We start from the raw sequence: 115343 nt of genomic DNA, 5'->3' as shown, positions 1-115343 counted from the left end.
AACCATTTCCAACAGTTGTTTGACAGGGATTTTACCCTCATAGAACAGCAGGCGGATGATGTAGCTGCTGCTTTAATGGAAGAAACCGTCAGGGATTATGAAGAGACTTTTGAAGAAAAGCGGGAAGAATTTCTTGAACAGAGAGAAAACCTTCAATCGGTCATCGAAGAAAGTCCGATGAATCCGGATCTGATCCATGAGTACAGCGAACTGGAAGAAGCGGCAGACGAGGCGTTTGAAAAGCGTATCTTTCAGTTTCTTTCCAATGCCTACCTGATGCCGAGCGCCCTCCGTGAGCATGCGGAAGCTTACCTGGAGTCCCGGCAGCCGGACTTTAAAGTCGGCCTTCTGTTTGCAAAGAAAAAAACCGAGGAAGAAAAACAGGTGAGGGAAGACGCTTTTTACGAAGCCTTGAAAAAAACGATGGAAGAACAGTTGAAATGGCCGGTGAGAGAACGGATGATGAAACTGCTGGACGCTTACGGCATCCATTCCACAGAGCTTCTTCAAATCGTTCAGGACATGGATTTTCACTATCCAAAAGAACGTCTGGAAACACTGGTTCAATCAGGGGCTTCGGTTACAGGGGCTTATGTTCTTCGTTACACGGATGAAGTGGCAGCTGATATTCAACGGCAGGCCAAAGCTTTTCTCAGAGAATGGAAAAAAGCTTTTCTGGAAGAAGTCTCAGCAAAAAAACAGGATGTGCTGCGTCAACATGAACAAGCATTCTCTACGTATGAAGACATACAGAAGATTGACGAGGAACTCGAAGCCATCATTGAAAAGGTCCGGCAGTTCTCAAACCGCCTTCATGAAAGTTTTTCTGACACGATATCTGCGGAAAACAGGAAACGGGCAGAAGAAGATGAGAGGCGTCTCGAGGAGCGGGTGTCTGATGCTCCGGAACATCCTGCACGCGTCATGGACGAGGGCGGGAATCTTATAGTGGAAGAACCATCCGAAGGCAGGCCGGACCCCTCTCCGAGTTCAACGGTGGATCAGGTGAAAGAGAGGACAGAGAAGACTCTGGCTGTTATTCAGGAGTTGGAAAATATGAACGACCTTTCCCGCCGGCTGGAGGAAAAAGTGACCCGACTGGATAATCGGACGTTTACAATAGCCTTATTTGGTGCCTTCAGCGCAGGGAAATCCTCGTTTGGCAATGCGCTTCTCGGAGATGACGTTCTGCCCGTGTCTCCCAATCCGACAACAGCAGCCATCAACCGGATATCTCCCGTATCAAGCGGCCATCTTCATCAATCGGCGGAAGCTGTCGTAAAATCAGAAATGGATATGCTGGAGGACATAGCAGCTGTGTACGCATCTTTTTCTTCCTTGGAATCAGCCTGGAAGGAACTTGATGAAGCGGATGTAGAAAAGTGGAGATCATGGGAGCAAAAGGAGCTTTCCTTCCTAAAAGCCTTTTATGATGGATACCCCCAGATGAAGGAACAGCTGGGACAAAGGATTTCTGTGCCTTGGGAGCAGCTGGCTGCTTTTGTTTCACAAGAGGACAAGTCCTGTTTTATCGAGTCGATAGATGTGTACTACGATTGTGCCTGGACAAGGGCTGGCGTGACGCTTGTCGATACACCCGGGGCAGATTCCGTCAATGCCCGCCATACGAATGTCAGCTTTCAGTACATTAAAGATGCCGATGCGGTCTTATTTGTCACCTATTACAACCACCCGTTCTCAAGAGCCGATGAAACGTTCCTGAAACAACTGGGCAGGGTCAAGGACAGTTTTGCCATGGATAAGATGTTCTTCCTCATCAATGCCAAAGACCTTGCGCAGTCCAATGAAGAGCTGCAGCAGGTCGAGTCCTATGTGGAAACTCAGCTGAGTGCATTCGGAATTCGGAATCCGAGGCTTTACCCGGTCTCAAGTCTGCTCGGGCTGAAAGAGAAAAAATACCATCAAGATGAAAATTCCGGTATGGGGGCATTTGAAGACGGTTTTTCTTCCTTTTTGGAAGAGGAGTTATCCCAAGTGATGACAGCTTCCATTGAAAACGATTTAGAGCGGGTGAAAAGCTATATCCAATCCATGGTGGAGAGCAGCCACATGGATGAAGGGGAAAGAAAAAAGAAAAAGGCACAACTGGAAGAACGCAGGCAGCAGGCACTGGCTCTTTTCGAAAAAGAGTATGACGGCGGGGCTGAAAAAGCGGTGCAGAACAAAATGGATAAGCAGCTTCATTACGTCCATGAACGGATGATGCTCCAATTCAACGATCTGTTCAAACGACATTTCAATCCTGCGGCTATTAATGGATTACAGCAGGATGTGAAAGAACAGGTGAAGGAGGCACAAAAGCGGCTGTTTGAAGAGATGACCTTTGATATGAAAGAGGAAGTCAAAGCCGTATGTGTCCGTGTGGAGCAGTTTATTGCGCAGCACCTCGATGAGACGAGGGCTAAAATTGAAACAAACCTCCATCATATCGAATCGTCCATCCATCTGGAAACACTTGAGTTCCCTGATATCTCCGTTCCAAAGATTGAAGGGCAGATCGAGCTCACGGCTGCAGAACAGGATCAGATCAGGAAAATGTTCAAGGGGACGAAATCTTTCTTTGAGAAAAATGAAAAAGAAAAAATGAAAGAAGCGGCCGCTCCACGCGCATCGGATGTTCTGCATCAGCAATTAAATCTGATTTCCAAAGACGTAACGCCTTATTACCAGACTCAATGGGCAGATCTATATGCGACGGCCCGCCGTACCTGGATAGATGAAACGGCAAAGCAGTTCGATCAGCTGATTGACCATTACAGGACCCCTGTAAACCGGAAACAGGTGGAAAAAGTCTGGCATCAGCTCTCCAAGGTCTAAACGAGAAACGGAAAACATACCATAGACTAAGACGATTCTCCCCGGCCGGGGTTCTCTTCCTCCTCCCCGGCCGGGGAATTTCTTTTATCATCACCCGCTGACCAGACGCATACAGTGTACAGGAAAGGAGGATGACGAACATGTTGTATAATCCGAACCAGGGAATGTACCGGCAGCAGTATGCATCACAGACAGCTTCTGCTGAGTTTTCGTCAAGCCCCTCTGCCCCCGGGCTTAAGGGGAGTGTTCAGTTTTACCAGATGCCGTATGGTGTTGAGGTATTTGTTTATGTAGAAGGACTGCCTTCGTTTAAAAAGGAAAAAAACGGAGTTCAGACGGGCCCTCACGGCTTTCATATCCACGAAAAGGGTTTGTGTGAAATTGGGGACGGCAGCGATCCGTTTGCAACGGCAGACGGCCATTGGAATCCTGATCAGCAGCCACATGGCAATCATGCGGGGGATTTCCCTGTGCTTTTTTCCAATCAAGGAAGGGCACGGATGATTTTTTTCACCGATCGTTTTCAAGTCCGTGATATTATCGGAAGAAGCGTCATCATTCACCAAGGGCCGGATGATTATCAGTCCCAGCCCAGCGGACGTTCAGGGAAAAGAATCGCCTGTGCCGTCATTCAATCCGGATAAATCATCATGGGGAGGAATAATGCTCCTCCTTTACGGATATAATGGAAGTAGAGTGATGTGAAGGGAGTGTACTTGACTTCATACCGCAGGCGTAGTATAGTAAGTATAAAGATTGAATTACCAATATTAAGAAGTTCATTCTTCCCAATCACCTATTATAAAGAGTGATCAATTCTATTGGTACTTTTTATAATATGTGATTTTTTCATTAAAGCAAAACGCATATTAATTTAGAAATATTGGAGGATCCATTCCATGAAAACAGGTACAGTGAAGTGGTTTAACGCGGAAAAAGGTTTTGGTTTTATCGAGGTTGAAGGCGAAGATGATGTATTCGTACACTTCAGCGCAATCAACGAAGAAGGCTTCAAATCTCTTGAAGAAGGTCAAGCTGTAGAGTTTGAAGTAACTGAAGGAAATCGCGGACCACAAGCTGCAAACGTAACGAAATTATAAAATCATAAAAAGACTGGCTTTAGAAAGTCAGTCTTTTTTCTATCATAATTGAGTTAAAGGGGGCTGCTTCAATGGCATTCGGAAAGAAAAATCAAGCTGAAGTGAAAGAAGAAGATACAAAAATCTGGGTTTGTTCATCCGATGACTGCAACTGCTGGCAGAGGGATAATTTCCGTACGAACAATGAGAAGAAATGTCCGATGTGCGGCAGCGATATGAAGGAAGAAAACAAAGTCCTTCAAGTTGTGGAAAACAACAGCCTGTATTATAAATCTCAGTCATGATATGGTGAAAAAAGCGATTGCTCACGGGCGGTCGCTTTTTTCCGTGAGAGGAGGAGAAACCGGACATGGATAACAAAGTAAAGCAGATGCTGGAAACGAAACAAGCACTCAGAAAAAATACGCTGGGCACAATTTTGGACCGCTTTGACGGGGATTTAATGAAATTATCAAAAAAGCAGCGCAGGCAGAAGTATCAAAAAATGATGGAGAATCCCTACAGCTTTTTCCGGGGGAGCGCCTATCTATTCTTTCACGATGTTACAGAACTGCCGTTCAGGTTTCACACTCCTGGGGAAACGCCGACATGGATCATGGGAGATCTCCATTTTGATAATTTCAGTGTGTTTCAAAATGAAAACAAGGATATCGTCTTTGATGTCGATGACTTCGATGAGGGCTATCTCGGTTCTTACTTATATGACGTGATGCGGATGGTTGTCAGCATCCGTTTAACTATGGATCAACTGGGTTATCCTGAAGACAGTCATGATGCGATGGTCGATCATTATCTGAAACATTACGTGAAGCAGATGGAAGCCTTCCACCATAGAGATGAGGATCCACAGACGATGTACTTTACCAAAGAGGAAAGTAAAGGCGCTGTAAAAAAAGCGATTCAAAAAGTAGAAGAACGGCGGGCTTCCCATGAACTGGAGAAACAGACGATCGTCAAGCATGATTCGATCCGTTCCTTTGATATCGGCAAGGAGAAATTAGCATCGGTACCGAAACAGGAATATGAGCAGCTGGTTAAAGCATGGGACGATTACTACCATTCGCTTGATCAAAAGCTGCGCCGGCCGCGTGAATTTTACCGGATCAAAGATATCGTAAAAAAACGAGGCTCGGGTATCGGCTCAACCGGCCTGAACCGGTATTACATTTTAATAGAAGGCCAATCGGGGGACAGTCATGAAGATGACATCATACTGGAAGCCAAGGAAGCACGCACGCCCATTCCTGCCTACTTCTTCCCTTATGATGAGCAGTTCTGGACAGAACACCGTCAACAGGGGCGGCGGGTGATTCACACTCAGCAGGCGATGCACCATTTGTCCGACCCGTATCTCGGGTACTTTACGATGAATAACAGCGACTATTATGTGCGCGAACGTTCTCCTTATTCCAAAGATCTTAAACCGAAACATCTGTTGGAGGAGAAGCGGATGAAGAAGACACTGAAAACGATGGCTCAGATCAGTGCCAAAATTCATGCGCGGGCGGATGCAGATATCGATGAAGGCATCCTTCCCTATCATAGTGAGGATGCCATTATGGAGGTTATTCACGGACATAAGGCGGATTTCCAAACAGAGCTCATTTTATGGTCCAGACATTACAAGGAAAGAGTCAGCACGGATTATCAGCTGTTTCTGGAATGGTGTCGTGAAAATGAGTACGTGAAATCTCCGTGATGACTGTTCTATGAAGCGGATGAATGATATACTTTTCTTGTTCTACAAACGAAAGCAATGGAGGATTCAGACATGTTAACAGTTAATAACGTAGGGCTTCGATTCGGTGACCAGAAACTGTTCGAAGACGTCAATATAAAATTCACCCCGGGAAACTGCTACGGGTTAATCGGGGCAAACGGAGCAGGTAAATCCACGTTCCTTAAAATCTTGAGCGGAGAAATTGAACCACAAATCGGAGATGTAAGCCTGAAAAAAGACCAGCGTCTGGCGGTCTTGAAACAGAACCACTTCGAATATGATGAATATCAGGTTCTTGAAACGGTCATTATGGGCCATACACGCCTGTATGAAGTCATGAAAGAAAAAGACGCCATTTATATGAAAGGTGATTTTTCCGAGGAAGACGGCATGCGTGCGGCTGAACTGGAAGGCGAATTCGCAGAAATGAACGGGTGGGAAGCGGATTCTGATGCTGCCCGCCTTCTTAAAGGACTTGGAATCGGGGAAGATCTGCAGACGAAGCAGATGAGTGAGCTTGCCGGTTCGGAAAAAGTGAAGGTCCTTCTTGCCCAGGCGCTGTTCGGCAATCCGGATGTTCTCCTTCTCGATGAGCCGACCAACCACCTGGATATTAAAGCGATCCAGTGGCTTGAGGATTTCCTTATCGACTTTGAAAATACCGTGATCGTTGTTTCCCACGACCGTCACTTCCTGAACAATGTATGTACCCATATCGCTGATCTTGACTTCGGGAAGATCCAGGTCTATGTCGGAAACTATGACTTCTGGTACGAATCCAGCCAGCTTGCAATGAAGTTGGCCCAGGAGCAGAATAAGAAGAAGGAAGAAAAAATCAAGGATCTCAAAGAGTTCGTGGCCCGTTTCAGTGCCAACGCCTCGAAATCCAAACAGGCAACATCCAGGAAGAAACTACTGGATAAAATCACCCTGGATGATATTCAGCCTTCCTCCCGTAAGTATCCGTACATTTCCTTCCAGGCGGACAGGGAAATCGGGAATGACCTGCTGACGGTAAAAAACCTGTCCAAAACCATTGATGGTGTGAAAGTTCTGGACAACATCAGCTTTACATTGAACAAAGATGATAAAGTGGCTCTCGTAGGTGCGAACGAAGTGGCCAAGTCCACGCTGTTCCAGATTCTTATGGGTGAGATCGAACCGGATGAAGGAAGTTATAAATGGGGCGTTACGACCTCTCAAAGCTATTTCCCTAAAGACAACTCCGAGTTCTTCGATTCTGAACGCAGCCTCGTTGAGTGGCTCCGTCAGTATTCACCGGAAGACGAAACAGAAACGTTCCTGCGTGGATTCCTTGGCCGTATGCTGTTCTCCGGCGAGGAAGCATTGAAGAAAGCGAACGTTTTGTCCGGAGGAGAAAAAGTCCGCTGCATGCTGTCTAAGATGATGCTGTCCGGGGCAAACGTTCTTCTTCTTGATGAACCAACCAACCACCTGGACCTGGAGTCCATTACAGCTTTAAACAAAGGGTTGATCAATTTCAAAGGTTCTGTCATCTTTGCTTCTCATGACCATGAGTTTATTCAAACGATCGCCAACCGCATCATAGAATTGACTCCAAGCGGTCTTGTAGATAAGGAAATGACGTATGATGACTATTTGAATGATCCGGAAATTCAAAAGCAGGTCGCTGCTCAATACGCATAAATACTGAAAAGCCTGTCACTTTGACAGGCTTTTTTCTTCTTTTTCCCCCTTTAACTTCTCCTTGTTCGACCTTCTGAATGACCAAATCCCCTAGGAACATGCCTTGAAGCGTGACGGATTTTGTCAATCTGCCGCTTTTATCATCGAAAAGACGCTGGTTTTCTGCCTCTTGTAATGACAGTGAAATATAGATGTTACGTTTGCAACGAAACTGTTGCTTGTTTGTTCTTAATTTATACGAAATATCTGGTAATCTAGTAATTGTGAATTGATCACATCAAAAATACAAAGTGATCGAACAAACAAGGGGAGGCACTATCCTATGAAAAAAACTGTATTTTCTGTTGCAGCAACCGTAGCCTTGACTGGAGCATTTGCCACATCTGTGAGTGCTCACGAATCTGAACAATATTCCGTCAATAAAGGGGATACTCTTTGGAGCATCTCTCAAAAATACAACGTATCTGTCAACAATCTAAAATCTTGGAACGATCTAAATTCCAATCTTATTTATCCAAGTCAAACACTTGCCGTATCTAACGCACACAGCAATCAAGCATCTACTTCTACTACTAAATCTTCGAACGCATCCACGTACACGGTTAAATCCGGAGATACGTTGTTCGCGATCAGCCAAAAATTCAATATTTCCGTCGATCAGCTGATGGCTTGGAACAACTTATCTTCCACTCTCATCTACCCAGGGGAACAATTCAAGGTGGACGGACAAAAAGCAGCAGCAGAGACATCTACAGCTCCTGCTAAAGAAAGCACAGCCAAGTCCAGTGAAAGCAGCCAGAAATCAAGCAGCTCCAGCAATGCTTCTGCTAAAGAAACATCTGCTGAGTCCACAGAAGCTGTTCAAGCGAACACGAACAAAGGAACGAGCAATGATGTAGTTAAGGAAATTACAGCCGAAGCAACGGCCTACACGGCAAACTGCACAGGCTGCAGCGGCGTAACAGCAACTGGTATTGATTTAAATGCGAATCCAAACCAGAAAGTAATTGCTGTAGACCCGAACGTCATTCCATTAGGTTCTAAAGTATATGTAGAAGGCTATGGAACAGCCATTGCCGGTGATACCGGCGGTGCCATCAACGGGAACCGTGTTGACCTTTATATGCAGGACCGCGGCGATGCTCTTGATTTCGGACGCCAGACTGTAAAAGTACAGGTGCTTGCGGACTAATTTCAATATTTTGAAAGATAAAGACCTTTTCAGTTCTTCTGAAAAGGTCTTTTTTCTTTTATATAGGAAGGCTTATTGATAGACTTAAGACATCTTATGGTTGGAAAGGAGACTAATGATGAGAGCGATTGTACATGAAGGAAAAGATGGTCTGGAAGGTCTTCAGGTGAAAATGATGGAGGAGAAAACGCCGGACGCCCGTGAAGTGAAGGTGCGCATTCACACAGCAGGAATGAACCGGCGGGATCTTGCGGTTGTTACAAAAAGGCATAAAGGTAAAGACCCGGCTGTCATTCCCGGTTCAGATGCTTCAGGGATCGTTGAGGAAACAGGAAAAGATGTGACGCGTTTTAAAAAAGGGGATGAAGTCATAGTCAACCCCGGCCTCGGCTGGCAGGAGAATAGCGATGTTCCTCCAGAAGGATTTGAGATTGTCGGCTTTCCTGACCACGGGACGTTTGCGGAGACTTACATATGTACTGAAGAACACCTGGAATTGAAACCGAAGCATTTAACTATGGAAGAAGCAGGGGTTCTTTCACTGGCTGCATTGACGGCTTATAGAGCTCTGTTTACAAGAGGGAACCTCAAATCAGGAGACACGGTGATGCTTCCTGGAATCGGTGGAGGCGTTCTGACGTATGCCCTCAAATTCGCCAAGGCAGAAGGGGCCAGAGTGATCGTTACGTCACGGTCCAGGGAGAAGCTCAAACAGGCACTGGACGCTGGAGCGGATAAAGCATTCCTTACAGAGTCGGATTGGAGTGGGGAATTGACTGGTGAGAGCGTCGATCTATTAATTGAGAGTATAGGAGCCGCTACATTCAATCAATCACTGCGTGCTGTCCGTAAAGGGGGAACGATTGTTACATTTGGATCCAGTACGGAAGATGAAGTCACTTTGAATATCCGTGAATTCTTTTACGGACAGTATAATTTACTGGGGTCTACGATGGGAAGTGCAGAGGAGCTGAGATCGATGATCGCTTTTATCGAACATCATAGCATCCGTCCGGAAATCGACAGGATATTCCCGTTGGATCAAGCGGAGGAAGCTTTCACGTACATCCGCGATACTAAGAACTTCGGGAAAATCGGCTTTCAAATGTCATAATATTCTCTCATCTTACTTAGTAGCAACTCCGATATATAAAAAATAAAACCATCAACAAGCGAACAAATGTGCTTATGATTGGACAAATCTACCATCATTTATTGTAGAATGAAAGTATTCGATAAGGAAGGGGAGGATCGCCGTGTCACATAAAAACAACCCGAAACGTTTTGCGTTAAATATGAGCGCAGCCCAGTTCACCAAATTTTACATCATGCACCTGTTACAAATCCGCCAGCCGATGATCAGTGAACATTTTAAGCAGGAGTTTAAAAAACTGACGAAGAACTGGATTCCGGCACCTTCAACACTTCTGGATACATTACATGAAATGACGGAGCAGGGGTTACTCTATCGGAAGGAAGATTACAAATCCCACGATAAAAAACGTCAGAAGGTTTACTGGTATTATTTAACCGACCAGGGGAAAGAAGAATTTGACGTTTTAAAGAAGCGGTATAAATTATTGTTTGAAGAACAGATTCAGATTTTAAACCAGATTATGAAAGATGTGTATCGTTAAGCTCGAAAGGATGACAACAAGTGAGATTGAGTGTACTGGATCAAAGCCCTATATCCAAAGGGGATTCTGCCGAACAGGCGCTGCAAAACACCATTGAGCTGGCCCGCTGGACGGAGGAACTTGGTTATTACCGGTACTGGGTGGCCGAACATCACAGCACGAATGGATTAGCTGGATCTTCTCCGGAAATCCTGATTGGTCAGATTGCGGCAGCTACCAGCCGGATGCGTGTCGGTTCCGGGGGAGTACTCCTCCCTCAATACAGTCCATTGAAAGTAGCGGAAAATTTCAGAGTGCTGGAGGCTTTTTACCCAGGGAGAATCGACCTTGGTCTTGGACGCTCACCCGGGGGCGGCCGTAAAACAAGACTGGCCTTGACGGATGGGGTGGAAAAGCCGCTCAGCTCCTTTTCGCGTCAGGTGAAAGAGCTGCAGCAGTTTCTGCACGGGACGATGCCTAAGGGAAGCGATTATTACGGAGTGACGGCAAGACCGGCGACAGACAGTCAGCCGGAAACGTGGATTCTCGGTTTGTCTGAACGCGGGGCACGTCATGCAGCAGTGAATGGCACCGGATTTACACTCGGACATTTTATCAGTCCAGACAACGGTGAGGCTGCACTGCGAGCCTACCGGGAAAAATTCAAGCCTTCCCCCTCCCTTGATCAGCCGGATGTGAATGTTTGTATTTTTGTTGTCTGTGCAGAGACAGAGGAAAAAGCGGAAAAGCTGGCGCTTAGTCAGGATCTGTGGCTCCTTCAGGTTGAAAAAGGACTCGAGACCCGTGTTCCTTCTATAAAAGAGGCAGAAAGCTATACGTATTCTGAAATCGAAAAGAAAAAAATCGAGCAGAACCGCCGGCGTGCGGTTATCGGAACCCCCCAGCAGGTGAAGGCACGTCTGCTCGAATTGTCAGAGCAATACCAGACCGATGAATTTCTCATCATTACGAATATTTACGACTTGGAGGCTAAGAAAGAATCCTACCGCCTGATTGCTCAACAATTCCATACGTAATGGCTTCGGAAGAAAAATGAGTCATTCACCCATACCAATTCCTCCTTTTTCTCATATATAAAAGGGAAAGGGGGAATAAGTATGAGTAAAGGATATGGTGGAGGATTTGCGCTGATCGTTGTATTGTTCATTCTCCTTATTATTGTCGGAGCTTCCTGGTGGTGCTGATAAGCAGAAGCGCGGGTTTCCCCCGTGCTTTTTTTATGCTTCCATACCTCGCGATATTTTAAAATGAGACAAACTAGGATATAATGGACGACATGACTTGTCAAAAAGGGTGAATAAAGTGAGTAAAGAACAATATTTAGGAACAGTAAGAAAAGCTGTTTTAACGAAAAAAGTGACCCATGGATTCAAGGTGACGGCAGGAAATGAAGAATACTTCCTTCCTGATGAAGAAGTGGACGAGTCTGTTGAACTTGGTGATGAACTGTCTTGCTTTTTATATATGAATAAAAAGGGAGAAGCGGCAGCGGTGGTAGACCTTCCGGAAATTACCCGTGACTCCTACGGCTGGGCCGAAGTTGTCGAAATTTCTCCAAACACAGGAGTGTTTGTTGACATCGGACTTCCGGATAAGGATATTCTTGTGTCCTCTGACCATCTGCCCCTGTTTAAGTCAGTCTGGCCTGCAGAAGGGGATCACTTATTTATAAGTTTGGAACTGGATAAAAAAGGCCGGTTGACAGGCGAACCGATCAGCGAGCAGGAAGTGATGGACGATCTTGAGCCGGCTCCTGCAGAATTGTTGAAGGAAGAAGTAACAGCAAGGGTTTACCGGGCCATAAAAGCCGGCACAGCTGTGTTAACAGGCGAAGGCTACCGCGGGTTTATCCATCCGCATGAACGTAAAGAAGAACCGCGCCTTGGCCAGACGATTGAGGCCCGTGTCATTGACGTCAAGGAAGATGGTACGATCAATCTTTCTCTAAGACCGTTAAAACAGGAAAGCATGTCTGAAGATGCCGAGATGATTTTCAAATTCCTTGAGGAAAACGACGGAGTTATGGGACTTCATGATAAAAGCTCTCCAGATGAAATCCGGGAAACGTTCCAAATCAGCAAAGCCGCTTTCAAGCGTGCGCTTGGTCAGCTGATGAAACAGGATAAAGTTGAGCAGAAAGACGGACGTACCGTTATCAAGCATAACTGAGTATCGGCACTTCGAACTTCGTAGCAACTCCAAACCTAAAAAAAAACAAAACAGCCGCTATGTCATCGGTTTGACAAGGGCTGTTTTTTACTGCTTTCATAATGCCGCTCCGGCTCGTCTGGATAGGTGACACGCAGCGAAAAGTGTTCATAGCCGGTATCCAGTCCAAAAATGTGCAGGACGTCGTTGATGACAAGGGCATCCGGGGAATCTTCATCAAAACTCATTTCCCGGAAGAGTGGAGTCAACTGATTCATAGCTTTTGTCCCTGAGATTCTTTCTCTGCCCATTTCGTACACAACCGCCTGTGCTCCTTGATCATAAGCTGAATAGTAAACGCGGTAGGTTACACCACCGGGATAGTGAACATCAAGATTAAAGGCAGTAAATGAAAAAGCTCCGGCGGTTGAATCCGCCAACTCATACGAAATGTTGTCTACGGCGTTAGGTTCGGCTGTTTCTGCTTCCTTTTCGCCGGCAGGTTCTCCGCAGGCAGTAAGTAGAAAGAAGGCAGAAAAAATAAGCATGATCCATGTATGCATTGAATAGCACCTCCTGTCTGTTAATCAGGATAGCCGAGTTGTCTCCGGTTTATAACACATGCAGCAGGCACAAATTTATTCATTGTTCCTGCTGCATGTTAAAATGTAAGTAATCCGATCTAAGGAGGATGATTATGAAAAGTCTATCGATCTGGCTTTCCCTTATTATCGTCGTTGCAGGCGTCGGCCTTTTCACATGGAGTAAAAACACAGGTGCTTCATCCGATCCTGAAAAAAAGGCGTCATCCGGCACGAAAATGATTGAAATGTATAACGGAGACACTGTTGAATGGACAAAGGCACAACTGAAAGATCAACTGAGTGATATTCAATATAAAGTCACCCAGCAGGATGGAACAGAAAAGGCGTTTGATAATGCATACTGGGACAATAAACAGGCAGGCATTTACGTGGATATTGTTTCTAAGGAACCGTTGTTCAGTTCCCGGGATAAATACAAATCAGGAACCGGCTGGCCGAGTTTTACTAAGCCATTGGTGGAAGAGAATATAGTCACGAAAGACGATCCGGGCATTTTCGGCATGCGGACAGAGGTGCGGAGTAAAGCGGGAGACAGCCATCTTGGCCACGTGTTCAATGATGGACCTGAACCGACAGGGCTTCGCTACTGCATGAACAGTGCCGCTCTTGAGTTCATTCCTGTTGATGAAATGGAGGAAAGAGGCTACGGGGAGTTTTTAGAGGTATTTGATAAAGCTTAAGACAGGGGATTCCCCTGTCTTTTTTTCTACTTTAAAGGATGTGGCCTTGACAACATCAATGAGAACGATTATCATTACCATAAATAATGATGATAATGAGGGTGAGAGGCATGAATCAAACCAAATCAAAATTAGCAGAGGTTATTAGAGAAAGACGCTCCATCAAAACCGGCTATCTGGATAAACCTGTACCGACAGAACTCGTAAAGGAACTTCTGGAGGATGCGGTATGGGCACCTACCCACGGGATGCGTGAACCATGGCGGTTCATCTATGTACCTTCTGAGCAGAAAGAGGATTTTGTATCCTCCCTCGTCGACACGTTTCCGGAAGAACGGAAGGAAGACCGCAGAGATTATTTCAGCAAGCCTTCTGCTTTCTTAATTGTTGTGATGGATGAAGATCCAAGACAGAAAGTGTGGGAGGAAAATTTCGGTGCGGTCAGCTGTCTGCTTCAAAACTTCCAGCTGCTGGCATGGGAAAGAGATCTTGGTGTGGTTTGGAAGACAAATCCTCACATTTATGACCCGGACGTTCATGAACTGCTTGGGATTCAGCCGGAGGAAAAGATTGTCGGCTTCATTCACATGGGGTACTTTGAAGAAAAACCAGAACCTAAAAAACGGACGTCCATTGACGATAAATTCACCCTCTATACACCATAAGTCCAGCACACCCCTCAGGAGGTGTGCTTTTTTACGGGGAAGAAGACGCTATGTCTTCAAACTGGACTTCAATCAATTGATCCTCTGCAGGATTGACCAGGACATACACGCGTACGTTCTTTTTTGTACCCGCTTGATCCATAGTAAATAGGAAGGTATACTGCTCCCGGTTATCAGCAATGGCTACTTTCCCCTGATAATCATAATTCACCAGGTCGTAATCCGGATAGTTCTTAGCCGTTTCCTCAACTGCAGCTTTCCCCCATTTGGCATAATCAGGCTGGGCAAACACGTGGTTGAAGGATACGGAAAGAAACAAAAGAGCCATAAGAAAGACTGCTCCTTTATAGAATGTCCTTTTTCCTCTATGCGTCATCATCATCCCTCCTTTATCCCCATTAGTTTTTATAGAATCCGCAAATATATGCGGGTGGATAAACAAAAGGTGCCCTTAGGATCAGGCACCTTTTTTCTATTTCATGTATTTGTCATCGTAAGCAATCAAGACAATGTTGTATTTCTCCTCCAGCTGTTTGATCTGCTGCAGCTGATCTGTGGGGAGACGGGCGAAGTCGAAGGTCATTCATGCCACTCCTTTCCTTGTTATCATAAGCGGATCGTCGGTTCTCTATGCAGGCCGGATGGATTATATTAGACGAATCATCCGGAGCGTTTTATCATAAAGAAAGGAAGTGGAAAGGAGATTGCTATGAATTTTACAGCACTTGATTTTGAAACGGCTAATGCATCCAAAGGTTCGGTTTGTTCCATTGGGCTTGTGGAGTATGAAAACGGGCGGCTTGTCAGGGAATATTACCGTTTGGTGAAACCGAAAAAGAATTATTTTGCTCCCATAAATGTACGTGTGCACGGAATTACCAAGGAAGATGTCAAAGATGCCGAGGAATTTCATACGTTGTGGGAAAAAGAAATTAAATCCATGGTGGAAGGAAAGCTTTTGATTGCTCATAATGCCCAGTTTGACATGGGGGCTCTAAGAGCCGTCCTTGATGAGTACAACCTTCCTTATCCTATGCTTGCCTACAACTGTACATTAAATATTTCAAGGAAGACGTGGCAGCTTCCTAAATACAATTTGAATCGAGTAGCGGATCATCTAGGCTTTTCATTTTCCCATCACCATGCTCTTGAAGATGCAAAAGCAGCGGCCCATATCTTCATGAAGGCAAAAGAAAAGTTGCAAGCGGCCGACTCTAAAGATCTCGTGGATAAATCAGGCACAACGAACGGGATGATGTATGAAGGTGGTTATGAACCGGCGCGGTTGAATAAAAAGCGGAGAGCACAGAAGTCGTCAGCTTCTTCTTTCACAGCAGCATCCGTAGAATTAGACCCTTCTCATCCTTTGTACAAGGCCTCGGTTTCCTTTACCGGCCGACTTTCCCATATGAAGAGGGAGGAAGCTGTTGAGAAGGTGATTCAGCACGGAGGGGTGTTTCATTATGATATTGAAGCGGCCACCAATTATGTGGTCGTTGGAACCAAAACGTATGAGCGTTACACGGCAGGAGAGAAAACGTCCAAATTGGAAAGAGCGGAAACACTGTTAAGCCAAGGAGCATCCATCGAAATTTTATCAGAAGCGGATTTTCTGAATTATGTAAGGCGTTCAACGGTTTGAACGCCTCTTTAATGGATATAGATGCTTGCTGTCTTTTAACCAAAGGGGGTGGACGGCTCTGGCTTTTTCAGGCAGAGATCCTAAATTAACTCCAGCAGCGTAATAGGACTGCCAGACAATTTTTGTACAGTACTGAACGTCATCAGGGCCATTCAAAGGGGTGTGAATACGATACAAAGCTTCAGGGTATCTCTGGTGTAGATATCCTGCAAATGCAGCAGAGCGCAGGCCTGTGTCTTTCTCATGCGCCCGATAGTGGGAAACTCTGCGGAATTTTCTTTTATAAACATCAGGTTCATCCTTGATCAAACCGGAAGGAATGGAATGAAGAACCTTTTTATCAGTCGTGACAATGCCTGCGTGTCCTACATATTTGGACTCCCGTTTTCCAATCGGGGAAAACAATACATCTCCTGGTAAGACCTCTGAAGGATCAAACGTGCAGGAATGGACTCTTTTAGGACGGTAGAGAATAAAAAGAAAAATGGGAACAATCAAAACGAACATTTTTTTCATAAAGCACCACCTCATTCTTATCGTAAGCAATGGATGAAAGAATCACAACTATGGAAGAGGGGGTAAGAGATGCGCAAAGAACAGGAAATGTATGATTTACTTTTACATACGGCTGATCAGGATGATCGGATACGAGCGGTGCTTTTAAATGGATCAAGGGTTAATAGGAATGCAGAAACAGAGCATGACGCTCTTCAGGATTACGACATTCAGTATATCGTGTCTGATTTTTCGTCCTTTATGAAGGATCACACATGGATTGATGTTTTCGGGGAGCGGCTGATTACGCAGATGCCTGATCATTATCCTTTATACGCGGAGGATGGAAGGAGGGGGCGGTTTGCTTATTTGATGCAGTTTACAGATGGGACAAGAATTGATTTGACTCTCGTTGACGTCCACGATCTGCCTGAGACTTTCGAGAGTTTAACAGAAGTTCTGCTCGACAAGGATGGGTGTCTTCCGGAAATTCCAGATCCGGACAACCGCGATTATATCGTTGAGAAACCTGCACATGAAGATGTCTATCGCTGCAGCAATGAATTCTGGTGGGTAAGCCTGTATGTGGCTAAAGGCTTGGAGCGGAAGCAATTGCCCTATGCTAAAACGATGATGGAGGGTCCTGTGAGAAGGATGCTGCACCAAATGATGAGCTGGTACATTGGCTCAAAACATGACTTTTCGGTCTCTGTCGGCAGTGCCGGTAAATATTTTGAACGATTTCTGCCTGAAGAACTGTGGATATTGTATCAAGCTACCTATACAGGAAGTGATTACAATGAAAATTGGGAGGCGCTCATCACAATCGCTGAGTTATTTCAATTACTCGAAAGCGAAGTATCCTTGAGCATTTCAGCTGAATCCTTTAACAGCAACGATGTATACGCTTACTTAAAGGATTGGAAAAGTAGGTGTGGCATGTAAAAGTGCGAAAAAATGGATGCGGGAACAAATGTTCGGTATAATGATCTTAACTCGTATAAGGAGGTTGATCATGGTATCGAATGGATCGAATTCAAGGAGACGCCGGCTGACAAATGAAGAAATTGCAGAACGGTACAAAAATGGGGAGAGGACAGCAGTGATTGCAGGGGAGGCGGGTATTACTCCGGACGCCATTCGTCTCATTTTGAAAAAAATGAATGTTCCTATGCGTCCCCGTGGCAGCTGGAAACGTAAATATCACGTCAACGAGCATTACTTTAAAACCTGGTCGAACAATATGGCCTATATCCTTGGTTTCTTTGCTGCAGATGGGATGATACCAACTAATGGGCAGCAAATCAGCTTTTCTCAGAAAGATAGACACATACTCCATCTAATCAAACAAGAGTTAAGTTCTAATCATCCAATCATTTTAAATGAAACGACTGATGTCTGCATCCTAAATATAAACAGCAAAATTATAAAAGACGATCTTATACAAATTCATGGTTTCACACCGAAAAAAAGTATGAAAGTACGTATTCCCGAGATCCCGGAAAATTATAAATCACATTTTGTCAGGGGTTATTTCGATGGAGATGGGTGTGTATACAAAGATAAGAAGTTTATTAATATTGTGTGTGGATCGAAAGACTTTATTTATTCATTAAACGATATGCTTGAAGAACAAGTTATTAGAAGTCAGGTAAAGACCTTTGAAACTTATTTCAGACTTTATGTTAGTGGTAAAAAAGATGTTCTAAATTTCTTCAATTGGATTTATGCCGATAAAGGGATATATATGGAAAGAAAGTACAGGACGTTCTTAAACTTGCTGAAGTAATTTTGGTTTTTGAAAAGGGAAGCACATATGGATGCCTCTCTTTTTTTATATAATTCTAGTAGACATAATATATATTATACTAAGCTAGTGTAAATTGTGTAATTTTGTCTCAAATATCAAGTTTACTCATGTTATTGAGACAAAACAAAATGAAACAGTCAGTGAAAACTCAAACATTACTGATTTATCTCAGCACACATGATTATTACATACCATGAGCATCTTTCGATTGATTGATGAAATTTCGGATCGCCGTAAAATCTTCCAGAATCTTATGAACATCCATCCGGTTTAACGGCACCAGCATTTGCTCATTGATGGTTAACACATGACTTGTATCATTTCTGTGTTTTTCCAAATATTCATTTAGATGAATCAATTGATCTTCACTAAGTATTGAATTTGTTTGAAAATGCTTAATCTGCTGCATGTCAAACTGATTCGTTTCCTTTATATAAGCGCCTGATACCAATTCTCCCTGCCATTTCATTTTCATTGAATCATCTCCTTTATTTGAATATGATTTTGTATTAGTTTGACCTCCCTTTGATTTGTTATGTGTTATGGATGGTCTGTTTTTATACATATATTGGAGTTGCTACTAAGTAATAAGTAAGAATATTATGATAAAGTGTAAAATGTGCCTCCTTTTCGGGTCTAGAACGTATGTTCTTGTTGTGCTCCAGTTTAATTATTTGGGTTGAAACTGCATAAAAAAAGCCACAGAGTTATTACTCTGTGACCTTTACTTTCGATTTTTTCGGCGTTTGAGCTGTACTTTCCTCATACACGCGAAGCGTTGTGTAGTAATAGTCCAAAATCTGCTCAGAAGGTTTCTGCCAGCTGTGTTTCTCAGCTTCCTTCCTGGCGTTTTTACAAAGGTCGGCATAAAGAGAGGTTTCTTCCAAACGGTTGATGGCTTCAATCATGCTTTCTGTATTCTCGTTTTCAAATAATAGCCCTGTTCGGCCATCTTCCACCTGCTCCATTGTCGGACCACTTTTGGCTGCTATGACGGGTAAACCTGATGCCATAGCCTCCAATATAACAAGACCCAGTGTTTCGGTCACAGATGGGAAAATAAGCGCGTCTGAAGAAGAAAAAGCCTCAGCCAGTTCATCTCCATGCAGCAGACCTGTAAACACGGTGTTTGTCCCTTTAAAGGCCTCTTCGAGTTCTCCTTTGACCGGGCCATCTCCCACAATCGCAAGAGATATGTCTTCCCGTTCGTCCAGCAGCGGCCTGATTTTATGGATTTCCTTCTCAGGCGCCAATCTTCCGACGAACACGAGCAGCTTATTTTCTGGTTTACCGTTGGATAAACGACTGCGCATCGTCTCGGTCCGGTGTCTGGGATGATAATGATCCACAGCTACACCTCTGTCCCATACGCTGACGTTATGGAAGTTTTTATCATCCAACTCCGTTTTAATCGCCTGTGATGTACATAAGTTGACATGGGCGTAGTTATGAAGCTTTCTGAAGTACCACCATACAAGTGGTTTAAATGGATAAAGCCTGTAATAGTCCAGGTATTTCGGCACATGTGTGTGGTATGAAGCAATTAACGGGTAATTCAGCTTATCCGCATAGTACACACCAGAGACTCCGACAAGGGCTGGGTTGACCACGTGAACGAGGTCGGGATTATGCTTTTGCAGCAGATCCTTTACCCGTTTTTGTGGCAGGCTGAATTCCTTAGACCTGTAAAAAGGCAGTTTTGTCGGCTTTACCCCTTCGACAATCGCTCCTTTGTATTCCTTCACACCAAGATCTGGAGCAATGACAACCACTTCATGATCCTGATTGAGGAGATACGTAATGGCTTCCTTCAGTCTTGTAACTACTCCATCTGTTGATGGCAGGAAAGTTTCTGTAATGATGGCGATTTTCAAAGCGGAAAACTCCTTACTTCCAGGTAATTGATGGCAGAACATTCTCCTGGATAATACGATCTTTGTTTTCAACAGCTGTGCGGAGAATATCCCGGATCACATCGTCTGTCAGCAGATGAGGCTCCAGACCAAGGTCACGGAGTTTCGTATTGACCGCATTATAATAATGGTCTTCGTTCTCAATACGAGGATTTTCAATCTTCTTCACTTCTGTTTGAAGACCTTCCTCCTTCGCAATCTTATGAACTCTTTCAGCCAGCTCCTGAACGGAGAACCATTCTGTAAACTGGTTGAATACACGGAATTCCCCTTTATCTGCCGGGTTTTCAGCGGCGATTTCCACACAGCGTACCGTATCTTCAATGTTTAGGAACGCACGTGTCTGTCCGCCTGAACCATACACCGTAATATCATGCCTGATTGCTGCCTGATTGATGAAGCGGTTCAGAGCCGTTCCGAACACACCGTCATAGTCCACACGGTTCACAAGCACCGGGTCCATTCGTGTCTCTTCGGTATGTAAACCATAAACGATGCCCTGGTTTAGATCTGTTGCACGGATACCCCAGATTTTGCAGGCGAACGTAATGTTATGGCTGTCATGCACTTTGGATAAGTGATAGAAAGAGCCCGGCTGCTTAGGGTACGGAAGCGTGTCTTTTCTTCCTTTATGTTCAATTTCAATATATCCTTCTTCAATATCAATGTTGGGTGTGCCGTATTCGCCCATCGTGCCCAGTTTGATCAAATGGCATTCCGGTGCGAAATCCTTGATGGCATATAGAACGTTCAAGTTCCCCATGACGTTGTTCGTCTGCGTGTACACCGCATGCTCACGGTCAATCATGGAATAAGGAGCAGAACGCTGCTCGGCAAAGTGAACGAACGCCTCAGGCTCAACCTGACGGAAAACTTCACTAAGGAAATCATAGTGGTTGAGATCGCCGATAAAGGTTTTAATCTCTTTCCCTGATACTTCTTTCCATTTTGCCACCCGCTCTTCAAGTGTGGCAATAGGTGTTACTGAATTGGAGCGAAGCTCGTCATCATACTTTCTGCGTACTAAATTGTCTACGATGGTTACATCATGACCCTGCTTGGATAGGTACAGGGCAGTCGGCCATCCGCAGAAACCATCTCCCCCTGCTACAATAATTCTCATAATCTACCTCCTAGTTACATCTTGCATACTCGTATTCTCTTTTATAGAGTAACACTTTTGACTAATGTTCGAAAACTGGAAAGATTCCACCAACCCGGCGCGCCCTTCCTGTTCAGTCATGGTCTCTACGTTTTTGACTTTACCATTAATTCAATTTTGAAACAATTAATTCTTTGTAAACTCCATAAACACTCAGAAGAAAACGAAATATGTCGGACTTTGAGACCTAAATGAGATTTTACCCACGATAACATATGTTTAAACCTTAAATGATAAAAAAGGCGGGAAGCATCATCCGCTCCCCGCTGTTTCATCATTCTTCTTTCTCTTTGTTTTCCTCAGGTTTGTCTCCTGCTGATTCTTCATCCTCATCAGTCGATTCAGTCGATTCAGCCGCTGCTGCCGCTTCCTCTGCTCCCTTTTTATCCTCAGAAGCAAAGCCATTGACGGTTCCTCTGGAAACATAGCTTTCAAGCATCGCTTTCAAATCCATGCCTGTCGTTTCCTTCAAGGACTCCTGAATCCCAAGCATAGTCGACGTTACATTACCTGCGACTTTTGATGAACCTCCCTTGGAATCTGCACCACCCATATCAATCACTTTCATGTCCTTGATCTGACTGATCGGCGCGGACACTTTCTCTGCATATTCAGGAAGAACCTTAATCAGCATTTCCATAATCGCCGCTTCACCGTAGTGTTCCATCGCTTTGGCCATACGTTCTTTCGATTCCGCTTCCGCTATACCGCGCTGACGGATGACTTCGGCGTCAGACTCCCCTTTGATCCGCTCATTATCTGCTTCTGCCTGGGCCCGTTTCGTGACTTCATAAGCTTCAGCATCAGCAATGGATCGTCGCCGCTTGTTTTCTTCTTCTTCAAGCTCCACGGCCCGCTGCTTTTCAATATACTGAACTTTCAATTCCTCTTCCTTAATCTGCTGGGCAAGCTTCTGGCGTTCCAGTTCACCAGCCTGGTCGGCATTCGCTTTAGCGCGGTTTGTTTCTGTCTGGAATTCCGCTTCCTTAATATCTTTTTCTTTAGTGGAAGATGCAACAGCCGTCAGGCGTCGGTTTTCCTCATCCTGCGCTTCCTGATCGTTCTTAGCCTGATAAATACGTGTTTCCTTCGTCGCATCCGATTCAGCCATATTCGCTTTTTTCTGTACTTCAGCAATATGAGGACGCCCAAGCGCATCTATGTAGCCGTTCTCGGTGTCTACATCTTCCACATCATTCAAAGCAAAGGACGTAATCTCGAACCCCATGCCTTTCAAGTCCGCTTCTGCAATCCGCTTCACCTGCGTATTCACTTCTTTAAAGTCGTTGTAAATCTTCTCGATCGGTAAGGAGGCGATGATGGACCTCAGATGTCCATTCAGTACATCCTTCAGTTCTGATTCACGCTCCTTCTGCTTCTTCCCGAGAAACTTCTCAGCAAAATTCGCCATAATCTCAAGCTCACTGCCGATACTGATAACGGCTGTGCTGGCTACGCGTACCGGAATCCCTTCCTTTGTGTAGGCTTTCTCAGAATTGACCTGCAGTTGAAAGGACGTTAAATCAATCGGTGTTGCCGTCTGGAACATCCGGAGACGATACCCGCCGCCTCGAATGATTTTAACGGACCTTCCGTTATCATCTTCAAACACGTTCTTTTCCTGTTCCGGATCTCCAAGCTTCGGCCCCGTTACAATCAAGGCTTCGTTGGAACTTGCCGTTTTATAACGCAGACGGAAAATGATAAAGGTTACAATTCCGCCGATGATTAAGACAGCACCAAGCACCCCCAGAATAATAACCGTTAAAGCTCCCTCGAACATACCATCCACTCCTTCCATTAGTCCCTTGCAAAAAGAAGGGCTGTCTAGCATATCGAAAAACCCCCTTCCTTCGTTTCAGATTTTCTGGATTTTTTTATAAAGTTTGTGAAATCTGTACATTTATAGTTTATGAAAACGCTTTATTATATAATGGATACAAGTCTTTCCTGAATGAGGAGGAAGTTTCTATGCGTACATATCCAAATGTATGGAATCCGACACAAAAGCAGAAAGAATCCACCCGTTTGTTTCAGTGGATGAAAAAATCAGGCTTTACGGATTATGATTCCTTTCATAAAGCCACAACAGACCAGGTGGAATGGATGTGGGAGGAAGCATGCCGGGAACTCGGTATCGAATGGTCTGTTCCCTGCAAAAAGACCCTTGATCTGTCCCGGGGCCTCCCTTATCCCCAATGGTTTGTCGGAGGAGAAATCAACGCCGCTCATAATGCTCTCGACAAATGGGCGGAAGACCCGGAGCATAGAAATAGAACGGCCCTGTTCTGGGAAGGAGATCGTGGCGATTCCTCCTCCTATTCTTTTATAGAACTTCAGGAAGCTGTCGATCAGACCGCACACGGATTCAAGCGCTATGGTATAGCGGAAGGGGATATTGTGGCGATTTATATGCCGATGATTCCGGAAACCCTGATCAGTATGCTTGCCCTTTCTAAAGTCGGTGCTGTTTTTTCCCCTGTGTTCTCCGGATATAAAGCAGATGGCGTAGCAACAAGAATCCAGGCTTCAAGAGCAAAAGCCATGGTAACGGTGGATAGCTTCTACCGGCGTGGGAAAACCATTCAAATGAAGGATCAGGCAGATGCAGCAGCAGAGCAGTGCCCCTCTCTGGAACATGTCTTTGTCGTAGAACGCTCCGGTACGGATATCCAGTGGCATGAGCCGCGGGACGTTGCCTGGTCTTCGCTGCAGAAAAAATCGGGTCCTTTCTCTTCAGCCGCTACAAAAGCCGAAGACCCCTTCATGTTGATTTACACGTCAGGTACGACAGGTAAACCGAAAGGAGCGGTTCATACACATGCTGGTTTTCCGATAAAAGCTGCGTTTGATGCGGGAATCTGTATGGACGTTACCAAAGAGGATACCTTGTTCTGGTACACCGATATGGGATGGATGATGGGGCCTTTCCTCGTATACGGTGGTCTTATAAACGGTGCCGCGATCGTCATGTTTGAAGGCACACCGGATTATCCCAGACCTGACCGCTTATGGGAGATTGTCGACACGTATAACGTGACACACCTCGGTCTTTCTCCAACGCTTGTACGCACATCGATGAAGCACGGGCCTGAATGGCTGCATCGTCACTCTCTTGCCTCCTTGAAACTGATTGCATCCACAGGAGAGCCTTGGAATGAAGAACCATGGAACTGGCTGTTTGAACATGCAGGTCATAAACAGGTGCCGATCTTTAATTATTCAGGAGGGACAGAAATATCCGGCGGCATTCTTGGAAATATCCTGATCAAGCCGATCCAGCCGGTCACTTTCAATGCTGCCCTGCCTGGTATGGACGCTGTTGTATTGAATAATCAAGGAAAGCGCGTGATGAATGAAGTGGGTGAATTGGCGATTCGCAAGCCATGGGTAGGCATGACCAACAGCTTTTTTGAAGATGACGAGCGTTACGAAGAGGCATACTGGAGCCGCTTTACGGATACATGGGTGCACGGAGACTGGGTGGTAGAAAATGAAGAAGGCTACTTTACAATTACCGGTCGCTCTGATGATGTATTGAATGTAGCGGGCAAACGGCTGGGTCCCGCGGAAGTGGAAACGGTACTTGTGGACCATCCTCGGGTTTTGGAAGCCGGGGTCATCGGTATCCCTCATGAAACCAAAGGGGAAGAACCGGTCGCTTTTGTAGTGGTTAACGATGAGCTGGTGGAACAGGCGTCTCTGATTGAAGAGTTGAAAAAGCATCTGCATCAGAAGCTTGGAAAAGCTTTGTCACCGGACATCATCCACCTGATAGCGGACCTTCCTAAAACGAGAAATGCTAAAGTGATGCGGCGTGCGGTTAAGTCTGCCTATTTAAACCAGCCCACAGGAGATTTGAGTGCCCTTGAAAACCCTGAGAGTGTACAGGAAATCTCTGACCTTGGCAAAAAAGCCGGCGCAGAATCATGAGAAACGCCTGGGTCTCAAAAAAGATCCAGGCGTTCGTATTCAAACCGGGTAGACCCCGTGCTTTCGGTCTGTAAATTGGACATCTTTATGTGTGTAAGCTTCATAGCGTGTGCTCAATTCGTGACGGAGGCGGCCGGGTTTCACGACATCATCGACGACCATTTCTGAAGCCAGCCGGTAAATATCGATGTTTTCTTTATACTCCTCCTGCTTTTCTTTAATGAAGGCAGGACGCTCCTCTTCCGGAAGGGCAGCAATCTTGTTGGCATAGACAGCATTCACAGCCGCTTCGGGTCCCATAACCGCAATTTGTGCTGTTGGCAGAGCAAGACAAGCGTCCGGTTCAAAAGCGGGGCCTGCCATGGCATACAACCCTGCGCCATACGCCTTTCTGACAATGACAGAAATTTTAGGAACCGTCGCTTCACTCATAGCGGCCAGCATTTTTGCCCCGTGCCGGATAATTCCCGCCCGTTCCACTTTCGTCCCAATCATGAAGCCCGGGATATCGGCGAGAAACAACAGAGGAATATTAAAGGCATCACACAATTGAATGAACTTGGCGGCTTTATCTGCCGAATCCGGAAATAAGACGCCTCCTTTGGCCCTTGGCTGGTTGGCAATGATGCCGACAGATTTTCCGTTGATTCTGGAGAGTCCTGTAATCAGTTCCGGTGCAAACTTCTTCTTAATTTCACAAAAGGAGTCCTCATCAATAATCCGGTCGATGAACTGATACATATCAAAAGGAGCATTCTGGTTGTCAGGTATCAATTCTTCGATCGTTTTTTCGAACGCCTGCGGTTCTCTTGCTTCCCTTGTTTTCGGACGCTCCTGATAGGAACTTGGAAAGTAGCTCAAATAGTTCCTGGCAAACCATAAAGCTTCCTTTTCATCTGATGCCAGCACATCTCCACATCCTGATACAGAGCAGTGCATGGAAGCCCCACCCATCTCCTCCAGGGAGACCTTCTCCCCGATTACCTTTTCTGCCATCCTCGGAGAACCAAGATACATGGAGGCATTGCCGTCGACCATAACGACAATGTCACAGAATGCTGGAATATAAGCCCCTCCTGCAGCAGATGGTCCGAATAACAGACAAACTTGTGGAACTCGTCCGGATAATTTGATTTGATTGTGGAAAATACGCCCCGCTCCGCGCCGGTTCGGAAACATATCGACTTGATCGGTGATTCTTGCCCCGGCTGAATCGACCAGATAAAGCATTGGAGCATTGATTTTCAGAGCGGTTTCCTGAATGCGTATGATTTTTTCCACCGTTCTCGCACCCCAGGAACCAGCTTTGACTGTAGAGTCATTGGCCATCACACAAACGGTTTCACCGTTAATTTTTCCGATTCCTGTAACGACCCCGTCTGCGGGGAGTCCTTCTGATTGACAATTGGCAAAAAAAGCGTCCTCGATATCTATATCTTCATCAAACAATAGCTGGAGGCGGTCACGAACAAACATTTTTCCTTTTTCTGCGTTCTTTTCATGGTATTTTTCTGCGCCGCCCCCTGCGATTTTCTTTACCCGTTCTTCAAACGTCTGCTGATCTGACATCGTTTTTTCCACGTGCTCACTCTCCTTTGTATTCCGGTCTGCGTTTTTCCTTAAAAGCGTTCAGCCCCTCGGTTCGGTCTGTCGTCGGGATGGTCGACTTATACGCTGCGTGTTCAATTTCAAGGCCTTCCTCCAGTGGCATGTCAAACCCGGTATCCATCGCCTTCTTGGCAGCCTTAACAGCTACAGGGCCGTTTCTTGCTATACAGGCAGCCAAATCCTGTGCTTCTTCCATAAGCATCTGCGGTTCATACATATATTCAACGAGACCCATCTGGAATGCTTTGGCTGCTTCTACAGGTTTGGCTGTATAAATCATTGATTTTGCCCGCCCCGGACCGATAAGCCTGGAAAGTCTCTGGGTACCGCCTGCTCCTGGAATGATCGCGAGTGATGTTTCGGTGAGCCCCACTTTCGCTGAAGAACTCATCATACGTAAATCACAGGCCAGAGCAAGTTCAAGCCCGCCCCCGAAAGCCGCTCCATTGATGAGAGCAATCGTAGGAACATTGACTTTTTCCCATTTACGAAGAGTATCCCCGATCTTCCGCACAGTTTTGACGACTTCCTCGTCAGACATTCCAGCCCTTTCCTTTAAATCCGCTCCCGCACAAAACGCCTTGTTTCCTTCTCCTGTAAGTAAGACGACCCGGATATCGGAGCGGGATTGGATATGGTCGATTTTTTCAGACAGCTCATCTAAAAGCGCATGTGAAAGAGCATTGGCCGCATCGGGTCGATTTAATGTAAGCTGACAGACGTGGGCCGCCGGTTCTTCCATACGGATGAGTTCGTTCATGACTTACACCCTTTCCTTATTCAGGATCTGCATGCCGTGACTGGGAAGCGGTTTTCCAAGCACGCGCTGCATGTAATCCGCTGCTTTTTGGAGAGCGGCTTCATCTATTCCTGTGTGAATCCCCATCTTGTGGAGCATATGAACAAGATCATCTGTTGCGAGGTTTCCTGAGGCTCCGTCCGCATAAGGGCAGCCGCCAAGACCGCCGAGAGACGCATCGAAGGTGGTGATTCCATGCTGCATGGATACCACGATGTTCGCCAGCGCCATTCCTCTCGTGTTATGAAAGTGCATCGCCATGTTATCCAATGAGAGATGCTTTTTCCAATAGACGAGCGCTTCGTCCACCTGCTTGGGATCCGCTGTCCCGAGAGTGTCTCCCATGGACAACTCATCAATGCCCATGCGTAACAAGCGGTCACTTACCCGAAGGACCTGGTCCTGTGATGTTTTCCCGTCATATGGACACTCGAAGACTGTAGACACATAGCCCCGCACCTGTTTCCCTTCGCGTTTGGCTGTCTGTACAACGTTTTGCAGCACCGGGAACGTTTCATCGATCGTTTTATTAATGTTCTTTAGGTTATGTGTTTCACTGGCGGACATGAATACGGCGACTTCATCAACATCTGCCGTTAAAGCAGCCTCCAGACCTTTTTGATTCGGAACGAGGGCGGCATACGTAACCGCTGGTTTCCGTTCTATGGATGCGGCGACCTGGGCAGCATCCTTCAATTGCGGGATCCATTTCGGATGTACGAACGAACTGATTTCTATGGAAGACAATCCGGTTTCAGATAACAGATTGATCCAAGTGACTTTATTTTCGGTTGGGATTTCCTTTGCTTCGTTCTGAAGACCATCTCTTGGTCCGACTTCCTTTATCGTTACATGATCAGGCAGGTTCAGCATACCATCCGCTCCTATGCTTCAATAATGGCTATAACATCGCCTTCGTTGACAAAGTCCCCTTCGCTTACTTTCAGCTCTTTGATCGTACCAGACGTTTCCGCGGGGATGGGGATTTCCATTTTCATCGATTCAAGGATAACGACATCCTCCCCATCATTGATCTTAGACCCTTCTTCTGCTGTGATTTTCCATACACTTCCTGCCATAGATGCTTTTACTTCAAACATGTGTAGTCCTCCTTTTAGTGGTTGGTTAAAGTAGGTAGATAATAGTTTTGAATGAAGCTTGTTGTTGTATCTCCTTCACGGAACTTGTCATGGGTGATGATGCGTTTTAACATCGTCAGGTTACATTTGATTCCGTCGATTTCATAGGCATGGAGAGCTTTGGCAAGCCGTTCGGAAGCCTGGTTTCGATCACTGCCATGAACGACTAATTTAGCAATCATCGGATCATAGAATGGAGTGACCTCTGATCCGCTTTCCACGGCCAGTTCGTGCCTGATTCCAGGCCCTTCCGGAAGCACAAGGTTGGAAAGCGTCCCCGGTGATGGATAAAACGTATTCGGATCCTCGGCATAGATCCGTACTTCAATCGCGTGTCCGTTTATCTGCAGATCATCCTGATGAAGCTCAAGTTTGTCACCAGCGGCTATTTTCAGCTGCTGTTCCACAATATCCACACCTGATATTTCCTCTGTTACTGGGTGTTCCACCTGCAGACGGGTGTTCATTTCAAGGAAATAATAGTTTTCATTCCGGTCCACAAGAAATTCGATCGTTCCCGCATTGGTGTATTGCAGACTTTCCACAGCCTTGATGGCACTGTCTCCCATTTCCTGACGTGTTTTTTCTGAAAGGAACGGTGAAGGAGCTTCCTCTACAACTTTCTGATGCCTTCTTTGAATGGAGCATTCCCGTTCAAACAAATGAACAGCATGGCCGTGGTGATCCGCAAGAACCTGAATTTCGATGTGCCGCGGCTCTTCGATTAACTTTTCAATGAACATTTTTCCGTCTCCGAAAAATGCTTTGGCCCGTTTGGAATTTCCTTCGAAGGCTTTTTCCAGCTCCTCATCGGAATGGACGGCCTGCATACCGATTCCGCCTCCGCCGGCAGCTGCCTTCAACATGACCGGATATCCGAACGTTTGAGCTGCTGCTTTCGCTGCTTCTACAGATGTCACTGCTTCTTCGGTACCTGGAACGACAGGCACACCGGCCTGTTTCATTTCGGCACGCGCAGCAATTTTGTCTCCCATTTTCGCGATGACATCTCCCTCAGGTCCAATAAATGTGAGGCCTGCTTCCTTTACTCGTTGTGCAAACGGCGCATTTTCACTTAACAACCCGTATCCCGGATGAACCGCTTCAGCCCCGGATTTCAATGCCGCCTCCAAAATCTTATCGATGTTCAAATAAGACTCATTGACCCTGGGTTTTCCGATCAAATAACTTTCGTCCGCCATTTTTACAAAAGGAGCCTGTTGATCAGCTTCAGAATAAACAGCAACGGTTTGGATCTGCATCCGCTGGCATGTACGTATGATCCGGGCGGCAATTTCCCCCCGGTTGGCAATCAATATTTTTTTGAACATCCAATCCCTCCCTTATTTTCCTGTCTGCAATAGATCAAGGGCATTTTCCCTCAATCTGAATTTCTGGATTTTTCCGCTGGCAGTCATCGGGTATTCCTGCGTAAATAAGATATAACGCGGGATTTTATGTTTGGAAATCCGGCCTTCACAAAATTCTTTGATATCGCTTTCATTTATTTTCGTATCTTCTTTTGGAATGATCCAGGCCATAATCTCTTCCCCGTACGTTTCATCCGGTACACCGACGACCTGGACATCCTGGACATCGGGATGCTGATACAGAAATTCTTCGATTTCCCTTGGATACACATTTTCTCCGCCGCGGATAATCATGTCTTTCATCCTTCCGGTTATTTCAATATAGCCCTCTTTATCCCTGACAGCGAGATCCCCGGTATGGAGCCATCCATCAGGATCTATGGCTGCGCTTGTCGCTTCCTCGTTTTTGTAATAGCCTTCCATCACAAGATAGCCCCGCGTACAAAGCTCTCCTGGTATCCCCGGATCCACTTCTTCACCCGTAGCTGGTTCAATGATTTTCACTTCTACATTAGGGTGAGGACGGCCGACACTGCTTACCCGCAGGTGGACAGGATCATGAACATTGGTCTGGGTGATGACTGGGGAGGACTCGGTCTGCCCGTAAGCAATCGTAATTTCCTCCGCCCCCATTTTATGAATGACATTTTTCATGACTTCCATCGGGCATGTCGAACCCGCCATAATACCTGTGCGGAGAGTCGTAGGTTTTAAGTCTTCGAACTCTGGGTGATTGAGTTCTGCGATAAACATCGTCGGGACCCCATGCAGGGCTGTGCATGCCTCATCCTTCACAGCCTGCAGAACCTTTTTCGGTTCAAACTGTTCTAAAATGACCATTGCCGCGCCTTTGGATACCGCAGCAAGCGTGCCCAGGACACATCCGAAGCAGTGGAAAAACGGTACAGGTATGCATAAACGATCCTGATGCGTCAGATTCATGCTGCCTGCCACCTGATTTCCGTTGTTCACAATATTATAATGGGAGAGCATGACTCCTTTAGGAAAGCCGGTCGTGCCTGAGGTGTACTGCATGTTGATGACATCTGTGGAAGCCAGTGACTGTTTTCTTGCCTCAAGCTCCTCGTCCTTGATGGTCATCCCCATATCGACAACGTCCTGCCAGGAGTAGCACCCTTTATGCGGGGTATCGCTCAGAACAACGACATTTTTTAAAAAAGGGAGCCGTTCACTCTGCAGGCTGCCTTTTTCTGAGTATTCCAGTTCCGGGCAGATTTCCTTCAAAATGTTCATGTAGGAGGCCCCGCGGAAGTCCTCAGCAAGAATGAGCGTAGAGGCATCCGACTGTTTCAACAAATATTCAAGCTCCTGCGCACGGTAGTTGGTATTTACGGTAACGAGCACACCGCCCATTTTCCCTGAAGCGAACTGTGTGATCAGCCACTCCGGCTTATTATCAGACCAAACAGCCAGATGATCGCCTTTTTCTAACCCTAAAGCCATCAGTCCCTTTGCGGCTGCATCAGCTTCTTCATTAAACGCCGCATACGTTTTGCGAATCCCTTTTTCCGGATACACATAAGCTTCCTGATCTGGATAAAGCGAAGCCTTTTCCTCCAACAGCTGTCCGACTGTTTGTTCGAGTAGTGTCATTCTCTCATCCTCCTTCAATTAACATCCCAGCTGGCGTGCGATGACCATACGCTGAATTTCAGATGTTCCTTCTCCTATTTCAAGAAGCTTAGCGTCTCTTAGAAAACGTTCGACTTCATATTCCCTCATGTATCCATACCCGCCGTGGATTTGAATGGCTTGATTGGATGAACGGAACGCTGTTTCAGAGGCGAAAAGTTTCGCATATGCGGATTCCTTCGTGAAATCCTTTTTCTGATCCTTTAACCAAGCGGCTTTCAACACCATGTTTCTTGCAAGCTCCACTTCCATGGCCATATCGGCCAGTTTAAATTGAATGGCTTGAAATTTTGATATGGACTGCCCGAACTGCTTCCGTTCCTTCGCGTAGGCAAGGGCTTTATCCAAAGATGCCTGAGCAATTCCGACAGCAAGGGCAGCAATGGATATACGGCCGCCATCCAATGTATACAAAAACTGATGAAACCCTTTGGAAGGATCACCGAGGATGTTTTCCTTCGGTACTTTCACATCTTCCAATATGATTTCTGAAGTATTGGAACCGCGGACGCCCATTTTTTCGTAAGGGCTGGTAATTTTCATTCCTTTGGTGTCTTTGGGAATGATAAACGCGGAAATGATGTTTTTCCCGTCCTCACGCTTTCCCGATACTGCCGTAACCGTAATGGACCTGGCATACTCCGCATTGGTAATCCAGCATTTCTCTCCATTGATCACATAATGATCCCCCACTAATTCAGCGCGTGTTTTCGTACCGCCGGCATCCGAACCTGCATTTGGCTCTGTTAAACCAAATGAAGCAAGTCCTTCTCCTTTAGCAAGCGGGATAAGATATTCCTGTTTCTGCTCTTCGGTGCCGAAATAATAGATGGGACTTGCTCCAAGAGATACCGCTGCAGCATAACTCAACCCTGTCGATCCGCATACACGTCCGATTTCCTCAACAGCCAAAGCGTACGTAACCGTATCTCCGCCGGATCCGCCGTACTCCTCAGGAAATGGAATGCCAAGCAGACCGAGTCTCCCCATCTCATCGAAAATGTCCTTCGGAAACTCCGCATTTCGATCAATATCCACCGCTCTTGGTGCAATAACGTCATTCGCAAAATCCCGCACCATTTTCCGTGTCATTTCCTGTTCCTTCGTCAGTTCAAAGTTCATTTTACTCCCCCTTGCTGAAGTTATAGACCGACTGGTTGGTCTGTAAAGCACACAAAAAGAATGAAAGCGTTTACTTAACATCGTAAAAAAAAGGGACTTTATTCATATGACGCATGAGCTGCTCGCTGCTTCCGGGCAGTAAAAAATGAAGGATCAAATCAATATACACTTCCGCAATTTCATCAATGGAATACCTTCCATCCTGCTGATACCACTTGTAAATCCAATTGACCATCCCTAAGACAGCCATAGCGGTTACCTCAAGAGGAAGTTCTTTTCTAAAATCACCACCCGCCTGACCTTCATGAATAATCCCGAAAATGATGTCTTTAAATTCATCCCTTTTCTTTTTGATTTTCTCCTCGTACGCAGGCTTTAAGTAGGTGCTTTCCTGATAGAATACAGAAATATGTGGTTTGTATAAATCAAAGACTTTTACAAAAGAATGGATGACAGCCTGTATTTTGGCTGTTGGTGAGGTGTGAATCACGTTGGCTGCTCCAGCCTCTTTCAATACGTATGTAATAAAGGTGTCATGAATCACAAATAAAAGTTCATCCTTGGATTGAAAGTGGTGGTAAAAGCCCCCTTTGGATGTCCCCGAGGCTGCTACAATCTGGTTAACCGTCACGCCGTGAAAGCCGTGCTCATCAAATAACTGCAGAGAAGTTTCGAGAATGGTGCTGCGTAAGCGGCTCATACATCATCTCCCTTCAACTGAATATACCTTCATTTTATCATAGTATTTTGAAAATACAATCATATCCAAATTCTTTCCTGTGCCAAAAACGTGAATCCTTTTGACTTTCCGGTTTTTTCTTATTGATGTTTTTTTTGTTTTATATATCGGAGTTGCTACTAAGTTTGAATAAAGAACGCGGAAGGTTCAAAGCTCATGAACCTTCCGCGTTGGTTTTTACTGGCTGTTTTCATCTTCCAGCTTGAAAGGTGCTTCGTACCCCGGTTTCACCCAAGATTCGACAACACTTCCTTTTTGATCTACATCGAGGACGTAAGATCCGTTGCTGTACCGGTCATTCGCTTTCAAGTCCATCGGATTAACCGTCGTCGTCTCCTGCTTTTCTGTCATGAGTACAACCTGGTCTTCCCTTTGAACGAGGTGAACATCTACAATTTGATGCGGATCTTTCTTCAGCTCCCGAAGCATAATCACGCCCCGTTTGGCTCTGGACGTACGATCGAATTCCTTCAGTCTCATCCGTTTGGCAGCCCCGCGGTGAGTGGTCATGACGATCGAAGGGTCTTCTTCCGCTTTGAAAATCTGTCCGGACACGACTCGTTCGCCTTCTTTCAATGTCATAGCTTTTACGCCGGCCGCCCGCTGTCCAACGATATTGACTTCATCTTCCTTATACCATAGGCCGTAACCTTTGCTGGAGGTGAGGAAAATCTCTCCTGTCCCATCTGTCATATAAACATCGACGACTTCATCATCGCCTTTCAGATTAACAGCTACGAGGGCTTTAGAATGCCGCTGCGCCTGATACAGACGAAGTTCACTCTTTTTAACCATGCCGTTTTTCGTAAAGAACATCAGGAAATCCTCATCATTGAATTCCCGTATTGGAATAGCTTCTACAAGATATTCGTCTTTTTCAACCTGAACGATGTTGGATATAAACTGACCTAAATCCTTCCAGCGGATATCCGTCAGTTTATGAACAGGAAGAAACAGGTACTTGCCTAAGTTCGTGAACAGCAGAATCGTATCGGTTGTATTCATTTCCACCAGTCGCAGCAGGTGGTCGCCGTCCTTCAAAGCAAAATCCTCGCCATTTGATGCGGCGTAGGATCGTAAACTCGTCCGTTTGATGTAGCCGTGTTTTGTAATGGAAACGAGGACATCTTCACTGGCCACCATCACATCCAAGTCCACTTTCAGTTCCTGCACTTTATCTTCGATTTTTGTTAAGCGGTCATCTTTGTATTTTTTCTTCATGGCCCGCAGGTCGGACTTGATTACTTTCAGCATTTCCCGCTCACTTGTGAGAAGCTTTTCGAGCTCTTCAATCTGCTTCCTTAACTCTTCCGCTTCCGCTTGGAGAGCTGTAATGTCTGTGTTTGTCAAGCGGTACAGCTGCAAGGTTACAATCGCTTCCGCCTGTTCCTCACTGAAGGCGTACTCCTGGATCAGCCGGGCCTTGGCATCTGCCTTATCTTTAGACGCACGAATTGTAGTGATGACATCATCGAGGATTGAAATCGCTTTGATCAATCCTTCCACAATGTGCGCACGGCGTTTCGCTTTATTCAAGTCATAAATGGACTGCCTGGTCACGACTTCTTTCTGGTGTGCGATATAGGCATCGAGCATCATCGGAAGATTGAGAAGCTTCGGAGTCCGGTCATGGATCGCGACCATGTTGAAGTTATAGGATATTTGAAGGTCGGTATGCTTGTATAAGTAATTCAGGACACCTTCACTGTTGGCATCTTTTTTCAATTCAATGACAACGCGCAGGCCTGTACGGTCTGTTTCATCACGTACTTCTGCAATGCCCTCCACTTTTTTATCGATACGGAGTTCATCCATCCGCTTAACCATGCTGGCCTTGTTGACTTCAAATGGGATTTCATCTATGACGATCTGTTCCCGTCCGCCCCGCTGTTCCTGGATCTCCGCCCGGCCGCGGACAATGATTTTCCCTTTCCCTGTTTCATAGGCTTTTTTGATTCCGTCTACGCCTTGAATGATTCCTCCAGTGGAAAAGTCCGGACCTTTTAATTTGGTCATCAGCTCCGATACTTCCGCCTCAGGCTTATCAATTTTCATGATGACCGCGTCAATGACCTCGCCAAGGTTATGGGAGGGAATTTCAGTTGCATATCCGGCTGAAATTCCTGTGGATCCATTCACCAGCAGGTTGGGAAACTTCGCTGGGAGCACCGTCGGCTCTTCAATCGTGTCATCGAAGTTTGGGATGAATTCAACGGTCTGCTTCTCTATATCCCGCAGCAGTTCAGACGATATCGCAGAAAGCCTTGCTTCTGTATAACGCATGGCAGCCGGCGGGTCGCCGTCGACACTTCCGTTGTTTCCGTGCATTTCCACAAGCGGTTTGCGTACTTTCCATGTCTGACTCAGACGTACCATGGCATCATACACCGATGTATCACCGTGTGGGTGATAATTACCAATAACGGTACCCACCGTTTTTGCGGATTTCCGGTACGCTTTATCGTGCGTATTCTTCTCCTGATGCATGGCATACAGGATTCTCCGCTGAACAGGCTTAAGCCCGTCCCTGGCATCAGGGAGGGCCCTTTCCTGGATAATATATTTACTGTATCTCCCGAAACGGTCTCCGAGAACTTCCTCTAAAGGTAAATCTAAAAACTTCTCTGCCTCTGCCAACAGAACGTCCCCCTTTTATGATTGGATTTTATCGTTTTCCAGAATGTTTGCTTCGTCTTCAAGACCGAAGGCAACGTGGGATTCAATCCATTTTCGGCGAGGTTCTACTTTGTCTCCCATCAATGTCGTAACTCTTCGTTCCACACGGGCAATATCATCAATTGTTACCCGGATCAGCGTTCTGGATTCTGGATTCATGGTCGTTTCCCACAGCTGGTCGGCGTTCATTTCACCAAGACCTTTGTAGCGCTGTATCGTATACCCATTTTTGAATTCCTTCAGTATTTTCTGCATACCATCCTCATCCCAGGCGTATTCGGTTTTCTCTTTCTTTCCTTTGCCTTTGGAAACTTTATAAAGCGGTGGAAGAGCGATGAACACTTTCCCTGCTTCCACTAAGGGCCGCATATAGCGGTAAAAGAAGGTAAGCAGCAGTACCTGGATGTGGGCACCATCTGTATCCGCATCGGTCATGATGACAATTTTGTCGTAATTGCAGTCCTCAAGGGTGAAATCCCCTCCGACACCTGCACCGATGGTATGAATAATCGTAGAAATCTCTTCGTTTTTAAAGATATCCGCAATTTTAGCTTTCTCTGTATTTATGACTTTACCGCGGAGAGGAAGAACAGCCTGGAATTTGCGGTCACGCCCCTGTTTGGCTGAACCGCCCGCAGAGTCCCCCTCTACAAGATACAGTTCGTTTTTCTCTGCATTTTTTGACTGCGCCGGAGTCAGCTTTCCACTTAAAAGCGTATCCTTCCGCTTCTTTTTCTTACCGGAACGGGCGTCTTCTCTCGCTTTCCTCGCGGCTTCCCTTGCTTCTTTCGCCCTGATCGCCTTTTTAATCAGCATCGAGGCCGAATCGGGATTTTCCTCAAGGAAATACGTGAGTTTCTCGGCTACAACACTGTCAACAGCAGAACGGGCTTCGGATGTCCCCAGCTTGCTTTTCGTCTGGCCTTCAAACTGAAGAAGCTCCTCAGGGATTCTTGCTGATATGATCGCTGTAAAGCCTTCCCTGATATCGTTTCCTTCAAGGTTCTTATCTTTTTCCTTCAACAGCTGGGTTCTGCGTGCATAATCATTAAACACCCGGGTAACGGCTGTCTTCGCTCCCGATTCATGCGTGCCGCCATCCTTTGTACGAACGTTGTTGACGAAGGAAAGAATATTTTCTGCGAATCCATCGTTAAACTGAAACGCAAAGTCCACTTCTATCTCTGACTGTATGCCCTCAAACGATACGACGTGATGAAGGGTGTCTTTCTCTTCATTTAAATACTTAACGAATGAAACCAGTCCGTCATCATACTGGTATTCCTCTTTTTCTCCACCTTTCCGCTCATCGACTAAGACGATACGAAAGCCTTTCAGAAGAAAAGCCGCTTCTCTCAGTCTTTCCGAAAGGGTTTCAAAATTAAACTTCGTTACAGAAAAAATTTCAGGGTCCGGCTTAAACCGGATGGTTGTCCCTGTTTTGCGTGTGGCTCCCTTTTTTTCCAGGGAGGTAACAGGCACGCCCCCTTTTTCAAAACGCTGGTAGTACTTCTCCCCATCACGGCAGATATGAACTTCCAGCCATTCGGATAAAGCATTAACAACGGATGCTCCGACGCCGTGGAGACCGCCGGAGGATTTGTATCCGCCCTGGCCGAATTTACCTCCGGCGTGTAAAACAGTTAAAATCACTTCCGGTGTCGGCTTACCGGTTTTATGCATCCCTACAGGCATGCCGCGGGCTTCATCCTGCACAGAAACGCTTCCATCTTTATGAAGGGTAACCGTCATCTTTTGTCCGAATCCAGATAAAGCTTCATCGATGGCGTTATCCACGATTTCGTGGACGAGGTGATGAAGACCGCGGTGGTCCGTAGATCCAATATACATCCCCGGTCGCTTCCGGACAGCCTCCAGCCCCTCCAATACTTGTATAGAATCATCTGAATACGTATGATTTTGACTCGACAATTTCCAATCGGCTCCTTTCTCTTACACAGCAACTAATTATCATAATAGAACAAACGTTCGATTGTGTAAATGACTTTCCTGTTTACACGGGCAGATTCAGTTATAAGACACGCAGTGGAGCAGAGGTTTTCTCCCGCTCTATTCTGCTGCCTGTCTTACGCCTGCTTATATCGTTTCGTGAAATGGATGCTGTTTATACAACCGCTCTCAAAAAAACACTGCTTGTTATATTGTAGCGATTTTACATCGTTTCGCAAACATAATTCTTCCAGATAACGTGAAAAAATCCCTGAAAGGACAGGGATTTTTTCAAATTCATCTTTATTTGATCATCTGTACAAGCTGTGCGCAACCTTGATACAGAAGTCCATAATCACCTTTGCCGGTGTATCTTTCAAGTGTTCCCAAGCTTCTTCATGATACACACCCTGCTGAGCCCAGAAAGCCTTCGCACCAAGGCTGCGGGCTTCTTCGGCCACTCCCGGCAGGTATTCAGATCGGCGGAACACATTCACAATGTCCACCGGCTCCTCGATCTCCTGAAGCGAAGCGGCGGCCGGTTCGCCAAGCACTTCCGTTATCGTCGGGTTTACAGGAATAATTTTGTACCCTGCCGCCTGCATGGCTTCGCTGATCTGGTAGGACGTGCGGTGGGGTTTATCGGATAGTCCGACAACGGCAATTGTTTTTGATTCTTTTAATACATTCTTAATCTCCTCTGGAGACGGATTTTCAAATGGCATGTCCATTCCTCCTATTCTTCGATAAGCCCTTCTTCAACGAGATATTCACGGGCCACCGTTTCTGGTGAACGGTCTTCAAAATCTACTTCATAATTCATTTCCCGCATTTGATCTCCGGTAATCTTACCACCCAGTTGATTTAACGCATCTTCGATTTCCGGATACTGATCAAGCGTTTCCTGTCTCATCAGCGGGGCACCCTGGTAAGGAGGAAACAGATTTTCCGGATCTTCCAGCACTTTGAGGTTCAAGTCCACCATATACCCTGCTGTTGCATAGGCATCAATGATGTCTACTTCGCCATTGGAGATCGCTCCCTGGCGGAGGCCTGGATCCATCGTTCTTACTTCCCCGAGATCAAGATCATACACTTCCTTCATTCCCTGATAGCCGTCCTGGCGGTCATTGAATTCGAGGGTGAAACCGGCTGTTATCTGATCTTCCACCTGTTTTAAGTCCCCGATGCTTTCCAGTCCATACTGCCCGGCAAGCTCTTCCGTCGTTGCGACGGCATACGTATTATTGAACTGCATCGGCTCCAGGTAGGCCATGTCATATTGTTCACTCATTCCCTGGGCTGCCTGTTGGTAGACTTCCTGTTCCTTGTTACTTTGAGCCTGCTCTCCCATAAGGGAAACGATGGCTGTTCCGGTGAATTCAGGATAAATGTCAATGCTCCCCTCCTCAAGGGCGCTGAAAACAAGGTCTGTTTTCCCAAGGTTCGGTTTTAATCCAACCTGAAGATCGGTTTCCTCTTCGATGAGAAGTTTGTACATGTTGATTAAAATGGCCGGTTCGGACCCGAGTTTAGCCCCCAGCACGAGATCATTCTGCGATTTGCTGCTGAACAACAGCGGTCCAACGGCGATAAGAGCAGCAATGACCAGCAGGCTGACGAGGGAACGGAATCCTGACTTTGCAGAAGTGCGTTCAAACAAACGCAGAATTAAATCCAGCACGATCGCAAGAAGGGCAGCTGGAATGGCTCCCAGCAGAATTAAATTGGCGTCGCCGCCACGGTCGAGGCCGAGAAGGATCAAATCACCAAGACCTCCAGCCCCAATCAGAGCGGCGATGGTCGTAGTACCGACAATCAGCACCATCGATGTCCGGATACCTGCCATGATGACCGGCATCGCCAGCGGCAGTTCGACACGGGATAACCGTCTGAAAGAACTCATTCCCATCCCTGTAGCCGCTTCTTTTAACGCCGGGTCCACTTCTTTTATTCCTGTATACGTATTTCTGAGAATGGGAAGCAGTCCATACGCTGCCAAAGCTATGATGGCGGGCGTTTCACCGATTCCGAAAAATGGAATTAAAAAAGCGAGGACGGCCAGGCTTGGAATGGTCTGAAGAACAGCTGTCACCCCGATTACAGGTTCAGCAATATTCAGTTTCCTCGTTAACAGCAAGCCGAGCGGTACAGAAATTAATGTTGCGATCACAAGGGCAATAATAGAGATCTGCAGGTGCTCCCACACTTTCTCCCACAGTACGTCCTGTCGTTCTGCAAAAACCTGAATAAATCCATTCACAGTTGAACAGCCCCCTGTTCCTCATCAGACTTCTCTTTTAAGTAATGAACGATATCTTTATAAGAAAGGGTTCCGACAAGCTGGTCTCCCTTTATCACAGGAAGAATCCGGTGAGAGCCTTTCTCGAATTCAGAGACGGCTTCGCGGAGAACCGTTCCGTTCGTCAGGACCGGCAGCATGACTTCCCTGCCGTCCGTGACGCCCGTCTGATACACTCCTTTTTCAGAGGTGAGAACATAGGCGCCGTTGTCCGGGATCAGGCCCTGTCGGAAATCGTGATAAGGGAAAATCCTGCTTCCGGACTGGTCCATAATAACATCCACAGCTGTCAGCCATGGTGATTTTCTGCCCCCGATAAAATCACGGACAAAATCATCCGCCGGGTGGAGAAGGAAGTTCTGCGGTGTATCCACCTGGACAATCCCGCCTTCTTTCATCAGGCAGACGCGGTCTCCCAGGGCCAGGGCTTCATCCATATCGTGCGTAACGAACACAATGGTCTTTTTAATTTCCTGCTGAAGGTTCCGGATATCCTTTTGAAGCTGCTCCCGGCTGATTGGATCAAGGGCACTGAACGGTTCGTCCATGAGAATAATGTCCGGATCCGCTGCCAATGCTCTAATTACCCCTACACGCTGCTGCTGTCCGCCTGAAAGCTCACTCGGTTTACGTTTCCTGTGTTTCTCAGGGTCAAGACCGACCATCTGCATCAACTCATCAATTCGTGCGGATACATCTTTTTTCTTCCATTTCTTCATTTCAGGTACAATAGCGATGTTCTCCTCAATCGTCATGTGTGGAAAGAGGGCGATTTCCTGAAGAACATAGCCGATGTTCCAACGCAGTTCATGAACGTTGTATTCTTTAATGTCCTTATTATGTATCGTAATCGTTCCATCGGTTGGATGAATAAGCCGGTTGATCATTTTCATCGTCGTCGTCTTTCCACATCCACTCGGACCAATCAGGGTGAGCAGTTCTCCTTCTTTCACCTCGAGATTTATATTATTTAAAGCCGCCGTCCCATCCGGGTACGTTTTGGACACATCTGTAAAAGTTATCATGCATTTCCTCCTTCATAAACTAAAGACCGTACTATTTACCCACTTTCACACAGCTTGAAACCTATTGCAATTATACAACCTTCCCGCACAAAAGCAGTGGAAAAGCCTTGTCACAACTTTTCTGATTGGTATAATAAGATGTTGCGGCGTTTGAATTGCAGCTTTTCGTCACATACATAGAGGTTCTTGGAAGGAAGAGAAGCTGATAGAATTTTCCGTTCTTTCTCCAACGTCGTCATGATAAAATAAAAGAAAGTAATGAAGGAGTTGAACTTATTGGAATATCTACTCTATTCCCTTACCGCCTATCTCCTCGGCTCCATTCCATCAGGACTGATCGTTGGAAAAGTGGGTTATGGCACAGATATCAGAGAACATGGAAGCGGAAATCTCGGTGGGACGAATACGTTCCGCGTTCTCGGAGTAAAAGCCGGCTTGATCGTTACCATTGCCGATATTTTAAAAGGGACGCTGGCAGCCGCTCTTCCATTTTTTCTCGGAGCAGAAGTCATCCCGCTTATTATAGGTATTTTTGCCGTGATCGGTCATATGTATCCCGTATTTGCCGGGTTCAAGGGAGGGAAGGCCGTCGCTACGTCCGGAGGCGTGATCCTCGGAGTAAACCCTCTGGTGTTTCTTGTACTTGTGTTATCGTTTTTCATCCTATTATATATAACCAAATATGTATCCCTTTCCTCGATGGTTTGCGGCCTTGTCGGGATAGCAGCTTCCATTCTTCTGCAGGAGTATGGATTGACGATGGTTATATCTGTCTTTACGATTTTTGTCATCTACCGGCACCGCTCTAATATTAAAAGAATCATCAATAAGACAGAACCTAAAATCACGTGGATGTAACACGAAAGCCTGTCCTCCAAGGATAGGCTTTCTTTAATTGAAGCATCCTAGATAGACGGCACATTTCCATAAGCATTCCATTGTCATTAAAGAAATACATAAGGTATACTTTGACATAGAAAGAAGGCCTGAAAGGAGTCCTTGCTATGAATAAAACCGAATTAAATCAAACGAAACAGCTGCCTACTAAAGAAGAAAGACATAAATTATTCGGGTCTGTCGATCCAGGTCCACGCACGAAACCCGTTGAAAAAGATCAGATGGCTGATCTTCAAAATTCAAGAAAAGATTTTCTATTCGATATTGATATGGTCGGTATTTCCAACGTGAAGCATCCGATCCGTATTCCAAGCAGCATGACCCCGCAGATTCAAACGACTATCGGTACCTTTTCCTTTGGTTCCTCGATTGCTAAAGGCAGTAAAGGAACGAATATGAGCCGGTTCACTGAACAGCTTGATAAATATCACAACGAAGGTTTTGCGATAGATATTGAAACATTGAAGCAGTTCACCGAAGAGCTGGCCGGACGCCTGAAACAGACGGACGCTGAAGTGGAAGTCACCTTCCCATGGTTCTTTGAGAGAAAAGGTCCTTATTCCGACCTGACAGGAATGAATCATGCCGATGCCACTATCCGGGTGGAGTACGATCAGGAAACCGGTCATGATGTTACTGTATCCCTGACTGGGAAAATTACGACGCTGTGCCCATGTTCGAAGGAAATCAGTGAGTACAGTGCGCACAATCAGCGCGGGAATGTGACGATGACGGTCAAACTGACAGACGACTTCAATGAACAGGAGATCGATTGGAAAGCCGCCCTTCTGGAAGCCGCTGAAAGCAATGCGAGTGCCAGAATCCACCCGGTGCTTAAACGTCCGGATGAGAAAATGGTCACAGAGCAGGCCTATGAGAATCCTCGATTTGTCGAAGATATCGTCCGACTTGTAGCCGCCGATCTGTATGAATATCCGTTTGTGGAATCCTTTGAAGTTCAGTGCCGGAATGAGGAATCGATTCACCTTCACGACGCAGTGGCTTCCTTGAGCTACGACAAGAAGCTGGAGCGTACACAGGAAGAACGATGAAACAGGTCATGATCGGCATTATCCGTTTTTATCAAAAGGGAATCAGCCCCTTTTTTCCACCGAGCTGCCGTTTTCAGCCTACCTGCTCCTCATACGGACTTGAGGCTTACAGCCGGTTTGGCTTTTTTAAAGGAACATGGCTGACAGTCCGGCGGATTTTAAAATGCCACCCTTTCCATCCAGGTGGATTCGACCCTGTACCGCTGAAAAAAAACCACGCAGACAAGTAAAGCGGAGACGGAACGTTTATCCTCTCCGCTTTACGGATATAGCAGGATATAGATGATTTTTAATGACAGGAGTTGAGCTGAGATATGAATTTAACTGTAACCGAAGAAGCTGCCGAATGGTACGTAAATGAACTCGATATTGATGAACAGGCCCATCTCCGTTTTTACGTCAGGTACGGTGGGACCGGGGGCCTTCAGCCTGGATTTTCCCTCGCAATTAAATTGGAGGAACCTACTGAACCGGTCGCCGAAACAAAAACTGGACGGATTCACTTCTTTATAGAATCAGATGATGCCTGGTATTTTGATGACCATTCCCTGGAAGTTCAATATGATACAAAATGGGAAGAACCTTCCTTCGAATATAAAAAATAAAGACGCCCTTGGGGGCGTCTTTATTTATGTCTCTTTTCTCCTGAGCGCGAAACGCTCAATATGATCCCATCTGCCTTCCGCTTTTAAAATCTCATACTGTTTATCTCCGAACAAATCAAAATGAGGATAAGGGTCGAGATGGATCCATCCTGGGTGAAGGTCGTAGCAGCTTCCCCATTCCTTTAAAACATCCAGATTACTGCATCCGGCTTTTGTCACGGTATCACAGCCTGGAAAACGATCATCGATCCAGAAATGTGTAAGAAAAGCGACTTCCCCATTCTGGACCTGACGTTTCCAAGCCTGCAGCTCTTCCCTTTTTACACCGAACGCCATCAGCCTGTCGTCTCCATTGCTGAAAGATAGGCTTCATGCCAGTCAGGAAAGCTTTTTCGGATAGACACCGGGCGGAAACTGCCGCTTTTTACAACTACGTGCTTGGTGACCCCGGTCACGGCTGTAGACCCGTCCGCGTGCACCACTTCATACCCGTAGGATACCCGGAGACCGTCATAGGACTCCACCCATGTGCGCACGCAGACATCATCTCCGTAGCGGACAGGTTTTTTAAAACTGACCTGTGCGTCAATAACCGGTGAAACGACTCCTTCTTTTTCAATTTCCGCATAGCTGAACCCCAGGCCGTCGATAAAAGCGGTCCGGCCGATTTCAAACCAAATCAAATAATTGGCATGATAGACGACCCCCATCATATCGGTTTCCTGATACCTGACCTGGATTGGTGTTTCAACGATTTTCATCACTAAGACTCCCTTCTCACTGCACTCCAGGCTTTTTCCAAGTCTGGCAGTTCAAGCTCATTCATATCCTCAGGCTCATCTTCAAGCATACGGATGGCCTGGTATTGGACGGCTTCATTTACTAGATTATTAACAAAACGTCCGTTTCCGCGAATATAGTGCCCGGCATATTTTTCGAGCAGGTACGACTCGGCCCATTCATTGAAAAAGTAGCCGTAATTCTGTGCATGGTAATGGGTCATATCCAACAGCTCCTGTTCTGTATAATCAGGAAACTGAAAGTATTTCTTGAATCGGGACGACAGCCCTGGATTACTTTCAACCAGCTGCTCCATCTCCTGCTTATACCCCGCTAAAATGACAACGAGGTTTTCATTATGCTTTGTCATTTCATCCACAAGTGTTTCAATGGCTTCTTTTCCGAAATCATCACGTCCCCCATTGTAAAGAGCATACGCTTCATCGATAAAAAGAACGCCGCCGAGCGCTTCCCTGATTTTTCGTTTTGTTTTGATGGCGGTCTGGCCCACATAGCCGGCTACAAGATCAGATCGGGAGGCGACAACCATGTGCCCCCTCTTCAGAAGACCGCATTCTTTCAATACATCGGCATAGATGGAGGCGACGGTTGTCTTCCCTGTTCCCGGGTTTCCTGAGAAAACGGAATGAAGCTGAATGGGTACAACCGGGTATCCTTTTTCTTTCCGCTTCTGCTGGGCCTGCACGAATGATGACAACTTCCGGACTTCGGTTTTAACACTTGAAAGACCGATCAATTCATCAAGCCTCTGCATAGGGGAACGCTCTTCCAGCTTATCGTCCTTATCCCACGATAAGTCTTCCGTCGTAATCCGCATATGATCAAGCCAGTGCTGTTTATCACGCTCTGCTTCCTGCGCTCCTTTGTGAAACACCGTTTTTAACACAAGGTTTTTTACTGTTCTGGCATTCCCGAATGAATCATCGACCCGTTCTTTATCGATCAGGGAGTCAAACTGCTTTCTTGCCTGTTCTGTAAAAAAGAAATCATTTTCAAGCGCCGTCTGTTCGGCTATATTCATGAGTTCATCCATCTGATAGTCCGGGAGTTCAATGTGATTCTGCTCGGGGAACCGGCTCCTTAGCCCTGGGTTGGACCATAAGAACTGACGCATTTCCTCTGGATATCCAGCCATGATGACCGCGAACTTCCCGCCGTATTCCTTGCTTGTCATGGCAGACACCAGGGTGTCTATGACGGCTTGTCCGTAATCATTGCCTGTCTGACCCTCCCTGCGCAGGCTGTAGGCTTCGTCAATGAACAATACACCACCGATGGCTTGTTTCACGTAGTTCATCGTGTTCTCTTCACTTTGACCGACATATGAACCGACCAGATGCGAACGGTTGACTTCAACAACCTCTTTCGTATCAAGAATACCAAGCTCATGGTAAATATTAGCCAGCAGTCGGGCCATCGTCGTTTTCCCTGTCCCCGGGTTACCTGTAATGATCATATGTAACCCTGGTTCATCCACCATGGTAAAGCCGAAATTTTTCCGTTCCTGCTGATACTGCAGGAAGCGGTAGTAGCGGTGGATGTAGTCTTTCACATCCTGCAGACCGACCATTTGATCCAGGGCTTCCAACGGATTACGGCTTGCTGTTTCCGTTAAAAACTCCGGCAGCCGCCGGTGGATGTCATCCTGTTTATCAGAAAGCTGCCTCGTCCGCTCATTCACTTCCTTGACCGGTACACGGATTCTCCGATTCTCAATGGAATGGATGGCTTCTTCAAGCATCTCCTTCAGCTCGACCAGCTCGTTATAAATATCCTGGTAAATCTTAAGACGACTGGAAACATCAAGCAGGGGCTTTTCTGCCAAGTCATGATTCCATTGATTGATGACTTCTTTCACATCTTCATGTATCGATTTTACTTTTTTAGCTTTTGCAGAGTCATGGTCCGTCTCGTGCAGGATCCACTGCTCCAAAGGTGTCTCCTTCAGTATGGCGTACGCCTTCATCAGCTGTTTTGACTCATAAAGGTCGGTAACCAGGGAGTGGGACCCTTCCAGCCGGCGGGCTTCATCAATAAACTGATCGGCCAGTGGGTCTTCCCCGGGATGTCTTTTCATCCTGTGATAAGCAAGGGCTGTATAAAGGACCGCTTTCAGTTCCTTATCCTCCGTCCCCTCATTCACATATCGAAGGGCCTCCACCTCTGTAATAGGAGGGGCCTGATCTATACTTTGCCATTGTCTCAACGTATTCAGCATCTACATCACTTCCTTTTCTATCACCGGTTTACATTTTATCATAGTCACCGGAACATGTAGATGAAGATGCACAGGATATGAAAAACCGCTTCTCTTTAAGGAGAAGCGGCCAGCTTTTAATATTGTTGATGTCTGGAATGAGCGGACTCTTCTTTGATTTCCTGCCTCATCGCACGGAGAGACTCGTTTCTCCGTTTGTTCTTGTCTTCAATGTTATGCTGTTCCTCTTCTGTAGCATACGCAAGAGCATCATGAGAAGCTTCGATATTTTCAATCGTGTTCTGTACTTTCTCCTGCAAACGGTCTACGTTATCGGCACGGTTATCTGGATTTGGTTTCTGATTGGCCATATGCTGTTGTTTATGAGACATACAAAACCCTCCTGTCTGCGTTCTATCGCCCCATCCTCATGGAGTCATCTCTTACTTTTCCCATAAAGGACTGAATTATGAACATGGAAAAAAAGAAAAGCAGATTCCGGTTTATGACGGAATCTGCTTTAAACGGTCCTTATGTCTTTTTTCTATACGATCATCAATCTGATCCATCAGCTTTTGATCAGATTCAATCGTCCTTATGTTTTCTTTTACACGCTCTTCAAAAGAAACAGGTTTATGTTTTCTCATGGAAATCTCTCCTTTACTGGTATGATTTCCACTTTGGACAAAAAATATTCCTATTTTAGCGCATTTTTCATTTTTTCCATATCCTCATAAGTCATGGGCCCTACGATTCTGGGCTCCTGGATAGTGCCGTCTGTCCCGATGAAATAGGTGGTCGGTATCGAAATGATCTGATAGTCCTGATTCAAGGATAATTCCTTGTCCAGCAGTACAGGGAAAGTATAGCCTCCGTCCTCTACGAACGCGGCAACATTCTCGACACTTTTTTCAGAACCTGTCCCATTCACAGCAAGGATAACGACTTCCTCTCCGTGTGCTTCCTGAAAACGCTGCATTTCAGGCATTTCTTCCCTGCACGGCGGACACCATGTCGCCCAGTAATTTAGAAACACTTTTTTCCCTTTGAAATCAGAGAGGCTGACCTTTTCCCCCTCAAGAGTTTCCAACGTAAAATCAGGGGCAGTATCTCCCACCTGCAGCCCTTCAGGAGCATTCGGGGCCGTCATCCCTGTACCGTCCTGACTGCCGCTGATTCCAGGCTCATCTGATGTCTGCTGCTCCGCGCTTTTTTCCTGTGTCACAGAAAAGATGCCGAAAATGAGAAGTCCGGCTAAAAAAAGACCAGCGATCCATTTCTGCATAGATTTCCCCCGCTTCTAGTTGTCCTTATTCTATGTATAAGAATATAAAAAAAGATTATGTCCGTAAAGCCTGGAATAAAGAAAAAGACCGCTCTAAAAGAGCGGTCTCTCTTTCCCATTATTTAAGCTTATTACGCAGAACCATTTGAAGGATTCCACCATGGCGGTAGTAATCCACTTCCACTTCACTGTCAAAACGGGCAATGACATCAAATTCTTTCTTATTGCCTTCTTCGTCCACAGCGGTCACTTTAACAAGGTCACGCGGCTTCACATCTTCACCGACTTCAACGTCGAACGTCTCCCGGCCTGTAAGACCAAGGGATTCTACAGAATCTTCCGGTTTGAACTGCAGTGGAAGAACTCCCATCATGACAAGGTTGGAACGGTGGATACGCTCAAAGCTCTCAGCGATTACCGTCTTAATGCCGAGAAGGTCGGTCCCTTTGGCCGCCCAGTCACGGGAGCTTCCCATACCATAATCATTACCGGCAATGACCATCAGAGGCGTTTGATCTTCCTGATACTTCATAGCTGCCGTGTAAATCGGCATGACTTCTTCTGTAGGCCAGTAAGTTGTAAAGCCACCTTCCGTACCCGGCGCAAGCTCGTTACGGATTCGGATGTTGGCGAACGTTCCGCGCATCATCACTTCATGGTTACCACGGCGGGAACCATAGGAGTTGAAGTTACGCGGGCTGACTCCTTTATCCTGCAGATACTCCCCTGCCGGCATATCTTTCGGAATCGCTCCTGCCGGTGAAATGTGGTCCGTCGTAACAGAGTCACCGAACTTACCAACAACGCGCATACCATTCAGCGGTTTTACTGTTTCAGGATCTTTGGAAAGCCCTTCAAAGAACGGCGGGTTCTGGATATATGTGGAATCATCGTTCCAATCATATAATGGCTCATCTGTCGTCTGGATTTCATTCCATTTTTCATTGGAATTGAAGACACTTTCATATTCTTTACGGAAAATTTCCGGAGTAACTACACGGGCGATTTCCGCTTTAATTTCTTCCTGGGAAGGCCAGATATCGTCAAAGTAGATATCTTTTCCATCCGCTGTTTTACCGATCGGCTCATTTTTCAGGTCGACATCAACCGTACCAGCCAGTGCATACGCAACAACAAGTGGTGGAGAAGCCAGGTAGTTGGCTTTCACAAGCGGGTGGATACGCCCTTCAAAGTTCCGGTTACCGGAAAGAACGGAGGACACGGTTAGGTCACTGTCAGCAATCGCTTTTTCAATCTCAGGAAGAAGCGGACCGGAGTTCCCGATACATGTCGTACAGCCGTACCCGACAAGGTTGAAGCCAAGCTGGTTCAAGTAATCCATTAATCCTGAATCTTCAAGATAGCGGGTTACAACCTTGGATCCGGGCGCCAGAGAAGTTTTGACGTAGTCAGGAACCTGCAGTCCGGCTTCCACCGCTTTTTTCGCAACAAGTCCGGCTCCAAGCATGACGTGCGGGTTGGAGGTGTTTGTACAGGACGTAATCGCTGCGATTGCAAGAGCACCTGTTTTCATGACCGTTTTGTCGCCGTTTTCGAACTGGACTTCCGCCTGTTTCTTAAATTCAGACTTATCAAGTCCGAATCCGTGGTTGCCGGCAGGTCCGGTGATTGCTTTTTCGAAGGAATCCTTCATCTTGGATAATGGGATCAAATCCTGTGGACGCTTAGGACCGGACAAGTTCGGCTCCAGCTCCCCGAGATCGATTTCAACCAATGACGTAAAGTCAGGATCTTCGAAAGATGGATCATACCAGAGGTTGTTACGCTTGGAATATTCTTCGACAAGGTTGATCTGCTCTTCGCTTCGTCCAGTCAGACGGAGATACTCCAAAGACTCTCCATCCACAGGGAAGAAGCCGCATGTAGCTCCATATTCCGGTGCCATGTTGGAAATCGTGGCACGATCAGCCAATGGCATTTCCTGTAGTCCTGGTCCAAAGAACTCCACAAACTTCCCGACAACGTTCTGCTCCCGAAGCACCTGAGTCACTTTCAACGCAAGGTCCGTAGCTGTTGTTCCCTGTGGGAAGCTGCCATTCAGCTTAACACCGATGACTTCCGGTGCAGGGAAATAGGACGGCTGACCGAGCATTCCAGCTTCAGCCTCAATTCCACCAACACCCCAGCCTAGAACACCAAGGCCGTTGATCATCGTCGTATGGGAGTCTGTACCTACAAGTGTATCCGGGTAAGCCTCGTACGTGCCGTCTTCTGCTTCCAGCGCGTGAACGACGTTTGCAATATATTCAAGGTTTACCTGGTGGACAATACCTGTTGCCGGTGGAACAGCACGGTAGTTGTCAAAAGCTTTCTGGGCCCAGTGAAGGAATTCATAACGTTCTTTGTTTCGTTCGAACTCCAGCTCCATATTCACATTCAGCGCATCAGGTGTTCCGTATTTATCCACCTGTACAGAGTGGTCGATGACAAGATCCACCGGTACTTCCGGGTTGATTTTGTCTGGACTTCCGCCCATGTCCACCATCGCTTTTCTCAAGGAAGCAAGATCAACAACAGCCGGTACGCCGGTGAAGTCCTGCAGAATAACACGGGAAGGTTTGAATGGTACATCTTCCCCTTTTGATTTTTCAGTTCCCCAGTTTGCTAGACTCTCCACGTGCTCATCTTTGATGACACGTCCGTCGTGCTGACGAAGCAGAGACTCCAGTAGGATACGGATGGAGAAAGGCAGACGGGAAATCTTACCGTGTCCCGCATCTTCTAAGGCTTTCAGGTCGTAATAGTTATAGGTTTGGCCGTTTAGGTCAAATTGTTTGCGAGCTTGAAATGCATTGCTAGCCATTTTCCTTTTACCCCCTCATCAATATTCAAACAATGGCCTTTACAGAGGCGTCATTGTTCCCCAAATTTGTACATTTGAACCCTTATGTATTACCCAGGTATCAAATCCGCACTATTAATTGTAAATGAAAACGATTTATAAGTAAAATGAATGACAGCAAATTTTTCTGAATTGGGAGTTTTTTATACAAAAATCAACATTCCATCTCTACTTGAGTTTGCTTACACTTCGAATTATAATAAAATTAACAAAGATTTGAATATGAAACGGGTGATCATATGTCAGGTGGTTTTGCACTCTTTATTGTCGGCTGGATAATCATTATGGTCAGCCTGATGGCCATCGGCGGATTTTTTATGTTTCGGAAATTTTTAAAACGACTCCCAAAAGAGGATGGAAAATCGACCATAGACTGGGAAGAATACTATGTGGACAAGACCCGGCATATGTGGTCGAAGGATCAGAAGGAGCTTTTGGAGGAATTGATATCTCCGGTTCCAGAACTGTTCAGGGATGTAGCACGCCAGAAAATCGCCGGCCGCATTGGTGAACTTGCCCTGAGCAGCCGCAAGAAAAAAATTACAGAAGAAATTCTCATTGAAGGCTACATTCTTGCCACACCGAAAAGGGACCATAAGTTTCTGGTCAGGAAGCTGAATGAAAAAGAAATCGATATGACCCCTTACCAGACGCTTCTGGAGAATTAAAAAAAGGACCCCGCTGCTCAGGCGGGGTCCTTTCCTGTCTGCATCTTCTTTTCCAGGCTTAAGTACTGTTTCAGCATGGCAAGACGCCAGGTAATAATCATGCCAAAAGCGAGCAGGAAAAACATGCCGCTCGTCTCTCCCAGAGAGACATGCTGGCCGACAATCAATTTAAAAATGATCCTTACAGCAAGAAGGCCGAACAAAATCATGATGAATGACTTTGAAGGTTTTAAGTAAATATCGCCATCCCGGACTTCAAACTTCGAGGTCCGGATAAGGAAGATTGAAAAAAGCGCTCCGATGGATACAGCCTCGAGAACTTGAGTCCACTCGACACGAAAAACCGGAAAAACAAACATCAAGGCGCCCGTACTCATAAAGAATGGCGGTAGAATAATTTTTTTCACACTGGCAGGCTTTCTGGCTGCTCTCAGACGCACAAAGATCATCGCCGTAGCCATGAAAGCTGCTGCCAACGTACTTGCAATCAACCAAAACATATAAATCCACTCTTTCTGTTCCATCCGGTCCGGATCAAGGATTGATGATCATCACGGTCACATCACCTTCAGCGAAAGCGTCCGTGATTTCGCAGGTGCTTACACACCTTCCTCTTCCCCACGGTCGTTCGCAATGGTGAGAATAATGGTCATCGTAACGCCGACGACAGCGAGATACACTCCAAGATCAAACAGCAGTGCCGTAGCAAGCTCGGTTTTACCCAGGACAGGAAGCTGGAAATAGGCAAAGGTCTGGGTTAGAAACGGCTGGTCAAATAAAAGACCACCGATACCCGTCAATGCTGCAATCAACAGCCCTACAGGAATAATATGCCTGAAATTGATCGGAAGAATCTTCTCCATCGATTTGATGCCATAGGCCATGTACATAAGCACGATGGCCGCTGATGTCATGAGGCCCCCAATAAAGCCTCCTCCCGGCGCATTGTGGCCGGCGAAAAACAAGTAGGCTGAAAAACCAAGCAGAATGAAGGCAATCAGTGTTGTAGTGGTTCGTAAAATGATGTCATTGGTCCGGGTCATACGATTTCTCCTTTAGTGATGTGGTTTTCTACTTTCATGATAATACAAAAAACAGGTAAAATCCACGCATTAAAACCCTTGAAAATCAAACAGACCTGCTAAATAGGACGTAAGCATGTACATCCAGTTGAAATACAGGGCAATCCCTACGGCAATCATAATGTACCCACCTGCTTTTACAATACCCGCGCTGTGCCTTCTGATCCATCCCAGACGTCCGATGAAAAAGGAAAGCGCAAAAAATGGAATGGAAAAACCCAGGGAATAGGCGATCATCATCACGAGAAATAAATCAGGTGAATCAGCAGCCAGGGAAAGGACAGCAGCAAGAATCGGTCCGGTACACGGAGTCCACCCGAGGGAAAACGTAAGGCCGATTAAGAACGTCCCTAAATACCCGGATGGTCTGTTTTTAAACGTTATTTTCCGGTCTTTCATTAAGAAGTCGAAATTGAATACACCAATAATGACAAACCCGAAGAAAATAATGAGAATGGCTCCCAGTCTCCGGATAATCGTTTCATTTTGGATAAGAAACTGGGAAAAGAACGACCCCGAAAAACCTAAGATCAGGAAAATTGTTGTGAAGCCCAGCAGAAAAAGCAGCGTATGTATAAAACTGGTCCGCTTCAACATGCCATTGTCCTCTTTTAACTCCTGCACACTCATTCCTGTTATGTAAGAAAGAAAGGCGGGATATAAAGGAAAGACACATGGGGAAATAAACGATAAAAAGCCTGCTCCAAAGGCAAGGAATAGATTAACATCCATAATTGACCTCCCCTTCCTGTTACATGATATGATCCGCTGTCTATTTTAGCAGATGAATCTTCTAAAAGGGCATGGCGATGTGAACATCTGTTGAACGCCCCCATAGAGAAAGCCTTCTTTCCCGGGAAAGAAGGCTTGATTGATTATTTCATTTGGTTGTTCATGGAACGCATCATCTGATTGATCTTCTTCTGAGAAGGCTTCTGCCCCATCTGCATCATCAGTGTACGTAACATTTGTTCATTGATTGGCGGGTTCTTTTTCAAATAGTTCATCATATATCTTCTGGCGATGAAGAAGCCTAGTGCAACACCACCGACAAGAGTCAATAGAGCAATGATGATAACCCAAACGATCCCCAATGTCATGTCTTCGTCTTCCTCCTTCGTGTTGTCTCCCATAACAGTATAGTAAAACGATTATCAGAATACAATAGCCATTTCAAACGCGGCCTGCTCTCCACCTCTGCAGCCTGCATAAACGACTCCATCGGTGAAGATACCCCTTACATGAGTATAGTACCCCATTTCCGTCCTCTGGAAGAAACAACATTCATTCATACTCTTATTATACCATAGGTCAAGCCATTTTCGAAAAGGTTCCAGACTTGTTCCTTATAAAACGGCTGGATGCTTCTATCATGAAAGTTTATCACATGAGATTCACATATGTATAAGGAAGGCTGTCCCTAAAGGAACAGCCTTCTCCACTTACTTCATAAGGTTTTCAGCATGTTTGACAACATTTTCAACCGTAAAGCCGTAGTTTTCAATGACTGTATTACCTGGAGCTGAGGCACCAAATGTATCGATACCGATGACAGATCCGTCAAGGCCTACATAGCGCTCCCAGCCGAAGGATGCTCCCATTTCAACAGCCAGGCGCTTGCGCACGCTGTTTGGAAGGACCTTTTCTTTATAGTCAGCGGACTGCTCATTAAAGCGGTCGAAGGAAGGTACACTCACGACGCGGACATCATAGCCTTTTGTCTTAAGTTCTTCCTGTGCTTTAACGATCAACTGAACCTCTGAACCAGAAGCAAGAAGAATGGCATCCGGCTCATCTTTATCTGAATCACTCAGAATGTAAGCACCACGCTTCATACCTTCGTATGCATGCTCTTCTGTTCCTTCCAGTGTAGGAAGTCCCTGACGAGTCAACACAAGGGCTGACGGCTTATCTTCGGACTCAAGAGCCAGTCTCCAAGCTGCGTTGGTTTCGTTCCCATCCGCCGGACGAAGCACGGAAAGGTTCGGCATAGCTCTTAGAGAAGCGAGCTGTTCCACAGGTTCGTGTGTCGGGCCGTCTTCACCAACAGCAACAGAATCGTGAGTGAACACGTAATTGACCGGAAGATTCATTAGAGCAGAAAGTCGAACTGCTGGACGAAGATAATCACTGAATACGAAGAATGTACCAGCGTAAACCTTCAATCCGCCGTGAAGACCCATACCATTCAACGCTGCAGCCATGGCGAATTCACGTACACCAAACCAGATGTTCCGGCCGGCGTAATTCTCACGGGAGAAATCTTCTTCGCCTTTTACAGCCGTTTTGTTGGATCCTGCAAGGTCCGCACTTCCACCAAAGAAATATGGAACGGCTTTGGACAATGCATTGATGGCGTCACCGGATGCTGCGCGGGTAGCAGGGCTGTCTTCGCCGACTTTGTAAGATGGAAGTTCCTTATCCCATCCTTCAGGCAGCTCTCCACGGATAGCGGCTTCCAGTTCTTCAGCAAGCTCTGGATAAGCTTCTTTATAGGATGCCATCAACTCGTTCCAGGACTGCTCTTTGTCTTCACCATTTTTCTGAACTTTATCCTGGAAGTCCTGGTATACTTCATCAGGTACATGGAATGGTTCGTGTTCCCATCCGTAAAACTGTTTGGCAGCTGTTCCTTCTTCTTCACCCAGTGGAGCACCGTGTGAATCAGATTTACCGGATTTGTTAGGAGAACCATAGCCGATCACGGTCTTCACTTCAATCATAGTCGGCTGGGATGTGTTGGCTTTTGCCTGCTGGATCGCTTGTCCGATCGTTTCCACGTCGGTACCATCCTCAACACGGATAACTTCCCATCCATACGCTTCATAGCGTTTTTCAACACTTTCACTGAAGGAACGGTCAAGATCTCCATCAAGAGAAATATCGTTGGAGTCATAAAGGACAACCAGCTTTCCAAGACCAAGGTGGCCGGCAAGCGAAGCAGATTCCTGGGAAACCCCTTCCATCAAATCACCGTCACCGCAGATGGAGAATGTATAGTGGTCCACGACGTTGTAGCCTTCGCGGTTGTATTTTCCGGCAAGGTGGGCTTCCGCCATCGCCATTCCGGTTGCCATAGCAAGTCCCTGTCCCAGAGGACCGGTTGTTGCTTCGACACCGTCTGTATGTCCATATTCCGGGTGTCCGGGAGTTTTAGAATCCCACTGGCGGAATGATTTTAGATCACCCATTGTCACGTTATAGCCGGAAAGGTGCAGAAGGCTGTATAGAAGCATAGATCCGTGTCCTGCGGAGAGGACGAAACGGTCGCGGTCGAACCAGTTTGAATTTTTAGGATTATGATCCATAAATTCCGTCCAGAGTTTATAAGCCATTGGAGCAGCCCCCATAGGCATACCCGGGTGACCGGAACTTGCTTTTTCTACTGCGTCGATCGTTAGTGTTCGAATTGTATCAATTGAAGTTTGTTCAAGACTTTTTACCATTTCCAATAATCCCCTTTCTGTACAGGTATATGTACCATGTATTATCCTATAATGAAACAAGGCGTTGTGCAAACTTTTGTCCTCCGCCCTTCCTTAATTTCCCCGTGATTCCGCTGAATTAAACGAAAAAAACCGCACCTTTTAAAGAAGATGCGGATCTGTTCAGTCATTTAGTTTTTCTTTTCGTTCTCCTGCATTTGACGCAGTTTCGCAGGAGTCACATCATTCCCGGCAGGATCGATGACCGTAACACCTTTCAACTGGTTTTTAAATGATTTACGGGCACTCTGCAAATATTCCTGACGCAGGTTCTTCTGTTCGCTTTTCTCTTCTTTCGTTAATTCCTGCTGCTTGGATTTATTGGCTAATTCGTTTATACGGTCCAATTTTTCTTGAGATAACATAGATCCTTCTCCTTTTTTTATAGTCTGGATCAGCTTTAGAACATGAAAAAGACAAGCAGCCCTAAGACTCTTGTCTCCCTTATGTTCCTATAGTAACCTGCCTATTCTTCTTTTTCAAGTGATATGTACTCTTGATAGCGACGGTGAACCGTTGCCTTGGATACATCATAGCCAAGCCCTCTTAGTGTTGCCGCAATGTCCTTAAACGTCAAGTCACTCCCTCTGAGCCTGACAACCTCTTCGATCGGAAATTCCTTCCTCTCTCTTCCCGCTGCCAGATGCTGATTGGACAGGTTTGAAGATGGATCATAGCCCTCGGAGACCGCTTTCTGCATGCCCCGCCTGATTTTCATATTATGAATTTTTCTCTGGTACTCCTCCACGATGCCTACAATCTGAAGAACCATGGAGTCTGACTCGGAAAGATGCAGTTCCCCGTTATGGGTTAAGGAATAAACCTTAACTTTCAACCGGTTCAATTGATGGAACAGAGCGATTTTTGTGTTTCCCCTGCCCAGCCTCGTCTCATCCTGAACCAACAGAGCCTCTGCTTCATGATTGGAAAAAGCATCAAGCATCTCAAAAACACCTTCCCGTTCAATCTCATACCCACTGGCCTGCTCCTCTATACAGGCCGCCACTTCCATTCCATGGTGTTCGGCCATGGCATACAGTTCTGCCTTCTGTCTTTTCAAGGAGCTGACCTGGGCTTCCTTTTCCGTACTTACGCGACAATATAGGATTACTCTCATGATGTATGTCCCCGCTTCTACTGGTTTTCAAGGTTTATCCGCTTGTAACCATAGAATAATAGAGAATAGCAAAACTAACAATAAACAAAACGATATAAGTGTAGTCCAGTTTTGATAGTTTATTAAACATAATTAACCCTCCATTTAAGAACGAACGTTCCTAAGAACCTCTGTTCGCGTTTTCTAATTCTCATTATAGACGAATGTATGTTCTTGTCAACGACTTTTTTCGAACGCTTGTTTGTATTTTTGAGGATGGCATGGTACAATGTGGTTACTATAATCCTATGTACGAGGTGCTAATCTATGAGCAAACTTTCAAAGCGGCAGCAGGAAATACTAGATTTCATAAAAGAACAGGTTCTACTAAAAGGGTATCCCCCATCTGTAAGGGAGATCGGTCAGTCTGTGGGGCTGGCCTCCAGTTCCACCGTCCACGGTCATTTATCCCGTCTTGAGAAAAAGGGATATATCCGCAGGGATCCGACGAAACCAAGGGCTATTGAAGTGATTGAGCTGGAAGAAGACCACAGTATCCCTCGCGGGGAAGCCACATATGCCCCTGTCATCGGTAAAGTTACGGCCGGTTCACCGATTACGGCAGTAGAGAACATTGAAGAATATGTTCCCCTCCCGGATACGCTTGCAGGATCGGAAGATAATACGTTCGTCCTTATCGTTCAGGGGGAAAGTATGATTGAGGCCGGCATTCTTGACGGGGACATGGTCATTGTCAGACAGCAGCAGACCGCCCAGAACGGAGATATAGTTGTAGCTATGACCGAAGAGGAAGAGGCTACTGTCAAACGATTCTTCAAGGAGAAAAATCATATCCGACTCCAGCCTGAAAATGCCACAATGGAACCGATCATTTTAAATGACGTATCCATTCTCGGCCGGGTTGTCGGCTTATATCGGACCGTTCATTAAAACACACGTAAAAACCGGCGGGAGGGTCCCCGCCGGTTTTTACGTGTGTTGAAAATAATTATCTTATAATTATGAAGCTCCCGCACGTTCTCCATTACCCCGCCGTTGAAAATCAGCTGAATAAATATTTTTCTTCAAAAACGTGCGGACATCCCTCTTTTGCAGGCAGTACGCAAGGATGGCATCAGGTTGATTTTGAATCACTCTAACAGAACGCTGCGACCAATGCCTGCCTTCGGACAAATAGATGATATCAATGACCTGCTTGTTTTTAACGGACTGCTTAAAAACCGTTTCCAATGGGTAATCCCTCCTGCGAACATTTGTTCTATTTCCTTTATTATAAGCAGGAATGGATGGAAAGTACACTGGAATGTTTTACAGTCGCTTTACTTAGCTAAATAATTTTTAATGTTTTGGGAAGTCTCATAACGTGTTTTTCCTGTCAAATCAATAAAGTTACTCCCTTTGAGCCCGTCTGTGCCACCGCCAGCTACAATGATCTGTTCTGCTACCTGACGTTTTTCCGCCACAGCTCTGAGCGCGATTAAAGCATTTTTCCGGATGACCAGTGCCTCAACGGCCGGGAAGTCTGCAAAAGAGTTTATAACAACTGCCAATTTCTCCATTTCCTCTTCTCCTTTGTTCAGGTTATCTAAAGCTATCTGCACTGCCGCTTTCGTTTTCGGCCCATAAAAACCGTCCACTTCCAAATTATTATCTTTTTGAAAGGCTTTAACAGCAGCTTCTGTGGCAGGTCCGAAACTGCCGTCGGCTCCGTAACCATTCATCGTATAACCAAGCTTCAATAAGTTCTCCTGCATCTCCTTCACTTCTGCGCCGGTATCTCCAAGAGAAAGATAATCGATTCCGCCCTTAAACGGAACTCCAAAGTATTCTAAGATGCCCCGGGCGTGCTCCTCTGCGACTTCTTTTTGAAAGCGTTCGTCAATCATCAATAAAGCTTCCCGCTTGTTATCCATATAGCCATTCTCTGTTAATACCGCCGGCATATCCGTTTCACGTAAAACGTGGAAGTTTGCTTCTTTAATCCCTCTGAAGTTTTGATCGGTGCCCTGGCGTAAGTATTTCGCAAGTGATGAGGCAAGTCGTCCGGCGGGCCGGTTCAAATATCCGGGGTAGACGTAAAGTTCGATTCCATTTGGATCTGCCCCTCCAAAGGACCCATCAAAAGCATTGTAGTGGACGGATACATAAATATCCGCATTGTTCTGATTGGCAGCTCTCGTCCTGTAGGATAATGGTGTGTCTTCATCTGTAGGTGCTACGAGAAGCACGCGGAATCCATGATCCAGAAGAATGTTCGATAAATACTGCACAACTTTACGATTGAATTCGTTCTCCTTAATTTGTCTGCCTATTTCCTGAATGTATGGCGTTCTTTTTCCCGGAGTTTCCATTCCATGTCCATCATCCAAAGCTACTGTACGTCCATTCCATTTTCCTGGTGGATTGATTAATCTTGCCATATACATCCCTCTCTCCACTCTTCCTTCCCGGAAAAGGGGTTTACTAGGACATTCTTCTATCATCCTATTCCAAATGTATGCTTGGATAAGAACGTTGGTGCCGGCCTTTCCTATAAAATGATGAATCATGTTAGATTTTCTCCCGGGCTTCGTGGTAATTCCAATGGCAGATACTGAGGAAAACATAAAAAGCCCCGACTTAGGTAAGTCAGGGCCTTCCATCTTTTTTATTTAATAGGTCTGCAGATATTGCTCGCGCTCCCATGGGTGAACCTGGGTACGGAACATATCCCATTCGATTTCCTTCGCTTCAATGAAATGCTCGAACAGGTGCTCTCCGAGAGCTTCCACCATGATCGGGTCTTCCTGAAGCTCTTCTAATGCATCATATAATGTTGCAGGAAGGTCTTTGACACCGTGAGCCTCACGTTCCTTCTTATCCATAACGTAGATGTTGCGGTCTACTGGTGCTGGAGCCTGAAGCCCATTTTCCACACCATCAAGACCCGCAGCAAGCAGAACAGCCATTGCCATGTAAGGGTTGGCAGCCGGATCCACACTTCTCACTTCAATACGTGTACTGATACCACGGGACGTCGGTACACGAACAAGCGGACTGCGGTTCTGGCCGGACCAGGCTACGTAGCATGGCGCTTCATATCCCGGCACAAGACGCTTATAGGAGTTTACAGTCGGGTTGGTAACCGCTGTAAAGTTCGTTGCGTGCTTTATGATACCGGCGGTGAACTGATAAGCCACATCGGAAAGCTGTTCCTTTCCACTTTCGTCAAAGAACGCATTGTTCCCATTCTTAAAGAGGGACATGTTGGCATGCATACCAGATCCGTTCACACCAAACAGAGGCTTCGGCATGAAGGTTGCATGCAGACCGTGCTGACGCGCGATCGTTTTGACAACAAGCTTGAACGTCTGGATATCATCACAGTGCTTCACAGCATCTGCATACTTAAAGTCAATTTCATGCTGCCCCGGGGCAACTTCGTGGTGGGAGGCTTCAATTTCAAAGCCCATCTCCTCAAGTTCCAGCACGATATCACGACGGCAGTTTTCCCCAAGATCGGTAGGAGCGAGGTCAAAATAACCGCCACGGTCATTCAGCTCCATGGATGGGTCGCCTTTTTCATCTAATTTAAACAAGAAGAATTCAGGTTCTGTACCGATATTAAAGGCAGAGAATCCGAGTTTCTCCATTTTCTTAATGTTGCGCTTCAAGTTGTAGCGCGGGCATCCTTCGAAAGGAGTTTCGTCCGGGTTGTAAATATCACAGATGAATCGGGCCACTTTCCCTTTTTCTGATGTCCATGGGAAAACGACAAACGTATCCAGGTCAGGTATCAGATACATATCCGACTCCTCGATACGAACGAATCCTTCAATGGAGGATCCGTCAAACATCATTTTTCCGTCCAGTGCTTTGTCGAGCTGGCTTAGTGGAATCTCCACATTTTTGATCGTGCCGAGCATATCCGTGAACTGCAGACGGATGAACTTGACATTTTCCTCATCGATTTTCTTAAATATTTCTTCTCTTGTTAAACCCATAGAAATACCCCTCTCCAACAAAAATTCATTAATGGAAGAATCTTGACATTTCTCCCTGCCTGATGGCTAGTTTTCCTTGTCTTCCCGCGGTGAATAGTTCCTGCTGCAGCATACGGCGGAGTTGTTTATCGGTCAATTCATTGTGAACTTCCTTCACACGGTCTCCATCATATGCCTCGTTCTCCTGCTGTTCGTCAAGCTTAAGAACTTTTTTGATTCCCGCCATATTCACTCCCTGGTCAATGAGGTCCTTGATTTCAAGCAGTCGATCGACATCATTGAAGGAAAAAATCCGGCGGTTCCCTTCAGACCTGGCAGGGTGAATCAGCTCGTGCTGTTCATAATAACGGATCTGCCTGGCTGTAAGGTCTGTTAACGATTGAACAATCCCCATCGGGAACAACGGCATAGAACGACGAATCTCATCACTCATCGATGTGCCTCCTCCCGTAAAGATGATACTTTTATTATACGTGACAGAGGGAAGATGTCAACATATGTGAGGAATGTTCACACTATATCCGCGCTATTTTTGTAAGGGCTTTAGTAGGCTCTGGAATCCACCTTTACCATTCCTTCATCGGCAAGACCCTGCACCGCTTTCATCACAGCTGTTTTCACATGAGCATACGTAAGTCCCCCCTGTACATAGGCGGTGTACGGAGGGCGTACAGGACCATCGGCCGTGAGCTCCAGGCTCGCGCCCTGTATAAAGGTCCCCGCAGCCATGATGACCTCATCCTCGTAACCAGGCATGGCACTCGGCTGTGGTGTTACATGGGAGTTCACCGGCGATGCCTGCTGAATGGCCTGGCAGAAGCGGATCATCTGATCTGCATTTTCAAAATTGACCGATTGGATCAAGTCCGTTCTCGGAGCATCGAAGGACGGATTCGTATCAAAGCCTAATTCACTTAAAAATCTGGATGTGAAGACGGCTCCTTTCAGTGCTTCTCCTACGACGTGAGGAGCGAGGAAAATCCCCTGGTACATTTCCTGCAGGCTGTTCAAACTGGCCCCGGTTTCCTTACCGAGCCCCGGAGCTGTCAGCCTGTAGCTGCACAATTCAATGAGATCTTTCTTCCCGGCTATATATCCGCCGATGCGGGCGATCCCTCCTCCGGGATTTTTAATCAGCGATCCCGCGATAAGGTCCGCTCCTGCCTCGAGCGGTTCTTTTGTTTCCACAAATTCGCCATAACAGTTATCCACAAAAATGATGACATCCTCTTTCAAGCTGCGAACAAACGAAATGATTTCCTCTATCTTCTTAATGGGGAAGGAAGGTCTGTTGTCATAGCCTTTAGAGCGCTGAATTGCGACAACCTTTGTCTTCTCCGATACAGCTTCCTTAATTTCCACTTTGGAAAAACCACCCGCATCATCCAGAGGAATGGACCGATACGTTACACCAAAATCTTTAAGGGAGCCTTTATCCTCTCCATCCTCTGCACCGATCACTTCTGTCAGGGTGTCATAAGGATGCCCGGATATGTAGAGAAGCTCATCTCCCGGGCGCAGCACGCCGAACAGTGCAGTCGTAATCGCGTGGGTGCCTGAAATAAGCTGAGGACGGACAAGGGCATCCTCCGCCTGGAAAATCTCGGCATACAAGGCTTCCAGGGTATCTCTGCCGAAATCATCGTACCCATATCCTGTTGTTGGATTGAAATGGGAATCACTGACCCGTAGTTTTTGAAAGGCATCAAGAACCTTGGATTGATTTTCCTCAACGATCCGGGCAATGTGTCTGTGTTGATCTGTAATTTGTGTTTCTACTTGTTCTTTCAAAGCTTGAATATTCATGCTGCACTCTCTTTCTATTAATAAATCTGATGTTTCAATGGATGGTCGGGATGGATATATCCGTGAAGGGCATACCCTTCCTCATCCTCATGGAACGTAAGCGACGTTATCATACTGTATGTTTTGAACTGCTGCAGACGTTTTCCTTGAGAAGCAGGGATGAAGACGTCATACTCGTCCCATTCTTCTTTAAGAACCTCCTCGAGTTTATGAAGGATCCGCTTCAAATCGATGGAATCATGGACACTCACAGTTATGGAAGGAAAAGAATCCGGAATGAAATCTTCGTTCAGAAGGTCCATCTTATTATAGACCGTAAGCATGGGAAGCTGCGAGGCACCCAGGTCCCCGAGCAGCTGCAGCACGATTTTCTCCTGTTGGATGTGATCCGGATGGGACGCATCCACCATGTGAATGATGAAATCCGCTTCCGTTACTTCTTCCAACGTGGAACGGAAGGCGGCAATCAGCGTTGTTGGAAGATCCTGAATGAAACCGACCGTATCCGATACGAGCGCCTGGAAACCCGAAGGCAGGCTCATCTGTCGTGTCAAAGGATCCAGCGTCGCAAACAAAAGGTCCTCCTCGAACGACCGGCTGTCTGTGACTCTATTAAAGAAGGTCGATTTTCCAGCGTTGGTGTATCCTACAATAGCCACCTGAAACGCCCGGTTTTCTTTTCTCCTCTTTCTATACTGCTCCCTCTGCTTCACAACAGCATCCAGCCGTCGTTTGATATCATCAATCCGGCGTTGGATGTGCCTTCTGTCTGTCTCGAGTTTTGTTTCACCAGGACCTCGGGTTCCAATTCCACCGCCAAGTCGGGACAGTGACGTCCCCTGCCCGGAAAGACGCGGAAGGAGGTACTGCAGCTGTGCGAGCTCTACCTGAAGCTTCCCTTCTTTCGTCCGTGCCCGGCCAGCAAAAATATCCAGAATCAATTGGCTGCGGTCAATGACCCTGACCTCAGTGATATCCTGAATATTACGAAGCTGTCCTGGAGAAAGCTCATCATTGAATATAATCAGTTCCGCTTCATTCTCTTCAGCTGCTTCCTTAATTTCCTGCAGCTTGCCTTCACCAAGATACGTGGCCGGATGAACTCGGTCACGCTTCTGCGTAATGATTCTGCATACTTCTCCCTCAGCAGTTTCTGTCAGGGATTGCAGTTCTTCCAACGAAGATTGGAAGCGCTCTTCCAGCTCCGCCGGATCTTTTCTTGCTACTAAAATGACGCGTTCATTTGCGCTCATCTAAACACCTTCTTTTCTACACCTGTATCATCCACCTTCATCATAACAGAAAAAGGGGATCTATGAGTATCATCCCCTTTAATGGACACGCCCTTCGTCTTTTGGAAATGAAAAATCTTCAGCCTCAAGCGTCATCAATACCGATTTTGCCGGGGACTCTTCTGTCATGATACGAAACGCGTGCCTCCGGACTGCTTCCTCGATCATATTCCTCACATATCTGGCATTGGAAAAATTCAAACGGGAACGGGAGCAGACGGAACGCAGGTGTTCCTGAAGTTTTACCTCAGCTGCAGGGGCCAGCTGGTATTCCCTGTCTTTAAGCATCCCTCCAGCTATAGAAGACAACTCACGCCACGAATAATCCTTGAAGGAAAGCTTTAATGGAAACCGGGAGGATAGGCCGGGGTTAATGGTTAGGAAATCTTCCATTTCTTCCGGATACCCGGCAAGGATGATGACGAGTTCATCATGGTGATCCTCCATGCATTTCACAATGGTATCAATCGCTTCCTTACCAAAGTCCTTTTCACCTCCACGCGCCAGTGAATACGCCTCATCAATAAAAAGAACCCCTCCAAGGGCTTTATGGATTAAATCCTTTGTTTTTTGAGCGGTATGCCCGATGTATTCTCCAACCAGGTCACTTCTGTCCGCCTCAATAAAATGACCCTTCTCAAGCACTCCCGCTTCATGAAAGAGGCGGGCGACCATACGGGCCAATGTCGTTTTCCCTGTTCCTGGATTCCCTTTAAACACCATGTGAAGCACCTGCTGGTTCTTTTTCAACCCGGCATCAGCCCTTTTTCCAGCAATGACCACCTGCGCATAAATCTCTTTCATCTGCCTTTTCAAACCTTCAAGACCTACAATGGAAGAAAAGAAATCATCAATCACCTGGAAGGGTGCGGGGGACATTTCCTTGGTGAGGACCCTGCTTTCTGGTGCAGGCCCTGCCTTTGCATCTTGAAGCACAATGTTAATCGTACCAGGCCTTGCTGTTTTAGCTTGCGGATACACGTGGATCCCTCCTTATTCTGCTTCATCATACGCATCAGGGAAAGAACCTGTGACAAACGCCCACAGCGAAAACAGCCCGATAGAAACACAAAAAAGCGGATGCTTCAAGAGCACCCGCTTTTCCCATTCACTCAAGACTTATGTAAGCCTTATTCCTTATCCAGCGATACATTTTTGATTGGTGCGAATGTAGAGATGGCATGCTTGAATATCAACTGCTGTTTCCCTTCGGTTTCCAATAAAATAGTGAAATTGTCAAAAGCCTTCACTACTCCACGCAGTTGGAAGCCGTTGGTCAGAAAGACAGTCACCTGCATACGTTCCTTGCGTAGTTGATTTAAATAGTTATCTTGAATGTTTACGGATTGAGCCATGGATCTTCCTCCTCTTTTCTATCTGTAATATTACGATTCGCCGCTTTTGTCGATCATTCCTGCTAAATCTGCGAAAATCGTTTGAAATTTATCCTCATATTTCTCAGGCGTTACCTCATACCAGTGGACATCCAGTTTATTTTTGAAGTACGTGTACTGCCGCTTGGCATAGCGCCTGGAGTTCCGTTTAAGAAGGTCAACCGCTTCCTGAAGATCCATCTTTCCTTCCAGGAATGGAATCAATTCCTTATAGCCGATGGCCTTCATGGACTGGGCATCTTTAAGTCCCGCCTGATATAAACGGCGGACTTCCTCCACAAGACCTTCCTCCACCATTTGATCCACCCGGTTGTTAATACGCTCATAGAGGCGCTCCCGATCCATCTCGAGCCCGATCAAAAGAGGGGTGAATGGAGAGTCCCAGACTTTCGCTGCCTCCTGCTCACTCATCTTTTTCCCAGTCGTTTCATAAATTTCGAGAGCACGCAGCACCCGGCGGCTGTTATTCGGATGTATTTTGGCTGCCTGGTCAGGATCCAGGCTTTGAAGCTTTTCGTACATATGCACGGGACCTTGAACGGCTGCCTCTTCTTCAAGCCGTTTCATTACTGTTTCGTCCTTCTTTTCCTCTGTAAACTCAAAATCAAACAAGGTTGCTTGTATGTAAAGGCCGGTTCCCCCTACTAAAACAGGGAGCTTCCCCCGCTTTTGAATCTCATGAATTAATGACTGGACCTTCCTTTGGAACTCAGCTGCAGAAAATGACTCGTCAGGATCCTTGATATCAATCATATGATGAGGGATCCCCTGCATTTCCTCCCGGGTCACTTTGGCTGTTCCAATATCCATAGTCCTGTAGATCTGCATGGAATCGCCACTGATGACTTCTCCATTAAACTTTCGGGCAATCTGGACACCCAGCTTTGTTTTACCGACCGCGGTCGGTCCCACAACAGCAGCTACCATTGGTTTCAAACTTCCACCTCCTTTATTCCATCTCTATTATACATGAATGGCTCTACAATCATACCTCAACGTCTTAATCAACGGAATCCGTTAGTTATAGTAACGAAATCCGTTAGTTAAATTCAAAATATTCGTTAGTCTCACTATCGCATATCGTTAGTTTGTGTTATAGTATAGAAAAAGGAGGCGTCTACCGTGGTTCATGAAAGGATTCGCACACTTCGCAAAGAAAGACGTTTGACTCAGGCTATGCTGGCTGAAAAAGTCGGTGTTTCTCCCCAAGTGGTATCCAACTGGGAGCGCAGCTATACATCCCCTGATCTAGAAGACTTGTCGAAGATTGCTCATGCTCTTCATACCACTGCGGATTATCTCCTTGGATTGAGCGACGAATTGGAAGATGAAATGAGGGAAATCAGGCACCTTCTGGAAACGAAGGGATATTCAAAACCTGTGTTTTTTGATAAAAAAGCCTGGTTCGGAATACAGCCGGAAGATATCAAGCAGATCGATAATTACTTTCGTTTTCTGCTCCAGCAGAAAAACATCTCCTGACCCTCCCCTATTCTTGAGAAGCAGAGCAGAAATACTGAAATAATATTATGTAAACTATCTGCACCTGTTTATATATTGCCCATAAAAAAAGACAGCCGGTTTAAACCGGCTGTCTTTTTTTATTTACATAACACGTTTGAACATCTTTTCCATTTCATATTCAGAGAAGAAAACGATGATCGGGCGTCCGTGTGGACAGGTAAATGGATCCGTCGACGTCCTCAGCTCTTCAAGAAGCTGAAACATATCGGATTGATTCAAGTAATGGTTGGCTTTGATGGATCGCTTGCAGGACATGAGGATGGCCGCTTCCTCCCTCAATTTCAGAATGTTTATCCGCTCATCCTGAACGAGCTGCTGGATCATATCATCAATGACTTCCTGCTCAAAACCTGCCGGAAACCATGTCGGGTGACTGCGGATGATATACGTGTTGTCACCGAAGGGTTCAAAAAACAAGCCAACCTGTTCAAGTTCCTCTTTATATTCTTCAATTTTCAATGCTTCCTGTTTAGAAAAATCAAAGGTTAATGGAATTAAAAGCTCCTGGACCTCATGATCAACCTGAGCCAGTTTATCCCGGAAAAATTCATATTTGATACGCTCCTGGGCGGCGTGCTGATCGACGATATACATGCCTTCTTCATTCTGAGCGAGAATATAAGTCCCGTGAAGCTGCCCGATCGGGTACATGACGGGAACGCGGCGGCCCTCTTCCTTTTTAGACGGCGCTTCATTTTCCTGCTCATCCGGCTGTCCAGCTGCTTCTTCATCGATGGTTTCCGGTTTGAAGTCAGCCATCATTTCCTTCAGCATTGCTTCCTGCTCTCCTGCAAAGACAGGGGACGTCTCTTCTTTCATCTCCGGTGCAGCCGGCGGCTCTTCTTTCAGAAGATGAGCTGCAGCAGACTCTCTTTGATTATGAGCTTCTTCTTTTCTTGTTTCATGAAACTCGAACGTTTTCTGTTCGGAATACTCCTTTTTCGGTTTCGCTTTCGTTTCCTGAACATCAGGAATGAGGGTTTCCTTACGAAATGTATTGCGGATCGTTTCTTCAAGAAGAGCATACAGCTCTTTTTCCTTACTAAATCGTACTTCTAATTTAGATGGATGGACGTTGACGTCAACAAGAATCGGATCCATATCAATACTCAGGACAACAATTGGATTTTTTCCAATTGGCAGAAGCGTATGGAACCCCTGTTGGACGGCCTTATTCAAGGGCACACTTTTTATATAGCGTCCGTTAATGATCGTAGACATATACTGACGGGAAGCCCGGTACACTTCCGGCTTGGCTATATATCCCTTCACTTTAAAGTCCGATGTTTCCATTTCCACAGGAACCATTTTCCTCGCTACATTCATGCCGTAGATACTTGCAATCACCTGAAGCAGATCCCCGCGGCCGTTGGTTTTGAAAATCTGCTTTTCATTATGCGTACAAACGAACTGCACTTCGGGATGGGCCAGGGATATCCGGTTCAACACATCCGTAATATGACCGAGTTCTGTATGGATCGTCTTCATATACTTCAACCGTGCCGGGGTATTGAAAAACAACTCCTCCACCGTGATATCCGTACCTTTCCTGGCGTCTCCCCTTCCCTTCTGCATAAGGTGACCGCCTTCAAGGTCCAGTTTCGTCCCTGCTTCTTCACCTGTAGACGTCTGAATGCTGAGCCGGCTGACGGCAGCAATACTTGCCAGGGCTTCTCCCCGGAAACCAAGGGTCCGTACGTGGAATAGATCATTTTCATCCAGGATTTTACTCGTTGCATGACGGTGGAAAGCCCGCTCACAGTCTTCTTCCTCCATCCCTGCTCCGTTATCGATGATACGAATGCGTTGAAGACCGGCTTCCATCAAGTCGATCTTCACCCAGGATGCACCTGCGTCAATACTGTTTTCCACCAGTTCCTTCACCACAGAGGCAGGCCGCTCGACCACTTCTCCGGCTGCGATTTTGTTGGCCAGGTGATCAGGCATCAGTCGAATGCGTGCCATTCGTGAACCTCCTTTATTTCTTCAAGCTTTTTTGAAGCTGATATAATTCGTTCATAGCGTCCATCGGTGTCATCTCCATCAAATCAAGAGACGAGAGCCGCTTCTCAAGATTTGAAATCTGGCTGGTGCTTTGCTTTTCCTGCTTCCGTTTTTCTTTTGGTTCTTCCACAAATAAACTGAGCTGCTCTTCCTCATCCACTGCAGCCGATTCTTTGGGCCCTGATGCTCCTTCCAGATGCTCCAGCAGCTCTGTCGCCCGTTTAATCAGCGGATCCGGAAGATCGGCCAGTTTTGCAACATGGATGCCGTAACTTTCATCGGCTGGACCATCTTTGATCTGGTGCAGAAAGACGACATTTCCTTCGTATTCTTCCGCCCTTACGTGGACGTTTTTCAAACGATCCAGTTCATTTTCCAATGATGTTAATTCATGATAGTGGGTGGAAAATAAGGTTTTAGCCTTAATTTTTCCATGAATGTACTCCACGATGGACTGGGCGAGAGCCATTCCGTCATAGGTACTCGTTCCTCTGCCGATTTCATCGAGCAGGATCATACTGTTTTCTGTTGCATGTGTAAGGGCATGGTTGGCTTCAAGCATTTCCACCATGAACGTACTGTGACCAGACACAATATCATCGGCCGCTCCAATTCGTGTGAAAATCTGATCGAATATTGGAAGAGATGCAGAACCGCACGGAACGAAACTTCCCATCTGACCAAGCACGGCTGTTAAGGCAAGCTGTCTCATATACGTACTCTTACCGGACATGTTCGGACCGGTAATCAGAAGGACATCCGTTTCATCATCCATATAGATGTCATTCGGGACAAATGTTCCATCCTGCATGACCCGTTCGATCACCGGATGCCGGCCCTGCTGGATATCGATCATGCGACGGTCATTATAAGATGGACGGACATATTGATACGATTCCGCCACCTGGGCAAAACCCTGCAGCACATCAATGCGGCTGATCTGTTCAGCCAGGTGCTGGAGCCTTTGTACAAAGGACTTGACGTTCTCCCTGACGTTGAGGAACAACTGGTATTCAAGTTCCACACTCTTTTCCTGCGCCTCAAGGATCAACGTTTCCTTTTCCTTCAATTCCGGTGTAATAAAGCGTTCTGCGTTCGTCAATGTCTGCTTCCGCTCATACATGCCTTCGGGCAGGTAGCGGAGATTAGCTTTGGTCACTTCGATATAATAGCCAAAGACACGATTGTAGCCGACTTTCAGGGATTTAATGCCGGTTTTTTCCCGCTCTTTCTTCTCAAGCTCGGCAATCCACTGCTTACCATTTTTCGAAGCTGAGCGATAGTCATCCAGCCGTTGGTCGTATCCGTCACTAATCAACCCACCTTCTTTCACACTGATAGGAGGATCTTCGGCAATACTATGCTCCAACAAATCCTTAAGCTCCCCAAGAGGATCAATCGTCTGATACAGTTCTTTCACTGAAGTGTTGTCAAACTGCTGAAGCGTAGCAAGTATTTCAGGAATACGCGCAAGGGAATTTTTCAACTGGAGAAGATCCCTGGCATTGACATTTCCAAAAGCCACCCGTCCTGCCAGACGTTCCAGATCATAAACGTTGGTGAGCTGTTCCCGCAGCGTTTCCCTTTCAAAAAATTGATCAAGGAAACCTTCCACCTGCTCATGCCGTGTTTCGATAGCCTGTTTAGAAAGAAGCGGACGCTCCATCCATTTTTTCAGCATGCGTGCGCCCATGGATGTCTTCGTTTTATCTACAACTGAAAGCAGGCTGCCTGTTTTCCCCTGCTTCCGGATGGTTTCCAACAGCTCAAGGTTCCTTTTCGAGTACATATCGAGCGTCATATACTGTTTCAGCTCAATGACTTTTACCGGCTGCAAATGATCGAGCGAGCGCTTCTGCGTATGCTGGATGTAGTTCAGCAACCGGCCAAACCCCGTTAACAGTTTGTCCTGCTGGATTCCTGCCGTCAATGACGTGAGGTCTGCATTAATGGTCGTCTCATCCTGGTGGGAGAGTGTGTACCCGAGGCGCTCCTTCAGCATCAACTGCTGCTCTTCATCAAAATCGGAGGCAACGACAACTTCACGAACAGGTCGGCTGTAAAGTTCACTCAAGGCTGCGTCAAAACCGCCGGGAATTAAGGCTGTGCTGTTTTCTCCGGTAGTTAGATCGTTATAGCTCACGGTATACGATCCATCTTCAAAAGCGCTTAATGAAGCCAGATAGTTGTTTTCCTTCTCATCCAGCATGCTGCCTTCCATTACGGTACCCGGCGTAATCAGTTGGACGACTTCCCTTTTCACAACGCCTTTGGCTTCCTTCGGGTCTTCCACCTGTTCACAAATCGCCACCTTGTAGCCTTTTTCAATCAGCTGCCTTATGTAGTTTTCTGCCGAGTGATACGGGACACCGCACATCGGAATGCGTTCACTTCCCCCGCCATCTCTGCTTGTTAACGTTATTTCAAGTTCCTGCGATGCTTTCAAGGCATCTTCAAAAAACAGCTCATAAAAATCACCGAGCCTGAAGAATAAAAACGCGTCCTTCTGATCGGCTTTAATCTTTAAATATTGCTGCATCATTGGTGTATATTGTGCCATTCGGTCAATCCTCCAAAACGTACGTAGAATTCTTCATCCATTATAGCACATAGAAACAACCCGCTTGAACAAATCGCTCATAAGTAAACCGGAAGGAATCTCCCAGCCAAACGCAGTGCATTGACGCAGAACCCTGTTTTTCAGGGCCTTTCCAAAAAAAAGAACCCCCTGCTGAAAGATCAGGGAGTTAATGCTTATCGTCATGGTCATCACTGCTTGAAGAAGATGGAAGGAAGTCCGTTTCAATCGCTGAATAATCATCCGATGACAAATCCTGCTCATAGTCGTCATCGTGTCCGCAGCCATGCGGGTCCACTTTTACGCAAAGCTTGGTTTCACCAATGACATCAACCACAAACTCTCTTTCTACTTCTACTACAATCTTCTGGCCGTTTCCGGAAATCGTAGCTTCCAGGCAGTTCGGCTGTTGGACGACTTTCGCAATGACTTCAAAATCATCGTGAATGCAGTTGTCGTCTTTCACACTCAACTTAACGTAGTCGCAATAGGTCACCCGTTCTGTTACGACCTCTGTCTTGGTATTGTCGTTGTAGGAATACCAGACGTTGATATCATAACTCCCGGATACCTCTACGTGATCCCCTTTCTTCTTCGCATTGTAGATGTGGTTGATAACCCAGCATCCCAGAATACTTGTTGGACGGTGGGAAGGGCTGATGGTGTGCGTGGATTCTGTAAACTTTTTACCTTTACCGATTACAGCTTTGGTAATAATTTCTCTGTAATCCCGTTCAAAAAAAGACATGAGCTCTCATTCCTCCTTATTCTACCACCCATCCTATGCATGGTCTGGGCGAATGGTGATTCCATGAGAAAAGCCTAAGGACGTGTTTACTTCATTGTATGCACGAGCCTATAAAATTGTACGAAAAAAAATCCGCCGGAGGGAAACCCCTCTGACGGAAGTGTATGCATCAACGGCTGCAGCCATGACTTTGATTGTTGGAAGAACCCGTTTCCCCCTGAAGGAGATCTCCTCCTGTGGAACGGATCACCTCATTGGTAACTTCACGGGAAATCGTGCTCGAAACCATCTGTAAAATATCATTGATGACCGTCTGTGTTTCTTTAAACTCAGCCACAACTGGAATTTCGTCCAGCTCATCCTGAAGACGATCAATTTCTTTTTCAATTCGGTTCAGCGCCTCCGTTTTTCCATAAGCCTGGAAGTTCACGGCCTGTTTTTGGAGCGCTTTAATTTTCTTAATGTGTGACTGCACCTTCTGGTTTTCATTCAACTTGGATTCCAGCTGCTTGAAGCGGTCAATCTCTTCTATATCAGCCATCATTTTTGCCAGTTTTTTTGCTTCATCGACTACTTCTTGACGTGTGTATTGTGCCATTTATTTCACCTCTACGCTAGATTCTACCAGTTCTCCATCCAGAGACCAAGTTTTTGCCTTGATTACTTTTACAGGTACGATCTTTCCGATAATGGAACGGGGCCCCCGGAAATTCACAAGCTTGTTTCGTTTCGTATATCCGGCCAGGACGTCTGGATTATTTTTACTTTCACCTTCGACAAGAACATCCACCACTTCGCCCTCATATTGACTCATCGCTTCTGCTGACTGCTGATTCACCATTTTATTCAGACGCTGGAGACGGTCTTTCTTCTCCTCCATCGATACATTATCCTTCATCTTCGCTGCAGGTGTATTATCCCTTGGGGAATAGATGAACGTATAAGCCGCTTCAAATCCAACCTCTTCTACAAGGGAAAGGGTGTCCTGAAACTGTTCCTCTGTTTCATTGGGAAAACCGACGATAATGTCTGTGGTAAGTGTAGCTCCCGGCATAGCTGTGCGTATACGACGGACAAGCTCCAGATACTCCTCCCGGGAATATTTACGCCCCATAATTTTCAGAACATCTGTATTCCCGGACTGGACAGGAAGATGGATATGATCCAGCATGTTGCCGCCTTTAGCGAGCACTTCAATCAGCCGGTCATCGAAATCCCTTGGATGGGAGGTGGTAAAACGGACACGTGGAAGATCAATGCTTCGAAGTTCATCCATCAAGTCCCCGAGTCCATATTCCATATCCAGATCTTTTCCGTAAGCGTTCACATTCTGGCCGAGAAGCGTCACTTCCTTATAGCCCTGCGCTGCGAGATGACGGACTTCCTGGATGATGTCTCCAGGGAGACGGCTCCGCTCTTTCCCACGGGTATACGGAACGATGCAGTATGTACAGAATTTATCGCATCCATACATTATGTTCACCCATGCCTTAATCTTACCTTTTCGTGAGCGGGGAAGGTTCTCAATGATATCGCCTTCCTTGGACCATACGTCAATGACCATTTCCTTCCCGAACATCGCTTCTTTTACAAGCTGTGGGAGACGATGGATGTTATGGGTACCAAAGATCAGGTCGATGAATGGGTGCTTCTTCAAAATACGATTGACTACGGATTCCTCCTGTGACATACAGCCGCAGATCCCAATAATCAGATTCGGGTTCTCCATTTTCAACGGTTTAAGGTGTCCGATTTCTCCGAAAACTTTGTTTTCAGCATTTTCGCGGATGGCACACGTGTTCAACAGGATAATATCTGCTTCTTTCGTGTCATTCGTGGAAACATAGCCCATTTCTTCAAAAATACCGGCCATAACTTCGGTGTCATGTTCATTCATCTGGCATCCATATGTACGGATCATATATTTTTTCCCACGGCCGGCCTGATCCATGTCTTCCGGAATTTCAAAATCATAATGGATATCCGTTTCCTTGCGCTTGCGGCGCTGGGCGTCCCTCATATTTGGAGGCTGATAGGTTGTTTGGAAATATTTGACGTAATCTTCGCTTGACTGCTGCTTCAAACGGTTCAAATTGTCCAGATCTGCAGCGGAAACATCAGTCTGACGGATCTGAGACATTTCTTTTCTCTGCTGTTCGTTCATTATAATCTCCTTTCAAGCCGATCCTTCTAACTGTATCATTATATCAAGTTTTCTATGATAAATTAAGTCAAATGGAAAAATACAGAACAAAAAGGATCGTTCCGGCAGTGACCAAACCCAACGATCCTTTTAGACTTTTCCATTTATTCTGTATTTCTTTACATTAGCACAGAGACTTACATAAGCCCCCTTGGTTTAGATAATATCCAGCTTCCTGCCCACTTTTTCAAAAGCGTCCAAAGCCTGCTGAAGCTCTTCAGTGGAATGTTCCGCCGTTACAATCGTCCGTATACGTCCTTTCCCCCTCTGCACAGTCGGGAAGACAATACCCTGGGCAAAAACTCCTTCTTCAAATAATTCATCCGAGAAGGTGTGGGTCAGAGCGTCATCGCCAATCATGACCGGGGTGACCGGAGTTTCACTGATACCCGTATCAAATCCAAGCTTCGTCAAGCCATCCTTAAAGAATGAGGTATTATCCCAGAGGCGTTCAATTAATTCCGGCTCTTCAAGAAGGACATCAATCGCAGCCTCATTGGCAGCAGTCACAGCAGGTGGATGAGATGTACTGAACAGGAATGGACGCCCTTTATGTATCAAGTACTCTCTCAGCGTTTTTGTACTGGCTACATAACCGCCGAGAACACCGATAGCTTTACTCAAGGTACCCACCTGGATGTGAACACGACCGTCTAAATTAAAATGATTCACTGTACCTCGACCGTTATCACCAAGCACACCGCTCGCGTGTGCATCATCCACCATAATCAGCGCATCATACTTCTCGGCCAATGCAACAATTTCTGGAAGCGGTGCTATGTTGCCATCCATAGAGAAAACGCCATCTGTCACTACGAGACGTGTGCGGTAGTCCCCGCTCTCCTTCAATGCCTCTTCCAAAGATTCCATGTTCACATGCTTGTAAATTTTCCGGTCGGCTTTAGTCAGGCGGATTCCGTCTATAATCGAAGCATGATTCAATTCATCAGAGATGACAACATCGTCTTTACCAAGAATCGAGGATAATACCCCCTGGTTGGTAGTAAACCCGGATTGGAAGACAAGGGCAGCTTCTGTATGCTTGAATTCAGCCAGTTTTTCTTCAAAATCTTCATGCATCTTCAATGTACCTGCAATGGTCCTCACTGAACCTGTTCCAACGCCATATTCCGCATTCGCTTCTTCTGCCGCTTTTTTTAATCTTGGATGGGAAGTCAGCCCCAGGTAGTTGTTGGAAGAAAGCTGGATAACTTCCTTTCCTTTGATTGTCACTTTGGACCCTTGAGCGGACTCCAATGGAATCAAGCGGCGGAATGTTCCCTGTTCCTGCATTTCATCCAGTTCTTTTTGTAAATACTCAAAACCTTTCATCGTTCATCCTCCTTTAATTATGGGTGAAGAATTACTTTTCCGCATAGACCTTCATTCATTAATTCAAAACCTTTTTCAAATTCCTCCAGTTTCAAATGGTGGGTGATGATCGGTTTCACATTCACCTGACCGGATTGCAGAAGACGGGAGACCTGCTGCCACGTTTCGTACATCTTCCTGCCAGTGATCCCCTGAACTTCCACTCCTTTGAATACGATGTCGTTCGTGACATCCAGGCTGACCCGTTTGGTCGGCAGACTCAAAATGGAAACACGTCCTCCATTAGTCACCATCTTAAAACCTTGATCCATCGCTACAGGGTGCCCGCTCATTTCACAGACCACATCAACTCCATGATGATTCGTCAGCGCCAATGCTTTTTCCACGGGATCTTCTTCAGATGACTGAATAACAGCTGTTGCCCCCATCTTCTCTGCCAGTCCCAGACGGTATGCATTCAAATCAAAAGCCAGCACCTGGGAGGCGCCTGCAGCAACAGCTACGCCGACAGCCATCAGGCCTATAGGACCACAGCCGATAACCGCAACGGTTTTTCCTGTTACTTCCCCGTTCAAGACGGTATGAACGGCATTTCCCATCGGCTCTTGGATGGAGGCGATATCGGAAGGAAGATCTTCCGGATTCTTCCATAGATTTTCCGCTGGAAGAGCCACATATTCAGCAAAACACCCTTGTGTGTCGACACCAATGATTTTTGTATGGGCACAGATATGATACTTTCCTGTCAAACACTGTGGACAGTGGCCGCAGACAAGATGTGTTTCCGCACTGACGTAATCCCCTTTTTGAAAATGCTCCACATTTGTTCCAGTTTCCACAATTTCTCCGGAAAATTCATGCCCGAACACATATGGCGGCTGGACACGACTTTCTGACCATTCATCCCAGTTATAAATATGTACATCCGTTCCGCAGATGGAGGTAGCTTTGACACGGATGAGTACTTCATCATCCTTAACCTGAGGAATATCCACTTTCTCAAGCTTCGCTCCGGGTCCGCGGTGATGTTTTATGATTGCTTTCATCTTTCCATTCACAGTGAACATCTCCCCTGATTATATTTCATCTTTATCCCTTTATAAAGCCATTCTAACACGAATGAAAAAATAATCAAATTTTCATGTCCACTGTAAAAATACAAATGATCATAAAATGACACCGCTTTCGATAGAGACGGGTGCTGCGGGGAATCCATATAAAAAACCGCACTGATTAAGTGCGGTTTATCCGTTAAAATGAAACAGGTAATGTAAAGTAATGGATCTCCCTGAAGGATCAGTTATCTGGGTTCGACAATCAGTTTAATCGCTGTTCGTTCTTCTTGGTCAATTAGAATATCCGTAAAAGCTGGAATGCATATTAAATCCATTCCGCTGGGGGCGACAAATCCTCGAGCAATGGCTACAGCTTTTACAGCCTGGTTTAGAGCCCCTGCACCAATGGCTTGAATTTCAGCTGTTCCTCTTTCTCTTATGACATTCGCTAAAGCTCCTGCTACAGAATTAGGTACGGATTTAGCTGATACTTTTAAGACTTCCATTACTAGTTCCTCCTTCAATCACTATAGTTGTTCCATAACTACTATATTCTTGGAGATGTAGGATATTACCTTTTCATTATGAATGAATTTGTCGCAAAATTCAAATAATCACTCAAAAAAAGGATGGTCGTCGTTGATTAAGATCCGCTTTACTTTTACCGTTTTCCCTGTTTTATCATCCACATCCACCAAGAAGGCACTTAGTTGTGCTCTTCCCGTTTTAGGCACTTCAAAACGTACAGGAAGATTCGTTTTGAAGCGTTTTAAGACCGCTTCTCTATCCATTCCGAGGATTCCGTCGTATGGACCCGTCATTCCTACATCTGAAATATATCCTGTGCCTTCGGGAAGAATCCGTTCATCTGCCGTTTGAACATGGGTATGTGTACCGACCTGAACACTAACACGCCCATCCACATACCATCCCATGGCTTGTTTTTCACTGGTCGTCTCGGCATGGAAATCCAGGAAAATCAAAGAAGTTCGCTTAGATGCCTGCTCTATTAACTCATCTGCTTTTCGGAACGGATCATCGTTCGGTGCCATAAACGTCCGCCCTTGAAGGTTAATCACAGCAATTTCTCCTTTTGGTGTCTTTACGTACGTAAGGCCCCGCCCCGGCGTACCTTCCGGGAAATTGGCCGGGCGGACAAGATAATCCGCCTTATCAATAAACTCAAAAATCTCCTTCTTATCCCACGCATGGTTTCCGAGTGTCACTGCCTGCGCACCCAGTTCCAGAAACCGGCGGTAAATCTTTTCCGTAATCCCTTTGCCGGAGGCTGCATTTTCGCCATTGATAATCGTGACGGCCGGCTGAAACTTTTTTTTCAATTTTGGAAGATACGTCTCTACCATATCTCTGCCTGGAGAACCAACAACGTCTCCAATAAATAAAATTCTCATAGATCATTCATTCCTTTAGTTGTGTAATGTTTCCTGTTTTTCCTCTGAAAAATAAATAAAGCGGCCGCTAAGGCCGCTTTATTTATTTCGCATACTCGACAGAGCGCGTTTCACGAATGACCGTTACTTTAATATGTCCCGGATAATCAAGTTCTCCCTCGATTCTGTTCCGGATATCGCGCGCCAGTCTTGTTGCTTCAAGATCATCAATTTCATCAGGGCGGACCATAATACGTACTTCACGACCTGCCTGAATCGCAAATGATTTCTCTACACCTTCGTAAGACTCAGAAATTTCCTCAAGTTTTTCAAGACGCTTGATGTAATTTTCGAGCGTTTCACTTCTTGCCCCCGGTCGTGCTGCAGATAGGGCATCGGCAGCCGCAACGAGTACAGAAATAATTGACGTAGGCTCTTCATCTCCGTGGTGGGAAGCGATTGCGTTCACGACAGTGTCGTTTTCCTTATACTTAATGGCAAGTTCCTTACCAATTTCAACGTGGCTTCCTTCTACCTCATGGTCTATCGCTTTTCCGATGTCATGCAGAAGTCCGGCACGGCGGGCAAGCATTTCATCTTCACCTAGTTCTGCGGCCAGAAGGCCGGATAAGTAGGCAACTTCCGTGGAGTGCTTAAGGACATTCTGACCATAACTCGTACGATATTTAAGGCGGCCGAGAATCTTGATAAGGTCTGGATGAAGACCGTGAACCCCGACTTCGAAGGTTGTCTGCTCCCCGACCTCGCGGATGTAATCATCCACTTCGCGGCGGGACTTATCAACCATTTCTTCAATTCTCGCAGGGTGTATACGTCCATCTTGAACAAGTTTCTCAAGAGCCATACGTGCTGTTTCTCTTCGGATTGGGTCAAAACCGGATAAAATAACCGCTTCAGGTGTATCATCAATGATAAGATCAATACCAGTTAAAGTTTCCAGCGTACGGATATTTCGTCCTTCCCGACCGATAATTCTACCTTTCATTTCGTCATTAGGCAGATTGACAACAGATACGGTGGTTTCGGCTACGTGATCAGCGGCACAACGCTGGAGAGCAAGGGATAAAATATTTTTCGCTTTTTTATCGGCTTCCTCTTTCGCCCGGTTCTCCGCTTCTTTAATCATAAGCGCCGATTCATGAGAGACTTCCTGTTCAACACGTTCCAAAATAACCTGTTTGGCCTGATCAGATGTTAAGCTTGATATTCTTTCAAGCTCTGTCTGCTGTTCTTGAAGCATAGCTTTCACTTTGCTTTCCATTTCTTCAATTTGTTGTTGTCTCTCGGCAAGAGTTCCTTCTTTCTTCTCGAGTGAAAGATCACGCTGATCCAGCGTTCCACTCTTACGATCAAGATTCTCTTCTTTCTGATTCAAACGGTTTTCGGTTTTCTGCAGTTCCAAGCGGCGTTCGCGAACTTCGCTTTCAGCTTCCTGGCGGAATTTCTGATTCTCTTCTTTCGCTTCAAGAAGAGCCTCTTTTTTAGCCGATTCAGCATTGCGGTGTCCTTCCTCCACAATTTGTCTGGCTAATTCCTCAGCACTGGAAATTTTCGCTTCCGCTATCGACTTCCGAATAAGATAACCAACAACAGAACCGATGATAAGGGCAAGCAAAATGAAGATGAGCGAGGATATCAAATCCATAATTTCACCTCCTCTTGCTATGAACTTGGTCCGTTTGTCGGTAAATACAAACGATTCATTTTCAGTTTCATTTGTTAAATTAAGGGTATAAAGATGAAAATGATACACATTCATTTTATGCCTGACTATGCGGAATGTCAAGGAATCCCGCTATGTATCTGCTGACATATGCAAAAATTTAAAAATATCAGTTTATTCCTACCTCTGAATATATTGGAAAAGCAGCGCTTTTTTCAGCGCTGCTTTCTTCATTCTCACCCAACATTTCACCGCAGGAACGATTTATACGTCCAGTGTTTCCTGGCTGTCCTTACTGGAAGTTTCAGCCTTTTCCTCGTCCGCTTCCATACCATAATGGTCGCGGATCAGTCGTTTCACTTCCTCATAAACTTCAACGTTCTCTTTCAGGTACTGTTTGGCATTCTCACGCCCCTGACCGAGACGTTCATCATTATAAGAATACCATGATCCACTCTTCTGAATGAGATCCAGGTCTGTTCCAATATCCACAAGTTCTCCCTCTCTGGAGATTCCTTCCCCGTACATAATATCTACTTCGGCCTGTCTGAATGGCGGTGCCACTTTGTTCTTAACCACTTTCAAGCGGGTTTTATTCCCCACCATTTCGTTCCCCTGTTTCAATGTTTCTGCACGGCGAACTTCAAGACGTACAGAAGAGTAGAATTTCAGGGCGCGGCCGCCCGGAGTCGTTTCCGGGTTACCAAACATCACGCCGACCTTCTCACGAATCTGGTTGATGAAAATAGCCGTTGTCTTCGATTTATTAATCGCACCGGAAAGCTTACGAAGAGCCTGGGACATTAAGCGCGCCTGCAGCCCCACGTGGGAATCACCCATTTCCCCTTCAATCTCTGCTTTTGGAACAAGGGCAGCCACAGAGTCAATGACCACCATATCTACAGCCCCGCTTCGTACGAGAGCTTCAGCGATTTCCAAAGCCTGTTCCCCTGTATCCGGCTGGGAAAGCAGAAGTTCTTCAATGTCGACACCCAGAGCTCTTGCATAGACCGGGTCCAGGGCGTGCTCCGCATCGATGAATGCCGCCTGGCCGCCTTTTCTCTGCGCTTCCGCAATCGCGTGAAGGGCAACCGTAGTTTTACCTGAAGATTCCGGTCCGTATATTTCCACAATCCGACCGCGTGGATAGCCGCCGACTCCAAGGGCCACATCAAGAGCTAGAGACCCACTGGGAACAGTATTAACCCTCTGCTCCGCACCTTCACCCATCTTCATGATCGAACCTTTTCCGAATTGTTTCTCTATTTGACGCAATGCCATATCTAATGCTTGTTTACGATCGCTCATTGTATACCGCCTTTCAAAATTTCTATACCTATCATAACTTGTTTTAAAGGATTTGCCAACCGAAAAGCGAATATTTGTTCCCGTTTATTTACCTGCTGGGAACGAAAGGTTTTTGATGCTCTCCCAGGGAGAATATCAAAAACCTTTTGCGTTCCATTATTGAAAATTTAATCTTTCAAGTGGTGAAATAAAAGCTCAAACCCTTTCTTCACCGCACGTTCCCTTACTTGATCACGACCACCCTGGAATTGGAATCGGTGGACCTCAGGACTCTTGTCCCTGATCTGCAGGCCGATAAATACGGTTCCAGGCTCCTTCCCTTCACTTGAATCCGGTCCGGCTACTCCTGTAAAACTGACAGCAGCATCCACATGAAGCAGGGACTGGGTATTCAGTGCCATCATCTCGGCACACTCATGACTGATCGTTCCGTATTCTCTGATCAGGTATTTAGGGATATCAAGGACCTGCTCCTTCATTTCGGCCGTATAAGTCGTCAGACCGCCCTGACAGACCGCTGAAGCGCCGGGAAGGGAAATCATACGTTCTATGAACTTCCCTCCTGTGAAGCTCTCTGCGGCGCCCAGACGATATCCATGCCGGGAAAGAAGCCGCTGGACGGTGCTTTCGATCGTTTCATCGTCACTTCCATAATAAAAATCTCCAACCTTATCAAGAACAACCCTCTTCATCTCAGCAATTTTCGCTTTTGCTTCATCTGTCGTTTCCCCTGTTGCGGTCAACCGTAAACCCACTTCCCCTTCACTAGCCAGTGGGGCAAGGGTCGGATTAGTCTGGTGGGAAATGAGCGCCTGCAGCTGGGTTTCAAGATCCGATTCCCCTATGCCTATAAAATGGAGCATCTCTGAAACAATCTCTGATTGAAGAGAAAAGGACCTCTGGAGAAAAGGAATCACTCCGCTTTCCATTAACGCCTTCATTTCACGGGGCACACCGGGAAGGAAAACCCAGGTGACTTCTCCCTGTTGAATGATCTGGCCGGGGGCCATTCCTTCCTTGTTGTCCAGTACGAATGCCCCGTCAAAAACGTGGGACTGCTTTCTATTATTCAAACTCATTGTTTTATTGTTTTTTTTATAATATGCTTCGATTCTTTCCATAGACGGAGCATGTTCATGGACAGGCTTCCCGAGGATCATACTCCCGGCATCCCTTGTCAAGTCATCCTCTGTCGGCCCGAGGCCGCCTGTAACAATAATAATATCCGAACGTCTGGCCGCTTCCCTGAAAGAACCCGCGACACGGTCGAGGTTATCCCCAACCACAGCATGACTGTATACAGGAAGTCCGAGTTCTGCCATTCTCTGTGATATCCACTGGGCATTTGTATTTGCAATCTGACCTAAAAGCAGTTCTGTTCCTACGGCTATAACTTCTGTTCTCATTTAGAATCTCTCATAACATGCCAGTTTTTCTTGAAGTAATCATAACCGGAATACACCGTAATGATTAAGGCAAGATACAGCGTAATCATCCCAAAAGGAAAACCGATAAAAGCGAATGGCCAGTTATGCAGAAGCAGTGCTGATATGGCAATGATCTGAATCCACGTTTTCAGTTTACCCATCTGACTGGCAGCCAGTACACTTCCCTCACCTGCTGCGACAAGCCTCAGACCTGTAACAGCAAACTCGCGGCTGATTATGAGAATGACAATCCATGCCGGAGCAAGTCCAATCTCTACGAGCAGGATGAGGGCCGCACTTACAAGCAGTTTATCGGCCAGAGGATCGAGAAACTTTCCGAGGTTGGTCACGAGTGAATATTTACGGGCAATATACCCGTCAATCCAATCCGTAGTGGAAGCAATAATAAAGAGAACTGCACCGGCAAGGTGAGCCACTGGAAGTTCTCTTTCTCCCATTTCCAGCGTGCCCCATCCAAAAGGCACACTCATGAGAATAATAAAAATGGGAATAAGAAAAATTCTGGATAACGTAATCTTGTTTGGTAAATTCATTTCTCCACACTCCTACAAAACAGTAAATAAAAGACTGCCCGGTCAATCGAGAGGCTTTGTCACTCTGTCGATATTGAAAGGGCAGCCCGTTCATGATTATATAGATTTTATTCCTTCATTTGCAACAATAACTTCTGCGTCGTCAGTTCCGGATCAGGGAAAGTTACTGGTTGGTCATCCACGTTCACCGTCATACCGGGAGCATTTCCGGTTTTGATGTATACTTCCTGCTTATCTCCTATATCAATCGTGACAGGAGAGTCAGCAGATGTATATTCACGGGGAGTCACAAGATTCTCTCCCCCCTGCGGGGATTGAATCTCCATATAGACATTTCCGGAAAATTCAACAGTTACTTTGGAATCTCCGGCCGGCACCACTTCATAAGTGTGCATCGGGAATGAACCTGTCCCCTCTTCCGAAAGCTCCACGCCCGGTTGTTTTTCTTCAGGCTCACTATCCTCTTCTTTCTCTTCAGCCTTTTCTTCCTCAGCACCGCTGTCTTCGTTCTGCTCCTGCTCACCAGCCTGCGCTTCTTCTTCATCACCGGACGTCTCTTCAGTCGTGTCTTCTTCAGAACCGGCCGGAACACTGATTTCATCTGATGAAGAACTGTCAGCAGGTGCTCCGCTGTCCTCACTGCCGCTCTGCATGAAAATCCAAACGACTAAGATCACACCGACGACAAGCCCTACGGTAAGGAAAGTAGGAAGGAAACGGGAAGTGCCTCCGCTTTTCTGAGCGGCTTCCTGCTTTGATTTCTGCACCCGGCTGAACTGGACCGTATTTTCCTCTTCGTAAGTGGGCAGTTCATTTTTATGCTCTTCCATTACCTGTTCCGGATCCAGACCGACAGCAGAAGCATATTCACGAATGAATGCGCGGGTATAAAATTTCCCCGGAAGAACTTGAAAATCATTACTTTCTATAGCTTGAAGATAACGTTTCTGTATTTTCGTTGTTTCTTGAAGGTCCTCAAGCGAAAGTCCCTTCGTCTCCCTTGCTTCCTTTAATCTAGCTCCAATCTCCATGTGTAACACCATCCAATTTTAAAAATCAAACATGGAAAATCCCTCATTCATCTTCATTTCCGGTTTTTCCACAGGTTCATAAGTAATTTCCTCATCTTCATTGTTTCGAAGTTCAATGATGTAATCAAAGTCATCCATCTTGTATTCGGTTTCCTGAACAAAAATATCCGGATGCTCAATGACTTTGGTCGCAGGAAGACGCATAATCTCCCTGACGAGCTGCCAGTGTTTCTCATTGGCCCGTTTTGCAGAAACGATTCCATCAATGATATACAGGTTATCTTCGCTGTATTCCTCATCGATCAGCTGATTCCTTACCGTCTGCTTCAACAATGTACTGGAGACAAACAGCCACCTTTTGTTGGCGCAAACGCTTGCTGCGACTACCGATTCAGTCTTACCGACACGCGGCATGCCCCGGATGCCGACAAGCTTATGGCCTTCCTTCATAAACAACTCCGCCATAAAATCAACCAGGAGTCCAAGATCTTCCCGGTTGAAACGGAATGTTTTACGGTCATCGATATCACTGTGTATGTACCTTCCATGACGGACCGCTAAACGATCTCTTAATTTCGGGCGCCGGAGTTTCGTTACTTTAATCGTATCCATTGTATTTAAAATCGATTTTAAGCGGGTGATCTGCTCGTCATCCTTGCAGAGAAGAAGCATGCCCCTGTGCGAATTTTCAACTCCATTGATCGTCACGATATTAATGGCCATCATACCCAACAATGAGGAGATGTCCCCCAGAAGTCCCGGACGGTTGTATTGAATTTCATATTCCAGATACCATTCTGTTTTATCCATGTTCCAACCCCTCTAAAAAAATGTCGGTATTTGTCAAAGACGAGTGATATTTGGATTGATCTACTCTTTTATCTATCATAAAGGATTTTCTTTAAATAGGAAAGGCGGGAACTATGATCTCTGCAAAAAAATAGCAGGAATGCATAAATAAAAAATCCGTACAATTTGTACGGATTTTTTTCAATTACTGCTGGGAACCGTTATTTTGAACAAGCTTCACCATCATATTAGCGATTGCATGCTGTTCTTTTTCATCTGCGACGTTCCACAAATCACGAAGAACGGCTTCCTCATTGTTTTTAGCGTCAACAGAATTGGCCAGGTATCCTCCGATTTCATACGCTAATTCTGAAACGGCTCTGTCATTAATCCCCTGTCCTTCAGCCTGATGGAGACGATCACCAAGAAAGTCTTTCCAAGAATCCCAATTATCGAGCACAGACATGTCTGTTCCCTCCTCTGAATTTTTTCAAGCTTAGTATGAGGAGGAACAGCTGGTCTTATTCATGAAATTAAGACCAGCCGCCATTGACATGGAGAATCTGTCCTGTTACATAGCGGGAAGCTCCGCCGAGTAAAAATCCGGCAGCATCAGCCACCTCATCAGGAGTTCCGGCACGACCCATAGGTATATCATTTTCGAGAGCCTGAAGGTCCTCCAAAGTGAGGTGCCCGTTCATCTTCGTCTGGATCAAACCAGGAGCCACTGCATTTACCCGGATATGACTGGGAGCAAGCTCCCGGCCCAGACCTTTCACAAACGTGTTCTGCGCTCCCTTGACCGAACTGTAGGCAACTTCCATGCTTGCTCCTTCTGTACCGAAGATGGAGGAGATTACGATGATATTCCCATGTTTCTGCTGAATCATATACGGCAGTACATGCCGGGTTGTCATCCACAGGGCTTTCACATGAACATAATACAACGCGTCCATATCCTCTGCATCCATATCCTGAAACATTCCGCTGTACATATGGCCGCCGGCAAAGATAACCGCATCCCACTCAGCGGGAAGCAGGTTGAGAAAGGCATTCAGGCCATCCTCTGTCGAAAGGTCCCCCTGAAAAGCCCCCGCCCATTGATCTTTTGGTACATCCTGCTGCATCGAACGGATTTTCTCTTCATTGGTATAATACTGAACCCCTGCAGCCCAGCCATCTTCGACGACCCGGTGGACAATAGCTTCACCAATCCCACCGCTCGCTCCAAGAATGAGGCAGCGTTTACGACTCATTGGACTGTGGTTTTACCTGGAAAACAGCAATGGCTTCTTCATTAAGCCAGTCTTTGAGGTATTCTTCAGCATCATCAGCTGTCAATGATTCAATCACCGGAAGCACTTCGAATAGATCAACACCAAGCGTATGGTAATGAGTGAACTGGTTCGCTATAAACTCAAGTGAATTGAGCGCACGCATGAATTGACCGATTTTTTTACGCTTCATACGAGTAAAGTCTTCATCAGCGATCCGCATATCTTTTAATTCATGCAGCATTTCCTTCACACGGGCAGCCATTTCATCCGGTTTTCTTGAATCGCCGCCAAGAATAGTAAAGCCGAAGTGACGGTCGAGTTCTGTTTCGAACTGGAAACTGTCATCAATAAGATCAGCTTTGTACAATTCTTCATAGAAGGCTCCGCTCTTGGAGAAATAATAATCAAGAATCATGCCGGAAAGAAGTTCCCGCCGCAGCAGTTCTTCTCCTTTCAGGCCGCTGACATCTTCCTTAACACCAACCATGGCTTTTGCCGTTGTTACCGGCATCGTAATGGAATGTTCCTTGCGGGCTGCATGAGTAGGTTCATCCGGATAGGAACGATTGATTTCAGGTGCTGGAGGAAATTCCTTCTGCCCCTGGTTTTCACGGATCAATGTCATCATGGATTCAGGTTCAATGTTACCAGCCACGAATAAAACCATGTTGGACGGATGATAAAACGTTTCATAACACGTATATAAGTCGTCTTTCGTTATTTCCTGAATGCTTTCCACCGTTCCGGCTATATCGACTTTTACCGGGTGATTATGGTAGAGGCTCTGGATGGTTCCGAAAAAGGATCTCCAGTCCGGCTGATCGTCATACATGCGGATCTCCTGTGCTATAATCCCTTTTTCTTTTTCTACCGATTCCTCCGAAAAATAAGGATCCTGAACAAAATCCAACAGGGTTTGAACATTTTTCTCCACCTGACTGGTCGCTGTAAATAAATAGGCTGTTTTCGTAAAGGAAGTAAAGGCGTTTGCAGAAGCCCCGAGGCGTGTGAAATCCTGAAAAACGTCCCGGTCTTCTTTTTCAAACAGCTTGTGCTCCAGGAAGTGAGCAATCCCTTCTGGAACTGTAACTTTTTCATCTTGACCGATCGGTGTGAATGTTTGATCTATAGAACCGTAATTGGTTGTAAAAATCCCGAAAGTTTTTGCCATTTCAGGCTTTGATAGAAGGAATACTTTCAAGCCGTTGTCAAGTGTTTCCTGATACACCGTTTCATTCAATTGTTGATAGACTAACTCTTCCATCACTCTTCCCCTCCCTCGTGACTTGTTAAGAAATAAATAGTGTCCAGTTTAATCTTTTCCGCCATTTGAACGACCTGCTCTTTGGTTACTCCACGGATATTTTCGATAAGCTGGTCCGCCGGCATGTCGATTCCGGAAAGCATTTGATGGTAAAGCACTTCGATCAATCCATTGGCATTATCCATCGTCTCTTTCAGCTGGTTAATGACTTGTTCTTTCGTCTCCTCTACCTGCTCTTCTGTAAAGTCTCCATTTTTCATCGCTTCCATCTGATCCAGAATAATGGATTTCGCTTGATCATAGTCCTTTGGATCCACCCCGCTGAAGACAAGCAGAAGACCTTTGTGACTCTCAAATCTTGATGCCGCATAGTACGCAAGGCTGTGCTTTTCCCTGACATTCATGAACAGCTTCGAGCTCGGAAATCCACCGAAAATACCATTAAACACCTGCAGCGCATAATAGTCATCATCTCCGAACTTCGTGTATGTACGATAGCCGAGATGAAGTTTTCCCTGATTGACCTCTTCTCGTTCAATGATCTCTGAAGAGTCCTGGACATCTTTGGACACAGAAACCTGATCGTTATCCTCATTCGTGCTGCCACTGCGATGGAAATACCGGTCTGTTAATGTTTCCACATCTTTTTCATCCATGTCTCCGATCACGTACACATCCAGCATATCCTGTTTGATCATCTGCTGATAATAAGTGTAAAGCGATTCCGGAGTAATGGATGACATGTCCTCCTGATATCCATGGACGTGAAGGGCGTAAGGCTCCCCTTTACACATGTGGTCCATGAGACGAAGGTTGGCATAGCTCATCTTATCATCCTTGATGGAAGTGATTTTCTGTTCAAGTGTCTGTTTTTCACGCTCAACGATATCAGGGTCAAAACCGTTCTCCACAGTTTTCGGATCAAACAGGACATTGTGGAACAACTGAAATGCTTCCTCCAGAATCGGTTCGTTGTCATTCAGATAAGATTCATTCACCACTTCCATCCGGAAACTAATGACATGGTTTTCGCCTTTTTTCGAACCATCACTGGATAAAGCTGTTCCATAAAGATTTTCAAATGCTGCCTGAAAAGACCTTACAGATGGGTGCTGGTTTGTAGCTTTTTGAAGCACATGCGGAAGAAGCGCCCTCTCCGTAATCCCATCACGTTTTAAGGGAGCTTTGAATTTGGCTACTATATTCATCGTTTTATATTTCTTACTTGGTAAAATATGTAGACGGTACCCATCTTTTTCGAGTATCGTTTCTTTTGTAATTTTCATTTCCATCCTCCTTGTACTTTTTAGTAGTATAGACGCAGATGTCCATATTCATCCATTATAACTATGTTTTATAGTAAGGGAAATATGGACAAAAGTAAAAAAATCAGCCCGGCACCAAAGCACCGGACAGATATTTATCGGTTTCCTTTAATATATGCTTCTCCGAGTGATTTAGGTGCTTCCGCCCGTCCAATAAATCCAGCGAGTGCGAGAATCGTCAGGACATATGGAGCGATCAGCATAAAAACGGAAGGGACATCTTCTAAAAAGGCAATATCGGAGGAAACAATGCTCAGACTTTGAGCGAAGCCGAAAAAGATGGCTGCTCCTAGGGCACCAAGGGGATGCCACTTACCAAAAATAACGGCGGCGAGCGAGATGAACCCCTGTCCTAAAATGGTGCCATGAGAAAAATTCAACGCTACAGTCATGGCATAAACGGAACCCCCCAGCCCCCCGAGGGCACCTGAAATCATAACTCCGATATAACGCATCCGGTATACATGAATGCCGTTCGTATCCGCCGCCATCGGATGTTCGCCCACCGACCTCAACCGAAGGCCGAACGGGGTTTTGTACAGCACGAACCAGGCAGCAAACGCCATGGCAATGGCAAGGTAAGACGTCCAGTACCAGCCACTGAACAACATCTCCCCAACAATAGGAATATTGTTAAGAACAGGAACATCCGAAGAGTAAAAAGGCTGTTTAATGAAGTCTGTCTGCCCTTTGTCGTACCACTGTTTTGTAAGAAACAGCCCGATTCCGAGAGCGAGAAAGTTAATGGCCACACCGCTGACAACCTGATCGGCGCGGAAGGTAATCGATGCTGCCGCGTGGACGAGGGAAAACAGAGCGGATACGATCACCGCCGCCAGCATGGATATCCAGGGAGTTGCAGCACCAAAAACCGTGTGGAAAGTCAGGTTAAAGACAATACCTACAAAAGCCCCCATGATCATCAAACCTTCCAGTCCGATATTAATAACACCGGAACGCTCACTGAATACTCCGCCAAGCGCTGTGAAAATCAACGGGGTTGCAAAAATGACAGCGGATCCGAGGATACGGCTGAACACCTCTAAAAATTCCATTTTATTTCCCCTCCTTCTTGAACCGTAGAAGGACCCAGCGAATCATATAGCTGGATGCTACAAAGAAAATAATAAGAGCGATGATGATTTCTACGAGTTCGGTTGGCACACCGGCTTCTGTCGGCATATTGAGGGCACCTATCTTCAGGATACCGAATAAGAAGGCGGCAAGAACCACCCCTACAGCTGTATTTGCTCCCAGAAGGGCGACGGCGATGCCGTCAAAACCGATATTTGTGAAACCTGACTTAATCGACATGAATCCAAACGTACCGAGACCTTCCATGGCACCCGCAAGGCCGGCAAATGCTCCGGATATGACCATAGCGGTAATAATGTTCCGGCCCACATTCATGCCTGCATAGTTGGATGCATGCTGGTTAAACCCGACGGCCCGCAGTTCGAATCCTTTCGTTGTCCGGTTCAATATAAACCACATGACCACCGCCATAGCGATGGCGATAATAAATCCATAGTGGATCCGTGAATAAAACGTCATCTCAGCCAGCCATTCTGATTTCAATGACGCAGTAGCAGCGATATTTTCCGTCCGGTCAGCGCCATCGGTCAACAAACTTCGTATTACGGCGTTAGAGACATAAAGAGCAATGTAGTTCATCATGATCGTGACGATCACTTCATGGACACCTAATTTCGCTTTCAGAAGTCCGGGTATGAAGCCCCACGCTGCTCCAGCAAAGGCCGCTGCAGTAATCGCCAGAGGGAGATGGACCACCATCGGAAGCTCAAAAGATATACCGATCCAGACAGACGCCAGCCAGCCTACAAACACCTGCCCCTCTACGCCGATATTAAGCAGGCCAGAACGGAGGGCAAAAGCAACGGCCAGCCCCGATAGGATGTAGGGAGTCACCTGCCGGATCGTCTCACCAAAGAAGTAGGAATCCCCAAAAGCCCCCTTCCATAGAGCGGCGAACCCATCTAACGGGTTGTATCCGAATACAAGCATAATCACAGCACCAGCAACAAGACCGAGGATAACAGAAAGCACAGGGATCAATATATTAATCATCCGGTTGGAGAACATTAGACGCCCCCCGCTTTCTGACCAGTATTTCCAGCCATAAGCAGACCGAGCTCCTGCTCATTCGTACCCTCCGGAGCAACTTCTCGAATAATGGAACCATCAAACATAACCGCAATCCGGTCACTGACATTCATAATTTCATCCAGTTCAAAGGAAAGAAGCAGAATGGCACGCCCTTTATCCCGTTCTTCGATCAGTTTTTTATGAATGAACTCAATCGCTCCTACGTCCAGACCTCTTGTAGGCTGCGCGGCTATAATCAAATCTGGTGATCTGTCCACTTCCCTGCCGATGATCGCTTTCTGCTGGTTCCCGCCTGATAGAGCTCTTGCTTTTGTATAGGCATCAGGGGTCCGGACGTCATATTCCTGGATCAAATCTGACGCTTTTTCATAGATGTTCTTAAAGTTCATCACACCTTTTTTAGAAAACGGCTCATCATAATAGGTCTGAAGAACCATGTTTTCCCCAATCGGAAAATCAAGGACAAGACCAAACTTATGGCGGTCCTGCGGGATGTGGGAGACGCCGGACTGGGTTACCTTCCGCGGTGTAAGATTGGAGATGACTTTTTCGTGCAGGTGAATCGTCCCTGATTCACTTTTTCTCAAGCCTGTAACAGCTTCGATCAACTCCGACTGTCCATTACCGTCAACACCAGCAATACCGACGATTTCACCGGACCGGACGTCCAGATTCAGTCCTTTAACCATATCAACTCCACGCCCGTCCTTGACATGAAGATCCTTAATAGACAGATAGACTTCATTCGGTTGAGCGGCTGTTTTCTCCGTTGAAAAGCTGACATCACGGCCGACCATAAGCGCTGCCAGTTGATCAGGGGTCGTTTCGCTCACATCCACCGTTCCGATTCCACGACCTTTTCTTATGACTGTACACCTGTCACACACTTCCATAATTTCCTTCAGCTTATGAGTGATCAGGATAATGGATTTTCCTTCCTTCACCAGGTTGTTCATGATCTCTATCAGTTCTTTGATTTCCTGAGGAGTCAGAACGGCCGTGGGCTCGTCAAAAATTAAGATATCCGCCCCTCTATAAAGCGTTTTCAAAATTTCTACACGCTGCTGCATACCGACAGATATATCACGGATTTTTGCACTCGGGTCTACATTCAGCCCGTACTGTTCCGATAACTCTGCGACCTGCTTTTCCGCTTTTTTTATGTCGACCGTTCCGCCTTTTTTAGGCTCGCTGCCAAGAATGATATTTTCAGTGACCGTAAATGTATCGACAAGCATAAAGTGCTGGTGCACCATCCCTATACCATGGGCGTTGGCTGTGTTCGGATCCGTAATCTTCACTTGTTCACCACGGACTTTTATTTCGCCTTGTTCCGGCTGATAAAGGCCGAATAAAACATTCATCAAGGTGGATTTCCCCGCTCCATTCTCGCCTAGCAGCGCATGAATCTCCCCTTTTTGAACACGGAGCGTAATATCGTCATTGGCGACAATGCCTGGAAATTCTTTTCTGATTTTCAGCATTTCAATAACATATTCCATCTCTCTTCCTCCCCCGTTTGACCTTTAAAAATCACCAAAGGAAAAGGGCCGGAACAGCTTTTCATTTGATGATTTTCATTGACATAAGAAAAGGCCGGCTTTCACCAGCCTTTTCTCCCTACAGTGCGTCTACAAAGGATTCCAGTTCTTCACGAGTGCTCGGAACTTCCACATCGCCGTTAATGATTTTTTCCTTCCATTCATTAACGGAAGAAGTGATTTCCTCCGTCATCGCTTCTTCATTTGTTTCAGCGATGCTGATAGCATCGTCCTCAAGACCATACTCAATGACTTCGCCACCCGGAAACTCCCCGTTCATCGCCTGCTCGGATACATCCTGAACAGCGATATCCACCCGCTTCACCATGGAAGTGAGTGTAACGTTGGCATCACCGATCTGACCTTCCTCATACTGGTCACGGTCAACACCGATCACCCATACGTCTTCATCAGGACTGGCATTTTTTAAGTCCTTCGCTTCTGCGAAGACTCCGTTCCCTGTCCCGCCGGAAGCATGATAAATCACGTCAACGCCTTTGGAATACATATTGGAGGCTAAAGCACGTCCTTTTTCCGGATCGTTGAAATTCTCAGCATATTCAATTTCTACATCAATATCCGCATTCACGGATTTAACGCCCGCCACAAAACCGGCTTCGAATTTGTTGATCAGGTTTCCGTCAACCCCGCCGATGAAGCCAATTTGGTTGGATTGTGTTTTCTTTGCAGCAGCAACTCCAGCAAGGAAGGAACCTTGATGTTCCTTAAATACGATACTTGCAATGTTGTCCCCTTCCTGAACGGAGTCAACAAGCGCAAAGCTTGTATCAGGGTACTGCCCGGCGACTTCTTTAATAGCCGGCTGCAGAAGGTAACCAATTCCGAAAATCAGGTTATAATCCTGACGAACAAGACGATTCAGGTTTGTTGCATAATCAGCATCACTTTCAGACTGAGCGTAATCAATCCCTTCACCTTTGCTCAACCCATTCTCTTCCCCGAACGCCTGCAGACCTTCCCATGCTGACTGGTTGAAGGATTTATCATCAACGCCGCCGACGTCGGTAACCATTGCCACAGAGAAGTCTCCACTTCCGCCGTCACCGCCTGACTCTTCATTGCCAGAGCTCTCACCGGAATCTCCTCCAGTACTTTCTTCACTATCTGATGAACCACAGGCAGCAAGGACCATTCCAAACGTTACTAACAAAACAAATACCATAAGAAAACGACTTTTCAACAAAACGTTTACCCCCCCTATTGGTTTAAGTATAAGTTGAAGCAAGAGAAACTTACGGCAGTTTGTAGAGGCCTCACCTCCCTGAAGTTATCAAATTGTAAACGCTTACACTCTTTTTCTCAAAACGTGAAAGCTGAATTTATCAGCCCTGAAGTAGTTGGAGGACAAAAGCATCGGGATATCATCCTGGGAATAATGCATCTGTTTAAGCAGGAGCAGCGACTGATCCGGCTCACAGTTCAGAATCGGTGAAATCCGGTCATGGAAGCCGATCGGTTCAATGTGCGTGACGGCATAGCCGATCGTCTTTCCAGTGTATTTCTCCAGTACATTGAACAGAGAGTCCGCTTCTCGGATCTGATCAATGGGAAGCAGCCCTTCCGGAATCTTGTCTGTGCAGTATACGACAGGATGCTCGTCCGCTGTCCGCACACGCTCCACTTTGGCCAGGTGCTGGACATCCAAAGGTGAAAACCGTTTTTTATCCTCTTCGGTCGCTTCTACTAAATCAGCAGATAGATACTGGGTCCCTGGAGTCATCCCCGACTTCGTTATCATCCCTGTCACACTGTCGAGTTCTTCAATGCCTGATGTAAACAATGGTTTTGGGTTCACAAACGTCCCCACCCCGTGACGTCTTGTGACTACTCCCTCTTCTTCCAGAATCCGCAGCGCCTCCCTTAAAGTAGCTCGGGAAACACCGAGAGATTTGGAAAGCTGGAACTCGGAAGGCAGTTTCTGCTTTTCTTTAAAGATACCGTTTTCAATATCTCTTTTCACTTGTTCAATCACCTGTAAATAAAGGTGACGTGTATCCTGTTTGATTGACATATGTTTCACCCCGGAATCTATGGATCAGCCAGTGTCACAGCAGTGATCTGACCTCTGACGTTCGACACATCATATTTTGACAATAATATAACACTATTCAACAGATAAATAAATAGAATTAGGTCATTTTTATGAATTTTGCTTCATTTTTGACAGAATGTGAAACTTTAAGAATGATCATATTTTTGAACATATCCCCGAGTTTTTTCTCTATAGAAAAAGACAGCCTGGTTATCCAGGCTGTCTTTACTCAAGATGTATGCTGTTCCTCACTCTGCTGAGATACCAGGACAGAACGCGGCTTGCTTCCTTCATAAGGACCGACGATTCCGTTATCCTCCATAGCATCGATCAGGCGCGCAGCCCGTGTATATCCGACACGGAAACGGCGCTGGAGCATGGAAACACTCGCACTCTGCATTTCTATGACCATCTGTACTGCTTCAGGATAGAGATCATCATCGACTTCCTGTTTTACTTCACTTTCCTCTTCAGGAATCATTTCCTCCTGGTACTGGGCTTTCTGCTGGTCGACACAGAACTGGACGACGCGTTCGACCTCCTCATCAGACAAGAAGGCCCCCTGTACCCGTGTCGGCTTGTTGGAACCGACCGGCGTGAACAGCATGTCCCCCCTGCCGAGCAGTTTTTCGGCTCCTCCGGAATCGAGGATGGTCCTTGAATCGGTCTGCGAGGAAACGCTGAACGCAATACGGGATGGAATATTGGCTTTAATGACACCGGTAATGACATCCACGGAAGGACGCTGGGTGGCAATAATCAAATGGATCCCCGCGGCACGGGCCATCTGGGCCAGACGTGTAATGGCATCTTCTACTTCGTTGGAAGCTACCATCATTAAGTCGGCAAGCTCATCCACCAGGACAACGATGTAAGGCAGCTGCGGCTGCTCATCTTCCTGTTCCTGGTTGTGTTTTTTAATGTACTCATTATAGCTCTCGATGTTCCTCGTTCCTGTATCAGAAAACAGGTCGTACCTCCGCTCCATTTCCGATACCACTTTTTTCAAGGCACGGGAGGCTTTTTTAGGATCCGTCACAACGGGCGCAAGGAGGTGAGGAATACCATTATACACATTCAGTTCCACTTTTTTCGGGTCTATCATCATCATTTTCACTTCGTGGGGCTTTGCTCTCATAAGAATACTCGTAATAATGCCATTGATGCAGACACTCTTACCACTTCCTGTTGCACCGGCGACAAGCATGTGCGGCATTTTATTCAATTCGGACATCACGGCTTCACCGGATATGTCCCGCCCAAGAGCAAAGCTGAGCTTGGAATCAGGATTTGACCTGCCTGTTTCCAGTACTTCCCTTAGAGAAACCATCGACACTTCCTGATTGGGCACTTCAATTCCGACGGCAGACTTCCCCGGGATTGGTGCTTCAATTCGGATATCCTTCGCCGCAAGAGCAAGAGCAAGGTCATCGTTAAGGTTTACGATTTTACTAACCTTAACCCCTACATCCGGATAAACCTCATATTTTGTGACCGAAGGCCCGACGTGAACTTTGGTTACCTTTGCTTTCACGCCGAAGCTCTGGAACGTTTTCTCCAGTTTTCTTACCGTAGCCTGGATATGGGAACGACCCTGACTCTGTGGGGATGACGTGGGTTCATCCAGCAGTTCGATTCCAGGCAGATGATAATCATGGTTTTCCAGCTCAGCTGTCGGCATGGATTTTTCCAACGCCGTATCCTCCCCCTCAGGGTCCGGTTTACCGGCTGAAGCCTTGGCAGGAGAAGGCTGTTCTTTTTCCTGAGCCGCATAGGCGGTTTCTGTGAAATCCTGAATGATCGGTTCATTCTTCGATTCTTCTTCCACAACGGATGGCGAATCACTGATGTCATAGACCACAGCTTCCTCTTCCTGTTCCTTTGTTTTTTCTTCTTTCTTCACTTTCCGGTCTTGTTTTTGATTTTTCATTCTGGCCACCTGCTCACGGCCCAGTTTTTTTATATTCTTTCCAAGAATCGCAAACAACTCTCCCAGCGACCATTCACTCACAAACAATATTCCTGTGATAAACAGGAAAAAGGCGACGATGGCCGCCCCGGCCTGGGCGAACAAATAATAGGTGATAGACAATAGAACAGCTCCTGTCAACCCACCTCCAGCACTGTAGAAGGAGCGCTCTCCGCGCATCATTTCTGTAATCCGTTCCCATGTCATCGTTAATATGGAGCCATTCCCTGTTCCTAAATCAGCAGATAGCGTCTCCAGATGCGTAAACAAAATGAGGGATATAAGAATCAGATAAATACCAAATAAGCGTTTATGTAAAAACGAAGGCCACCTTCTCTTCACCATTAAGAAGATCCCTACAATGAGAAAGAACAGCGAAGCGATAAAATACCAGACACCGAAAAGGAACTGCCAGAACCTTTCCAATCCACCCGGGATGGCTCCATCGCTGATCGCAGATGCCCCGCTTCCAATCACAGCAAGAAAAAGAAACAAAAGCCCCACGAGCTCAAACTTTACATGGTTCTTCAGATTGGATTGCTTTTTCTTTTTTTTGCGTTTTCCAGCCATAATAATTCCACCTCCTGACTAAAACTGAAAAGAGAAGGATGCCGGTGCTTCCTTCATCCACTGCTGAAGAAAAACGACCGACATCCCGCCATTCAGTTCTTATATTATACCACAGCTTGTCCTCTTGTTACGAGTCCAACCATTGACCCGGCTGTAAAGACGGATCCAGAAAATGAGAAGGGTCCGTAGAGAGAATCTGGACTATCTGCTTTTTACCGTCCTGTCCCTTTCTGCACATCATGGGACAGTCTCCGTGTTCATGATACACCATCTCCATGGTGGATTCGTCAGGAAACACATCATACTCACTTAGAGGTGTATAGATAATCGTCATTGGACCACCTGACTGTCCGCATCTTTATTGCTCTCAATCAATTCGTTCAATTTAGCCATCGCTTCCTTCACACCGCCCACCGCATCAATGAGGCCGTGATCCACCGCCTGCTGGCCGACAACATTTGTTCCGATATCCCTTGTAAGGTTCCCTTTATCAAACATAAGTTCCTTGAATTTTTCTTCAGGAATATTGGAATGCTTGGTGACGAAACTGATGACACGCTCCTGCATCTTATCCATGTATTCAAATGTCTGCGGTACTCCGATAACAAGACCTGTCATCCGAATCGGGTGAATGGTCATCGTGGCTGTTTCCACAATAAATGAATAGTCGGCTGATACAGATATCGGGACGCCGATGGAGTGTCCTCCTCCCAGTACGATCGATACGGTTGGCTTGGAAAGCGAAGAAATCATTTCTGATATAGCCAGCCCGGCTTCTACATCGCCGCCCACTGTATTCAAAAGGACGACAAGGCCCTCGATTTTCGGGTTCTGCTCAATAGCGATCAGCTGTGGGATGAGGTGCTCATATTTAGTCGTTTTGTTTTGTGAAGGCAGCTGGACATGGCCCTCCACCTGGCCGATGATCGGCAGGACATGGATATTTGAATCTGCCGGCTGAGGGACATTGCTCTGCCCAAGCTGCTGGATTTTGTCAACAAGGGATGACTGGGATTTGGATGGATCTTTTTCTTTGGAAGGTTCGTCTTTCATCTGTTCCGCTCCTTTCACATGCTTTTCCCGTAGTATGACTGAAAACGGAAAGAAACATACAGAGATTCCAATGCTGCGTTAGCGGAATCCGAATAGGAAACGAAAAAGACCGGCATGTCAGCCGGTCAGCTCTGCAAAGAAGAATGATCCAGCAGTGTTTGGATACCTTTCTCTTCCTCATCCGTCAACGCACGGAGCGGAAGCCTCACACCGCCGGTTTCAATACCTATACAGCGCAGGGCTGCTTTCACGGGTGCAGGGGAAGGCGCTGAGAACATGCCTTCAAAAATAGGAAGCAGTTCCCGATGGAGGGCTCCTGCTTTCCGACCTCTTCCAAGGTCGAACAAACGAAGCATCCGCTGCATTTCATCTCCAATGACGTGTGATGCTACTGAAATGATGCCTGCAGCACCAATCACATAGGCCGGCAGTGTCAAATGATCATCACCACTGTACACATCAAATCCGGGGGCTGTGCGGGATACGATGGAGGCAATGGCATTGAGGTCACCGGATGCCTCCTTCACCGACGTTATGTTGCTGATTTTCGAAAGCCTGACGACCGTATCCGGATCTATTTTTGTTACAGACCGCCCGGGTACATTGTAAACCATAACCGGGAGGGAGACGGATTCGGCTGCAGCTTTGAAGTGACGATACAGCCCTTCCTGATCCGGTTTGTTATAATACGGAGCTACGAGCATAACTGCATCAACGCCTGCCGCCTCTGCCTGACGGGACATTTCAATCGTATCCATCGTGTTGTTGCTGCCTGTGCCTGCGATGACTGGAATTCGCTTATGAACGACCTGGACGACATGCTTCCATAAGGAAATCTTTTCACTTCGGGTCAGCGTCGGAGATTCTCCTGTGGTCCCCGTTACGACAAGGCCGTCGGAGCCGCTGCTTATGAGGTGTTCAATAAGGATGGAGGTTTGATGAAAATCCACCCGGTTTTGTTCATCAAAAGGAGTGACCATAGCCGTTAAAACTTTCCCAAAACTCATGGCTGCATTTCTCCCTTTCTTGTTGTATGACTCAGCTGAAAGACGTCATGAAGGGCATTGACAGCCTGGATCAGATGTTCTTCTTTTATCAGAACCCAGATGGTGGTATGGGAATCTGCGGACTGAAGAATTTGAATTCCCTTGTCTGTCAGTGCTTGAACGATGTCAGCTGTGACGCCGGGAATTCCGGTAATGCCGGCCCCGACTGTGGATACTTTCGCACACCCTTCCCGAATTTCCGGTTCGTAACCGATTTCCTGCAGAATCCGGCGGGCTTTGTTCGTGTAGAGGTCGCTGATGGTGTAGAGAACGCCACTTGGAGAGATATTAATGAAGTCGACAGAAATGTTGGCGGATGCCATCGATTTGAAGACATCGGATTGAAGTTTGGAAGGGTCTTCCTTGGACTGAACTTTGATTTGAGTGAGCCCGTTGATATGGGCAATCCCGGTCACCGTTCTTTCTATTAGATCACGGCCGGATGCATGGTCTTTCAAACCCGTCACCAATGTACCCGGGGCATCGGAATAGGTCGATCTCACCCGGATGGGGACTTTCGCATGCATGGCAATTTCAACTGCACGGGGATGGATGACTTTAGCTCCTTGATAAGCCAGGTTGCAGATTTCATTGTACGTAATACTCGGGAGGGGCCGGGCACCTTCGACAAGCCTCGGGTCTGCGGTCATAATCCCTTCCACATCTGTGAATATATCGATGTACTCCGCCTGAAGTGAGGCTCCCAGTGCAGCAGCTGTTGTATCACTGCCTCCTCGGCCGATCGTCGTTGTCTCTCCCTGAAGCGTCTGCCCTTGGAATCCTGCGACGACAACGACATCCACCTGTTTCAATTCTCTGTAAATGCGCCCGGGGTTCATTTGCGTGATTTTTGCTTTTGTAAAATCATCATTGGTAACGATTCCAGCCTGAGCTCCAGTCAAGGATACCGCTTTGATCCCTTCTTTGCACAATTCATGACAAAACACAATCGAGGAGATAATCTCCCCACAGGACATCAACAAATCCTGTTCCCTTGGTGAGACATCAATATCCGGAAAATGAATCAGGCTTAACAGCGTATCCGTGGCATAAGGACTCCCCTTGCGCCCCATAGCAGACACGGTCACAACTACTTTACTTCCCTCATTCAACGCTTTTTTCACATGATGGACAGCCCGGGATCTGCTTTCCAGATCCCGGACTGATGTTCCTCCGAACTTTTGTACAATCAATTTCATTCGGCCACCTCAACTCATAAGAAGTTTACAGCCATTGATTAGCAACGAGACGCTCTGCAATCTGAACGGAATTCCATGCAGCACCTTTCAGGAGATTGTCAGAAACAACCCACATATGGAACCCTTTCTCGTGGTCAAGATCTTTCCGGACTCTTCCTACAAATACATCTCTTTTACCGGCAGCTGTCAGCGGTGTCGGATATGTCTGGGTGGAAGGGTCATCCTCAAGTGTGATACCGGGTGCCTGTTTCAGCAGGTTCTGAATATCCTGAACGCTCACTCCAGACTGTTCCACCTCAACATAGACACTTTCTGCATGGGAAGTAAAGAACGGAAGACGCACACACGTTGCCGCGACAGATAAATCCGGGGCATGCATGATTTTCTTCGTTTCATTGATCATTTTCATTTCTTCAAAGGTATACCCGTTTTCCTGAAAAACGTCAATTTGCGGCAGCGCATTGAAGGCGATTGGAAAATGCTTTTCGTCTCCTTTTACCGGAAGGATTTCTGCTTTTAAATCCTCGCCATTCAAAAAGTCCATCGACTGTTCCCTCAGCTCATCAGCAGCTTCATTACCCGCACCGGATACTGCCTGGTAGGTGGAAACAATCACCCGGCTGAGGCCGAGCTGCTTTCTTACCGGCTCGAGTGCAGCAACCATTTGGATCGTTGAACAGTTGGGATTGGCAATGATGCCTTTATGTTTTTGAATATCCGCTTCATTCACTTCCGGCACGACCAGCGGTACACCTTCTGCCATCCGGTATGCACTGGTATTATCAATGACGACTGCGCCTCTGTCTACAGCTTCAGGGGCGAACTTTTTAGAAACCGATCCCCCCGCAGAGAACAATGCGATATCCACATCATCAAAACTCTCAGGTACAGCTTCCTCCACGACATATTCTCTGCCTTTGAACGTTAATTTCTGTCCGGCAGATCGGCTGGAAGAAAGGAGTTTAAGTTCTCCAATAGGAAAATCCCTGTCTTCCAGAGTTTCGAGCATTTTCAAGCCTACCGCTCCGGTTGCTCCTACGACGGCTACATTGTATTGGTTTGTATCATTCATCTTCGGCACCCTTTCTTCGCTGATTTATTGTAAGAATAGTAAAACATGTCACTATTTTTGTTATTTTATCATAAATGGAAGAATCACTGAAAAGAAACTTTTAATTAATTTGGATATCTTTCTATCAGGACAGGCTGCCGTTGCTTCCCTTCCAGAGCTGCTTCAATGGTTTCCGGAATCAAGGTCATATCCGCTACAAGGGAATTCGGCTTTTTATATGGATGATCCTGACCGAGCGGAACGAAATAAATATTCTTCGTAGCCATCAGGCGCATCACGTTGATGCCGTTCAGTCCGAGCGCATCATTTGTCGACACGGCCAGCACGACGGGGCTTTCATTACGGAGAGTGGCTTTAGCTGCCATCAGCACAGGAGAATCCGTTAAAGCATTGGCTAGTTTACTTGTGGAATTCCCGGTTAATGGGGCAATGACCATACAGTCAAGCGGCCGCTTAGGCCCGAGTGGCTCCGCATCCGGAATGGTCATGATCGGTTTTTCCCCTGTAATTTCTTCAATCTTCTTCAGATGATCCGCGGCTTCCCCGAAACGCGTATCTGTTTTTTGAACCGTATAGGATAACACCGGAACAACGGTGGCCCCCATATCGACCAGTTCCTGCATTACTGGGAAAACTTCATGGTACGTACAATGGGAACCGGTTAATCCAAATCCAATGACTCTGCCTTTTAAGTTTATCATGCTTCATTTTCCTTTCTGGAATGATCCTGGATCAGCCTGGAAACGACATCAGCAATGATCCGGCCTGCTGTTTTCGGTGCCACAATACCAGGGAGGCCCGGAGCCAGCAGTGCTCTAATCCCGCGCTTATCGGCGTATCGGAAATCCGTTCCTCCGGGCTTGGAAGCGAGATCCAGGATCAACGCATGCGAAGGAAGCTGTTTAATGATCCCCGGTGTAACGACTTGTGACGGAATTGTATTGATCAGGATGTCACAAGACATGTCTCTGCCTTCCAGCCGTTTCATATCAATCGGTGTCAGCCCCATTTCATACACCCGCGCTGCGCTGCTCGTTGTTCTTACACCGACGCTGACGTCGGCGCCTAAGTGATGAAAAGTGCGGGCCAGACTCATCCCGACGCGCCCGAGTCCAAGCACGATTACTTTCGACCCGTGAATAGTGAAGTCTGTATGCTGGATAACAAGCATCAATGTCCCCTCTACAGTAGGGATGGAGTTGTAGATCGCTACATCGTCCCGGTCCATAAGAGGGATTAATTTCCTGTCCGCACGTTCTGCCAGTGTGTATAAGTGTTCGTTGGCGATTCCGGTATAAATCTGACAGTGAGGAGGTGTTTTCTTTAACCACTCTTCCTTTAATTGAATCAACTGATTGGAGAAAATCCCCTCTATATTTCCATTCCCATCCGTTCCAGGTACGGGAAGAATGATGGCATCGAGCTGTTCTACCTGCTTACTATCAAGATCAAGATCGACAGCTTCCCTGAAGCTTTCATTCAGTTGGTCGAATCCTGCAAGATAAACGGCAGCACCCCATTCATTAAGCTTCCTTATCAGCTCAATCTGCCGGGCATCGCCACCAATAACTGCAATATGGTATCCTGTTAGCATCCCGGATGTCTCCTTTTTCTAATGTCTTATCTCCTTGTATCCTATGCCGGAATGCGGAGTTAGTGATTTCAACCACCAACAAAAAAAGCCGCAGCACACGCTGCGGCCCATCACTTTCTTTTCAATAGAATCGTATGCTCTCCGATTGTTTGTATCTGTTCCCAATCAATCGTCATTTCCCGCTTGGAAGACCCAATTCCAATTACCCCATGATTTAAAATGACAAGCGAAATGATCCGGCCGGTATCCGGATCAATAATCAAATCTGCACGTCCCAAAACCCCGAGTTTCTCCCCGTTATCTACATCAATGACTTCTTTCTTTGCCATAGCCTTCATTCTCATCCCTACGCCCTCCTATCTTTCTTCACTTAACATTTTCGGAAGGTCCGAGATCTGCAGCCCTTTTTTGCGGATGCCTTCCATAAGCTGAGGCAGACTGTCAACCGTCACCTGTGTCGGATGCATCAGAATCGTTGCTCCGTTATGTACTTTATTGAGCACCCGGGTGACAAGAACGTCTTTGCTTGGTTTCTGCCAGTCAATCGTATCCACGGTCCATAACATCGTCTCCATCCCGAGTTCATCTGCCGCCTCCACGGTTTCCATATGAAAACTGCCGGATGGAGGAGCAAAATATTCTATTTTCTGCTTTGTTAAAGCAAAGAGAATATCATCCGCCTGCTTCAAATTATCTGCAGCCTCGGCTCTTGACATCCGCCCCATATCCTTATGTCCGTATCCATGACTTCCAATGGTATGCCCCTCTTCCTCAATCATCTGTATTAAATGAGGAAACTCATTGGCAAATGCCCCGTCAATAAAAAAGGCGGCTTTAGCCTGGTGTTTATTCAACACGTCAATCATTTCCGGAATGTACTCCTCTCCCCATGATACGTTGATGAAAAGCGAGACCGCTTTTTTATCAGGATGTCCTCTGTATATCGGTGCAGGAGGGAGATCATCAAGGGACACATCCGGGCGGGTCATCTTATATACCAAGTGATCCTTTTTATAGGATCCTTCTTTTTTCATTTTCCGATAAGAAGCTTCAACATCCACCTCACGCCCGGAGATCCCCGGTGTTTTTTTCCATACCGAATCGATCACAGCATCCTTCGCCTTTAGTTCATAGCGGTCTTTTTCATTCAGGATCTTTTGGTACAGGGAGCTTTCTTTATAGACAGGGACGTTTTTATCTGTTGTAAGAACAGCCAGTCCCACACCTGTTAAAAAAGAAAGAATGATAATACCTGCCGCAACGGTTCGGAACTTCATGGACAATCCCCCCTGTTATCATCGTATGGAAGAAGGGTGGATGTTAGACCTTAGAAAATACAGGAACGGTCCTCTGACTCTTTTTTATAGGAAAAAAGACAAAAAAAAAGAGACTGGCAAGCCAGTTTCTTTTCTTTAATGTTTAGGATTGTTCGACGTTGGATTCCTGTTCTTTTTTCTCATCGATCAGAACAGCTTTACGGGACAGATTGATACGTCCTTGATTGTCGATTTCTTTTACTTTCACTTTGATAAAGTCTCCGATGGATACGATATCCTCCACTTTACCGATGCGTTCTTCAGCCATTTCAGAAATGTGAACGAGTCCTTCTTTGCCTTTGAAGAGTTCAACGAAAGCTCCGAATTTTTCGATACGCTTCACTTTACCATTGTAAACTTCACCGACTTCAACTTCGCGGACGATGTCTTCAATGATTTTTTGAGCGGCTGCGTTCATGCCGGCATCCGTGGATGAAATAAAGACTGTCCCATCCTGTTCAATATCGATTTTAACGCCAGTATCATCGATGATCTGGTTAATCTGCTTTCCGCTTGGTCCAATAACGTCACGGATTTTGTCAGGGTTAATTTTCATCGTCATGATCTTTGGTGCATGTTCAGAAAGCTCGGAACGAGTTTCCGGAAGCGTAGCCAGCATAGACTCAAGAATCTCCATACGACCTTTTTTCGCCTGCGCGAGAGCTTCTTCGAGGATTTCTCTTGAAAGACCATCGATCTTAATGTCCATTTGAAGAGCTGTGACACCTTTAGCTGTTCCAGCTACTTTAAAGTCCATATCACCAAGAGCATCTTCCATACCCTGAATGTCTGTAAGAATCGTGTAATCCTCGCCGGATTTCACAAGTCCCATAGCAATACCGGCTACTGGTGCTTTAATCGGCACACCCGCATCCATCATCGCAAGAGTACTTGCACAGATACTTGCCTGAGAAGTCGAGCCGTTGGATTCGAGCACTTCAGACACAAGACGGATCGTATAAGGGAAATCATTTTCTGATGGAATAACAACCTCAAGGGCACGCTCACCTAAAGCTCCATGTCCAATTTCACGACGGCCCGGTCCGCGGATGGGTCCTGTTTCACCAACAGAGAATTTAGGGAAGTTGTAATGGTGCATAAAGCGCTTGGACTCTTCAAGGTCAAGACCATCAAGGATTTGAACATCCCCCAGAGCTCCAAGTGTACATACGCTTAATGCCTGAGTCTGTCCACGTGTGAACAATCCAGATCCATGTGTACGTGGCAGCAGCCCGACACGGGAGGACAATGAACGAATTTCATCGACACCACGGCCATCCGGACGGATTTTATCTTTTGTGATCAGGCGGCGTACTTCGGTCTTCACCATGTCGTCAAGAATGGAGCCGACCTGCTTCAATGTTTCCTCATCAGCTTCCTGCTCTTCATAAAGCGCAGTGATATCCGCTTTCACTTGATCGATTGCAGTTTCACGGGCTTTTTTCTCTTCTGTCTTAATAGCATCTACAAGAGAAGCCTTCGCCTGTTCTTCTACTTTCGCTTTCAATTCTGCATCAAGATCGAACAGCTTGACCTCCATCTTTTCACGGCCGGCCGCTGCAACAATCTCTTCCTGGAAAGCTACAAGACGCTTGATTTCCTCATGTCCGAACATGATCGCTTCGAGCATGTCCTCCTCGGAAACTTCCTGTGCTCCGGCTTCCACCATGTTGATGGCATCTTTCGTACCGGCAACAGTCAAGTCGATATCACTCTTCTCCTGCTGCTCCACCGTCGGGTTGATTACATATTCTCCATCAACACGGCCGACGATGACACCGGCAATTGGTCCTTCAAATGGAATATCTGAAATCCCAAGGGAAATAGATGATCCAAGCATTGCGGCCATTTCAGATGAACAGTCCTGATCCACACTCATCACGGAGCTGATCACCTGTACATCATTCCGGTATCCGTCAGGGAAAAGAGGACGGATCGGGCGGTCAATCAAACGGGAGGCAAGAACTGCCTTGTCACTTGGACGCCCTTCTCTTTTAATAAAGCCGCCTGGAATTTTACCAACGGCATACAAACGCTCTTCATAATTTACGGTTAAAGGGAAAAACGGCAGGTCCTTCGGTTCTTTTGAACCAGTTGCCGTGGAAAGCACCGTTGTATCACCATAATGGATGAGTGCTGCGCCATTCGCTTGTTTCGCCAGTTCACCAATTTCCACTGAAAAAGTACGTCCGGCGACATCAATCGAAAACACTTGTTTTTCTTCTGCCATAAAGAACTAAACTCCTCTCAATAACTCTAATTCAACTGAAGGGACTATTGTAAGTTTACACCCTTCTGTATGTAAACATACAGAAAAAGCGGGAATACTCCCGCTTTTTCCATTCATTAACGGCGCAAGCCAAGGCTCTTGATTAACTCGCGGTAACGTGTAATGTCCTTATTACGAAGGTAGTTCAATAGGTTACGACGCTTACCTACCATTTTAAGCAGTCCGCGACGGGAGTGGTGGTCCTGCTTGTGAGCGCGCAGGTGCTCGTTCAATGTCGTGATCTGCTCAGTAAGTACAGCAATCTGTACCTCTGGAGAACCTGTGTCGTTTTCGTGAGTTTTGTACTCGTTGATTAGTTCCTGTTTACGTTCCTGTGTGATAGCCATGTTGACTACACCTCCTGTAAATATTTAAGAATTCCCATTCCCCGAGCGGTCGTCGGAGTTACGAACCGCCAAGCGAAGGTTCCATATTAAAGAGTACAATTTTTTGTCGCGAAATGCAAGAGAAACCCTTATTCTATGCCGAAAAATCTTTCAACATCCTCATTTCCCGGCTCTTCCACGCTTTCGGTCGGTGCAAAAAACTGCACGCGCGCCGCTGTGTTTTGTTCCAATGGACGTTCATCAAGCAAAGCTGCTGTCCAGCCGGCATCCGCCTGTTCCGGAACGGTAACAAGGCAGGTGCGGGATTTCCTATGAATATGCATTTTACAGTAATACTCCCCTGCCGCCGGAAACAAATACTGTTTGGAAGGGGTAAAGCGGACTTTCCGGCTTCCGGAACTCCACACTTCCCCTTCCACAGAATAAGGTCTCCCTAAAAGGTGGTTGATCTCCTGGATATGTCCGGTTTGCAACAGGCCGCGTATCCTCGTCGAGCTGACCTTTTCTTTATCCTCCTCCACTTTGGCTACAGTCGTTTGTGTAAAACGTCCGTCTGCGTAATGTGGAAGATCGTCCATCGTGCCCTTCCCCTTGTGGCCGTAAGTGAAATCAAAACCTGCAGCAATATGTGTCACTTGTAATGATCCGAAAAAATGGTCCACAAAATCTTGTGGGGAAAGGGCTGCGAGCTCCCTGTCAAAAGTTACAATGAACAAATAGTCTACGCCCATAGCGCTCAGGATACGTTCTTTTTCCTGAACAGGTGTAATGTACGATACGTGCGGACGCCCCTTCCCAAGTACAACAGAGGGGTGGGGATCAAACGTCATCACCGAACTGCGGACCCCTGTACGTCCTGCTTCGTTCACTGCTGCTTCAATAACCTTCTGATGGCCTTTATGAATACCGTCAAAGAAGCCCACGGCCATAACATTGGGATCGGGAACCGGAAAACCAGCAGATTTATAAGTTAAGTAAAAGGTCTCCACTGCAGTCACCCGCTTTACAAAATTTTAAAATACTCTCACCGGCTTGATGTACCCCGGTTTCGTAGGATGCTTTTGATAAACTGCTGCAACTTCCTGTCCATGCTGAATCGTAAACGTATCAGCTTCCAAATCATCAGGTTCGTCAAGGACACGGCCGTGCTTAACCATATCTCTCGTTTCTTCGTCAACATCAATCGACGGGAGATGTGAGAGCCCTTTGGAAAGCGGCAGCAGCAGCTCGTCAGCGCGGTTTTGATCCACTGCTTCCTGCACGGCATCGAAAGTGAAGCAGTCCTCCTTATGAATGTCCCCCGTTTCTGTGCGTATGAGACTCTTCATATGAGCCGGAAAACCGAGCGCTTTTCCGATATCCACACAAAGCGTCCGGATGTACGTCCCCTTTGAGCAGACGGCACGAATGCCGAATGAATACGTACCATCCTTAAGAGACGCGTCATAAGAAGTTACATGCAGTTCACTTATGTATACCTTTCTGGAAGGACGTTCAACCGTCTTTCCTTCACGTGCATACTCATATAGTTTTTTCCCATTCACCTTGACGGCCGAGTACATTGGAGGCGTCTGAGTGATCTCTCCTGTAAAAGCGGCGAGAACCTCATTTATATCCTGCATTCCCGGCTGCTGGTCCAGCCTGCTTGTTTCTACAGTCGTTCCAGAGGCATCTTCCGTGTCCGTTGCATACCCAAGGGTAACGACAGCCTCATATACTTTCGTTGTATCCATAAGAAAAGGAACGATTTTCGTCGCTTTTCCGACACAGAGCGGAAGCACTCCTTCCACATCCGGGTCCAGTGTTCCGGTATGTCCAATTTTCTTAGTTTTCAGCATCCCGCGGGCCTTACTTACACAGTCATGGGAAGTAAAGCCCTTCGGCTTCCAAAGCGGCAGAATTCCATCCATACCCCCACCTCCAGCATCCTTATTTTTTCAAAGATAAATCCGTGCTGTAGCAGCACGGATTCCTATCAGCTTTCTGTATCGTTAAGATCGCGGAGAATCGTTTCAATACGATTTCCTCGTTCGATGGCTTCGTCAAACTCAAACATAATCTCCGGGGTCTTCCGAAGTCGGATCCGCTGCCCGATTTCAGAGCGGATAAACCCTTTTGCTTTGGCAAGGCCTACAAGCGTATCATGCTTTTGTTTGTCGTCCCCTAATACGGAAATATATACTTTTGCCTGCTGCAGATCACCGGTTACTTTCACTTCTGTAACCGTGACAAAACCTACGCGGGGATCTTTGATTTTCTTGCTGATGATGTCAGTCATCTCTTTTTTCATCTGCTCCCCTACGCGGCTGGCACGTAAATCGTTCATGTTCATTCACCTCTTCCAAACAAAACATCACAGCCATTCAATCTGTGTTTCCGTCCGTTCAATTTCCGGAAAAGAATCGATGAAAGTAAGCGCCTGCTGCATCGTCTGCTCAGCGATGGTTTTATCACTGGCAATCGTAACCAGCCCGAGACGTGTCCGCTGCCAGAGATTTTGAAACTCCAGTTCACTGACAGCGATATTGAATTCATTGTGCAGTCTCGTTTTGATTCTTTTCAATACAGCACGCTTATTTTTCAACGACTGCGCATCATAGATTATGCAATCCACTTCTGCGCTTATAATCATTTGCGTTCAATTTCCTGCATTTCATACGGTTCAATGATGTCGCCGATTTTAAGGTCATTGAAGTTCTTAATGGTAATTCCACACTCATATCCCTGCGCCACTTCTTTCGCATCATCTTTGTAACGCTTCAGCGCATCGATTTCACCTTCATAAATGACGACACCGTCGCGGATGACACGGATGCCGGAGTTACGTGTGATCTTTCCGTCTGTAACATAGGAACCGGCAATGGTACCGATCTTGGATACTTTGAAGATTTCACGAACCTCCACCTGACCGATGATTTTCTCTTCGAATTCAGGATCAAGCATCCCTTTCATCGCTGCTTCGATCTCTTCCATAACTTTATAGATAATGTTGTGAAGACGGATTTCTACATCCTCAGATTCTGCTGCTTTTCTAGCATTCCCGTCAGGACGCACGTTGAAACCAATAATGATTCCATTGGACGCAGATGCAAGGTTTACATCAGATTCTGTAATCGCACCGACACCTGTGTGGATGATTTTAACTTTCACGCCTTCTACTTCGATCTTCTCAAGAGATCCAGCCAGTGCTTCTACAGAACCCTGAACGTCTCCTTTAAGGATCAAGTTGATTTCCTTCACTTCACCCTGCTTGATTTGGTTGAACAAGTCCTCAAGGCTTACTTTAGCATTGGAGCCACGGTTGACTTCCAGCTGTTTCTGCGCACGGGCTTCTCCGATGGAGCGGGCTTTCTTCTCGTCATCGAAGACAAGGAAACGGTCCCCGGCCTGTGGAACATTGTTCAATCCGGTAATCTCAACTGGAGTGGATGGTCCTGCTGTTTTCACGCGGCGGCCAATATCGTTGACCATCGCTCTGACACGACCCCATGTGTTACCTACAACAATGGAATCGCTGACGTTCAGCGTACCATTTTGAACAAGAAGGGTAGCGACTGGGCCACGTCCTTTATCAAGCTCTGCTTCAATAACTGTTCCGTATGCATGACGTTCAGGGTTCGCTTTCAGTTCTTCCATTTCAGAAACAAGAACGATCATTTCAAGAAGCTCGTCAATACCTTCTCCCTGAACGGCGGACATTTTAACGAAGATCGTTTCTCCACCGTACTCTTCAGAAATAAGCTCATACTCCATAAGCTCCTGCATGACGCGGTCCGGATTGGCCCCTTCTTTGTCCATTTTGTTGACAGCAACGATGATCGGGACTTCCGCTGCTTTGGCGTGGCTGATCGCTTCTTTTGTCTGCGGCATGACCCCGTCGTCAGCTGCAACCACAAGAATGGCGATATCTGTTACTTGTGCACCACGGGAACGCATACTTGTGAAAGCGGCGTGTCCTGGTGTATCAAGGAACGTGATTTTCTTGTCGTTTTCTTCAATTTGATAGGCACCGATATGCTGGGTAATTCCGCCGGCTTCCCCTTCGGTTACCTTTGTGTTGCGGATCTGGTCAAGAAGTGTCGTTTTACCATGGTCAACGTGACCCATGATCGTTACAACAGCCGGACGTTCACGAAGATCTTCCGGTTCGTCGTCAAAAGTCATATTTTCGATATCTGTTTCATCAATCACGACTTCTTCCTCGACTTCCACACCAAATTCTTCACAGATCAACTCAATGGATTCTGCATCCAATTCCTGGTTTTTAGTTGCCATAACGCCAAGGAACATCAGCTTCTTAATGATTTCAGAAGAGTCCTTGCTTAGTTTTTCCGCCAGTTCACCGACGGTTAAGCTGCCGACAAAAGTGATTTTTTCAGGCAGCTGCTTCTTCGGCTTTTTCGGAGCCTGCTGCTGGGAAGAAGGATTCTGCCTCTTCTGGTTGTTCCCGCGGGATTTCTGGTTCCCCGGCTTTTTGTTGTTGTTCGGCTTGGAATTTCCACGTTTGTTATCCTGCTTCTGTTTACCTGCAGATTTCCCAAACGCTTTATCCAGCTTTTCCGCTGATCCGTCTTCTAATGTAGACATATGATTGTTCACTTCAATGTTCAGGCTTTGGAGTTTCTCAATCACTTGTTTACTTGATAGTTCGTTCTTTTTGGCATATTCATATACGCGCATTTTACTCATATATCTTTCACCCCCGAATAGATTCATCGAGCAGCGATTGCAACTTTTTCGCAAATCCTTGATCCAGAACTGCGATCGCGACTCTCCCCGCTTTACCGACGGCCTGTGACAGAACTTCTCTGTCATCCACCTCGTAGCAGGGTACTTGATAAAAGCTGCATTTATCTGTCAGCTTTTTCTTTGTTTGTTTTCCAGTGTCATTGGCAATCAGAACCAGCTTGGCTTTCCGCTTACGGATGTCCTTAACGATGGATTCTTCTCCAAACGTGCATTTCCCCGCACGGACGGCAAGACCGATCAGGTTCAAGTAACTTCCACTCATGATGGATCCGCCTGTACTTTGGATTTGAGATCCTCATAAACTTCCTTACTTACGGAAGCTTTTAAATGACGGTTCAGCAGCTGTTGTTTTTCTGCCTGCTCAATAACATCCAGATTTTTAGTTACATAGGCCCCACGGCCATTCATTTTTCCAGTGTCGTCCACGAATACCTCTCCGTCTTTATTACGGACGACTCGGATTAACTGCTGCTTCGGAAGCATCTCCTGTGTGACGACACATTTCCGAAGCGGCTGTTTTTTGGAACGGGTCATTGTCTTCCCCCTCCTTAATCCTCTAAAAGATCTTCATCAAGGTCGTCACTTTCTACTTCCGCTGTTTCAGAAAGAAGACCTTGTTCACGTGCTTCGCTTTCGCTCTTGATATCAATCTTCCATCCCGTCAGCTTAGCTGCCAGACGGGCATTCTGGCCGCGTTTTCCGATAGCCAGGGAAAGCTGGTAATCAGGAACGATGACGGTTGTCGCTTTATCTTCCTCGTCGACAAGAACTTCAACGACTTTGGAAGGGCTCAGCGCATTGGAAACATATTCAACAGGATCCTCAGACCACTGTACAATATCAATCTTTTCACCTTTCAATTCGTTTACGATGGTTTGGACGCGCTGCCCGCGCTGCCCAACGCAGGAGCCAACCGGATCAATATCCTGATCTTGGGCGTAAACAGAAATCTTGGAACGGTCCCCCGCTTCACGGGCAACACTCATGACTTCTACAGTGCCATCATAAATCTCAGGTACTTCCATTTCAAACAAACGCTTCAGCAGACCCGGGTGCGTTCTGGACACGTAAATATGTGGTCCTTTGTTGCTGTTTTCCACTTTGGTCACAAATACTTTCAAACGATCGTGAACCTCATACGTTTCTGTAGGCATCTGCTCACCTTCAGGAAGGCGCGCTTCAATTTTACCGAGGTTTACATAAACAAAACGAGGATCCTTTCGCTGGATGATTCCTGTCATCACATCTTCTTCACGATCGACGTACTCCCCGTAAATGATGCCTCGCTCGGCTTCACGGACACGCTGGGTTACCACCTGCTTGGCCGCCTGAGCTGCGATCCGGCCGAAGTCCATCGGTGTCACTTCCACTTCGATGACGTCTTCGATATCGTAGTTTGGATCGATTCCGTTGGCTTCCTCAAGGGAAATTTCCTGTTGGGGATCCATCACTTCTTCTACGATTTCTTTCCTCGCCAGTACCTTCATTGTACTTTCCTGTTCATTAATATCCACACGAACATTGGTTGCGGAATTAAAGTTTTTCTTATAAGCAGAGATAAGTGCTGCTTCCAGCGCTTCCAATAACAGATTCTTGTCGATGCCTTTTTCCTTTTCCAGATAATCCATGGCATCAAATAGTTCACTACTCAACGATTTCTCCCCCTTAATTAAACGTAACAGCTAGGTTTGCTTTGGCTATCTTTTCATAAGGAACTTCCAGCTGTTTTTTTCTTGTTTTTATACGGATTTCTACGACAGCTGTGGAATTTTCGAAAGACTTCAGTGTCCCTTCAAACTCCTTCTCCCCATCAATCGGTTCATACAGCTTCATATAAACGTAATGACCGGTATACTTCTTAAAGTCAGCTTCCGTTTTCAACGGACGTTCCGCTCCTGGAGAAGCAACCTCTAGAAAATATGGGATATCAATAGGGTCCTCATCATCCAGCTTCTCACTCAGCTGCTCCGATACTTGACCGCATTCCTCAATATCAACGCCGCCCTCCTTATCAATGAAGACGCGCAGATACCAGTTCTGTCCTTCTTTTTTGTATTCGATGTCGACAAGTTCCAAATTCATATCATTTAAGATTGGCTGGACAAGACGTTCCGCTACGGATGTCACATGATTGCTCATGCTTTTCCCTCCTTTGGCCTGTTCATTGTTTCGTTTCCCTTAGTATGAGATGGTCGGGCTGATTTCATTTAAGTACCAGTGCTTTCCAGTCACAGAGGCCACGAGAAACCGCTATGACATGGATCATAGCGGTTCTCTTCGCGGGCATACAAGCCCCTGCTGCATTGAAAAGTTTCCACAAAAGTAAGAGCCTGAAATATGACAAAAGAGCGGGTTCCCCCACTCTTTCGGCGTTCCTATCGCTCTTCTCACCATAAAAAATATATCATAACTGCCTATGGTTTGCAACCGGAGGGCAGATGATGGAGAAAACCATGCCCCTAAAAAAGAGAGAGCTGGTTTTCATCCGGCATTCCTTCCAGGCATCCGAAGTTATCCAGATACTCAAGAACCGTTTTGGAGATACGGCTCCGTTCTCTAAGATCCTGCTTGGAAAGGAATTCTCCTTCACCGCGGGCCTGAACAATGTTAATGGCCGCGTTTGTACCCAGTCCGTCAACCGCATTGAATGGTGGAATCAACTGGTTGCCTTCCACTAAAAAGTCCGTAGCACTTGATTTGTACAGGTCCACATTTTTAAAGCTGAACCCACGCTCACACATCTCAAGAGAAATTTCCAGCACGGTCATCAAACTTTTCTCCTTCGGTGTCGCATCAAACCCTTTGCTCTGAATTTCATTCATACGG

At 46.3% G+C, this 115343-nt stretch carries 114 protein-coding genes (2 of these 114 only partly in view); 25 read left to right on the top strand and 89 right to left on the bottom strand.

Annotation, left to right across the window (positions count from 1 at the left end):
* The 12 genes from H615_RS0106270 to H615_RS0106215 all read left to right on the top strand — a co-directional run.
* Positions 1–2838: the 3' portion of a dynamin family protein gene (locus tag H615_RS0106270; protein ID WP_027954346.1), read on the top strand. Its footprint begins 750 nt before the window's first position; 2838 of the gene's 3588 nt are visible here — the last part of the coding sequence; its start codon lies beyond the left edge, outside the window; its stop codon occupies positions 2836–2838.
* A gap of 140 nt (positions 2839–2978) precedes the next feature.
* Entirely contained in the window at positions 2979–3482 is a 504-nt protein-coding gene (locus tag H615_RS0106265) for a superoxide dismutase family protein (RefSeq protein WP_035531320.1), read from the top strand.
* A 255-nt stretch (positions 3483–3737) separates the two neighbouring features.
* Complete coding sequence (locus H615_RS0106260; protein ID WP_027954344.1) at positions 3738–3938, top strand: cold-shock protein; 201 nt, start codon at positions 3738–3740, stop codon at positions 3936–3938.
* A gap of 71 nt (positions 3939–4009) precedes the next feature.
* Positions 4010–4222 (top strand): cold-shock protein, encoded by a 213-nt coding sequence (locus H615_RS0106255; RefSeq protein WP_027954343.1) that lies wholly within the window; start codon positions 4010–4012, stop codon positions 4220–4222.
* Between the two features lie 65 nt (positions 4223–4287).
* Entirely contained in the window at positions 4288–5637 is a 1350-nt protein-coding gene (locus H615_RS0106250; protein WP_027954342.1) for a DUF2252 domain-containing protein, read from the top strand.
* Between the two features lie 72 nt (positions 5638–5709).
* Entirely contained in the window at positions 5710–7326 is a 1617-nt protein-coding gene (locus H615_RS0106245) for an ABC-F family ATP-binding cassette domain-containing protein (RefSeq protein WP_027954341.1), read from the top strand.
* Between the two features lie 322 nt (positions 7327–7648).
* Complete coding sequence (locus H615_RS0106240; RefSeq protein WP_027954340.1) at positions 7649–8518, top strand: LysM peptidoglycan-binding and 3D domain-containing protein; 870 nt, start codon at positions 7649–7651, stop codon at positions 8516–8518.
* 118 nt (positions 8519–8636) lie between these two features.
* Positions 8637–9632: a zinc-binding dehydrogenase gene (locus H615_RS0106235; RefSeq protein ID WP_027954339.1), complete on the top strand. Its 996-nt coding sequence runs from the start codon at positions 8637–8639 to the stop codon at positions 9630–9632.
* A 142-nt stretch (positions 9633–9774) separates the two neighbouring features.
* Complete coding sequence (locus H615_RS0106230; RefSeq protein ID WP_027954338.1) at positions 9775–10155, top strand: helix-turn-helix transcriptional regulator; 381 nt, start codon at positions 9775–9777, stop codon at positions 10153–10155.
* A gap of 20 nt (positions 10156–10175) precedes the next feature.
* Positions 10176–11171 (top strand): LLM class flavin-dependent oxidoreductase, encoded by a 996-nt coding sequence (locus H615_RS0106225; RefSeq protein WP_027954337.1) that lies wholly within the window; start codon positions 10176–10178, stop codon positions 11169–11171.
* An 81-nt stretch (positions 11172–11252) separates the two neighbouring features.
* Positions 11253–11339 (top strand): YjcZ family sporulation protein, encoded by an 87-nt coding sequence (locus H615_RS0106220; protein ID WP_035531317.1) that lies wholly within the window; start codon positions 11253–11255, stop codon positions 11337–11339.
* 118 nt (positions 11340–11457) lie between these two features.
* Positions 11458–12324, top strand: a complete 867-nt coding sequence (locus H615_RS0106215; RefSeq protein ID WP_027954335.1) for a CvfB family protein — start codon at positions 11458–11460, stop codon at positions 12322–12324.
* 62 nt (positions 12325–12386) lie between these two features.
* On the opposite strand, the gene H615_RS21795 is transcribed toward H615_RS0106215, so the two are convergent.
* Complete coding sequence (locus H615_RS21795; protein ID WP_051254602.1) at positions 12387–12866, bottom strand: YusW family protein; 480 nt, start codon at positions 12864–12866, stop codon at positions 12387–12389.
* A 134-nt stretch (positions 12867–13000) separates the two neighbouring features.
* On the opposite strand from H615_RS21795, the gene msrB reads away from it, so the two are divergent.
* Both msrB and H615_RS0106200 read left to right on the top strand, forming a co-directional pair.
* Positions 13001–13588, top strand: a complete 588-nt coding sequence (msrB, locus tag H615_RS0106205; protein WP_027954334.1) for a peptide-methionine (R)-S-oxide reductase MsrB — start codon at positions 13001–13003, stop codon at positions 13586–13588.
* 110 nt (positions 13589–13698) lie between these two features.
* Complete coding sequence (locus H615_RS0106200; RefSeq protein ID WP_027954333.1) at positions 13699–14253, top strand: nitroreductase family protein; 555 nt, start codon at positions 13699–13701, stop codon at positions 14251–14253.
* A 31-nt stretch (positions 14254–14284) separates the two neighbouring features.
* Here the strand turns inward: H615_RS0106200 and H615_RS21790 are convergent, their stop codons facing one another.
* Positions 14285–14629, bottom strand: coding sequence for a DUF3889 domain-containing protein (locus H615_RS21790; protein ID WP_051254601.1), 345 nt, complete (start codon positions 14627–14629; stop codon positions 14285–14287).
* A gap of 333 nt (positions 14630–14962) precedes the next feature.
* On the opposite strand from H615_RS21790, the gene H615_RS22000 reads away from it, so the two are divergent.
* Positions 14963–15895 (top strand): exonuclease domain-containing protein, encoded by a 933-nt coding sequence (locus H615_RS22000; protein WP_084163015.1) that lies wholly within the window; start codon positions 14963–14965, stop codon positions 15893–15895.
* Here the strand turns inward: H615_RS22000 and H615_RS0106180 are convergent.
* On the bottom strand, positions 15884–16411 hold the full coding sequence (locus tag H615_RS0106180) for a C40 family peptidase (RefSeq protein WP_027954332.1): 528 nt from the start codon (positions 16409–16411) through the stop codon (positions 15884–15886). The two genes, H615_RS22000 and H615_RS0106180, sit on opposite strands and share 12 nt — an antisense overlap.
* A 69-nt stretch (positions 16412–16480) precedes the next feature.
* On the opposite strand from H615_RS0106180, the gene H615_RS0106175 reads away from it, so the two are divergent.
* Both H615_RS0106175 and H615_RS0106170 read left to right on the top strand, forming a co-directional pair.
* Positions 16481–17335 carry an aminoglycoside 6-adenylyltransferase gene (locus tag H615_RS0106175; protein ID WP_027954331.1) on the top strand — a complete coding sequence of 285 codons (855 nt, stop codon included), beginning with the start codon at positions 16481–16483 and terminating at the stop codon, positions 17333–17335.
* A 70-nt stretch (positions 17336–17405) separates the two neighbouring features.
* A complete protein-coding gene (locus H615_RS0106170) occupies positions 17406–18179 on the top strand; it encodes an LAGLIDADG family homing endonuclease (protein ID WP_027954330.1) in 774 nt (257 codons plus the stop codon).
* A gap of 205 nt (positions 18180–18384) precedes the next feature.
* Here H615_RS0106170 and H615_RS0106165 read toward each other — a convergent pair whose 3' ends face one another.
* The 4 genes from H615_RS0106165 to H615_RS0106150 all read right to left on the bottom strand — a co-directional run bounded on the left by H615_RS0106165 (position 18385) and on the right by H615_RS0106150 (position 23058).
* Positions 18385–18675 (bottom strand): hypothetical protein, encoded by a 291-nt coding sequence (locus tag H615_RS0106165; RefSeq protein ID WP_027954329.1) that lies wholly within the window; start codon positions 18673–18675, stop codon positions 18385–18387.
* A gap of 235 nt (positions 18676–18910) precedes the next feature.
* Entirely contained in the window at positions 18911–20074 is a 1164-nt protein-coding gene (locus H615_RS0106160) for a glycosyltransferase family 4 protein (RefSeq protein WP_027954328.1), read from the bottom strand.
* A 13-nt stretch (positions 20075–20087) separates the two neighbouring features.
* Positions 20088–21236 carry an NAD-dependent epimerase/dehydratase family protein gene (locus H615_RS0106155; RefSeq protein ID WP_027954327.1) on the bottom strand — a complete coding sequence of 383 codons (1149 nt, stop codon included), beginning with the start codon at positions 21234–21236 and terminating at the stop codon, positions 20088–20090.
* A 313-nt stretch (positions 21237–21549) separates the two neighbouring features.
* Positions 21550–23058 carry a flotillin family protein gene (locus tag H615_RS0106150; RefSeq protein ID WP_035531312.1) on the bottom strand — a complete coding sequence of 503 codons (1509 nt, stop codon included), beginning with the start codon at positions 23056–23058 and terminating at the stop codon, positions 21550–21552.
* A 188-nt stretch (positions 23059–23246) separates the two neighbouring features.
* Between H615_RS0106150 and H615_RS0106145 the strand changes: the two genes are divergently transcribed.
* Positions 23247–25208: an AMP-binding protein gene (locus H615_RS0106145; RefSeq protein WP_027954325.1), complete on the top strand. Its 1962-nt coding sequence runs from the start codon at positions 23247–23249 to the stop codon at positions 25206–25208.
* A 39-nt stretch (positions 25209–25247) separates the two neighbouring features.
* Here H615_RS0106145 and H615_RS0106140 read toward each other — a convergent pair whose 3' ends face one another.
* From H615_RS0106140 to H615_RS0106080, 13 genes are all read right to left on the bottom strand, one after another.
* Positions 25248–26777, bottom strand: coding sequence for an acyl-CoA carboxylase subunit beta (locus tag H615_RS0106140; protein WP_027954324.1), 1530 nt, complete (start codon positions 26775–26777; stop codon positions 25248–25250).
* 16 nt (positions 26778–26793) lie between these two features.
* Positions 26794–27576: an enoyl-CoA hydratase-related protein gene (locus H615_RS0106135; protein WP_027954323.1), complete on the bottom strand. Its 783-nt coding sequence runs from the start codon at positions 27574–27576 to the stop codon at positions 26794–26796.
* 3 nt (positions 27577–27579) lie between these two features.
* On the bottom strand, positions 27580–28488 hold the full coding sequence (locus tag H615_RS0106130) for a hydroxymethylglutaryl-CoA lyase (RefSeq protein WP_027954322.1): 909 nt from the start codon (positions 28486–28488) through the stop codon (positions 27580–27582).
* Positions 28489–28499: 11 nt separating this feature from the next.
* Positions 28500–28715 carry an acetyl-CoA carboxylase biotin carboxyl carrier protein subunit gene (locus H615_RS0106125; RefSeq protein WP_027954321.1) on the bottom strand — a complete coding sequence of 72 codons (216 nt, stop codon included), beginning with the start codon at positions 28713–28715 and terminating at the stop codon, positions 28500–28502.
* A 14-nt stretch (positions 28716–28729) separates the two neighbouring features.
* Positions 28730–30085, bottom strand: coding sequence for an acetyl-CoA carboxylase biotin carboxylase subunit (locus H615_RS0106120; protein WP_027954320.1), 1356 nt, complete (start codon positions 30083–30085; stop codon positions 28730–28732).
* Positions 30086–30097: 12 nt separating this feature from the next.
* On the bottom strand, positions 30098–31738 hold the full coding sequence (locus H615_RS0106115) for an AMP-binding protein (RefSeq protein ID WP_027954319.1): 1641 nt from the start codon (positions 31736–31738) through the stop codon (positions 30098–30100).
* Between the two features lie 18 nt (positions 31739–31756).
* Positions 31757–32899, bottom strand: a complete 1143-nt coding sequence (locus H615_RS0106110; protein WP_027954318.1) for an acyl-CoA dehydrogenase — start codon at positions 32897–32899, stop codon at positions 31757–31759.
* Positions 32900–32969: 70 nt separating this feature from the next.
* Complete coding sequence (locus tag H615_RS0106105; RefSeq protein WP_027954317.1) at positions 32970–33599, bottom strand: TetR/AcrR family transcriptional regulator; 630 nt, start codon at positions 33597–33599, stop codon at positions 32970–32972.
* Positions 33600–33815: 216 nt separating this feature from the next.
* Positions 33816–36275 (bottom strand): DNA topoisomerase IV subunit A, encoded by a 2460-nt coding sequence (gene parC, locus H615_RS0106100; RefSeq protein ID WP_027954316.1) that lies wholly within the window; start codon positions 36273–36275, stop codon positions 33816–33818.
* Positions 36276–36290: 15 nt separating this feature from the next.
* Positions 36291–38246 (bottom strand): DNA topoisomerase IV subunit B, encoded by a 1956-nt coding sequence (gene parE, locus H615_RS0106095; protein ID WP_027954315.1) that lies wholly within the window; start codon positions 38244–38246, stop codon positions 36291–36293.
* Between the two features lie 329 nt (positions 38247–38575).
* Complete coding sequence (locus tag H615_RS0106090; RefSeq protein ID WP_027954314.1) at positions 38576–38989, bottom strand: CoA-binding protein; 414 nt, start codon at positions 38987–38989, stop codon at positions 38576–38578.
* An 11-nt stretch (positions 38990–39000) separates the two neighbouring features.
* Positions 39001–40527: an ABC transporter permease/substrate-binding protein gene (locus tag H615_RS0106085; RefSeq protein WP_027954313.1), complete on the bottom strand. Its 1527-nt coding sequence runs from the start codon at positions 40525–40527 to the stop codon at positions 39001–39003.
* Complete coding sequence (locus tag H615_RS0106080) at positions 40524–41591, bottom strand: ABC transporter ATP-binding protein (protein ID WP_027954312.1); 1068 nt, start codon at positions 41589–41591, stop codon at positions 40524–40526. Before H615_RS0106080 ends, H615_RS0106085 begins: the two co-directional genes overlap by 4 nt.
* Before the next feature lie 276 nt (positions 41592–41867).
* Here H615_RS0106080 and plsY point away from each other — a divergent pair, with 276 nt between their 5' ends.
* From plsY to H615_RS0106060, 4 genes are all read left to right on the top strand, one after another.
* On the top strand, positions 41868–42449 hold the full coding sequence (gene plsY, locus H615_RS0106075; RefSeq protein WP_027954311.1) for a glycerol-3-phosphate 1-O-acyltransferase PlsY: 582 nt from the start codon (positions 41868–41870) through the stop codon (positions 42447–42449).
* A gap of 146 nt (positions 42450–42595) precedes the next feature.
* A complete protein-coding gene (gene folE2, locus H615_RS0106070) occupies positions 42596–43540 on the top strand; it encodes a GTP cyclohydrolase FolE2 (RefSeq protein WP_027954310.1) in 945 nt (314 codons plus the stop codon).
* Positions 43537–43770, top strand: coding sequence for a membrane protein insertion efficiency factor YidD (gene yidD / locus H615_RS0106065; RefSeq protein ID WP_027954309.1), 234 nt, complete (start codon positions 43537–43539; stop codon positions 43768–43770). The genes folE2 and yidD overlap by 4 nt, the downstream gene beginning before the upstream one ends.
* An 84-nt stretch (positions 43771–43854) precedes the next feature.
* The gene (locus H615_RS0106060) at positions 43855–44145 is read left to right on the top strand and encodes a HesB/YadR/YfhF family protein (protein WP_027954308.1); all 291 of its coding nucleotides are present in this window, start codon (positions 43855–43857) and stop codon (positions 44143–44145) included.
* A 24-nt stretch (positions 44146–44169) separates the two neighbouring features.
* Here the strand turns inward: H615_RS0106060 and H615_RS0106055 are convergent, their stop codons facing one another.
* From H615_RS0106055 to acnA, 7 genes are all read right to left on the bottom strand, one after another.
* Positions 44170–44481 carry a hypothetical protein gene (locus H615_RS0106055; protein WP_027954307.1) on the bottom strand — a complete coding sequence of 104 codons (312 nt, stop codon included), beginning with the start codon at positions 44479–44481 and terminating at the stop codon, positions 44170–44172.
* Entirely contained in the window at positions 44481–44906 is a 426-nt protein-coding gene (locus H615_RS0106050) for an acyl-CoA thioesterase (protein ID WP_027954306.1), read from the bottom strand. The genes H615_RS0106055 and H615_RS0106050 overlap by 1 nt, the downstream gene beginning before the upstream one ends.
* A 2-nt stretch (positions 44907–44908) precedes the next feature.
* The gene (locus tag H615_RS0106045; RefSeq protein WP_027954305.1) at positions 44909–47164 is read right to left on the bottom strand and encodes an AAA family ATPase; all 2256 of its coding nucleotides are present in this window, start codon (positions 47162–47164) and stop codon (positions 44909–44911) included.
* A gap of 116 nt (positions 47165–47280) precedes the next feature.
* A complete protein-coding gene (tlp, locus tag H615_RS0106040) occupies positions 47281–47514 on the bottom strand; it encodes a small acid-soluble spore protein Tlp (RefSeq protein WP_027954304.1) in 234 nt (77 codons plus the stop codon).
* 132 nt (positions 47515–47646) lie between these two features.
* Positions 47647–47790, bottom strand: coding sequence for an FbpB family small basic protein (locus tag H615_RS21995; RefSeq protein WP_084163013.1), 144 nt, complete (start codon positions 47788–47790; stop codon positions 47647–47649).
* A gap of 50 nt (positions 47791–47840) precedes the next feature.
* Positions 47841–48428, bottom strand: coding sequence for a TlpA family protein disulfide reductase (locus tag H615_RS0106030; RefSeq protein WP_027954303.1), 588 nt, complete (start codon positions 48426–48428; stop codon positions 47841–47843).
* 118 nt (positions 48429–48546) lie between these two features.
* A complete protein-coding gene (acnA, locus tag H615_RS0106025; RefSeq protein ID WP_027954302.1) occupies positions 48547–51252 on the bottom strand; it encodes an aconitate hydratase AcnA in 2706 nt (901 codons plus the stop codon).
* Between the two features lie 278 nt (positions 51253–51530).
* On the opposite strand from acnA, the gene H615_RS0106020 reads away from it, so the two are divergent.
* A complete protein-coding gene (locus tag H615_RS0106020) occupies positions 51531–51959 on the top strand; it encodes a DUF2621 domain-containing protein (protein ID WP_027954301.1) in 429 nt (142 codons plus the stop codon).
* 17 nt (positions 51960–51976) lie between these two features.
* Here the strand turns inward: H615_RS0106020 and H615_RS0106015 are convergent, their stop codons facing one another.
* The 7 genes from H615_RS0106015 to H615_RS0105985 all read right to left on the bottom strand — a co-directional run bounded on the left by H615_RS0106015 (position 51977) and on the right by H615_RS0105985 (position 57643).
* Positions 51977–52459: a CcdC family protein gene (locus tag H615_RS0106015; protein WP_027954300.1), complete on the bottom strand. Its 483-nt coding sequence runs from the start codon at positions 52457–52459 to the stop codon at positions 51977–51979.
* A 99-nt stretch (positions 52460–52558) separates the two neighbouring features.
* On the bottom strand, positions 52559–53002 hold the full coding sequence (locus tag H615_RS0106010) for a Na(+)/H(+) antiporter subunit B (RefSeq protein WP_027954299.1): 444 nt from the start codon (positions 53000–53002) through the stop codon (positions 52559–52561).
* 69 nt (positions 53003–53071) lie between these two features.
* Positions 53072–53776 (bottom strand): cytochrome c biogenesis CcdA family protein, encoded by a 705-nt coding sequence (locus tag H615_RS0106005; protein ID WP_027954298.1) that lies wholly within the window; start codon positions 53774–53776, stop codon positions 53072–53074.
* A gap of 140 nt (positions 53777–53916) precedes the next feature.
* Entirely contained in the window at positions 53917–54141 is a 225-nt protein-coding gene (locus H615_RS0106000) for a YneF family protein (protein WP_008640348.1), read from the bottom strand.
* A gap of 342 nt (positions 54142–54483) precedes the next feature.
* Entirely contained in the window at positions 54484–56487 is a 2004-nt protein-coding gene (tkt, locus tag H615_RS0105995) for a transketolase (protein ID WP_027954297.1), read from the bottom strand.
* A gap of 170 nt (positions 56488–56657) precedes the next feature.
* Positions 56658–56891: a DUF896 domain-containing protein gene (locus H615_RS0105990; protein WP_027954296.1), complete on the bottom strand. Its 234-nt coding sequence runs from the start codon at positions 56889–56891 to the stop codon at positions 56658–56660.
* A 101-nt stretch (positions 56892–56992) separates the two neighbouring features.
* The gene (locus tag H615_RS0105985; protein ID WP_027954295.1) at positions 56993–57643 is read right to left on the bottom strand and encodes a YneB family resolvase-like protein; all 651 of its coding nucleotides are present in this window, start codon (positions 57641–57643) and stop codon (positions 56993–56995) included.
* Positions 57644–57949: 306 nt separating this feature from the next.
* On the opposite strand from H615_RS0105985, the gene lexA reads away from it, so the two are divergent.
* Positions 57950–58573: a transcriptional repressor LexA gene (gene lexA, locus H615_RS0105980; RefSeq protein WP_027954294.1), complete on the top strand. Its 624-nt coding sequence runs from the start codon at positions 57950–57952 to the stop codon at positions 58571–58573.
* Between the two features lie 69 nt (positions 58574–58642).
* Here lexA and H615_RS20930 read toward each other — a convergent pair whose 3' ends face one another.
* The 9 genes from H615_RS20930 to miaA form a co-directional block, all read right to left on the bottom strand.
* A complete protein-coding gene (locus H615_RS20930; protein WP_051254600.1) occupies positions 58643–58873 on the bottom strand; it encodes a hypothetical protein in 231 nt (76 codons plus the stop codon).
* Between the two features lie 89 nt (positions 58874–58962).
* Positions 58963–60063 carry an N-acetylmuramoyl-L-alanine amidase gene (locus tag H615_RS21785; RefSeq protein WP_084163065.1) on the bottom strand — a complete coding sequence of 367 codons (1101 nt, stop codon included), beginning with the start codon at positions 60061–60063 and terminating at the stop codon, positions 58963–58965.
* A 231-nt stretch (positions 60064–60294) separates the two neighbouring features.
* Complete coding sequence (glnA, locus tag H615_RS0105965; protein WP_027954293.1) at positions 60295–61626, bottom strand: type I glutamate--ammonia ligase; 1332 nt, start codon at positions 61624–61626, stop codon at positions 60295–60297.
* A 28-nt stretch (positions 61627–61654) separates the two neighbouring features.
* Positions 61655–62059, bottom strand: a complete 405-nt coding sequence (locus H615_RS0105960) for a MerR family transcriptional regulator (RefSeq protein ID WP_027954292.1) — start codon at positions 62057–62059, stop codon at positions 61655–61657.
* A gap of 110 nt (positions 62060–62169) precedes the next feature.
* Positions 62170–63432, bottom strand: coding sequence for a methionine gamma-lyase family protein (locus H615_RS0105955; protein ID WP_027954291.1), 1263 nt, complete (start codon positions 63430–63432; stop codon positions 62170–62172).
* Positions 63433–63449: 17 nt separating this feature from the next.
* Positions 63450–64685, bottom strand: a complete 1236-nt coding sequence (gene hflX / locus H615_RS0105950; RefSeq protein WP_027954290.1) for a GTPase HflX — start codon at positions 64683–64685, stop codon at positions 63450–63452.
* A gap of 78 nt (positions 64686–64763) precedes the next feature.
* Positions 64764–65705, bottom strand: a complete 942-nt coding sequence (locus H615_RS0105945) for an AAA family ATPase (protein WP_027954289.1) — start codon at positions 65703–65705, stop codon at positions 64764–64766.
* A gap of 149 nt (positions 65706–65854) precedes the next feature.
* A complete protein-coding gene (gene hfq / locus H615_RS0105940; protein ID WP_027954288.1) occupies positions 65855–66079 on the bottom strand; it encodes an RNA chaperone Hfq in 225 nt (74 codons plus the stop codon).
* A 30-nt stretch (positions 66080–66109) separates the two neighbouring features.
* Entirely contained in the window at positions 66110–67054 is a 945-nt protein-coding gene (gene miaA / locus H615_RS0105935; RefSeq protein ID WP_027954287.1) for a tRNA (adenosine(37)-N6)-dimethylallyltransferase MiaA, read from the bottom strand.
* 186 nt (positions 67055–67240) lie between these two features.
* Between miaA and H615_RS0105930 the strand changes: the two genes are divergently transcribed.
* A complete protein-coding gene (locus H615_RS0105930) occupies positions 67241–67600 on the top strand; it encodes a helix-turn-helix domain-containing protein (protein ID WP_027954286.1) in 360 nt (119 codons plus the stop codon).
* A 123-nt stretch (positions 67601–67723) separates the two neighbouring features.
* On the opposite strand, the gene mutL is transcribed toward H615_RS0105930, so the two are convergent.
* The 46 genes from mutL to H615_RS0105700 form a co-directional block, all read right to left on the bottom strand.
* Positions 67724–69607: a DNA mismatch repair endonuclease MutL gene (gene mutL, locus H615_RS0105925; protein ID WP_027954285.1), complete on the bottom strand. Its 1884-nt coding sequence runs from the start codon at positions 69605–69607 to the stop codon at positions 67724–67726.
* A 13-nt stretch (positions 69608–69620) separates the two neighbouring features.
* A complete protein-coding gene (gene mutS, locus H615_RS0105920) occupies positions 69621–72206 on the bottom strand; it encodes a DNA mismatch repair protein MutS (RefSeq protein WP_027954284.1) in 2586 nt (861 codons plus the stop codon).
* Positions 72207–72393: 187 nt separating this feature from the next.
* Positions 72394–72972, bottom strand: coding sequence for an outer spore coat protein CotE (locus H615_RS0105915; protein ID WP_027954283.1), 579 nt, complete (start codon positions 72970–72972; stop codon positions 72394–72396).
* 169 nt (positions 72973–73141) lie between these two features.
* Complete coding sequence (locus H615_RS0105910; RefSeq protein ID WP_027954282.1) at positions 73142–73570, bottom strand: YlbF/YmcA family competence regulator; 429 nt, start codon at positions 73568–73570, stop codon at positions 73142–73144.
* The gene (gene miaB, locus H615_RS0105905; RefSeq protein WP_027954281.1) at positions 73571–75136 is read right to left on the bottom strand and encodes a tRNA (N6-isopentenyl adenosine(37)-C2)-methylthiotransferase MiaB; all 1566 of its coding nucleotides are present in this window, start codon (positions 75134–75136) and stop codon (positions 73571–73573) included.
* 195 nt (positions 75137–75331) lie between these two features.
* A complete protein-coding gene (locus H615_RS0105900) occupies positions 75332–76507 on the bottom strand; it encodes a glycine C-acetyltransferase (RefSeq protein ID WP_027954280.1) in 1176 nt (391 codons plus the stop codon).
* A gap of 17 nt (positions 76508–76524) precedes the next feature.
* On the bottom strand, positions 76525–77565 hold the full coding sequence (gene tdh / locus H615_RS0105895) for an L-threonine 3-dehydrogenase (RefSeq protein WP_027954279.1): 1041 nt from the start codon (positions 77563–77565) through the stop codon (positions 76525–76527).
* A 242-nt stretch (positions 77566–77807) separates the two neighbouring features.
* Positions 77808–78068, bottom strand: a complete 261-nt coding sequence (locus tag H615_RS0105890; RefSeq protein WP_027954278.1) for a stage V sporulation protein S — start codon at positions 78066–78068, stop codon at positions 77808–77810.
* Between the two features lie 108 nt (positions 78069–78176).
* Positions 78177–78974, bottom strand: coding sequence for a TIGR00282 family metallophosphoesterase (locus tag H615_RS0105885; protein WP_027954277.1), 798 nt, complete (start codon positions 78972–78974; stop codon positions 78177–78179).
* 82 nt (positions 78975–79056) lie between these two features.
* Positions 79057–80619, bottom strand: a complete 1563-nt coding sequence (gene rny, locus H615_RS0105880) for a ribonuclease Y (RefSeq protein WP_027954276.1) — start codon at positions 80617–80619, stop codon at positions 79057–79059.
* 282 nt (positions 80620–80901) lie between these two features.
* Complete coding sequence (recA, locus tag H615_RS0105875; RefSeq protein WP_027954275.1) at positions 80902–81945, bottom strand: recombinase RecA; 1044 nt, start codon at positions 81943–81945, stop codon at positions 80902–80904.
* A 167-nt stretch (positions 81946–82112) separates the two neighbouring features.
* Positions 82113–83351, bottom strand: coding sequence for a competence/damage-inducible protein A (locus H615_RS0105870; RefSeq protein WP_027954274.1), 1239 nt, complete (start codon positions 83349–83351; stop codon positions 82113–82115).
* Positions 83348–83926 (bottom strand): CDP-diacylglycerol--glycerol-3-phosphate 3-phosphatidyltransferase, encoded by a 579-nt coding sequence (gene pgsA / locus H615_RS0105865; protein ID WP_027954273.1) that lies wholly within the window; start codon positions 83924–83926, stop codon positions 83348–83350. Before pgsA ends, H615_RS0105870 begins: the two co-directional genes overlap by 4 nt.
* Before the next feature lie 107 nt (positions 83927–84033).
* A complete protein-coding gene (locus tag H615_RS0105860) occupies positions 84034–84957 on the bottom strand; it encodes a helix-turn-helix domain-containing protein (RefSeq protein WP_027954272.1) in 924 nt (307 codons plus the stop codon).
* A gap of 18 nt (positions 84958–84975) precedes the next feature.
* The gene (locus tag H615_RS0105855; protein WP_027954271.1) at positions 84976–85767 is read right to left on the bottom strand and encodes a DUF3388 domain-containing protein; all 792 of its coding nucleotides are present in this window, start codon (positions 85765–85767) and stop codon (positions 84976–84978) included.
* Between the two features lie 184 nt (positions 85768–85951).
* Positions 85952–86212: a DUF3243 domain-containing protein gene (locus H615_RS0105850; protein ID WP_027954270.1), complete on the bottom strand. Its 261-nt coding sequence runs from the start codon at positions 86210–86212 to the stop codon at positions 85952–85954.
* Between the two features lie 67 nt (positions 86213–86279).
* Entirely contained in the window at positions 86280–87002 is a 723-nt protein-coding gene (ymfI, locus tag H615_RS0105845; RefSeq protein ID WP_027954269.1) for an elongation factor P 5-aminopentanone reductase, read from the bottom strand.
* Positions 86992–88287, bottom strand: coding sequence for an EF-P 5-aminopentanol modification-associated protein YfmH (gene yfmH, locus H615_RS0105840; RefSeq protein WP_027954268.1), 1296 nt, complete (start codon positions 88285–88287; stop codon positions 86992–86994). The genes ymfI and yfmH overlap by 11 nt, the downstream gene beginning before the upstream one ends.
* On the bottom strand, positions 88287–89573 hold the full coding sequence (gene yfmF / locus H615_RS0105835) for an EF-P 5-aminopentanol modification-associated protein YfmF (protein ID WP_027954267.1): 1287 nt from the start codon (positions 89571–89573) through the stop codon (positions 88287–88289). Before yfmF ends, yfmH begins: the two co-directional genes overlap by 1 nt.
* Before the next feature lie 134 nt (positions 89574–89707).
* Positions 89708–90667 carry an ABC transporter permease gene (locus H615_RS0105830; protein ID WP_027954266.1) on the bottom strand — a complete coding sequence of 320 codons (960 nt, stop codon included), beginning with the start codon at positions 90665–90667 and terminating at the stop codon, positions 89708–89710.
* A 1-nt stretch (position 90668) separates the two neighbouring features.
* Complete coding sequence (locus tag H615_RS0105825; protein WP_027954265.1) at positions 90669–91715, bottom strand: ABC transporter permease; 1047 nt, start codon at positions 91713–91715, stop codon at positions 90669–90671.
* Complete coding sequence (locus H615_RS0105820; protein WP_027954264.1) at positions 91715–93241, bottom strand: ABC transporter ATP-binding protein; 1527 nt, start codon at positions 93239–93241, stop codon at positions 91715–91717. Before H615_RS0105820 ends, H615_RS0105825 begins: the two co-directional genes overlap by 1 nt.
* A gap of 118 nt (positions 93242–93359) precedes the next feature.
* The gene (locus H615_RS0105815) at positions 93360–94481 is read right to left on the bottom strand and encodes a BMP family lipoprotein (protein ID WP_027954263.1); all 1122 of its coding nucleotides are present in this window, start codon (positions 94479–94481) and stop codon (positions 93360–93362) included.
* A 105-nt stretch (positions 94482–94586) separates the two neighbouring features.
* The gene (locus H615_RS0105810; protein ID WP_027954262.1) at positions 94587–95312 is read right to left on the bottom strand and encodes a GntR family transcriptional regulator; all 726 of its coding nucleotides are present in this window, start codon (positions 95310–95312) and stop codon (positions 94587–94589) included.
* A 250-nt stretch (positions 95313–95562) separates the two neighbouring features.
* Positions 95563–97872, bottom strand: a complete 2310-nt coding sequence (locus tag H615_RS0105805; RefSeq protein ID WP_035531304.1) for a DNA translocase FtsK — start codon at positions 97870–97872, stop codon at positions 95563–95565.
* Between the two features lie 127 nt (positions 97873–97999).
* Positions 98000–98206: a YlzJ-like family protein gene (locus H615_RS0105800; RefSeq protein WP_027954260.1), complete on the bottom strand. Its 207-nt coding sequence runs from the start codon at positions 98204–98206 to the stop codon at positions 98000–98002.
* On the bottom strand, positions 98203–98925 hold the full coding sequence (locus H615_RS0105795) for a ClpP family protease (protein ID WP_027954259.1): 723 nt from the start codon (positions 98923–98925) through the stop codon (positions 98203–98205). Before H615_RS0105795 ends, H615_RS0105800 begins: the two co-directional genes overlap by 4 nt.
* Before the next feature lie 125 nt (positions 98926–99050).
* Entirely contained in the window at positions 99051–99932 is an 882-nt protein-coding gene (gene dapA, locus H615_RS0105790; RefSeq protein WP_027954258.1) for a 4-hydroxy-tetrahydrodipicolinate synthase, read from the bottom strand.
* A complete protein-coding gene (dapG, locus tag H615_RS0105785) occupies positions 99929–101170 on the bottom strand; it encodes an aspartate kinase (RefSeq protein ID WP_027954257.1) in 1242 nt (413 codons plus the stop codon). The genes dapA and dapG overlap by 4 nt, the downstream gene beginning before the upstream one ends.
* A gap of 25 nt (positions 101171–101195) precedes the next feature.
* Complete coding sequence (locus tag H615_RS0105780; protein WP_027954256.1) at positions 101196–102242, bottom strand: aspartate-semialdehyde dehydrogenase; 1047 nt, start codon at positions 102240–102242, stop codon at positions 101196–101198.
* 104 nt (positions 102243–102346) lie between these two features.
* Positions 102347–102940: a dipicolinate synthase subunit B gene (locus H615_RS0105775; RefSeq protein ID WP_027954255.1), complete on the bottom strand. Its 594-nt coding sequence runs from the start codon at positions 102938–102940 to the stop codon at positions 102347–102349.
* Complete coding sequence (dpaA, locus tag H615_RS0105770) at positions 102940–103836, bottom strand: dipicolinic acid synthetase subunit A (protein ID WP_027954254.1); 897 nt, start codon at positions 103834–103836, stop codon at positions 102940–102942. The genes H615_RS0105775 and dpaA overlap by 1 nt, the downstream gene beginning before the upstream one ends.
* 110 nt (positions 103837–103946) lie before the next feature.
* Positions 103947–104180 carry a YlmC/YmxH family sporulation protein gene (locus H615_RS0105765; protein ID WP_027954253.1) on the bottom strand — a complete coding sequence of 78 codons (234 nt, stop codon included), beginning with the start codon at positions 104178–104180 and terminating at the stop codon, positions 103947–103949.
* 12 nt (positions 104181–104192) lie between these two features.
* Positions 104193–105113, bottom strand: coding sequence for a polysaccharide deacetylase family protein (locus tag H615_RS0105760; protein ID WP_027954252.1), 921 nt, complete (start codon positions 105111–105113; stop codon positions 104193–104195).
* A 142-nt stretch (positions 105114–105255) separates the two neighbouring features.
* Complete coding sequence (gene pnp / locus H615_RS0105755; protein ID WP_027954251.1) at positions 105256–107382, bottom strand: polyribonucleotide nucleotidyltransferase; 2127 nt, start codon at positions 107380–107382, stop codon at positions 105256–105258.
* A 116-nt stretch (positions 107383–107498) separates the two neighbouring features.
* Positions 107499–107768: a 30S ribosomal protein S15 gene (gene rpsO / locus H615_RS0105750; protein WP_027954250.1), complete on the bottom strand. Its 270-nt coding sequence runs from the start codon at positions 107766–107768 to the stop codon at positions 107499–107501.
* A 128-nt stretch (positions 107769–107896) separates the two neighbouring features.
* A complete protein-coding gene (locus H615_RS20920; protein ID WP_051254598.1) occupies positions 107897–108757 on the bottom strand; it encodes an FAD synthetase family protein in 861 nt (286 codons plus the stop codon).
* Between the two features lie 24 nt (positions 108758–108781).
* Entirely contained in the window at positions 108782–109678 is an 897-nt protein-coding gene (truB, locus tag H615_RS0105740; protein ID WP_027954249.1) for a tRNA pseudouridine(55) synthase TruB, read from the bottom strand.
* Between the two features lie 65 nt (positions 109679–109743).
* Positions 109744–110094, bottom strand: coding sequence for a 30S ribosome-binding factor RbfA (gene rbfA / locus H615_RS0105735; RefSeq protein ID WP_027954248.1), 351 nt, complete (start codon positions 110092–110094; stop codon positions 109744–109746).
* Positions 110095–110121: 27 nt separating this feature from the next.
* Positions 110122–110400 carry a DUF503 domain-containing protein gene (locus H615_RS0105730; RefSeq protein ID WP_027954247.1) on the bottom strand — a complete coding sequence of 93 codons (279 nt, stop codon included), beginning with the start codon at positions 110398–110400 and terminating at the stop codon, positions 110122–110124.
* Positions 110397–112457 (bottom strand): translation initiation factor IF-2, encoded by a 2061-nt coding sequence (infB, locus tag H615_RS0105725; protein WP_027954246.1) that lies wholly within the window; start codon positions 112455–112457, stop codon positions 110397–110399. The genes H615_RS0105730 and infB overlap by 4 nt, the downstream gene beginning before the upstream one ends.
* Before the next feature lie 7 nt (positions 112458–112464).
* Entirely contained in the window at positions 112465–112779 is a 315-nt protein-coding gene (locus H615_RS0105720; RefSeq protein ID WP_027954245.1) for a YlxQ family RNA-binding protein, read from the bottom strand.
* On the bottom strand, positions 112776–113051 hold the full coding sequence (rnpM, locus tag H615_RS0105715; RefSeq protein WP_027954244.1) for an RNase P modulator RnpM: 276 nt from the start codon (positions 113049–113051) through the stop codon (positions 112776–112778). Before rnpM ends, H615_RS0105720 begins: the two co-directional genes overlap by 4 nt.
* A gap of 14 nt (positions 113052–113065) precedes the next feature.
* A complete protein-coding gene (nusA, locus tag H615_RS0105710) occupies positions 113066–114169 on the bottom strand; it encodes a transcription termination factor NusA (protein ID WP_027954243.1) in 1104 nt (367 codons plus the stop codon).
* 13 nt (positions 114170–114182) lie between these two features.
* On the bottom strand, positions 114183–114656 hold the full coding sequence (gene rimP, locus H615_RS0105705) for a ribosome maturation factor RimP (RefSeq protein WP_027954242.1): 474 nt from the start codon (positions 114654–114656) through the stop codon (positions 114183–114185).
* 320 nt (positions 114657–114976) lie between these two features.
* Positions 114977–115343, bottom strand: the end of a protein-coding gene (locus H615_RS0105700; protein WP_027954241.1) for a PolC-type DNA polymerase III. 3926 nt of this gene lie beyond the right edge of the window; only the last 367 of its 4293 coding nucleotides appear in the window; its start codon lies off the right edge, out of view; the stop codon is at positions 114977–114979.

The organism is Halobacillus kuroshimensis DSM 18393, from assembly GCF_000425705.1.
Taxonomy (GTDB): Bacteria; Bacillota; Bacilli; order Bacillales; family Halobacillaceae; genus Halobacillus; species Halobacillus kuroshimensis.
Note: the sequence above shows the minus strand (reverse complement) of the source record. Positions and strands in the feature narration are given on the sequence as shown.

What these genes read in the sequence shown, in the direction of transcription:
- H615_RS0105910 (WP_027954282.1), bottom strand. Translation starts at nt 73,570, where the DNA reads ATGGCACAATACACACGTCAAGAAGTAGTCGATGAAGCAAAAAAACTG.
- H615_RS0105960 (WP_027954292.1), bottom strand. Translation starts at nt 62,059, where the DNA reads ATGAGTGATGAGATTCGTCGTTCTATGCCGTTGTTCCCGATGGGGATT.
- H615_RS0106130 (WP_027954322.1), bottom strand. Translation starts at nt 28,488, where the DNA reads ATGCTGAACCTGCCTGATCATGTAACGATAAAGGAAGTCGGACCAAGA.
- H615_RS0106080 (WP_027954312.1), bottom strand. Translation starts at nt 41,591, where the DNA reads ATGATAACTTTTACAGATGTGTCCAAAACGTACCCGGATGGGACGGCG.
- ymfI (WP_027954269.1), bottom strand. Translation starts at nt 87,002, where the DNA reads ATGAGTCGTAAACGCTGCCTCATTCTTGGAGCGAGCGGTGGGATTGGT.
- rpsO (WP_027954250.1), bottom strand. Translation starts at nt 107,768, where the DNA reads ATGGCTATCACACAGGAACGTAAACAGGAACTAATCAACGAGTACAAA.
- H615_RS0105990 (WP_027954296.1), bottom strand. Translation starts at nt 56,891, where the DNA reads ATGTTATCTCAAGAAAAATTGGACCGTATAAACGAATTAGCCAATAAA.
- tlp (WP_027954304.1), bottom strand. Translation starts at nt 47,514, where the DNA reads ATGGCCAATCAGAAACCAAATCCAGATAACCGTGCCGATAACGTAGAC.
- H615_RS0106050 (WP_027954306.1), bottom strand. Translation starts at nt 44,906, where the DNA reads ATGAAAATCGTTGAAACACCAATCCAGGTCAGGTATCAGGAAACCGAT.
- H615_RS0105885 (WP_027954277.1), bottom strand. Translation starts at nt 78,974, where the DNA reads ATGAGAATTTTATTTATTGGAGACGTTGTTGGTTCTCCAGGCAGAGAT.
- H615_RS0106055 (WP_027954307.1), bottom strand. Translation starts at nt 44,481, where the DNA reads ATGGCGTTCGGTGTAAAAAGGGAAGAGCTGCAGGCTTGGAAACGTCAG.
- H615_RS0105795 (WP_027954259.1), bottom strand. Translation starts at nt 98,925, where the DNA reads ATGAAAGACGAACCTTCCAAAGAAAAAGATCCATCCAAATCCCAGTCA.
- yfmF (WP_027954267.1), bottom strand. Translation starts at nt 89,573, where the DNA reads ATGAAAATTACAAAAGAAACGATACTCGAAAAAGATGGGTACCGTCTA.
- lexA (WP_027954294.1), top strand. Translation starts at nt 57,950, where the DNA reads ATGAGCAAACTTTCAAAGCGGCAGCAGGAAATACTAGATTTCATAAAA.
- H615_RS0106045 (WP_027954305.1), bottom strand. Translation starts at nt 47,164, where the DNA reads ATGCTGAATACGTTGAGACAATGGCAAAGTATAGATCAGGCCCCTCCT.
- mutL (WP_027954285.1), bottom strand. Translation starts at nt 69,607, where the DNA reads ATGGCACGCATTCGACTGATGCCTGATCACCTGGCCAACAAAATCGCA.
- H615_RS0106120 (WP_027954320.1), bottom strand. Translation starts at nt 30,085, where the DNA reads ATGTTCAAAAAAATATTGATTGCCAACCGGGGGGAAATTGCCGCCCGG.
- H615_RS0106090 (WP_027954314.1), bottom strand. Translation starts at nt 38,989, where the DNA reads ATGCCATTTGAAAATCCGTCTCCAGAGGAGATTAAGAATGTATTAAAA.
- infB (WP_027954246.1), bottom strand. Translation starts at nt 112,457, where the DNA reads ATGAGTAAAATGCGCGTATATGAATATGCCAAAAAGAACGAACTATCA.
- H615_RS0106240 (WP_027954340.1), top strand. Translation starts at nt 7,649, where the DNA reads ATGAAAAAAACTGTATTTTCTGTTGCAGCAACCGTAGCCTTGACTGGA.
- H615_RS0105830 (WP_027954266.1), bottom strand. Translation starts at nt 90,667, where the DNA reads ATGGAATTTTTAGAGGTGTTCAGCCGTATCCTCGGATCCGCTGTCATT.
- H615_RS0106220 (WP_035531317.1), top strand. Translation starts at nt 11,253, where the DNA reads ATGAGTAAAGGATATGGTGGAGGATTTGCGCTGATCGTTGTATTGTTC.
- H615_RS0105915 (WP_027954283.1), bottom strand. Translation starts at nt 72,972, where the DNA reads ATGTCTTTTTTTGAACGGGATTACAGAGAAATTATTACCAAAGCTGTA.
- yfmH (WP_027954268.1), bottom strand. Translation starts at nt 88,287, where the DNA reads ATGGAAGAGTTAGTCTATCAACAATTGAATGAAACGGTGTATCAGGAA.
- recA (WP_027954275.1), bottom strand. Translation starts at nt 81,945, where the DNA reads ATGAGCGATCGTAAACAAGCATTAGATATGGCATTGCGTCAAATAGAG.
- H615_RS0106105 (WP_027954317.1), bottom strand. Translation starts at nt 33,599, where the DNA reads ATGAGCCGCTTACGCAGCACCATTCTCGAAACTTCTCTGCAGTTATTT.
- H615_RS0106125 (WP_027954321.1), bottom strand. Translation starts at nt 28,715, where the DNA reads ATGTTTGAAGTAAAAGCATCTATGGCAGGAAGTGTATGGAAAATCACA.
- H615_RS0106200 (WP_027954333.1), top strand. Translation starts at nt 13,699, where the DNA reads ATGAATCAAACCAAATCAAAATTAGCAGAGGTTATTAGAGAAAGACGC.
- H615_RS0105900 (WP_027954280.1), bottom strand. Translation starts at nt 76,507, where the DNA reads ATGAAAGGTTTTGAGTATTTACAAAAAGAACTGGATGAAATGCAGGAA.
- hfq (WP_027954288.1), bottom strand. Translation starts at nt 66,079, where the DNA reads ATGGCTCAATCCGTAAACATTCAAGATAACTATTTAAATCAACTACGC.
- H615_RS0105820 (WP_027954264.1), bottom strand. Translation starts at nt 93,241, where the DNA reads ATGGAATATGTTATTGAAATGCTGAAAATCAGAAAAGAATTTCCAGGC.
- H615_RS0106030 (WP_027954303.1), bottom strand. Translation starts at nt 48,428, where the DNA reads ATGCAGAAATGGATCGCTGGTCTTTTTTTAGCCGGACTTCTCATTTTC.
- glnA (WP_027954293.1), bottom strand. Translation starts at nt 61,626, where the DNA reads ATGGGTTTAACAAGAGAAGAAATATTTAAGAAAATCGATGAGGAAAAT.
- rny (WP_027954276.1), bottom strand. Translation starts at nt 80,619, where the DNA reads ATGGATTTGATATCCTCGCTCATCTTCATTTTGCTTGCCCTTATCATC.
- H615_RS0105780 (WP_027954256.1), bottom strand. Translation starts at nt 102,242, where the DNA reads ATGAATGATACAAACCAATACAATGTAGCCGTCGTAGGAGCAACCGGA.
- miaB (WP_027954281.1), bottom strand. Translation starts at nt 75,136, where the DNA reads ATGAACGAACAGCAGAGAAAAGAAATGTCTCAGATCCGTCAGACTGAT.
- yidD (WP_027954309.1), top strand. Translation starts at nt 43,537, where the DNA reads ATGAAACAGGTCATGATCGGCATTATCCGTTTTTATCAAAAGGGAATC.
- rimP (WP_027954242.1), bottom strand. Translation starts at nt 114,656, where the DNA reads ATGAGCAATCATGTGACATCCGTAGCGGAACGTCTTGTCCAGCCAATC.
- dapA (WP_027954258.1), bottom strand. Translation starts at nt 99,932, where the DNA reads ATGAGTTTTGGGAAAGTTTTAACGGCTATGGTCACTCCTTTTGATGAA.
- H615_RS0106255 (WP_027954343.1), top strand. Translation starts at nt 4,010, where the DNA reads ATGGCATTCGGAAAGAAAAATCAAGCTGAAGTGAAAGAAGAAGATACA.
- H615_RS0105985 (WP_027954295.1), bottom strand. Translation starts at nt 57,643, where the DNA reads ATGAGAGTAATCCTATATTGTCGCGTAAGTACGGAAAAGGAAGCCCAG.
- H615_RS0106165 (WP_027954329.1), bottom strand. Translation starts at nt 18,675, where the DNA reads ATGAAAATGAAATGGCAGGGAGAATTGGTATCAGGCGCTTATATAAAG.
- H615_RS0106150 (WP_035531312.1), bottom strand. Translation starts at nt 23,058, where the DNA reads ATGTTCGAGGGAGCTTTAACGGTTATTATTCTGGGGGTGCTTGGTGCT.
- H615_RS0106260 (WP_027954344.1), top strand. Translation starts at nt 3,738, where the DNA reads ATGAAAACAGGTACAGTGAAGTGGTTTAACGCGGAAAAAGGTTTTGGT.
- acnA (WP_027954302.1), bottom strand. Translation starts at nt 51,252, where the DNA reads ATGGCTAGCAATGCATTTCAAGCTCGCAAACAATTTGACCTAAACGGC.
- tkt (WP_027954297.1), bottom strand. Translation starts at nt 56,487, where the DNA reads ATGGTAAAAAGTCTTGAACAAACTTCAATTGATACAATTCGAACACTA.
- H615_RS0106245 (WP_027954341.1), top strand. Translation starts at nt 5,710, where the DNA reads ATGTTAACAGTTAATAACGTAGGGCTTCGATTCGGTGACCAGAAACTG.
- H615_RS0105825 (WP_027954265.1), bottom strand. Translation starts at nt 91,715, where the DNA reads ATGTTCTCCAACCGGATGATTAATATATTGATCCCTGTGCTTTCTGTT.
- H615_RS0106015 (WP_027954300.1), bottom strand. Translation starts at nt 52,459, where the DNA reads ATGTTTTGGTTGATTGCAAGTACGTTGGCAGCAGCTTTCATGGCTACG.
- H615_RS21785 (WP_084163065.1), bottom strand. Translation starts at nt 60,063, where the DNA reads ATGGCAAGATTAATCAATCCACCAGGAAAATGGAATGGACGTACAGTA.
- H615_RS21795 (WP_051254602.1), bottom strand. Translation starts at nt 12,866, where the DNA reads ATGCATACATGGATCATGCTTATTTTTTCTGCCTTCTTTCTACTTACT.
- H615_RS0105760 (WP_027954252.1), bottom strand. Translation starts at nt 105,113, where the DNA reads ATGAAGTTCCGAACCGTTGCGGCAGGTATTATCATTCTTTCTTTTTTA.
- H615_RS0106235 (WP_027954339.1), top strand. Translation starts at nt 8,637, where the DNA reads ATGAGAGCGATTGTACATGAAGGAAAAGATGGTCTGGAAGGTCTTCAG.
- H615_RS0106110 (WP_027954318.1), bottom strand. Translation starts at nt 32,899, where the DNA reads ATGAACTTTGAACTGACGAAGGAACAGGAAATGACACGGAAAATGGTG.
- H615_RS0105805 (WP_035531304.1), bottom strand. Translation starts at nt 97,872, where the DNA reads ATGGCTGGAAAACGCAAAAAAAAGAAAAAGCAATCCAATCTGAAGAAC.
- H615_RS0106145 (WP_027954325.1), top strand. Translation starts at nt 23,247, where the DNA reads ATGCGTACATATCCAAATGTATGGAATCCGACACAAAAGCAGAAAGAA.
- H615_RS0106180 (WP_027954332.1), bottom strand. Translation starts at nt 16,411, where the DNA reads ATGAAAAAAATGTTCGTTTTGATTGTTCCCATTTTTCTTTTTATTCTC.
- rnpM (WP_027954244.1), bottom strand. Translation starts at nt 113,051, where the DNA reads ATGACCCGTTCCAAAAAACAGCCGCTTCGGAAATGTGTCGTCACACAG.
- rbfA (WP_027954248.1), bottom strand. Translation starts at nt 110,094, where the DNA reads ATGAACGATTTACGTGCCAGCCGCGTAGGGGAGCAGATGAAAAAAGAG.
- pnp (WP_027954251.1), bottom strand. Translation starts at nt 107,382, where the DNA reads ATGGCAGAAGAAAAACAAGTGTTTTCGATTGATGTCGCCGGACGTACT.
- H615_RS0105855 (WP_027954271.1), bottom strand. Translation starts at nt 85,767, where the DNA reads ATGGATAAAACAGAATGGTATCTGGAATATGAAATTCAATACAACCGT.
- H615_RS0105850 (WP_027954270.1), bottom strand. Translation starts at nt 86,212, where the DNA reads ATGTCTGTGCTCGATAATTGGGATTCTTGGAAAGACTTTCTTGGTGAT.
- H615_RS0106155 (WP_027954327.1), bottom strand. Translation starts at nt 21,236, where the DNA reads ATGAGAATTATTGTAGCAGGGGGAGATGGTTTCTGCGGATGGCCGACT.
- H615_RS0105765 (WP_027954253.1), bottom strand. Translation starts at nt 104,180, where the DNA reads ATGAGAATGAAGGCTATGGCAAAGAAAGAAGTCATTGATGTAGATAAC.
- H615_RS0105800 (WP_027954260.1), bottom strand. Translation starts at nt 98,206, where the DNA reads ATGACGATTATCTATACACCTCTAAGTGAGTATGATGTGTTTCCTGAC.
- H615_RS21995 (WP_084163013.1), bottom strand. Translation starts at nt 47,790, where the DNA reads ATGAGAAAACATAAACCTGTTTCTTTTGAAGAGCGTGTAAAAGAAAAC.
- H615_RS0105810 (WP_027954262.1), bottom strand. Translation starts at nt 95,312, where the DNA reads ATGTCAATCAAACAGGATACACGTCACCTTTATTTACAGGTGATTGAA.
- H615_RS0106115 (WP_027954319.1), bottom strand. Translation starts at nt 31,738, where the DNA reads ATGACACTACTCGAACAAACAGTCGGACAGCTGTTGGAGGAAAAGGCT.
- H615_RS0105860 (WP_027954272.1), bottom strand. Translation starts at nt 84,957, where the DNA reads ATGGAGATTGGAGCTAGATTAAAGGAAGCAAGGGAGACGAAGGGACTT.
- H615_RS0106000 (WP_008640348.1), bottom strand. Translation starts at nt 54,141, where the DNA reads ATGACATTGGGGATCGTTTGGGTTATCATCATTGCTCTATTGACTCTT.
- mutS (WP_027954284.1), bottom strand. Translation starts at nt 72,206, where the DNA reads ATGGCACAATATACACCAATGATGCAGCAATATTTAAAGATTAAAGCC.
- hflX (WP_027954290.1), bottom strand. Translation starts at nt 64,685, where the DNA reads ATGAGCGCAAATGAACGCGTCATTTTAGTAGCAAGAAAAGATCCGGCG.
- msrB (WP_027954334.1), top strand. Translation starts at nt 13,001, where the DNA reads ATGAAAAGTCTATCGATCTGGCTTTCCCTTATTATCGTCGTTGCAGGC.
- H615_RS0106175 (WP_027954331.1), top strand. Translation starts at nt 16,481, where the DNA reads ATGCGCAAAGAACAGGAAATGTATGATTTACTTTTACATACGGCTGAT.
- pgsA (WP_027954273.1), bottom strand. Translation starts at nt 83,926, where the DNA reads ATGAATTTACCAAACAAGATTACGTTATCCAGAATTTTTCTTATTCCC.
- H615_RS0106060 (WP_027954308.1), top strand. Translation starts at nt 43,855, where the DNA reads ATGAATTTAACTGTAACCGAAGAAGCTGCCGAATGGTACGTAAATGAA.
- H615_RS0106020 (WP_027954301.1), top strand. Translation starts at nt 51,531, where the DNA reads ATGTCAGGTGGTTTTGCACTCTTTATTGTCGGCTGGATAATCATTATG.
- H615_RS0105890 (WP_027954278.1), bottom strand. Translation starts at nt 78,068, where the DNA reads ATGGAAGTCTTAAAAGTATCAGCTAAATCCGTACCTAATTCTGTAGCA.
- H615_RS0106265 (WP_035531320.1), top strand. Translation starts at nt 2,979, where the DNA reads ATGTTGTATAATCCGAACCAGGGAATGTACCGGCAGCAGTATGCATCA.
- truB (WP_027954249.1), bottom strand. Translation starts at nt 109,678, where the DNA reads ATGGATGGAATTCTGCCGCTTTGGAAGCCGAAGGGCTTTACTTCCCAT.
- H615_RS0105955 (WP_027954291.1), bottom strand. Translation starts at nt 63,432, where the DNA reads ATGAATATTCAAGCTTTGAAAGAACAAGTAGAAACACAAATTACAGAT.
- H615_RS0106140 (WP_027954324.1), bottom strand. Translation starts at nt 26,777, where the DNA reads ATGTCAGATCAGCAGACGTTTGAAGAACGGGTAAAGAAAATCGCAGGG.
- H615_RS0105870 (WP_027954274.1), bottom strand. Translation starts at nt 83,351, where the DNA reads ATGAGAACAGAAGTTATAGCCGTAGGAACAGAACTGCTTTTAGGTCAG.
- H615_RS0106170 (WP_027954330.1), top strand. Translation starts at nt 17,406, where the DNA reads ATGGTATCGAATGGATCGAATTCAAGGAGACGCCGGCTGACAAATGAA.
- dapG (WP_027954257.1), bottom strand. Translation starts at nt 101,170, where the DNA reads ATGAAATTGATTGTACAAAAGTTCGGAGGAACATCAGTCCGGGATCTG.
- H615_RS0106135 (WP_027954323.1), bottom strand. Translation starts at nt 27,576, where the DNA reads ATGAACGAACTCATCCGTATGGAAGAACCGGCGGCCCACGTCTGTCAG.
- H615_RS0105720 (WP_027954245.1), bottom strand. Translation starts at nt 112,779, where the DNA reads ATGAGTGGAAGTTACTTGAACCTGATCGGTCTTGCCGTCCGTGCGGGG.
- H615_RS0105730 (WP_027954247.1), bottom strand. Translation starts at nt 110,400, where the DNA reads ATGATTATAAGCGCAGAAGTGGATTGCATAATCTATGATGCGCAGTCG.
- H615_RS21790 (WP_051254601.1), bottom strand. Translation starts at nt 14,629, where the DNA reads ATGACGCATAGAGGAAAAAGGACATTCTATAAAGGAGCAGTCTTTCTT.
- folE2 (WP_027954310.1), top strand. Translation starts at nt 42,596, where the DNA reads ATGAATAAAACCGAATTAAATCAAACGAAACAGCTGCCTACTAAAGAA.
- dpaA (WP_027954254.1), bottom strand. Translation starts at nt 103,836, where the DNA reads ATGCTAACAGGATACCATATTGCAGTTATTGGTGGCGATGCCCGGCAG.
- H615_RS0106010 (WP_027954299.1), bottom strand. Translation starts at nt 53,002, where the DNA reads ATGACCCGGACCAATGACATCATTTTACGAACCACTACAACACTGATT.
- H615_RS0106250 (WP_027954342.1), top strand. Translation starts at nt 4,288, where the DNA reads ATGGATAACAAAGTAAAGCAGATGCTGGAAACGAAACAAGCACTCAGA.
- H615_RS22000 (WP_084163015.1), top strand. Translation starts at nt 14,963, where the DNA reads ATGAATTTTACAGCACTTGATTTTGAAACGGCTAATGCATCCAAAGGT.